Genomic DNA, 112,754 nt, shown 5'->3' with positions numbered 1-112,754 from the left:
CGAATATCTTCTCGGCCACGATTCCGCTGCGATACGGCCGTCCCGAGTTCAGCGACTTGCCGAGCGGCGTCTCGTTCCGCTCCGCTTCGGCGAAGAGCTTCTCGGCCAATTCCAGCCAGCATCGCCAGAAGGCGGGTTTAGCGAGAAAGTAGTTGCAGAAGATGGTGTTGGTCGAGTCCATCACGAGTTCCTCGATCCGGACCTCGGGCATGAGCCACTTCACGGCCTCCGCGTAGACAGGCCAGCTCTCGGCGAAGTCGAGCGCGCCCTGGATGAACACGTTGCGGTTCAGCGCCCCGGCGTCGAAGAAAGGAGAAAGCGAGATGACGTCTGTCGCATCCGGTACTGCCTGCGCGAAGTCATGGACGCGAGATGAATCGAGACCGGACTTGGGGCCGAACTGCGGGGAGAGGAACCCGTAAAACTCATTATCGTTCAACGGGGTGTCGAGCAAGAAGCGCCGTATCGGCCAGTATTCGTACCAGTCCGACCGGCCGTGGGTGTTATCGAGTGGGATGAAGCCGGGGTCCAGCGCGTTTCTGCTATCCGGAGAGCAGAAGATCTGGTAGATGCTGGCCTTTGGCATGCTGGACGTGCTGAGAGGGCGGGCAAAGGTTGCGTAAGGGTACTGAACGAATTCGAAAGCGAAAGGAGCATAGAGGATGCGCTCTCATCAGTCTGTTCGTCCTTCTCCTAAACCCAGTGCGACGATACCCGCCCGGTCAGACCCAGCCAATCAAACCGAGATTCCCGGCCCGCCGTTGCTGCCGAGCAGCCGTTCGACTGCATCGGCATCCTGATAATCCTGCTCGGGGAGGCCATCGAACACGGTGATGACATCGTTGCTGACGCCCGCTTCGCGCGCTGCATCGACGAGCGCATCCTTGTTGGCGGGGTAGGTCACGCGCTGCAGGACCTGGGCAATTTCGTCGTCGATCGGTTCGTCGTTCAAGCCGTGTTCGTGGGATGGCTGATCCGTCATCGTGGCGTCCTTTGGATGTTATTGAATTCCGGAAGCTGCGCGCGAGGCACTCAGGCACTCAGGTCTGCACCTGGATCGTCTGGCTTGCCATGCCGCGGCTCGGCGCGCGCGACTTCGGCAGCGGCACGTGACGCCAGCGGGCGTGGTCGAGACTCTGCGCCGAGATGTCGGGCGCGGGCGGTGCGACCGGCGCGGCATTGAGGCGCAACGCGGCGCGCGTCGCCGATGCGACGGCCACCGATCCGTCCGACGAACTCGTATGCAGCGGCGCCGCGTAGCACGACACCGAGACAAGAGCCATCGACAACAACGTTGAGGTCTTCATCGGGCAACCCCTCCTCACGTAAGCAGCGAGTATCACGAAGCAAGGGCTATGCCGATGCCGTACTCGCCTGCCTTCCGCACGTTCGGGAGCAATAGGCCCGGGCGCACGGGCGCGACGAGCGGGCGTCGCGCGACCATACTTCGAGTGATGTGTGAACTCGCGCAAACGACGATTGCAGCGCGCGGTTTTTCGCATGCACGGGTAATGCGCCACCAAATTGCATGCGTTTCAGCGCGGCGTCGGGTTCAGCCGAAAGTATGCGTCGAGAAGCGAGGTCTTGTACACGACGCCCAGCAAGAGCGGTTCGCTTCGCCGTTCGACGACCGGCAGCCGCTCGCCCTGAAACGCGAGGAAGTGCTGCAACGCCTCGCCGAGCGACATGTCCGGCGTGAGCACGTCGAAATGCGGCTGCAGATAATCGGCGGCGGTTTTCGTGGCGGTATCGTGCTCGTCGAGCAGATCGGACGTGATGTCCTTCAGCGCGACGACGCCACGAAAGTGCCCGGCTTCATCGGTCACGTACAGATACTTCACCGGATACTCGAGGAACACACGCGTCATGTCCTTCACGTTCGCAGTGAGCGGGACGACGGTATCCGCGGGCTTCACGAGCTCGCGCATCTGCGTCGCCGCGAGGCGCAGGCGCTCCTTCTCCTCGCGCGTGCGACGCAGCGTGACTTCGTACATCGACGTCTGTTCGGACGTGCGCGCGATGAAATACGCGACCACGCAGGAGAGCATCAGCGGCAACACGACCTGATACGAGAGCGTCATCTCGAAGATCATCAGGATCGCCATGAGCGGGGCGTGCGTTGCGGCGGCGAGGAACGCGCCCATGCCGACCATCGCGTAGGCGAAGGGCGCGGAGGTCGCATGCGGCCAGACCGTATGAACCACGATGCCATACAGGCAACCGAGCACCGCGCCGACGAAAAGCGTCGGTGTGAAGATGCCGCCGACCGCGCCGGAGCCGGTCGTCGCGGCGGTCGCGATGATCTTGAACACGAGCACGGTGAGAAGCGCGGTCCACGTCCACGGCTGATGCAACAGCGAGTTCACCACTTCATAGCCGTTGCCCCAGACTTCGGGCCACCAGATCGAGATGATGCCGACGATCAGACCGCCCAGCGCGAGACGCAGCGGTAAAGGCAGCGGCAGCAGCGAGAAGCGTTTCCTGGACGCCGCCAGCAGCCGCAGAAAGTGCGGCGCGAGCGTGCCGCATAACACGCCCAGCACGACGAACAGCAGGACTTCCACGCCGGCGATCGTCGGGAACACCGGCATCTCGTACGGCGGGCGATATCCGGCGAACTCGCGCATCGTGATGTTAGCGACGACCGACGATACGACGACCGGACCGAAGCTCTCCATCGCCATGGAGCCGAGCACGATTTCCGTGACGAAGAACGCGCCTGCAATCGGCGCGTTATACGCCGACGTGATGCCCGCCGCCGCGCCGCACGCGACGAGCAAGCGCAGGCGCGGTGGATCGAAGTGAACCCATCGCCCGATCAGCGACGATACGAGCGCGGCGAGCTGGACCATCGATCCTTCTCGGCCGATCGAGCCGCCGCTCGTGATCGTGAACAGCGACGACAGGCTGCGCCAGATGCTTTGCCGCACGGGCACGGCGCCATCGCCGATGGTGACCGCTTCCATGTAGTCGGTGTTCGCGTTCTTCCTGGCGTGACGCCGCGCGGCGATCAGGCAGAAGCCCGCGACGAGCCCGCCCGCGGCGGGCAGCACGGCTCGCACGGGCCAAGGCAGGATATTCGCGAGCGCAACGAGTCCCTCCGAGTGATTCCCGAGCAGCCGTTGCGTCAGCGCGATGCCTTCGCGGAACACCGTCGTCGCAAGCGCCCCCGCCACGCCGACGACGACGGCCCAGATGAGCATCGTGTGCGAGTCGGACAGGCGAAAAAGCTGTTGGGCGCGCGTGCGCAGCTTGAGCAGGAACGAAAGCACGTTTGCTGTTTATCTGAAATGCTTAGAAGGAAATGGAATATCGAGCGCTCGCAAGGATAGCATTGCGCGGCGGGCATGAAAAAGCCCGGCTCGTGAGACCGAGCCGGGCTTCATCGCGCTGGCCGATGTCGCGCTCCGTGGCGCGTCACCACTTCGGCGCGAACGACGGATTGGCGTTGCGCTTGCCTTCGTCGAGCGCGTCGATTTTCGCGATATCGTCGGCATCCAGCTCGAGCTTTTGCGCGTCCCAGTTGATCTGCTGATGCTCCGCATTCGTCGATGCCGACAGCACCACGATATCCCGCGACAACAGCCATGCGAACGTGACTTGCGCGGGCGTTGCGCCATGTTTGGCGGCGATCGCCCTGATCGTCGGATCGTCGTGCGCGCGGCCTTCGCCGAGCGGCATGTAGGCAGTCACCTTGACGCCGAGCCGTTGCGTGGCTTCGACGAGCGCGCGGTTCGCGAGGAACGGGCTCACCTCGATCTGATTCGTCACGATCGCGCTGCCGCCCGGGGCATTCAGCGCCTCTTCGAGCAGCGGCGCGGTGAAGTTCGACACGCCGTAATGGCGGATCAGCCCCAGTTGCTGCGCTTCCTGCATCGCGGCGAGCGTCTCGGCGATCGGCACGGCACTATCCGGCGATGGCCAGTGCACGAGCGCAAGGTCGATGGTGCCGATGTCCAGTTGCGCATGACTGTCCTGCAGGCTCGCGATCAGCTTGTCGCGCGCGAGCCGCTCCCACCAGACCTTGGTCGTCACCCAGACGTCTTCGCGGGGAATGCCCGAATCCCTCACGCCCTGACCGACGGCGGCTTCGTTCTTGTAGAACTGCGCAGTATCGATGTGCCGATAGCCGATCTGCAAGGCGCTCCTGACTGCGTTCACCGTTTTCGCGGCATCGACGCGAAACGTGCCGAGACCAAAGGATGGAATCGTTTCGACCATTGTGGCTCCTTGTGATGAGTGAGTATGCATCCACCGGATGCGAGGACTACTTTGCGTCCTGATCGAGTTCGGGATAGTGGCGGAAAATGCCCGATTCGTTGAACGGGGTGCGCCGCTCCGATTCGACGTACGTAGCGACGTTGGGCCGCGCGAGCACGGCGTCGTGCAGCGCCGAGACTCGCGGGTAATGTTCGGTGAAGGTCTTCATCGCACGGGGGAATGCATAATGCAAACCTTCCACGAGCTGGAAGATCGACAAATCGACGTAAGTGATCGTGTCGCCGATCATCTGCGTGTCGCCGTGCGGATTCTGCTTGAGGATGCGCTCGAAGTATCCGAAGAATTTCGGCACGCGCTTTTCGATGAAATTCCGCGCGCGAATCTTCGCGGCGTCTTTCTGGTCTTCGTAATACAAGTCGGTTGCGAGCGGATGATGCGTGTCATGCACTTCGGCGACGAAGTCGGCGATCGTCAGTTGCAGTCCATGCGCGACGTAACGCAAGGCTTCATCCTTCGGCGCGAGATTCAGCTTTGGTCCGAGATACAACAGGATGTTCGCGACATGCGGCACGATGAGTTCACCGTCTTTCAGAAACGGCGGCGCAAATGGGATTTGCGGCTCGGTCTTGCTGTTCATCAACTTCATCATGGCATCCGTGCCATGACCATCCTTCTTTGATCCGCGCGCGACGTCGATGTACTCCGCGCCCGCATCTTCGAGCGCGAGCCGCACGAATTCTCCGCGTCCCTGCAGACCGTCCCAGTAATAGAGTTCGTAAGCCATGCGTGAGCTCCTCGTCAGTGATGCCGCACGCGGCGGCGTTGCCGGCAGTCGCCTATTGAAGCACGACTGCGAGCAACGGCTATTCCTGTGTTCTGCATGCGCCCAGCGATCAAAAAGCCCCGGTGTAGAATGGTTTTCTGCATTCGGCATGCATGTAACGGAAGGCAAGTAACCCAGCGAAAGCGATATCGACATCGAAGCGGAGAAGGGATGAGCAAGCAAGGCTTCACCACGGGCATCGTTCACGGCGACAGAAACACGGGCGTCGAACATGGCGGCCTGCGCCAGCCGATTCACACATCGGTGCAGTACGGATTCGAGCGCGTGGAAGATTTGATCGGCGTGTTCCAGGGTACGAAGAAGGGTGGTTTCAATTACGCGCGGCAAGGCACGCCGACCACCGCCGCGCTCGAACGCAAGATCACGAGCCTCGAGGAAGGCGTCGGTTCCATCTGCTTCAGCACCGGCATGGCCGCGATCACGGCGGTCTTCCTCACGCTCTTGCGTGCCGGCGATCATCTCGTCGCGAGCCGCTATGTCTTCGGCAACACGAACAGCCTGTTCAACACGCTGCGCACGCTCGGTGTCGAAGTGACGACCGTCGATGCCGGCGCGCGCAATAACGTCGCCGACGCGATCAAGCCGAACACGCGAATGGTGTTCGTCGAAACGATCGCGAATCCCGGCACGCAGATTCCCGACCTTCAGGGCATTGGCGAACTGTGCTGCGAGCGGGGGCTTGCGTATATCGTCGACAATACGATCACGTCGCCCGCGCTGTTTCGCCCGAAGAACGTCGGCGCGAGCTTGGTCATCAATTCGCTGACGAAGACCATCGCCGGTCATGGCGCGGCGCTCGGCGGGGCAGTCACCGATACGGGCCTTTTCGACTGGAGCCAGTATCCGAACATCGCGGACGACTACCGGCGTTCCGCGCCGAAAGAACAAGGTCTGTTGCAGGTCCGCAAGAAAGGTCTTCGCGATATGGGGGCGGCGCTGTCGTCGGAACAGGCGCATCAGATCGCGCTGGGGGCGGAGACGCTAGCCTTGCGTGTCGGGAAATGCAGCGACAATGCGCTTGGGCTCGCGAAGTTTCTCGAGCAGCACGATGCGATCGGCAAGGTGTTCTATCCGGGACTCGAAAGCCATCCGCAGCATGGCATCGCGAAGGCGCTGTTCAAGAACGGCTCGTGGCTGTTGTCGTTCGAGCTGCGTAATCCCGAGAGAATGGTTGACGTCATCAACGCATTGCAACTACCCGTCAAAGCGACAGGTCTCGGCGATACACGCACACTCATCATTCCCGTCGCACCGACGATCTTCTTCGAAGCCGGCGCGGAAACCCGCAAGGCGATGGGCATATCGGACGGGATGATCCGGCTGTCGGCGGGCATCGAAGAAATCGACGATCTGATGGGCGATTTCGATCAGGCCTTGAGGCTGGCCTAAGTGGTTTTCTGAATGCAAACGAAAAGGCCGCCTTTGGATGAAGGCGGCCTTTGCATGTTGAATGCGGGATTAGCCGAACAGGCGCTCGACGCCCATGGTGATGGCCAGTCCGCCGCCGATCAGCCATGCATACAGGATCGCGCCGGTGGCGATCGCACGCGGGCCGGCTTCGCGGATCTGCGCGATGCGCGTTTCCATGCCGAGGGCGGTCATCGCCATGGTGAGCGCAAAGGTGTCGAGCGTATTGAGCGTAGTGGTCGCGGCATCGGGCAGCACATGCAGTGAGTTCACGACGACCAGCGCCAGGAAACCGAGCGCGAACCAGGGCACCGCGAGCTTGCCTCTGCCAGCTTGCGCGACACCATCCGACGCGTGGTTTGCGCCGCGCGACCGGCTCACCCAGAAGCCCACGACCAGCAGCACCGGCACGAGCATCATCACGCGCGTCATCTTCACGATGGTCGCGATGTGCGTCGCTTCCGGGCTGACGTTGCTCGCCGCGCCGACCACTTGCGCCACTTCGTGGATCGTGCCGCCGAAGAACAGGCCTGCGCCAAGGGTGTCGAGATGCAGCCAGCCGGCGTGCATCGCGAGCGGATACAGAAACATCGAGAGCGTGCCGAACAACACGACGCTGCCGACGGCCATTGCGCTCTTGTGCGGCTTGGACTGCAATGTGGATTCGAACGCGAGCACGGCTGCCGCGCCGCAAATCGCGCTGCCGGCGGCGGTGAGCAGGGCGGTATCGCGATCCAGCTTCATCAGCTTCATGCCCGCCCACGTACCGATGACGAGCGTGCTGACCACGACCAGCACCGACACGGTCACGCCCGCGAGCCCGACGTGAGCGATTTCCTGCAGACTGACGCGCAGCCCGAAGAAGGCGACTGCGATGCGCAACAGCTTGCGCGCCGAGAAATTGACGCCTGCCGCCCAGCTCTGCGGCATGCCATCCTTGAGCGCATTGCCGTAGATTGCACCGGCGATGATGCCGACGATCAGCGGGCTGATTCCGAGCCCGGCGATGGCCGGCAGTGACGAAAGCCGCGTAACGGCCGCCGCGAAAAGCGCGACGAACAAGATTCCGTTGAGTTGTCCGCGTGCGCTGGACTGCGAAGTGCCGGAGACGGGCGATTGAACCGTGGACATGGCGTCCTTCCTGCGAGCGTAAGGGCAATGGCGCTATCCTATTCTCGATATATGCATATGAGAAATCGTGATTTAGAATGCGATATATCGGATCAGATGATATTTCGCTAACGTGACCCCGGACCAACTGATAACTTTCGCTACTGTCGCGGAGCACGGCAATATCAGCCGCGCCGCAGTGGCGCTGCATTTGTCCCAGCCGGCGGTGTCGGGGCAGCTCCGGCTGCTGCAGGAGGAGTTCGGCGAACCGCTGTACCAGCGCGATGGGCGCGGCGTTCGCCTGACGCCCGCCGGCACCCAACTGCTCGTCCACGCCGCGCAGCTACGGGAAACGTTTCGCGAAGCGCATGCGCTACGCGACGCCATGCGTGGTCTCGAGCGCGGCACGCTGCGCGTCGGCGCGAGCACCACGCCCGCGAGCTACCTGTTGCCGTATCTGATCGCGGCATTCCATCAGCGCTTTCCGGACGTGGCCGTGACGACCATCGACGGCAACACGACCGAAATTCTCGCGGCCCTTGCATCGCTCGATATTGCGATCATCGAAGGGCCAGCGGGACTCGCGTTGCCTGCCACCGCGAGCGTCAAGCCGTGGCGCGAGGACGAGATCGTCGCGATCGTGCCGGGCGGCCACCCGCTCGCCGATGGCCGCGAAGCCGCGACGCTTGCAGCTTTGAGCGAGCATCCGCTCGTTCTGCGTGAACGCGGTTCCGGTGTGCGCCAGATCGTCGAGCGCGCGTTCGCGGACGGCGGCGTCGAGATGCGCGTGGCGCTCGAGATCGCGGGCGTGGAGGGCGTGAAGGAAGCGGTGCGGGCAGGGATGGGGGTCGGTTTCGTATCGGCGATGTCGATTCGTCACGAGGCGACTGTGCTCCGCTGCCTGCGCGTGGCGCCGACCCCGCTCACGCGCCACTTTTCGATCGTCATGCCGCATGCAGCGGCGCCGTCGCGGGCGGCATCCCGCTTCCTGGAACTCTGCGAAACGGCTGATTGCTTCGGCTAGGGAATTCCACTATGGCGCGACTTCCCGTGCGCGGCGCACTATTCGGTCTTAGCAAGACGCTTCGGGCGTCTTTTTTCAAACCGGCGATTGGAACCGGTTCCAACGGAGCGAGAGCGTGGCGGAAAACTCGGACAGCATCGAAGTCGTCATCGTCGCAAGCGCATTCGGCGCGGATGCCGTGCGGCGCGATGGACACGCCGCGTGCGCCGAAAAGGCCGCGCTCGCAGGCGCGGACGGCTTCGAAGTGCGACGCGAGCTCTTCGCTAATGATGCCGACGCGCAACTCGATGCGTTGTCACGTCTCGGAGAGCACATTCACGGTGCAGGGCTATGGGCCGTACATTCGACGCCCGCAGCACTCTTTCGCCCCGACGGTTCCCTGGATGCCGACGCGCTGACGCTCGCCATCGACGAGGGCCACGCGCTCGGCGCGCGCATCGTGAAGCTGCAGTTGGGCGGCGAAGCTGGCAGCGTCGCCACGGATCCCGCGACGCTCGATCGCATTACGCATGCAATCGCCGGCTCTCGGGCGCGAGTGGTGGTCGAGAACGGGCAGTCGAAAGAGGGCGGGCTGCCCGGCGCATTCGAAATGCTGTTCGCCGCGCTGCCTGCCGCAAGCGGCCTCAGCATGACGTTCGACACGGGCAACTGGTATTGGGCGGACGTCGATCCGCTCGACGCGGCGCAACGGCTGGCGTCCCATGTCGCCTACGTGCATTGCAAGACGACGCAAGGCGAGGGCGCACGCCGCTTCGCCGTCGCCCCGGCGCATGACGACACCCGCTTCGCTGCGATCCTCGGACGCTTGCCGTCGAACGTGCCGCGTGCGATCGAATATCCGTTCCGCGACGATGCCGATGCCGCCGTCCAGGTCGCGCGCATCGCGGCATTCTGAATTCAGCGCGCCGCATGCCGCATGAAGCATGCAGACGCGAAGCAATCGACACAGAGCAAGGACTCGACATGCAAGCACAGCACGAAGCCCTCGATGTAGTGACCTACGGCGAAGCGATGGCGATGTTCGTCGCCGCCGCCACGGGCGATCTCGCGACGGTCGGCCAGTTCACGAAGCGCATCGCCGGCGCGGACCTCAACGTCGCGATCGGCCTGTCGCGACTCGGTTTCCGGGTGGGCTGGATGAGCCGCGTCGGCAACGATTCGTTCGGACGTTATGTACTCGATGTGCTGGCCGCCGAAGGCATCGATGCGCGGCGCGTGACGGTTGACGATCGCTATCCGACGGGCTTCCAGCTCAAGGGCAAGTGCGATGACGGGAGCGATCCGGCCGTCGAATATTTTCGCAAGGGGTCGGCAGCGAGCCATCTTTCGCTCGACGACTACGCCGCCGACTACGTGCTCGGCGCGCGTCACCTGCATCTGACCGGCGTCGCCCCGGCGATCTCGGCGACGTCGCGCGAACTCGCGTTTCACATGGCGCGCGAGATGCGCGCGGCCGGCAAGTCGATCTCTTTCGATCCGAACTTGCGCCCGACCTTGTGGCCTTCGCGTGAAGCGATGGCCGATGCCTTGAACGCCCTGGCCGAACTGGCCGACTGGGTGCTGCCCGGCGTGAACGAAGGCCTGACGCTCACCGGCTATGCGAAGCCTGAAGACATTGCAGCGTTCTACCTTGACCGTGGCGCGAAGGGCGTGGTCGTGAAGCTCGGCGCGGAGGGCGCGTATTTCCGCACGGCAGACGATGCGGGCATCGTGCCCGCGATGCCGGTTGCGAATGTCGTCGATACGGTCGGCGCCGGCGACGGCTTCGCGGTCGGCATCGTCAGCGCGCTGCTCGAAGGACGCGGCATGCAAGATGCAATCGCTCGGGGCAACCGCATCGGCGCGCTGGCGATACAGGTCATCGGCGATAGCGAAGGCTTGCCGACCCGCGCCGCGCTCGATGCGCTCGAAGCACAGGATTCCAACGACAAGACGGCCCGAGCCGCAGTCATCGCCTGATGGCCGGACGGGGCGAACGCCTCGTCGGCATCGTCACGGAACACCCGACTCAACCGACTTACGATCGGAGACAACCATGCAATCTTCCTCGACACCCAAGCTGGCCGTGCGCCGCTGGTGGGCGATCATGCCGATCGTCTTCATCACCTACAGCCTCGCCTATCTCGACCGCGCGAACTATGGCTTCGCGGCGGCTGCGGGCATCAATCAGGACCTCGGCATCAGCAAGGGCTTGTCGTCGCTCATCGGCGCGCTGTTCTTTCTTGGCTACTTCTTCTTTCAGATTCCCGGCGCGATCTATGCCGAGCGGCGCAGTGTAAAGAAGCTCGTCTTCTGGAGTCTCGTGCTGTGGGGCGGCTGCGCGGCGGCGACGGGCATGGTCAGCAATATCCCCTCGTTGATGGCGATTCGCTTCGTGCTCGGCGTCGTCGAGGCCGCGGTGATGCCTGCGATGCTCGTGTTCATCGCGAACTGGTTCACCAAGTCCGAGCGCTCGCGTGCCAACACCTTCCTGATCCTGGGCAATCCGGTGACGGTGCTGTGGATGTCCGTCGTATCGGGCTATCTCGTGAACTCGTTCGGCTGGCGTCACATGTTCATCGCGGAGGGCTTGCCGGCTGTCGCGTGGGCGGTGATCTGGTGGTTCATCGTGAAGGACAAGCCTGCGCAGGTGAGCTGGCTGTCGGACCAAGAGAAGCGCGATCTCGATGCGACGCTGCGCGCGGAACAGGCCGCCATCAAGCCGGTGAAGAATTACGGAGAGGCGTTCAGGTCGCCGGCTGTGATCAAGCTGTGCGCGCAGTATTTCTGCTGGAGTATCGGCGTCTATGGCTTCGTGCTGTGGCTGCCATCGATCTTGAAGAACGGTTCGACGCTTGGCATGGTCGAGACCGGCTGGCTGTCTGCGGTGCCGTATCTGGCTGCGACCATCGCAATGTTGCTGGCCTCCTGGGCTTCCGACAAGCTCCAGGCGCGCAAGGCCTTCGTGTGGCCGTTCCTGCTCGTCGGCGCGATCGCGTTCGCCGGTTCGTATTTGCTCGGTTCGACTAACTTTTGGGCTTCTTATGCGTTGCTCGTGATTGCCGGGGCGGCCATGTATGCGCCTTATGGGCCGTTCTTCGCGATCGTGCCCGAGCTTCTGCCGAAGAACGTCGCCGGTGGAGCAATGGCGCTCATCAACAGCATGGGGGCGCTTGGATCGTTCGTGGGATCGTATGTCGTGGGCTATCTGAATGGGGCGACGGGATCGCCAGCGGCGTCGTATGTCTTCATGAGCGTCGCGTTGCTCGGCGCCGTTGGGCTTACTCTGGCCGTCAAGCCTCAGGCTGTTGTGCGTGCTGCGGGTATTGCCCGGTCCTAGTGCTGGCTGGTTGGCTCGATGTCACGCAACATGAATACGAGCACGATAGAACAGGCATATCATCGCCAGGCAACGAAGCCAGAAGCGAACATCAGAGAGGCAACTCGAAAGTCATGAACCGCAAGAAAATCGTAGCCTACAAACCCTTGCCATCCGACGTGGAAGCCTACCTGCGCGAACATGCAGAAGTGGTGAACGTGGACCCGAAGAACAAGCCCGCGTTCATAGCGGCGCTGAAAGACGCCGACGGCGCAATCGGCGCAAGCGTGAAGATCACGCCTGACATGATCGAGGGCGCGACGCGCCTGAAAGCGCTATCGACCGTCTCGGTAGGCTTCGATCAGTTCGATGTGGATGACCTCACGCGCCGCGGCATCGTCCTGACGCACACGCCCGATGTGCTGACCGAATCCACCGCCGATACCGTCTTCGCACTGATCCTCGCGAGCGCGAGACGCGTCGTCGAACTGGCCGAATGGGTCAAGCAAGGCAACTGGAAAGCAAGCATCGGCGAAGCGTGCTTCGGCGTCGACGTGCAGGGCAAGACACTCGGCATCGTCGGACTCGGCCGTATCGGCGGAGCAGTGGCGCGACGCGCGGCGCTCGGCTTTCGCATGAACGTGCTCTACACGAATCGCCACGCGAACGAAGAAGCCGAGAAGCAATACGGCGCCAGACGCGTCCCGCTCGACGAACTGCTCGCGCAATCGGACTTCGTCTGCCTCCAGGTGCCGCTCACGCCCGAGACGCGCGGCCTCATCGGCGCTGAAGAACTGAAGAAGATGAAAAGAAGCGCGATTCTCATCAACGCATCGCGCGGACCGACTGTTGACGAGACCGCGCTCATCGATGCGCTTGAGAACGGCACGATCCGCGGTGCAGGACTCGATGTCTTCGAGCACGAACCGCTGCCCGCCGAATCGCCTCTGCTGGCGATGAAGAACGTCGTCGCGCTGCCCCATATCGGTTCGGCCACCTACGAAACGCGTCACGCCATGAACCGCAACGCTGCGGAAAACCTGCTCCGCGCGCTCGACGGTACGCTCACGCAAAACATCGTCAATCGCGAAGTGCGCATGCGCTGACAACGATGGGAGGGCGCCGGCGCATGCGCTAACATGCACGGGCGTGCGCACGCCATCCGCAGGGGATGGCTTCGCCGACCACCAGCAGGAGTCAGGCAGCAATGACGAAGATGTCCAACGACCCCGATCACCCAAGGAAAGAGCTGCAGCTTCCGCAACCTTTCAGCGGCCGACGCGCCACGATCACCGACGTCGCCCGCGAAGCCCGCACCGGCAAGACCAGCATCTCGCGCTATCTCAACGGCGAAACGGGCGTGCTGTCGCGCGACTTGCTCGGCCGCATCGAGGCGGCCATCGCGAAACTCGACTATCGGCCGAATCAAATGGCGCGCGGCCTCAAGCGCGGCCGCAATCGGCTGATCGGCATGCTGCTCGCCGACCTCACCAATCCTTACTCCGTCGAAGTGCTGCAAGGCGTCGAAGCCGCGTGCCATGCGCTCGGCTACATGCCGCTCATCTGTCACGCGGCCAATGAAGTCGACATGGAACGGCGCTATCTCCAGCTGTTGACGACGTATCGCGTGGAAGGGGTGATCGTCAACGCGCTCGGCGTAAAGGAAGAACTGCTGCAGGGCTTCACGCATGGCGGCATTCCGGTCGTGCTCGTCGACCGCACTGTCGAAGGCATCGTGACCGACATGGTCGGCCTCGACAATCCCGCCGCCGTCGCGCTTGCGACGCGTCATCTCGTCGATGAGGGCTTCGAAGAACTGCTCTTCATCGTGCAGCCGGTGATGCACGTGAGTTCGCGACGCCTGCGCGAAGCTGCGTTTCGCGAGACCATCGCGTCGCTTCGCGCAAGCGGCTCCACGCTCGTCGTCGATCTCGCCCACGCCGCGCCTGCGCTTGCTGAGCTCGACGAGCGCATCGATGCCGCGCGTGCTGCGGCCAGGCGCGTCGCGCTCTTCGCTGCGAACGGTCCCGTCGCGCTGCGCGTCGCCGTGCACCTGAAGGAGCGCTACGGTGCGAACTGGCAGGCGAGCGTCGCGCTGCTCGCCATCGACGATTCCGAGTGGGCGCAGCTCGCCGGCATGACGGCAGTGCGGCAGCCCACGTATGAAATCGGCCGGCGTGCCGTCGAATTCCTGCACGAGCGGCTCGGCGGTGCGGCCATGCCAGCGCGAGAGTGCCTGTTGCCGGGCGAACTCGTCGTGCGCGCATCGACGCATCGCGCAGCGGAGGATCAAGGAACGTGAAGGACATCGAATGATCAGCATCCCGACGATCGCGAGTCTCGTGCTCGTGACGCTCGTCATCGCCGCCATGCCCATCGTGCTGTATCGACGAATGCGGCCTCGTTTCGGTCTGATACCGCGCGACGCGATTCTCGGCATTGCCGTGTTCGCGCTCTTCGCGATGGTCATCGAGCGCGCGCTGCACGGCGTCATGCTCGGCAATGCGGTCACGTCGAAGTGGCTCGCGAATCCCGTCGCCTTCGTCGTGTATGGGGCGCTGGCCGCCGGCGTGTGCGAGGAAGCGGGGCGCTTCCTCGCCTTGAGGTGGCTGATCAGACGCGAGCCTGCGGCCTTGCAGCGGCCCGGTCCGGGGCTCGGCTATGGCATCGGCCATGGCGGGGCGGAAGCGTGGATCGTCGGCGTGCTCGTGCAGGCTCAGTGGATCGTCTATGCCGTGCTCGCGAATAACGGCACGCTCGATTCCCATTTCGAAAGCGCACCGCTCGATGCCATCGCTCGCATTCACATGAATCTCATGAGTCTGTCGCCTGCATCGGCAGCGATCTTTCTGGTCGAGCGCGCGAGCGCGTTCGTGTTTCAGCTCGGCTTTTCCGCGCTGATGTGGCAAATGCTGCGCGAGCGTTCGCGCCATGCGCTTGCCTTGCTGGTCGCGGCACATGCACTCGTCGGCTTGCCGGCGGCGCTGTTCCAGGCGCGCCTGATCCCGCTCGTCGCCGCCGATGCGGTCTATCTCGTGCTGGGCGTGATCGTTGCGGCAGCGCTGGTGCGGTACTATCGCCGCGCGGCGGGCGGTCCACGCATCGACACGCGCCAACCTTGAACGACCGACATCATGGACGACTACCAATACGACTGTCCGAGCGCGGACATCGACATGCTCGCGCACGTCATCAGCGATCTCTTTCCTGAACAGACGCAGTTCGCCGAGCGCATCGACGATACGGGCCGCACCTCACTGATGATTCATTACGTGGCGATGCGGTTCGGCTCGACCGCACGTCGCATCACCATCGACGTGCGCTTCGATCCCGCCGCGCTCGCACGCTATCGCGCGATGCCGCCGCGCATGCACGCGCGAAGTTATGCCGTGCTGCGCGCCTACGTGGAAGCGACGCTCGGTTCACTGGAAGAGACGTACGCGAACGGAGAAGCGGTGCCGCGCGAAGTGGACATCGACATGGGCGAAGACTTCGCCTGATCGAATACGCCGATTGAAGCGACGCTTACGCGTCGCGATAAACCTTCGCGAAACGCGCCGCTTTCACGACGCCATAGTCGCCTGGCGCATATTGCATGACCCAGTCGCCGGCATCGCCGGTGAGCACGTCACCCGCCGCTGAACGCGCGATGGAGAAGGGCTCGTTCATCTGCTTCGCGAGCACGACGCTAGGGCGGTTCCGGTACGCGCCCGCCTCGCCGTGCACGGTGCCGCCTTCGGCCAGATACTTCACGTCGAACCGATCGCGCGATACGACCCAGCGCTCGCCGGATGCGCCGGTCACGATCGCATCGCCCGGCGCATGGCGGTTCGGTCCTTCGAGGCTCATCAGTTCGCCCGCGACGGTAGCGAAGTCGACTGAGACCACTTCGCTCTTGACGACACGGCGTGCGGCGGGATCGGATGCGAGGTCGGGTTGAGAGAGCTTGAGCATGAAAAGATGGTAGGCGATAGGGAGCGCGATACTAGCGGCAATCGCTGCGAACTGCAAAAAAGCCCGCATCGCTAAAGATGCGGGCTTGGCTTCACATGATGTTGGTGAGCGCGCTTACGGCTTCGTCGCTGATGCCGCATCCGCACCGGATGCGCGCGGCTGCCGATGCGCGTGATCGCGCCGCGCGTGGTCGCGGCCTTCCTGACGGAAACTCGTGTCGGCGAGCTTCTTCTGCTCGGGCGAGAGGCTCGTGTACAGCGGCTCGAACGCATCGACCAGACGCTTCGTGCCGTCGGCGTTCGCTTGCGTGATCTGCTGGTACTGCTTCATGTCGTCGAGCGCGGACATGGTGTCGCGTTGCGCGATGCGCTGGCGATAAAGATCCGCCATCGCGCGCGCATTGTCGCGCATGGCATCGGCGAACGGCGCCCATTGCGCTTCTTGCGCCGACGTAATCCTGAGGTCCGCATGCAGTTTCGCAATACGCTCTTCCACGCGCGTTTCGCGCTTCGAGCCGGCCGGCGCGGATGCAGCGGTCTGCACGCCGGCTGCGGTTGCAGGCGCCGAAGGCGCCGACGCCTGAGCAAAGGCTGCAGTAACGGCGCATGACGTCACGATTGCGACGAGTGTTTTCTTCATTCGGGGAGTCCTTCGATCAATGGAAAAAGAGGCGAGCCGCGTGTCTCGGACATTGCGCTGACAGGCTGCCGACAGTTCGATACGGGCTGTAACGCCGTCGCCCGATATTAGTATCACGATTGACCTGCAAATCGCCTGCATTGCCACAACTGCTTACATTCGATACGTGCTCGAAAAATCGCAAGCCGTTGCGGGATTGCGTGTTGCACGCCGCATGCCGCATGCACCATGCAAAAGCGATAATCGACAAAGCAACGACAACGCAAAGCCAAAGGACGACATGAGACCGCCGCGCCTCGATCAACTGGACGACATCGATCGCAATCTCGTCGCGCTGCTGCAGATGAATGCGCGCGAGAGTGTCGCGAATCTCGCGCGGCAACTCGGCATCGCGCGCACGACGGTGATCGCGCGCATTTCGCGTCTGGAAAAGAACAACGTCATCGCGGGCTACGGCGTGCGGCTCGGGCAGGACGTGCTCGATGCGAGCATTCAGGCTTATGTCGGCATCAAGATCGGCCCGAAGTACGGCCGCGACGTACAAAAGCGTTTCGCACGCATGCCGGAGATTCAACTGCTGTGCGCCGTGAGCGGCGAGTTCGATTACGTCGCATGGCTGCGCGCCGATTCGCCGGACCGCCTGAACGACCTGCTCGATGAAATCGGCGCGCTCGAGGGCGTCGAACGGACGACGACTTCGATCATCCTGGCGCGGAAAATCGATCGCGCCGGGTAGCTTGTCGACAAAATGCAAAGCGCGATCGTCAAAACGACGAGATTCGTCGTCGATCCGCATCGTTTTGCACCTAGGATCAGCAGTCGCGTCCTCCTAGACTTGTGGCGTCCGCATCCACGAGAGGAGACGAAAAATGAAAGTGGCTCTCATAGGCGCCGGTCTGATCGGCCAAAGCATTGCCCGCTTGCTGCGTGAAACGGGAGACTTCGACATTGTCGCGTTCGATCGCGACGAACAGGCGCTTGCGCAGCTCGACGCGCTCGGCGTCGCCACACGGCGCGTCGACTCCGCCGATACGCCCGCGCTCCGTCACGCGCTCACCGGCTTCGATGCGCTCGTCAACGCGCTGCCGTATTACCTCGCGATCAGCGTCGCGTCGGCGGCGAAAGCAGCGGGCGTCCATTATTTCGATCTCACGGAAGACGTGCGCGCGACGCACGCAATACGCGCCATCGCCGACGATGCGCAAACCGCATTCATGCCGCAATGCGGCCTCGCGCCGGGCTTCATCGGCATCGTGGCGCACGATCTGGCCAGGCGTCTCGACAACCTCCGCGACGTGAAGATGCGTGTGGGCGCGTTGCCCGAATTTCCGACCAACGCGCTCAAATACAACCTGACGTGGAGCATCGACGGCCTCATCAACGAGTATTGCCAGCCCTGTGAAGCCGTGCGCGACGGCCGCACGCAATGGGTGCAGCCGCTCGAAGGCGTCGAACATTTCTCGCTGGACGGCATCGAGTACGAAGCGTTCAACACATCGGGCGGGCTCGGCACGCTATGCGAAACGCTCGCGGGGAAAGTGGAGACCCTCGATTACAAATCCGTGCGCTATCCGGGTCATCGCGATCTGATGAAGTTCCTGCTCGACGATCTGCGCATGTCCACCGACCGCGACGGCCTCAAGGCCATGCTCAAACGCGCGGTGCCGTTGACCACGCAGGACGTCGTGCTGATTTTCGTCACGGTGACGGGGATGCGCGGCGGTCCCGGCGGCCAGCTCGTGCAAGACGTGTTCACCCGGAAGATTTTCGCAAAGGAAATCTGCGGCGCGCCGATGAGCGCGATTCAGATCACGACGGCCGGCGCCGTGTGCGCGGAACTCGATCTGTTCCGCGAAGGCGTGCTGCCGCAAAGCGGTTTCGTGCGCCAGGAGCAGGTGCCGCTCGAAGCGTTTCTGAACAACCGTTTCGGCAAGCTGTACGAAGGCGCCGACGCGGTCGCAACCGCCCGGCAACTCGCGGCGGCCTGATCAATCCACGAGGCGCGCGAGCAGGCGCGCCTCGTCTTCTTCCGACGCCGACGTGCTGTCGAACATCAGCAGATCGGCGGCGAGGGCATCGTCGGGAAAGAAGAGGCGCTGCCGGTACTCCTTCCAGTGCGCGAGCTTGTACGCGTCGTTCGGATCGCCGCGCGCCACGATGCGCTCGCGCGCCACGTCCTCGCTGACGTGAACCCAGACGACGCGAATCGCGACATCGTCGCCGACGCCGAGCCACCCGCGATCGAACAGCCGCCGCTCGCGCACTTCGCGGGAAAGCGGCGCGATCACGACCACGCTCACGCCGAGCGCGAGGTTCTCGGCGGCTGTATCGACGAGACCGCGATACTCCGGATCGCGCAAATGTTCGATGAACAGCGGGCTGTCGCGGTCGTGGGGATCGCCGGTCAGGGCGCCGATGGCAGCGGCGCTGTACGCGCCGTACAGCGTGTCCTTGTCGAGCAGGCAAAACGGTGTAGCGGTCGCGTGCATCAATGGAGCGAACAGGCGTCTGGCGAGCGTGGTCTTGCCGGCTCCCGCGTGACCGCAAAAGAAAAGCAGATGCTTCATGGGCGCTCGTCGTCAGTCTTTTTCATGGATACGCTGATAGCGGTTCATCAGCGGCGTCGACGTCGCGCCGTGCAGGATGACCGATGCCGCGATCGCCGCAATGATGAACGGCACGAGCGGCGCGGCCACGTCCTTCGGCGCATGCTCGATTGCGTAAAGCAGATAGTAGAACGAGCCGACCCCGCGTATGCCGAACCAGCCCATCAAGAGGCGTTGCGGACGCGATGCACACGCGCCGATCAGCGACGCTTCCACCGCGAGCGGCCGCACCACGAGAAACAGTCCGCCGATCAGAATCGCCGCGTGCCAGGTGAACAGTTCGCGCCACATCGCGCCGAGGACGGAGCCGACCATCAGCATGATCGCGACTTCCGCGATGCGTTCGAGTTCGATCGTGAAGCCGTGCACGCGCTCGGCCATGAATGCGTGCGCGCGCCCGGGATCGGAGGCGGTGGCGCTGACATCGTCGGCGTCGATCGTGCCGACCGCCTCGCGCGCGGACTTGTCGCCGCTTTCCTTCTGCTCGACGCGGCGCATCGCGAGGCCCGCCGCGAACACCGCCAGAAACGCATAGGCATGCAGCAATTCCGCGACGCCATAAGAAAGGGCAATCAGGCCGAGCGCATAGAAGCCTTCGGAGCCGAGCGCCTCGCGGTGATGCGTGCGCAGATAAGCGACGAGGCGCACGGTCAGCCCGCCGAGCAGCCAGCCGCTTGCGAGCGCGGCGAACGTGCCCCACGCGGCCTGGAGCACGAAGTTCCAGTGCAGCGCGTCGTCGGGCGAGGCTTCGTATCGGCATACGGCGATGCCGAGCAGCGCGAAGGGCATCGCGATGCCGTCGTTGACGCCGCCCTCGGCCGTCAGCGAGAAACGCAGCAGGTCCGTGTCGCCGGGCTTTTCGACCTGCACGTCGTGCGCGAGGACGGGATCGGTTGGGGCGAGCATCGCCGCGAGCAGCAGCGAGGAGCCCCAGCTCATGCCGAACGCATACACGCAGAAGAACGTCAGCGGCACGATGGTCAGCACCATCGCGACGAAGCCGAGCCGCACGGGCAGCAGCCAGCGCGTATCGGTGGGCGGCACGCGCAGCCGCAGGCCGACCGCGAACAGCGATACGAGCATGCCTACTTCGGTGACGAGGCGCAGGACGGTCGCGTCGCCGTCGAGCCGAATGCGCAGCAGATCGAAGCCGGCGGGGCCGAGCACGAAGCCGATCGCGAGATAGCACATCGCGGTGCTGACCGGCAGGCGCTTGAACGTCGAGCCGGCGAGTCCCATGAAAATGAGCACGCCGCCGACGACGAGAAACCAGATCGTCTCGGTCATTGAACGCCTTGGAAGCAGCGGGTGAATGGACGTATGCGGTCCGGGGCAGCACGCACCGTGCCCGTCGGCGGCGTTCGGCGTAAGATGGCCGGGCGTTTTCATCCCGATCATGTACGCATCGTTCAGAACAATCGCGTCGATGCACGTCACGGAGGCTCACGCATGTCACAGCATTTCGATGCAGTCGTCATCGGCACGGGACAGGGCGGTTCACCGCTGGCCGTGCGGCTTGCGCAAAGCGGCAAGCGAACAGCGGTGATCGAACGGCACCGCTTCGGCGGCACCTGTGTGAACGTCGGTTGCACGCCGACCAAGACCTATGTGGCGAGCGCGCGGGCGGCGCACGTGGCGCGGACGGCGTCGAGGTACGGCGTCGATATCGGCGGCGAGATCACGATCGACATGGCGCGCGTGAAGGCGCGCAAGGACGAGGTCATCGGTGCGTCGCGCGATGGCATCGAGAAATGGCTGCGCGGCACGCCGAATGTGACCGTCTTCAAAGGGCATGGGCGGTTCACCGGGCCGCATGCGCTCAGCATCCGGAGCGACGACGGCTCGACGCAGGACATCCGCGCCGACATGATCTTCATCAACACCGGCACGCGTGCGACGGTTCCGCACATCGACGGGCTGGACGGCGTCCGGTATCTCACGAATTCGACGATTCTCGAACTGACGGAAGTGCCGGAGCATCTCGTGATCGTCGGGGCGAGCTACATCGCGCTGGAATTCGGGCAGATGTTCAGGCGCTTCGGCAGCCGCGTCACGCTGCTCGTGCGCGGCGATCGCATCCTCACGCGCGAGGACGCCGACATCGCGCGCGCGATGCAGGACGTGCTCGTGCGCGAGGGCGTCGAGTTCCGTTTCGGCGCTGAAGCCGAGCGCGTGGAGCGCGTCGGGCATTCGGGGGACGCGCTGCGCATCTCACTCGGCGGTGAACCGATCGTTGCATCGCACCTGCTTTTTGCGACCGGGCGCACGCCGAATACCGATGACCTCGGTCTCGATCGAGCGGGCATCGCAGTGAACAGGCATGGTCTGATCGACGTGGACGGCCAGTTGCGCACGAACGTGGAAGGCGTCTGGGCCATTGGAGACGTCAACGGGCGCGGCGCGTTCACGCATACCTCTTGGAATGACTACGAGATCGTCGCGGCCAATGTGATCGATGGAGAGTCGCGCAGCGTCGATACGCGCATCATGACTTACGCGGTGTTCGTCGATCCGCCGTTCGCCCGCGTCGGCATGAGCGAAGAGGACGTGCGCAAGGACGGCCGCGAGGCGTTGATCGCGACGATGCCGATGACCCGCGTCGGCCGCGCGCGCGAGCGTGGCGAAACCGACGGTTTCATGAAGGCGCTCGTCGATGCGGATACGAAGCGCATTCTCGGTGCGGCGATCTACGGTATCGAGGGCGACGAGGTGATTCACACCTTCGTCGACATCATGAACGCCGATGCGCCGTACACCACGCTGCAACGCGCGATGCACGTGCATCCGACCGTGAGCGAACTCGTGCCGACCCTGCTCGGCGATCTGAAGCCGCTCTGCTGAAGGCGGCGAACGCGCGTCACGCCTCCACGGGCGGCTTTTCCACTACCGGCGCGGCGTGTGCGGTGCGCGTTTCGGGCATCGCCAGCCAGACCAGCGCCACCGCCAGCGCGCCCGCGCCGGCCAGGCCGAAAAAGCTCATCGCCGTGCCGAAGCGATCCGCCGCGAAGCCCGCCGCCGCCGTCGAGAGCGTCGCACCGACGCCCGCGGCGAGACCGAAGAAACCGATCGTGAGGTTGTAATGCCCGCGCCCGCCTGCAACATCGGCGGCGATCAGCGGCAGCATCACGCCGAACACGGCTGCGCTGATGCCGTCGAGCATCTGCACCGGCACCAGCAGATACGGGCTGCTCACGCCCGCGAACAGCAGCGCGCGGATCGGCAGCGCGCAGAAACCGAGGATCAGGACGGGCCGCCGGCCCCACTTCTGCGCCTGTCGCCCGACCCAGGGCGACAATGCCGCGACGATGAACTGCGGCACGATGATGCACGCCGCGATCACGAGTTGAACGTTGTCGCCCATGTGCGCCGTGACTTCGCCGGCGGCGAGATTGAGCATCGCCGCGTTGGAAAGGTGGAACAGCACGACGCACGCGGCAAAGATCAGCAGACGCCTGTCCTTGAGCAACTCGCGCAGCGATTCGCGCTCTTCGCCCTCGGGCGTGAGCTTCGGCTTGCCGGCCGGGGTGCGCGGCACGGCGGGCGGCGGATCGTAGTGAATCATCCGCAGCGCGACGATCGCCGGCAGCGCGAGCGCCGCCGTCAGGAAGAACACCGAGCGCAGCGACAGGTATTCGCCGAACGCGCCCATCAGCGCGGCGGTCAGCGCGCTGCCGATCGACGCCCAGCGCGCATTGCGGCCGAGCCGGTCGCCGAGATCGGCGCGCGAGACGAGGGCGAGCGAAATGGCGGCCATCGCCGGGACGAGCATGCAGCTCGCGAAGCCGTGCAGCACTTCGGCGGCGAAGACGGGGATGAAGGTCGGGCTCGCGGCGAGCAGCAGGGCGCTCACGATGATCGCGATGATCGCCGAGAGCGCCGCGAACTTCTTGTTGCGCATGGCATCGACGAGCGCGCCTGCGGGAAGCTGGCTCGCCATCGCGCTGATCGTGCCGACGGACAGCATCAGGCCGATCTCGCCCTGCGTCCACTTGTGGGCGGCGAGATACGACGCAATGAAGGGGCCGAAGCCAGTCTGCACGTTGGCGACGAAGAAGTTCAGCCAGTCGAGCGCACGCAGACTTCGTGCAATTACCATGTCGTGATTCGGTTATCCATGTCGTGATCCGGTTATCGGGCGGGCCGCGCGCCCGACGAGGAAGCCTGCGCCGCCACCGCGCCGGAAGCGGTCGTGCCGGAATGCGCGGCCGATCCCGCGGAAGCCGCCGAGGCCGCAGCCGTCGCCGATGAAGCCGCCACCGGCGCGACCGGCGATACGATCTTGATCGGCTGCTCGGGCCCGTAAGTCGGCGAGGCCTTGAGCTGTGCGTCGTTGAAATCCATCTGCAAGGCGAGCTGCTTGTTGCGAGAGACGACCTGCAGATCGCCCCAGTTCACCGCGACGTGGCGTTTATCCGCCGCGAGTGAACTCGACAGATCCACGACGAGCGCCTGAGGCTGCGCTTGAGAATCGACGAGTACGTCGACCACGCGTCCGATGCGCGCGCCGTTCTTTTGCGTCACCGTCGAATCGACGAGTTGCATGAAGGTCGGAGGCGTCTCGTTGACGGGCAGCGGCTTTGGCGGCGGGTCCGCGGCCTTGCCTTTCGCGGGCGGCGGCGGGGGCAGGAACGTGATCGGCGCGGCCTTCGCGTTCGGCGTGAACCGGAACGCGGTCCACGGGAAGTTCACCTTGCGATCGCCGACGCCGAGAAAGCCCGACAGGTTGACCATCAGCAGTTTCGGCTTCGTGGACGTATCGACGTACATGTCCACCGCGCGGCCCACGACCTTGCCGTCCGGGCGCTGCACTTCGGCGTCGAGGAGGCCGTGCAACTGATCGTGCTGCATGATGCGCGTCGCGATGATCTGCGGCGGCGGCGGCGGTTCAGGCGGCTCGGCGGGCGTCGCGACGACGGGCTCCGGCGGCTTCGGCTTCACGATGCGGCGCTTCGGCTTCGGTGCGGGCGGCGGTTTCACAGCCGAGGCCGGCTCGGGCGCGACGACGACGGACGCGGGCTCGTCGCTATCGGCGATCTCGGTCTCGTTCGGCGCCGGGATGTACGAGTGCTCGACGATGGGCGCGGGCGTCTGCTGCGGAAAGATGCCGCACGCCGACAACGCGCACGCGGCGAGCATGACGAAGCAGTTCGAGAACCGCGACAACCCGGCGATCAGGCGCAATGCGGCATGCCGTGCATGCTGTGTGCAAAGAGGCGCTGCGAACGCCGCATGGCCGGTCGAGATACCGCCTGTCATCACAAAAGCTCCATGTATCCGTGCCGCCTTCCTGGTTTGCATTTTGTCGGCCGACGCGGCGAGCGTGCGGCCCTGTGATCCGCGCGGATCATGCGCCGGGCGGTGCGGGCCGCTCAGCGAGCCGCGCCGCCGTATCGGCCGCGCCCATTCTCTGCGCGAAGTCGCGGGCGCAGAGGCCGCCCTGGTCGCGCGCGTCTGGATTCGCGCCGCGCGCAATCAGCAGATCGACGATTTCCACGCGATTGAACATTGCCGCGATCATCAGCGCCGTGCGTCCATCGGGCGATGCGCCTTCCACGTCCGCGCCATGCGCGAGCAGCGTGTCGATCACGTCCCTGAAGCCCTTGAACGCCGCGCCCGCGATCGGCGTCTGGCCGTTGTCGTTGCGCAGGTCCGGATCGGCCTCGTGCTCGAGCAGCACGCGCACGGCGTCGGCGTGGCCGTGGTAGCTCGCGAGCATCACGAGGCTGTCGCCCTTGTCGTTGAGCAGGTTCGGCGGCAAGCCCTTATGAAGCAGGGCGTCGAGCATCGGGGCGTCGCCCCGGCGCGCGGCGTTGAAGACTTCGGCTGCGAACGCAATGGTTTCTTCGTCAGGGCCTTCGCGAGGTGCATTGTGCGAATCGGCGTTGGGGTCCTGCTGCATGTTTCGCTCCGATGGACACGCGGCGGTGCGCGGCCGGTTGGTCGTAATGCATTCGACGATGCGTGGCGCACGATGCGCTGGCGGAATCATCGGCAGCATACACAGGTTTGACGACGCGCCGCACCCGGCCCGCAGGCAGCACGTTCTGCGCCACGCTCGGCAGCGGCGTCGCATTGCTTGACGATGCGGCATGTGCGCCCTTAGGCTCGACGACACTTCCCGTCTTCCACGCCGCCATCCATGACGCACTCTCCAACGACTCCGGACGACGCCATACGCCGCCGCGCGCCCGCCGCCGAACGCAATCGCGATGCGATTCTAGCCGTCCTCGCACGCGTACTGCCGGCTCGGGGCGTCGTGCTCGAGATAGCGAGCGGCACGGGACAACACGCCGTCCACTGCGCGGCCGCGTTGCCGGGCGTCGTCTGGCAGCCGAGCGATCCCGACGCCGCCGCCCGCGACTCCATCGCGGCCTGGCGCGCGCACGCCGGTCTCGCAAACCTGAACCCGCCGCTCGCCATCGACGTGACGCACGGCGATTGGGGCATCGGCGCGGTTGCGGCCATCGTGTGCATCAATATGATCCACATTGCGCCGTGGCAGGCGGCCGAGGCGCTCGTGCGCGGCGCCGCCGAACGACTGAGTGCGGGGGGCGTACTGTACCTGTATGGGCCGTATCGACGCAACGGCGCGCACACTGCGCCGAGCAACGAAGCGTTCGATGCCCAACTGCGCGCAACCAATGAACTGTGGGGCGTGCGTGATCTCGAAGCGGTCGAGTCGCTGGCGAACCGCGCCGGTTTCGCGCTCGCGGAGATCGTGCCGATGCCCGCGAACAACTTCAGTCTCGTGTTCATCAGGCAAGCACCAAGCATAGCTGCCACTTGCGCCGAAACCGGCGACGCCGTGTAGACTGCGAGAGATCGTTCCATTGCGCCGGCATGCGTACCGGCGCGTAATCCGATCTCCTTCCACCGGAGGCGTTCTACATGCACGCAGCGTTGCCGCAAGGCGAGCAGGAAGCCGGTCCCATCGATACGTCCGCAAGCCCGCCGCGCGATCTGCGCCGCATCGACATTCATCCCGATCACTGGTATCCGCTCGCATGGTCGCGCGAAGTGAAGCGCGGTCACGCGCATGCGGTGCGCTTCGCGGGCGATCCCATCGTGCTCGTTCGAACGGACTCGGGCAAGGTGTTCGCGCTCGAAGACCGTTGCGCGCACCGGCAGGTGCCGCTTTCGGCGGGCGTCGTCGACGGCGAATCGATCCGCTGCTGCTATCACGGCTGGACCTACGACTGCACCGGCCGCTGCACCGACATTCCGTATCTCGGCCGCGAGCGCCTGCCCAATGGCGTGCGCGCGTATCCGTGCCGCGAAGAAGCGGGGCTGGTGTTCGTCTTCACCGGCGATCCGCAACTCGCCGACACCGCGCGGTTTCCTTCGCTCGCTTCCGCCGTCGACAAGACCTACAAGACGCGCCGCTTCGGGCAGAAAGTGAACTGCCATTACACCTTCATGCACGAGAATCTGATGGACATGAACCATCAGTTCCTGCACCGGCGGCAGATGGGCAGCATGCGCGCGCGGTCCGTGGGGCGCCGGCGGGGTGAGGACTGGATCGAGGTCGATTACACCTTCGCGCGTGAGGCGGGCAAGCAGCCGATCGGCGAGGCGCTCGTCTTCGGCCAGAAGCGCGGCGCGAAACCCGATCCGGCGCAGAAGGACGTGATGACCATCCGCACGGAGTACCCGTACCAGACGCTCAAGATCCGCACGAAGGACGAGACGATGGTGATGGATCTGTGGATCGCCTACGTTCCACTCGATGCAAAGCAGCGCACCAATCGCACGTTCGGGCTGTTGTCGATTCGCCGCCCGAAGATTCCCGTTCTGCTCGATGCCGCGTGGCCGCTGCTCGTGTGGTTTACCGAGCGTATCTTCAAAGAAGACCGGTGGATCGTCGAGCGTGAACAGGAAGCACATGACCGGCAGGGCGCGGACCACAATCACGAAGTCTTTCCCGTCATCAACGAACTGCGCGCGCTGCTGATGGAACATGGCGCGCCGCATCGTGGTGCGACCGTGCATCGCATCGTGCCGGTGGAAGAGTTGCCTGCGTCGTGACCGGCCGCCATGCAGCGCGACACTGCGGCGCGGCACGCACGGATTGCGGCCAGCGCGCTGCGGCGCTATACATGAAGCTCGCACCAGCCACCGGAGGCAGACCATCATGAGCACCGACCCGACCGAGCCGCGCGATTTGCGCCAGATACGCTCGACCGAGCCCGATCTCCAGGAGCCGCATCCGAACGTCGAGCATTTCGATGCGGCGATCACGCACGTCGACGAATCCGTCGCTGCAGGGCGGATGGCCGCCGGGGCGGCGAAGGGCATTCTGTATAGCCTGATCGAGACGCTCGGCACGCTCGTCGGCGATCCCGACCTGCCGTCGCATGCGCGTTCCGGCTATGAGGGACTGCTGGAAACGGCCCGCGAGTTGCGCGCGAAAATCGAGCAGTAATTCAATCTTCGGGCGACGCGCGGCTTTCGCGTGTCGCTCGCGTCTTATCGTCGCTGCTTTCCCGGTGCTTACGAAGAAAATCGGCTTCGCTTATCCGAGGCGGCGCTAAAGGGTTTCGCATTACGCGGTTCAGTTCTCGCGCGGATACCCGTTTCCTTACGGGACGCATCTCCGGAAGGTCTCACCGATTCTCCCCCGCAGCCTTATGCCACGGCGCTTTCGCACGCGCCGACGGTTTAACGACGCCCCGTTGCCGTCAGGCTTTTGTCATGTTGGTGACCGAATGCCGAATATTTGCCGACTCGCAAATACTGGTTAACCATGCGGTGAAAAAAAACGACACCAGCGCGCGCGATTCTTTCGGATTCTATCGGTAAGCCATACACTTGCCAGCGATAAAAGTTACGGCCGATGTAACCGGAGAACGTTCCCGGTTTGGGGGTTTCACTATCGGCCATGCACAGTTCGCCCATACCGCACGATGCAAGAGGAGAAGAAATGAAAGGCTTCAAAAAGACCCAGGCCGCCGTCATCGCCGCGACCGCGTTTGCAGCCGCTGCGCCGGCTTTCGCGCAAAGCAGCGTGACGCTGTACGGTATCGTCGACGACTCGATCGTTTATCAGAGCAGCCAGACGAATCTGGCGCGCACGAACCCGGGTCGTTCGAACGTCAAGCTGGCTTCGGGCATCTGGGCCGGCAGCCGTTTCGGCCTGAAGGGCGCTGAAGACCTCGGTGGCGGCAATAAGGCCATCTTCCAGCTGGAATCGGGCTTCGATATCAACAGCGGTTCGCAGCAATTCTCCAACGCGATGTTCGGCCGTCAGGCCTGGATCGGTTTGACGAACCCGGCTTACGGTACGTTGACTCTGGGTCGTCAGTACACGTCTTACTACACGCTGCTCGCACCGTATAGCCCGACGAACTGGCTGACGGGCTACTTCGGCGCGCATCCGGGCGACGTGGACGGCCTCGATACCATCTACCGCGCGAATAACTCGATCGTCTACACGACTCCGAAGCTCTACGGCTTCACGGCAAGCGGCTCGTACTCGTTCGCCGGCGTTCCGGGCAGCGCGTATCAGGGTTCGACGTGGTCGGCAGCGTTGCAGTATCAGCAAGGCCCGGTCGGCGGCACGGTGGCGTTCTCGCGCATTAACAACGCGGCTCCTGGCGGCGGTATCTACAGCGGCAGCTCGACCACGATCAACGACACGACGAGCACGACGGGCGCCGGCCAGCCGGGCGTTTCCGCGATCACGTCGGGTTATCAGCGTGCGCAGGCGCAACAGCGTTTCGCCGTCGCCGGCGGCTATGCGTTCAACAGTGCGTGGGACATCTCGCTGACCTACACGAACGTTCAGTACATTCCGGGCATCAACTCGCAGTTCACCGATGAGGCCGTCTTCAACACGGCGGGCGGCGTCCTGCACTGGAAGGCTTCATCGGCATGGGACTTCGCAGCGGGCTACAGCTACACGTGGGCCAGCAAGGCTAACGGCATTTCCGATGCCGCGTCGTACCACCAGTTCAACCTGTCGCAGTATTACTCGCTGTCGAAGCGTACTGGCCTGTACGCACTGGAAGCGTTCCAGCGCGCCAACGGAAACACGTTGTACTACCCGTCGAGCGGCGTCCTCCGTCAGGGAGCAGCGAACGCATCGATCGGCGACGGCTTCCAGAGTGCGCCGTCCGCATCGCGCAGCATGTTCGCGGCAGGCGTGGGCATCATCCACCGCTTCTGAGCTTTACTCGCTCCACGAGAAAACCGGACGCCTCGGCGCCCGGTTTTTTTTCGGCCCGCGCATTGCGTCAGATGAACATTCCGCCCGACACCTCCACGCGCTGCGCAGTCATCCATCGATTGCCTTCGGACAGCATGGCCGCAATCGCACCGCCGATGTCGTCCGGGACGCCCGCGCGTCCGAGCGCCGTGTTCTGCGCAACGAAGTCGTTCACGTCCTGATCGTCGCGCACGGTTCCGCCGCCGAAATCCGTTTCGATCGCCCCCGGCGCGATGGTATTCACCGTGATGCCGTGCGGGCCCAGTTCCTTCGCAAGATAACGGGTGAGCACTTCGATGCCGCCTTTCATCGTCGCATACGCCGCGAAGCCGGGCAGCGCGAAACGCGTCAGTCCGCTCGACACGTTCACGATGCTCCCTTCCTCGTGCAAGTACGGCAGCAACGTCTGCGTCAAAAAGAACGGCCCCTTCAGATGAATGTTGACGAGCGTGTCGAACTGCTCCGGTGTGGTTTCGGCGAAGGGCGCGTTCGCGCCGATTCCCGCGTTGTTCACCAGAAAGTCGAAGTTGGTGCGCTCGAAGGTCTGTTCCAGTGCCTTGCACACTTCATCGCCGAACGCGCCGAAGGTTTCGCATCGGCTGACGTCGAGCTTGAGCATCGCGCACTTGCATCCGAGTTCCTCGATCTCGCCGGCTACCGCTTCGGCCGACGCGGCGTCGCTGTTCCACGTGCCGATGATGCCGACGCCCTGTTGCGCGAGCTTGAGCGCCGCGCTGCGTCCGAGTCCGCGGCCGGCGCCTGTGATGACTGCGACCTTTGAGCTCATGTATCCGTCCACTGGCTGCTCCTTTGCGTTGCGTTGAACGATGCACGAACTGTAGGACGACCGGGCGCTCAAGGAAACTCCGCGCGATGCTGCAGCGCATCGTGCGCGGGCGCGTGCCTTGCTGCTTCGCTTCGATCAACGCATCAATGGAGAAATCGCCATGACGACAGCAGGCAACTCGAAACAGGACAGTTCAGCCCAAGGCGGCGATGCGCCCGGTCTTGCTCGACCGTTCCGCCTCTTCGCGGTGGAGCAGCGCGTGCTCGCGCAGAACGTCGACGGCAAGGTGATCGATATCGGCGCGATGGATTCGAGTAACGGACAGTTCTGCGCGCGCCTCGACGTCGACGATATTTCGGTCGAGCCGAAGCGCAGTCCGGAACTGGCGCTCAAGGCGCTCGTCGACAAGCTCACGTTCGACTATCTCGATGGCCTTTTCACGAGCGAGCGCGAAGCGGAAGTGAGCGGGCGTCTGCAGGACTTCCCGAACGTCGAATTCGAACTCGACGAAACGCTGCCGCGCGACATGACCGACCGCACGCCGCCCCACATCTTCTAGGCGATCACGGCCCTACTGGCCGAGCGGCAAGCCGCGCAGTTGTTCACGAAAAGCGGGATACGAGTCGAGGAAGCCGGGCGCATCGAGACGATCGAACAGGCTCGGATCGATGGTTTCGTTCAGTGCCGCGCCCGCTGCGCGCGGCACTTTCTGGCAGACATCGCGCAGCAGCGGGTTCTTGCTGGTGAATTCGGTATACGAGTCGATGGGCTCCGACGCGTAGGCGGCATCGGGGATGGCGATCGGCTTGTCGAACGCGAGGCCGTGGGATTCGGCTTTCTGCCGCAGCCACTCGGCCGGAATCAGCGGCAAAAGGTCGGCCGGATCGCGAGGCGGGCTGACGTAGCCGCCGCCGACGTTCGCATGTGCGCCCGCGAACCAGCGCTGCTCCAGCGGCAACGCGCCGCGGTCTTCCGCGCCTGGCGTCCACAAGGTCGGCTTGTACAGCGAGCGGAATTCATTGGCGGCAATCGCGTGGTAAGCGGCTTTCGTGCGATTCGAGAGCGTGGTGTCGTGAAACCTGTAGTAGCTGGAAAAGCCGGGCACCGCGAGGCCGTCTATCGGTATGCCGAGTTCACCAACCGTATCCCATACGCCGATGAACGCGACATCCACCTCACGCGAAAATTGCTGGCGATACGCCTGTACCGATTCGTCTTCGGCGCTGACGGCCTGATCGCGGTAGATGCCGTAGGCCTGACGAATGGAATCCGTGCCCCAGTCATTCGCCAGTCCGCATTTGCGGATCAACCCGGCAAGGCTGCGCGCGGAGTAGGCGCCGCGCGAGAAGCCGAAAATATAGATCGATGCGCCCGGCGTGTACCGCTCGCACAGCCATGCGTAACCGCTTCTAATGTTCTCGGAAAGGCCGTCGCCGAACGCGCCGCCCAGGAACTTGCTTGCGAGCGAAAAGAGTCCGTTGCCTCGCGTGCCGACTCCGGCCACGTAGAGCGTTTCCTGTTCATCCGATTCGGGCGCCAGCTTGTAGAGCAGGTACGCGTTGGTCCGGTCGTTCGGCTCGTTCCAGGTGCCATCGAAGAAGAGGGCGAGTCGCGTCATGATGATCTCCTGGACGTGGTCTTCTGTCCTAACAAATAGGAAATCGGCGCACGGCATGCAAGCGCTTTACGTCGCCCTGTTCACCCGCGGCGTGACCGTGCTGGATTTTGTCGGAAACGACAGAGCGCGAGTCGCGGCGACGTGCGATGCTACAGACTTACGGAGCAGTCTTTTCGTGGAGTGAATCATGAAGAAGCACTTCGCCGGAATTCTCCTCATCGTCTGTGCATCGACAGCCGCCGTTGCCTATGCGCGCGACGACGGGCCGCGTTTCGCTCAGGATCGGCTCGATGCGCTCGTCGCGCAACACGCGCAGGCCAACCGCCATATTGCCCCTGGCAAGCACGACAGCCCGCCGGCCAGCGCACCCGCGAAGCGCGCGGTCAGCGGCACGGCCAGCACTTCGTGACTTCAGTTTGAGTTCTGCTGCGCGCAAGCCGGATTGAAAACCCGCTTCGTGGATGCCGGGTTCTTCGCGAGCTTCTCAACCGGGCGACGCGGGCGGGGCACGAGCTCGCCGCCGCAGTTCGGGCATCTTGCATTCAGCACGCGGCTCGCACAGTCCGCGCAAAAAGTGCATTCAAACGAACAGATCCGCGCATCGGCGGAATCAGGCGGCAGGTCTTTGTCGCAGCACTCACAGCCTGGTCTCAGTTCCAGCATCACGTTTCCTCGATTGATGGTCTCGGCCCGTTATGGTCGAGCCAGCATAGCAAGGTGAGCGTTGCCTGTCGGATTTTTTTGCATACGGTATGCAAATTGCTGCGGTGCCGCGATGTTCCGCCGGCTTCACGCCGACGATCCTCCTCGCCTAATTCACCCGAGCCCATGATCAGGATTCTAGCCAGCACGATCCCAACCAAAGCCTTGTCCATCGCCGTTCTGAGCGCCTCTTTTCTTGCGGCGGGCTGTTCCAGCCTCGGCCCCACGCGGCTGAAAGCCGATCAGGTCGACTACGCCCGCGCCCTCGGCGATGCCCAGAAGCGCGAAATTCTCGCTGCGATCGTCGGCTTGCGTTTTGCCGATGCACCGTCGTTCCTCACTGTGAGCAGCATCATCGCCGCGTACAACTTTGATGCAAGCGGTGGTGCGATTTTGAATGCGGGATCGGGCGCGCAGCCGAACTATGCACAGGCGACGGGCAGCGTATCGTATTCGAATCACCCGACGTTCACCTTCACCCCGACGACCGGCGACGCCTACGCGAGCGCCTACATCCGCCCGCTGCCGCCGACGCTCGTGCTTCCGCTCGCGGAGAGCGGCATGCCGATCGATCTGCTGCTGCGCATGACCGCGCAATCGATCGCTGGCCTGCAGAACGGCAACGCGCTCGGCGGCCCGAACGCGTCGGGCGCGCCGGAGTTCTTCCTGCTGATTCAGGCTTTGAGGCGCTTGCAACTGGCGGGCGAACTGAACGTGGAATCGCGCAACGAGGACCACGCGGGGCGCGTGTACATAACGCTTGCCGCGACGCGCAGCGGAACGAACAAGGCCATCACCGACGATCTCGCGCTCGTGCGCAAGCTGCTTCATCTGTCGCCGAAGATGAAGACGTACGAGATCGTGTATGGCCAGTCTTCCGACAAGGACCGGATTCCGATGGTGACGCGCTCCGTACTCGGCATCCTGACCGACCTCGGTGCGCAGATTCCCGTGCCGGACGCGCAGGTCGGGACGGGCGCAACAAAGCCGACCATCGGACTGATCGGCGGCGAGACGCGGCCGACCATCGTCGTGAAGGTGGGCGAGAAAGCGCCGCAGGATGCCTACGTGAGCGTGCTCTACGACCGATCGCAGTACTGGATCGACAGGGGCGACTTCGATTCGAAGTACGCGTTCACGGTCGTGCAGAACCTGATGGCGCTCGCGGAAGTGACTGATACCTCGAAGGCGCCGGTCGTGACGATTCCCGCAAACTGAACTGGCGTTTTTGCATGCGGCATGCAACGCGCCGCATGCCAAGTGCAAAACTGACGGCGCGCTGACCGTTTCATGTCACGGGCGACAAGTTGTGCTCAACAAGAGCAGCGACAAATGCTGTGCAATCCCGCGACGATGCAAACTGAGCTCACTGATCCGAAGAAACCTTCCGCATAAACCCTCGCAACCGTTTGCGCGATTTGTTTTGTAAGCTCTATTTGTGTCATCGTATCGAGGCTTTGAAGCAGGCGACAAGCAGCACGGCACTCAGATAGCGAACTCAAACGGGGCAGGCGGAATTTCGATGTGGATCGTAAGACTCGCGCTCAGGCGTCCGTACACGTTCATCGTCCTGTCGCTGCTGTTGCTGATCATCGGCCCGCTCGTCATCCTGCGCACGCCTACCGATATCTTTCCGAACATCGACATACCGGTCGTCAGCGTCATCTGGAGTTACAACGGACTGCCGCCGGACCAGATGGAACGCCGCATTACACTCAACTATGAGCGCGGTTTGTCGGTGGCGGTCAACGACATCGAGCACATCGAATCCGAGTCGTTGCCGGGTATCGCCGTCATACGCATCTATTTCCAGCCGAACGCGAACGTCAACGAAGCCATCGCCGAGATCACCGCGCTCTCGCAGACGCAGTTGCGCTCGCTTCCTCCCGGCATCACGCCGCCGAACATCCTGCGCTTCAATGCATCGACGGTGCCGATACTGCGGCTCGCATTGTCGTCGGCCGAACTCACGGAGCAGCAACTCTACGACTTCGGCAACAGCTTCCTGAAGACGCAGCTCGCGACGGTGCAGGGCGCATCCGTGCCGCTGCCCTATGGCGGCAAGCAGCGGCAGATCATGGTCGATATCGATTCGCAAAAGCTGCAGGCCAAGAACCTCGCGCCGACCGATGTCGTCAATGCGATCAGCGCGCAGAACCTGATCCTGCCGACCGGCACGACGAAGATCGGTTCGATGGAATATTCAGTGGGCCTGAATGCCAGCCCGGGCACCATCGAAGGACTCAACGATATCCCCATTCGCACCGGCCCCGGCGGCACGATCTACATCAAGGACGTGGCGCACGTGCGCGACGGTTTCCAGCCGCAAACCAACATCGTTCGCGTCGATGGCACGCGTGCGTCGCTACTGACGATCAACAAGAGCGGCAACGCATCGACGCTCGATATCGTCGCGCGCGTGAAAAATCTCTTGCCGACCTTGCGCGGCATGGTGCCCGAATCGCTGAAGATCGAACCGGTCGCGGATCAATCGTTGTTCGTGCGTGCATCGGTATCCGGCGTGCTGCGCGAAGCGGTCATCGCAGCGGGACTCACTGCATTGATGGTGCTGCTCTTTCTCGGCAGCTGGCGCGCGACGCTCATCATCGCCATTTCCATTCCGCTATCGATGCTGACGTCGATCGTCGCGCTTTCGGCGATCGGCCAGACCATCAACATCATGACGCTTGGCGGTCTTGCGCTGGCCGTGGGCATTCTCGTGGACGACGCGACGGTCGCGATCGAGAACATCAGCCAGAACCTCGAGCAGGGCAAGGAACTCGAACAAGCCATCCTCGATGGCGCACAGCAGATTGCCGTGCCGACGCTCGTCTCCACGCTATCGATCTGCATCGTATTCATCCCGATGTTCCTGCTGACAGGCGTCGCGCATTACCTCTTCGTGCCGATGGCCGAGGCCGTCGTGTTCGCGATGCTCGCGTCGTACTTCTTCTCGCGCACGCTCATTCCGACGCTTGCCAAGTATCTCTTGCGGCATCACGGGCACATGGGTGGCGATGTCGAATCGATGAAGGGTTCGCGCAACGTATTCGTGCGTATTCACCTCGGCTTCGAGCGGCGTTTCGAGGCAGTGCGCAGCCGATACCGCGCCTTTCTCGAAGCGCGGCTCGCGCATCCGGGCCGCTTCGCATCGCTGTTTCTCGCATGTTGTCTGCTCTCGCTTGCGCTTGCGTCGTTTCTTGGACGCGACTTCTTTCCTTCGGTCGATTCGGGCGTCATCGCGATGCACATGCGAACCAAGACAGGCACGCGCATCGAAGAGACAGCGGTGCTAACCGACCGCGTTGACAATCGTATACGCGAGTTGATCCCTCGCAACGAGATTCGCTCGTTCATCGACAACATGGGCTTGCCGGTATCGGGCATCAACCTGTCGTATAACAACACGGGCACAGTGAGCGCCGCCGATGCCGACGTGCTCATCAGCCTCAACGAAGATCACGCGCCGACGGACGACTATATCCGCATGCTGAGAAAGCGCCTGCCGCAAGAGTTTCCCGGCGTGACGTTTTCGTTTCTGCCCGCTGATATCACCAGTCAGATCCTCAACTTCGGCCTGCCCGCACCGATCGATATCTCGATCACCGGCCGCGACGTGCGCGCGAACCGCGACTTCGCGAATCATTTGCTGGAGAAGATACGGCGCGTTCCCGGTCTCGTCGATGCGCGCATACAGCAGCCTTCCGATCTTCCCTCGATCAATGTCGAAGTGGATCGCACGAAAGCCTTGCAGGCCGGCTTCACGCAGCGTGATGTCGCGAACAACCTGCTCATCACATTGTCCGGCAGCCAGCAGACGACGCCGACGTTCTGGCTCAATCCGGTCAATGGCGTGAGCTACAACGTCATCACGACCGCGCCGCAATACGACATGAATTCACTGCAGTCAGTGGCCAATATTCCGGTGACATCGGCGAGCGGCAAGACGAACATTCTCGGCGCGCTGGCATCGCTTTCGCGCAGCTCGCGCGACGCGGTCGTCTATCACTACAACGCGCAGACCACCATCAATCTCTATGCGACCACGGAACGCCGCGATCTTGGCGCGGTATCGGATGACGTGCAGCGCATCATCGATGATTCGCGCGGACAGTTGCCGAAGGGGTCGTCCATTGACATACGCGGCCAGGTCGAAACGATGAACACATCGTTCTCCGGTCTCGCGCTCGGATTGATACTGGCCGTGGTGCTCGTGTATCTGCTGATCGTCGTGAACTTTCAGTCGTGGCTCGATCCGTTCATCATCATCACCGCGTTGCCGGGCGCGCTCGCGGGCATCGTGTGGATGCTGTTCATCACGCATACGACGCTGTCGATTCCCGCGCTGACGGGCGCCATCATGTGCATCGGCATTGCGACCGCGAACAGCATTCTCGTCGTGAGCTTTGCGCGTTCCGCGCTCGCCGAACATGGCGATGCCGTGCGTTCCGCGCTCGAAGCAGGCTATACGCGATTCCGTCCCGTGCTGATGACGGCGCTTGCGATGATGATCGGCATGGTGCCGATGGCGATCGGCCTCGGCGAAGGCGGCGAGCAGAACGCACCGCTTGGACGCGCGGTGATCGGCGGGTTGATGGTCGGCACGGTCGCGACGCTGTTCTTCGTGCCCGTCGTGTTTTCGATGGTCTACAAGCACATCGAGGCGCGCAAGGAACGCGATGAACGCATGCGGAATGCACACTTCTGAACTTACGGAGAACGAATGGAAGAGCAGTTGACGCAACGTTCGGCAACGGGCAAGCGAGGGCGTGTATGGCTCGTGATCGCGCTAGTGATCGTGGCCGGCATCGTCGCGCAGGGCATCTGGTCGCGCCATGCCGAACACGCCGAGCTTCAGCGCGATGCAGCCGAACACGGCATGCTGACCGTCGAGGTCATCAAGCCCATGCAGATGAAGCCGACGCAAGACCTGTTGCTCGCCGGCGATATCCGTGCGTTCTCCGATGCGCCGATCTTCGCGCGCACCAGCGGTTATCTGAAGCGCTGGACGGTGGATATCGGCAGCAAGGTGAAGAAGGGGCAGCTGCTCGCCGAGATCGATGCGCCCGAGATCAACGATCAGTTGCGCCAGGCGCGCGCGGATGCGCAGACTGCCCGCGCGAACTATCTGCTCGCCAAGAGCACGGCGGAACGCTGGGCGCAAATGGCGAAGAACAACTCGGTATCGCGTCAGGAAACCGACGAGAAAAACGGCGACATGCTCGCGAAAGAAGCGGCGCTGAATGCCGCGCAGGCGAACGTATCGCGGCTCGAACAACTCGTCTCGTTCCAGAAGATTTACGCACCGTTCGACGGCGTCGTCACTGCGCGCAACACGGATGTCGGCCAGTTGATCGATGCCGGCAGCGGCGCAGCGGGCCGCGAACTCTTCCACGTTCAGGATGCGACGACGCTGCGGGTATTCGTCGATGTGCCTCAGACCTATGCGCGCATGGTGACGGTCGGCATGCCCGCGGAACTGCTGCTGAACGAGGAGCGCAATCGCAAGTTCGAAGGCGTGACGGTTCGCGCGGCCGGCGCGGTCGATCCGGTTGCACGCACCATGCGCGTCGAGGTCGATGTGAAGAATCCGAGCGGCGAACTGCTGGCGGGCGCTTATGCGCAAGTGCGCTTTCGCTTGACGAGTGCGACGGCGTCCTACACGTTGCCGGGCAATGCGCTGCTGTTCAGGCCGGATGGCGTGCATGCGGCGAGCGTCGATGCGAACAATCGGGTGAAGCTGCTGCCCATCACGCTCGGCACCGATTACGGCACGCGCGTGTCGATCGTATCGGGATTGCGCGGCGATGAGCGCGTGATCGTGAATCCGCCGGACTCCATCGTGGATGGTGCGACCGTGCGTATCGGGCAGACGCAAGTCAAAAAGGGCGGGCAGTCGTCATGAAGCGCACGCATGCAGGCTCGATGCTGGCGCTGCTGTCGATGACGATGACGATGTCCGCCTGCACGGTCGGCCCCGACTACGTGCGCCCTGAAGTGCCAACGCCGGCGGCTTACAAGTCGGCGATGCCGGGGGATGCAGCGATATCGACGCAAGACTGGAAGCCTGCGCAGCCCGCCGACGCCGCGCCGCGCGCGCCGTGGTGGGAGGTCTACGGCGACCCGCAGCTGAACGCGCTGGAAGAGCGCGTGATCGTGTCGAATCAGACGGTGGCGGCCGCAGCCGCCCGATATCGCGGCGCGCGTGCGGCGGTCCGTCAGGCGCGTTCCGCGTTCTTTCCGACGATCACAGCCAACGCGTCGTTCAATCAGTCGCGCGTATCGTCGAATGTGCTGTACCGCTCGAGTGCGGGCGTGACCGTGCCGGACTACCTGGTCGAGGCTCAGGTCTCGTGGGAGCCGGACCTGTGGGGCCGCATTTCACGCGCAGTCGAAGGCGGTCGCGCCGAAGCGCAGGCCAGTGCGGCGGACCTGCAAAGCGCCATCCTTTCGATGCAGGCGGAACTCGCGACGAATTACTTCGATTTGCGCGGCACCGTCGAAGAAGAACGCTTGTTGCAAGAGACGCTGCAGGCCTATGAAAAAGCGCTTGCATTGACGCGCGATCGCTTCGCGGGCGGTGTGGCTGCGGAGTCGGACGTAGCGCAGGCAGAGGAGCAGTTGCGCGCGACGCAAGCGCAGTTGATCGGACTCGAGACCACGCACGCGAGCCTCGTCAATGCAATTGCGATTCTCATCGGCGAGCCGCCGTCGAGCTTCGCACTCGAGGTCGCGCCGCTCGATGCGGACCACGTGCCGCATCCGAATGCGGCGCTGACCGCATTGCCGTTATCGCTGCCGTCGGCGTTGCTCGAGCGCCGGCCCGATATCGCATCGGCCGAACGCCGTGTGGCTCAGGCGAACGGGCGCGTCGGTGTCGCGACGGCTGCGTTCTTTCCGAATCTGTTGCTGGCCGCAACCGGCGGTCTCGAAGCAACGCGCTTCAGTTCATGGCTGACGGCGCCGAGCCGCTTCTGGTCGCTCGGGCCGCAGCTTGCATTCACCGCGCTCGACTTCGGCGGCCGCACGGCAGCCCGCGATGCGGCGCGTGCCGCGTATGACGAGAGCGTAGCGGATTACCGGCAGACGGTGCTGACCGCGTTCGGTCAGGTCGAGGACAACCTTAATGCGCTGGACGTGCTGCGTCGCGAGAGCGAGGCGCAAGCGCAAGCCGTCGATGCCGCGAAGCGCGCGCTCGACAAGATCGGCAATCGCTACGAGAACGGCGCGATCACGTATCTGAACGTCGTCGTGACGCAGGCCACCGTGTTGTCGGATCAGCGTGCGGCAGTGCGTATCGAACGGCGCAGGATGGCTGCAAGCGTTGCGCTCATCAAGGCGTTGGGCGGCGGATGGACGACGGATCGGCTGCCTCGCGCCGATGAAGTATCGGCGCGAGAGTGAAGCGTCGCGTTCGAGGTCAGGCGCGTGTGCGTGGCCGGCAAATCATGAAGTATTGCGAACTAATCCACCACGGTGCATGAGGAACGGGGCTGACATGCGCCGCATCGATGGTGAAACGTTCGCCGACGACCGCGCGCAGTTCCCGAAAATCGAAGCCTTTATGCGTCGTGCGCGGATTCTCCGGCCGCTCGACGCGAATGCCGATCATCGACTTCAGCAATTCGGCGGGCGAGTATTCGGACTTCAGCGTGCGGCTGCGAATCATCCAGTTCGATACTTTCGGCGCAATCGCGAGGCCGTACATGATCGGCACGGAGATCAGCAGCGCGCCGTTCGGCTTGAGAATGCGCGCGGCGTCGTCGAGCAGGGACTCGACTTCGCTTTCGTAAAGGTGCTCGCAGACTTCGAACGACGTGAGCACATCGACACTGTGCGATGCCACGCCATCGAGCGATTCCGCGTATCGGACTTCGGCAAACGCCGGGGCCATGAACTTGTCGTGGCCGATGAGCGTGATGTCGGGCCGCGTTTCACCGAGCGCATGCAGAAAGAGTCCCGGACCCGCGCCGAAGTCGACCACCGTGCCACGTGTCGGGCACAGGCCGGTGACGAGATCGGTCGCCATCGTCATTCGCGTTCGATGCGCAAAACGCGCGAGCGGATTGCCCGAATTGACGGTCTGTTCTGCGTATGAAATCTCGCGCATTCGAAAGTCCCCTTTTTTTATCGACTCGTTATCGAATGATCTATTTTCTGGCCGTTTCGGACGATATTGCAGCGATGCGCCGTGCCGCGCAATCGCCGTCGATAGGCGTCGTCCGCCGAACTTCTGCCGGCCTCCGCCATCGCTTCGACGTTATAGGAAGAGCCATGCGCCGCATGCGACGAGCGCCACGCTCCAGAGCCAGTCGACGTTGATCCAGCCCGTGCGCAGAAAGCTCAGGCCCGCGCGCTCGTGCACCGACATTGCGAATAGGGAGATGGCGGCGATGACCGCGAGCATCGCGGCGGTATGAAGAGACAAGGCGACCGCGCCCGCTTCGAACGCGTCCGCTGCCGGTGCCTTCGCCGCTGATCCGCCGCAGAACGGCAGCAGCGCAGGCACGAGCATGAGGCCCGCCCCGTGCGCGCTCGACATGACGAACGACCACAGCGCGAGGCCCGCGAGTCCGGTGCGCATGCCGACGGCCGGACGCCCGCGATGCCCGCGCCACGCACGCCACGCGCCCCCGCCGATCAGCAGCACCCCGCAGCCGCGCGCAAGCGTCTCGTGACTGGCGTACGAACCCAGCGTGAGCACGCCCGCCAGCACGAGCGCGACGGATAGCGCATGACCCAGTGCGATCGGCACGAGCGATAGCAAGACGACGCGCTTGCTATGCGCGTAGAGTCCGAGGGCGAGCGCGAACAGCCATCCCATCGCGGGATTGATGCCATGAAAAGCGCCGAGGCCCGCAGCGGTGATCCAGAGCGCGGGCGTGCCGGTGTTCATGGGTCCGCGCTCCTCGAAGGCATCATGGATAGCAATACGAATCCGACGAGCAATCGCCGCCTTGCAGCCGGATCTGATGCGGCCGATGCCCCTTCGGCCAGTCGATGAAGAACCGTTCGTCGACACTCAGGCCGCCGTCCGCGCCTGCGTCGAGCTTCACCATCCAGCCATTGATGCCTTCCGGATAGAACTGCGAATCCACGGCGCCGTATAGCGAGTTGGTGAAGTACACGCGGCGTCCGTCGCGGCTGACTTCGACCATTTGCGGGCCGCCGTTCAAGTGGCCGTTGCTCGCGCCTGCGGGCGTCGCGCGCGCGACCACGCCGCCGATGCGCACCTTGCCCGCGAGCTTCGGCGCGAATGGATCGGAGACGTCGTATTGCAGCATGTCGCCGGTGCCCCAGCACGATACATATAGAAAGCGGTCATCCATCGAGAGATCGATGTCCGATACCAGCGGCGGCACCGCGCCGAAGCCTTGCAATAGCGGCGGCAGCACGGAGGCGTCGGCGGGTTCGGCGGGAATGTCGATGACCTTCTTCACGGCCCATTGGTCCTTGTCGCGATACCATGTCCAGATCGACGACGAGAGGTCCTTCAGGCTGATCACGCAATTGACGAAGCCATATGCCTTCGTCGGATCGTGCGCGGGGCGCAGTTCGAAGACGAGCTGATACTCGTCGCCGAAGTCGATCTCCTGCACGTGCCTGCGCTTCGTCAGGTCCCAGAAATGCAGCTTGCGGCCGTACTTCGCGCCGAGCAGCAGTTCGGGCACGAGACCTTCCTCGAAGGTATCGGGCGTGCCCCATTCGCTCGTGACCATCGTGTCGTAACCGAGATGCCACCACGCATCGTAGGCAAGCTGCTGCGGTCCTCGCTCGACTTCCCATCGGCCGAGCGGATCGAAGCTCTGTTGATCGAGCATCAGCACGCCGCCAGGCGCCTTGCCTTCCGCGTTGCCGAGCGCGGTGACGTAGATGCCGCCCGGGCCGCAGTGAACGGTATGGGGCCGCGTATAGCCGGTTTTCTCCGCGAGTTCGGCGGCCTCGATGGTCTTGACGATGACCGGCTTCTTCGGATCGGGCTTCGTATCGACGATATGAATGCGCGACGAACGCAGCCCCGGCACGACGAGATAGCGGCGCTCCATGTGCGGATGCGGCGCGTTAGGACACAGGCACGACGAGCACGCGTTCCAGCCGAAGTGATGCAGTTCGTCGCCGGCATCGGGCATCGCCAGTTCGCCCACTATTCGCGCATAGTCCGCCGATTCGGGATCGACATCGACGACCGCGAGTTTGTCGGGCGTCTTGCGCTCGGGATCGAACGTCGCGACATAGGCGAGCGTTTCGCACGGGGCCTTCGCAGCGAGTCGCGGGGAAGGGTAGAAGCTCGGATCAGGTTTCCATGTCGCCATGTCGGTTCTCCCAATGAGCGGTCCTTCTGCACTATAGGACACGCCTGCGCCGAATGCGTCGGGCTGCTTATAAGGGATTACGCAATACAAAGCGAAACAGGCGCAATGCCCGCATCGAACGGCGCGAGAGCATCTACAATGAAAGCGTCGTCTTCTTGCGCTCGAAGGAGGTTGCGATGACCGAGCCGATGATCACCCTGATGGTCGGAGTCGTCGTGGTGCTATGCGCCATCGTGATTCTGGTCATGCATCACAGGCACCCGCATATACATCCGCCGAAAGCGCGCTGGCTGGATTCGCATCCGCCTCGTGACTGGTTGCATCACAGGCATTGAAAGCATGAGCCTCGAGCGGATATGACGCCGGTTTTCACCGGCGTTTTTTGTACTCAGCGTCTTGGCCCTTTCATCGCTTCGGCTTCCATCGCGGCATGCCATTCTTCGCTGTTCTCGATCGGGTCGATACCTTCGTCGATGGACGCCGATGCGCGCTCCGCGAAAGCCCGGTTTCCTTCGTCGACGTCTTCGTCCGGTGAATCGTCGCTGTCTGGGGGATCGAGCATGTCGCGCAGCATCGCGCTGAGTTCGGGCGTATTCCACGGTTCGCCGCGTTGCTTCTTCTTCTTGATGTAGTGCCTGACTTCGGCATCCTGCTCGGGCGTGAGCGGCAGGCCCCGAAACGTGCGCTTGGCGTCGGTGTCGATCATCGGATGCTCCCTCTTTGAAGCAACGGGCACTTCAAGTGTAGCGCCGTTCCCTGCCGGACACGCGATTGTTCAGAGCGGAGGCAGCCTGCGTTCGATGGGCGTCGTCTTCACGATGGCCGTGCTCGTCGCGGCGCGGTCGGTGACTTTCGCGAGGATGTCGTCGAGATGCTCGATGGAACGCAGATACAGGCGGCAGACGAAGCAGTCATCGCCCGTGACCTTCACGCATTCGACGAACTCCGGGATGCGCCGGATCGCGTCCTCGACGAGATGCAACTGTCCCGGCAACGGCTGCACGCGCACGATGGCCTGAAGCGTATAACCGAGCGCCGACGGGTCGATCTCCACCGTGAAACCGCGAATGACCCCTTGGGATTCCAGGCGGCGAATGCGCTCGGCCGTGCTCGGTGCGGACAGTCCGATGCGCTTCGCCAGTTCGCTCACCGCGATGCGTCCGTCAACTGCAAGCACGCCGATCAGCTCGCGGTCGATCGCGTCGATGCTCGCTTGCGATGGGCCAGGGTTCTTCGGCATGATGGCCTTCGATAGCAAGGTAATGAATGAAATGTGCCTTATTTTAGGCATGGTTTAACGTGCCGCGCATCGATAGACTTCAACTCATCGAAACCGCATTCGCCTGACCGCCATGAACACACACGCAATCGGCAACACGCGCAACGCCGCCGAGCAGCGGCGCGGGGCCATCGAGATGACGCTCGCCATGCTGATGTCGGGCACGATCGGCTGGCTCGTCGTGTCGTCGGGGCAGTCCACGGGCAACGTCGTGTTCTTTCGCTGCGTATTCGGCGGGGCGACGCTCGTTGCCGTCTGCGCGATGCTCGGACTGCTGCACAAGCGCTATTTCTCATGGTCCATGCTGGGATGGGTCGCGCTCGGCAGCGTGGCGATCGTCGGCAACTGGCTGCTGCTTTTCGCGGCGTATTCGCGCGCGTCGATCTCGATGGCCACGACTGTCTACAACACGCAGCCGTTCATGCTCGTCGCACTCGGGGCCCTCGTGCTGCGCGAACGCATTTCGGCTTCGACGCTCGCGTGGCTCGGCATCGCGTTCGTGGGGCTCGTGATGGTGGTGCGCGTCGAACCGGCCGTGCTTGCGATGCACGGACGCTATCTCGAAGGCATCGCCTATGCGCTCGGCGCGGCCTTGCTGTACGCGATATCGTCGATTATCACGAAGCGGCTCAAGGGCACGCCGCCGCACCTGATCGCCATGCTGCATGTGCTGCTCGGCATCGTGATGCTCGCGCCCTTCGCGCATTTCGACGCGGCGCCCGCGAGCATCGGCGGATGGGCCGATCTGATCGTGCTGGGAGTCGTGAACACCGGCCTCATGTACGTGCTGCTTTACGGCGCGATTCAGAAGCTGCCCGTCGCGACGACCGGTGCGCTGTCGTTCATCTATCCGGTCGTGGCGATCGTCGTCGACTGGCTCGCATTCGGCCAGCATCTGGCCTGGCTGCAAGTCGCCGGCGCCGCGCTGATCCTGCTCGCGGCAGCGGGCGTCAATCTGCAATGGCGAATCGTGCCGGCCCGCCGCGCAAGCGAATGAACGATGCATGCAGAATGCGACGCGCGTCGTATAGAATGGCCCGCTTTTCCGAACAACATCGAAAGCGCCGCCATGTGGTTCAAGAATCTTCAGCTTCACCGCCTTCCCGCTCACTGGACCGTCACGCCCGAACAGATGCACAAATGGCTCGCGCCGCTTGCGTTCAGCGCGGCGTCGAGCGTCGAGAACGAGCGGCGCGGCTGGGTCTCGCCGCGTCATGACGATGCGCTCGTCTACACGGTCAACCGCCAGATGCTGATCACGTATCGCGCGGAGAAGAAGCTGCTGCCGGCGTCGGTCGTCACGCAGTTCACGAAGGAGCGTGCGCTCGAACTCGAAGAGCAGCAGGGCTTCAAACCCGGCCGCAAGCAGATGCGCGAACTGAAGGAGCAAGTGACCGACGAACTGCTGCCGCGTGCATTCAGCATCCGCCGCGATACGCGCGTGTGGATCGATCCGGTGCACGGATGGCTCGCGATCGATGCCGCATCGGCGACGGTCGCCGACGACATCATCGGCTTGCTGGTGAAGTCGGTCACGGACCTGCCGCTCGCGAGCGTCCGGCCGGCGCGCTCGCCGGTGTCGGCCATGACGGAGTGGCTGCTGACCGGCGACGCGCCTGCGGGTTTCACGCTCGATCGCGATACCGAACTGCGCTCGACCGGCGAAGGCAATGCCACGGTGCGCTACGTCGGCCATGCGCTCGAGGCGGAGGACATGCGCCGTCACATCGAAGCGGGCAAGCAGTGCATGCGTCTTGCGATGACGTGGGACGACCGCGTGTCCTTCGTGCTGACGCCTTCGCTGACGCTCAAGCGCGTGACGCCGCTCGACGTCATCAAGGAAGCCGCCGATCCCACCGCGGCCAACGACGACGAGCGCTTCGAATCCGACTTCCTGCTGATGACGGGCGAACTCGACCGGCTGTTCACGGCGCTTGCCGAAGCACTCGGCGGCGAAGAAGACCTGCGCGCGGCGGCATGAACTGCGATAGAAACGCGCTCACGCCGCCGGCGATGCAAACGCGTAGCCGTTCTTGCCGTTGCGCTTGACGGCGTACATGGTGTCGTCGGCGGCGGCGACGAGCCGCCAGTAATCCGTCACGCGATCGGGATAACTCGCGATACCGATGCTCGCGCGCACCAGCGACAAATCCATGCGCGCATCGGTTTCCGCCACGCACGTGATGATGCGCTGCGCGATCGCCGCCAGTTCGAGATCGCTCGAGAACTCCCGCACGAGCACGGCGAACTCATCGCCACCAATCCGCGCGACCACATCGCTGTTGCGCACTGTCTGACGAAAACGCCGCGATACCGCGATCAGAAATTCATCGCCGATGCGGTGGCCGTGCGTATCGTTCACACGCTTGAATCCGTCCAGATCGATATACAGCACGGCAATGCGCTCCGCGCTCGCATTCGCGCCGCCGCCGAGCTGTTCGGCCGTTTCCTCGAGCGCGGCGAAGAGCTTGCGGCGGTTGGGCAAACCGGTCATCGCATCGTGCAGGGACGCGTGCTCGAATTCGCTCGATATCCCGACGAGTTGCCGATTGCGTTTTGCATACATTCCGAGCGCGGTGATCAGCACGCCGAATACGATCGACGACAGCGCGATCAGCGTATGCGACACGCTGACGATCCGTTCGCGCACGTCGGCGCTCGCGCGGTCACGCTCGGCGCGCCAGTACAGGTAGGCAGCATCCAGCGCGGCGCTCGCCGCTTTCAGATCGGATGCGGGAGAGAGCACGAGCGGAGGGAGCGCGGGCGCGGGAGCCGGACTCGCTGCGATGAGCGCATGGAGGCTTGCGAGCCGCGCGGCGAATTCGGTGCGCGCATCGCGGTATGCCGCGCGATGGGCGGTATCGCCGGCCGATGCGTCCTGCAGCGACAGCGCCGATGCACGCGCCGTATCGGCCCGCTCGACGGCTTCGAGCACGAGCCCGATGTATTCCTGCTGAAGTTGCGCGGAGAAGATCGCGCGGACCTGGAACGCGAGAAACAGCAGCCCGATCAGAAGACTGAGCAGCGCGACGCCGGCGAGCGGCGCGGGGCCCGGCACACGCAGGCGCTGCAGATGCGCCCGCGCGCCGCCCAGCCAGCGAAGTGTGCGTGCCGCAAGCGCGTCGTCGTCACGGACGGGAATATTCCTCTCGCTGACCGGATGTGGCATTGCGTCGATAGCTCACTCGATGAAAGAAGGCGCCCACGCGGGCAAAGAGTCCGGGCTCGGCCTTCGAAGGCGGCGCACGACGTTTGGTGGTCTGGCTGGCTTGCGCCGTGCGCACCGGCTTGTCACCGGCACGGTTCGCGCGATTGTTCGGTTGGTTCGATGCCGTCGCCCGGCGCTGCGTGGCGTCGTCCTCGGCGATGGCAACCGGCGCCGCCGCGACAGGGCTCAGGCCGGGCCGGTCCAGAGCAGGCGGGCTGCCGGCGAGCCTGATGTTCTCGGGATGCGCCGTCACGGGCGCTTCCACCACGCCCGATGACTGCGTGGCCGCCAGTACCGGCTGATCGATGCCGAGTGTCTGCCGGGCACTGTTCATCGCTTCGGCATAGACGCGCTGGTCGTGGTTGAACCACATGCTGTATGCGACGGTGCCGAGGACGCCTACGCCGAGCGCAGTCGCCGAAGCCATCCACAGCGCGAGACGGCCGAAGCGGCGCGGCGTGCGGACGGGCGCCTCGTCGGGATCGGCGTCGTCGTCGAAGTCGGCGAGGGACTCGGACAAAGCAGGCACGGAGGGATCGTTAGCGGGACTCGGGCCGCCTGCGAACGGCTCATCAGGTAGCTCAGCGTGTTGAGGCATGGCAGCGCTCCAGAATCATGTTCGTCGACGGCGGCAGGCGTTCGGTGCATGCAGTGCGCGGTGCGGCCCGGCGCATGAGCCGGGTGACACGCCATGCGATTAGGTCGCGCAAGACGAGTGATGCGCGGCACGTGCCGAATCGATCGAAAAAACAAACGAATGAATCTCGCGCATTTGAAGCATCGCGCGATGCAAACGCTCGCCGCAAGCCGGCAAAAAGTACGAGGTGCGGCGGCAGCTACAGGACAATAGTGCTTGCCGGGGCGATGCGCGTGACTGCCGCGCCGCACCGCGCCCGTGCAAAGGATGAATAGTACCGTAGCAACGACGAAGCCAGCAGCCCACGTGCGAATTCCTCAGATCAACGATGCTTCGATGGGTTGCATCGCGTCCACGCCGATTGCGCTTTGCATCTTGCCTCAAGCATGTTGCGTGCAGAACTCAATTCGCTGCGTCGTCGGTCGTGAACGGCTGCGGGGAATTGCGTTCGGGCAGGCCGTAGCGCTCGAATTCCGATATCACCTGTGCGCCGAAAAGCAGCAGGGTCGCGAGCGCTTCCAGGCTGAACAGCACGACGATGGATGTCGTCAGCGAACCGTACACGACGCTCACTTGCGAGAGCGTCGCGAAGTACCAGACGAGTACGTGCCGCGTGATCTCCCACAGCACGGCGGCCGTCACGCTGCCGAGCAGCGCGAGCCGGAACGATGGCCGTCCGACCGGCATCACGAGATAGATCGACGTCAGCACGAAAATCTCCCCCGCGACGCCGAGCAGGTACAACAGCACGCGCGACGCGCCCTTCAGCGACACTTCGACGCCGAGCAGCATCACGCTGTTGTCGCCCATCGCCTGAAGGCCGTTCGACACGAGCGTGACGATCAGCATGCCGACGCCGAGGAAGAGGATGTAGCAATAAGGCAGCAGCGCGGACAGCAGGAAATGCCGCCGGCGGATCGCCACGCGATGCACGAAGATCACCGACATCGCGTTCTCGAGCACGGTGAAGGCGAGCGAGCTGAAGAAGATCATCGTGACGAGCAGCAGCCAGCCGATGACTGCGCGATGCGTCAGAAAGTTGGCGAGTTCGCGCACGATCGCCCGCGCCTGTCCCGGCACGAGCCATTCGAGCAGATGCGCGAGCGTTTCGAGCAGTTCGCGCTGGCCGACGAACTTCGACAGCACGATGACGATGAGGATGAGCAGCGGCACGATCGACAGCAGCGCGTAATACGCGACCGCGCCCGCGAGCAGCATGCCCTGATTGGCGCGAAACGCCTTGATCGTGCGCTTGAGGAAGCCGAACGGATGGCGCGCGACGTTGTGAAGCTGAGGCCCCAATACAGGGCCGAGAATCTTCGACATGGGACCTCCGCGACGCGCGCATGTGCGGCGATGGGCGCGTTTGTCCTGCCCGCCTGCCTCTAACAAAGGATTCGAGGCTCGGGGAGCAAGTTGCGCGCCCAACGGCGGAGTTCAGCCCGCGTTGTCGGCGTCGGCGTCGGCGTTGGCGTTGCTGCGCGCAGCCGCTTGTTGCGCAGCCTCTTCGAATGCGATGTCGAGCAACGCGTCAACATCGCGTGCGGGCATGTCGGCCGCTTCGATGCGGCGCAGGCGGCAGAAAAGCGCGAGCGCTTCGGCGGCGGCGGCGAAGGCATCGCCCAAGGCCAGGGCGGGGACTTCCGGCTGTGCGATTCCCGAATCGCGGGACAGGAGGCGTTTTTTTCTCATGGCCCACATATCGGCATCAATGCGGCTTTACTTGAGCGATATGCCGCGCATCGTTCACCTTTGCGGCGTCATGCACTAATCTTGCATGAGCGGCTGCGCGACGGGTCCTTGCCGGCGCGCCCCATCGCATGTTCATCGCGGCTTCTTTTTGTCTGCCGAACGCGACGGGTGAATCACGCGTTCATCCGCGCTTTCGTCCACGCGTTCAGCCTGGGAGACGGTCATGCCTGCTTCTCACGTAGCCGATTCGTCCGCGCCCGGCCTAGGCGCCGATATCGAAGTCGTCAACGCAGACGAACGCCTCTATAACCACGATCTCGCACCCGTTCCGCGCTCGCGCCGCACATGGACGGGCTACAGTATCTTCGCGATGTGGATGTCCGACGTTCACAGCGTCGGCGGTTATACGTTCGCGGCGAGCCTCTTTCTGCTCGGCCTGTCCGGCTGGCAAGTGCTGCTCGCGATGACCATCGGCATACTCATCGTCTATGTGCTGATGAACTGGGTCGGCAAGCCGAGCCTCGTGCACGGCATTCCGTTCCCGGTGATGGCCCGCGTGTCGATGGGCGTCATGGGCGCGAATCTGGCCGCGCTGATTCGCGGAGTCGTCGGCATCGTGTGGTACGGCGTGCAGACCTACTTTGCATCGAAGGCGGTCGCGACGCTCCTGCTGCTCTTCGTGCCGTCGGCGGTCGCACTGCGCGATTCGAGCTTTCTGCGGCTCGACATGCTCGGCTGGGTCAGCTTTCTCTTCATGTGGCTGCTGCAGCTCGTGATCTTTCAGCGCGGCATGGAGATCATCCGCAAGTTCATCGACTTCTGCGGGCCGGCCGTGTATGTCGTGATGTTCTTTCTGATGGGCTGGATTCTCTACCGGGCGGGACTCGGCAGCCTCGACCTCACGCTGTCCGGCAAGGTCCTGCCCGGCGACGAACAATTGCACGCGATGATCAACGCGACGCTGCTCGTGGTGAGCTACTTCGCCGCGCTGTTGCTGAATTTCGGCGATTTCTCGCGCTTTGCAAAGAGCGAGCGGCAAATGAAAGTCGGCAATTTCCTGGGCCTGCCGTTCAACTTCCTTGCATTCGCCGTCATCACGGTGATCGTCACGGCGGGCAGCGAGAAGGTCTTCGGCACGATGATCATGGACCCTGTAGAAATCGTTTCGCGCATCGACAACAAGTTCGCGGTGGCGATCGGCAGCATCACGTTCATCATCGCGACGATGGGCATCAACATCGTTGCGAACTTCGTTTCGCCGGCTTACGACATCGCGAATCTCTTTCCGAAGCACGTCGATTTCAAGAAGGGCGGACTGATCGCATCGATACTCGCGGTCGTCGTGTGTCCGTGGATCTTCGTCGACAGCCCGAAGGCAATCACCATCTTCGTTTCGGTTTTCGGCGCAGTGCTCGCACCGATGTACGGCGTGATGATGGCGGATTACTACCTCGTCAAGCGCCAGAACGTGAATGCCGCCGAACTCTACACGATGCAGCCCGGCGCGCGTTTCTACTACGACGGCGGATGGAACAAGGTCGGGCTTGCCGCGCTGCTGCTGTCGGGCGCGATCTCCGTGGGATGGGAACTCTCGACGCAGCTTTTGAAGATTCTGCCCGCCAACAACCTCGGCTGGCTCATCGGCGCGGTGGCCGGGGCGCTGCTGTATGTCGTCCTGATGCGGATTGCACGGCGCAGATAAGCGTTCGCATCGGCGGGGGCCATCTCAACTTGAGACGTTCGAGCATTCGAACGAGACGCCGCGGCATTCGCGCGGGCGTCCCGCGCCCCTAAGCTCTCTTCAACGACAGACGAACGCATTGGCGTTCGCCGCGTCCTTCGAAAAGGAGAGGGCACATGAACACGAATCTTCCATCCAGGCCTGCGCCGATGCCCGTCGCGTTCTTCGGCATCGCCGTCGGTGCGCTGGCGCTTGCCGGTGCATGGCGCGCGGCCGCCGGCGTGTGGCCGGTTCCCGCGAGCGTGCCGGCGCTGTTGACGGTCGCCGCGCTCGCCGTGTGGCTCGTGCTGATGGCCGCCTACGCGCACAAGTGGCTCACGCAGCGCGCCGACGCCATCGCGGAGATGCAGCATCCGGTGCAGTCGTCGTTCGCGGCGCTCGCGCCGGTATCGACGATGCTCGCGGCGCAAGCCGTGCAAGGCCAGTCGCGGGCATTGGCAATCGCGCTGTTCGCGGCGGGCGTCGTCAGTCAGCTCGCGCTCGGCGCGTATCTGCATGGACGATTCTGGCAAGGCGGCCGCAAGCCCGAACTGACGACACCCGCCGTCTATCTGCCGACGGTCGCGCCCAGCTTCGTCGCGGGGACGGCCGCAGCGGGCCTGGGCTGGACGCAGATCGGCATGTTGTTCTTCGGGGCGGGTGTGTTCTCGTGGCTGGCGATCGAATCCATCGTGCTGCATCGCGCGGCGGTGCATGAACCGCTGCCCGACGCACTGCGCCCGAGCCTCGGCATCCAGCTCGCGCCGCCGGTCGTCGGCGGGGTGTCGTATCTCGCGATCACGCACGGCTTGCCCGACCTCTTTGCGACGATGCTGCTCGGCTACGGGCTGTATCAGGCGCTGATGCTCGCGCGTCTCGTGCCGTGGATTCGCCAGCGCGATTTCACGCCGTCGTACTGGGCATTCAGCTTCGGCGCGGCCGCGCTGCCGACGATGGCTATCCGCATGATCGAACGCGGCGCGCAAGGGCCGGTCGAGTGGATCGCGCCGGTGGCCTTTGTCGCGGCCAATATCATCATCGCGATGCTGGTCGCCGCAACGGTGCGGGCGATGATTGCAGGGCGCTTGCTGCCGGCGACGGTCGTGGCAAAGCGCGCCTGATGCATTCGCTGCGTCGTCTCGCGCGAAGCCCCCGCACAAAGACGACGCAGCGCTTCACGCGAGCTCGTTTTTCAGCGTCCCCACGACGAACTCCCGCAGGAACGCGACCCACGTCTTGATCTTCGCATCGAGATACTGGCGCGACGCGTACATCGCATAGATCGTCATGGTCTGCAGTTCCCATTCCGGCAGCACGCGCACGAGCGCGCCGCTTTTCAGCAACGGCTGCACCGACAGCGCCGGCAACGGCGCAATGCCGAGCCCGCCCGTGACCGCGACGGCGAGCGCGTCGGCGGCATTCACGCGCAGGCGGCCCGGCGGCAGGTCCACTTCGACGCTGCCCTGCGGGCCTTCGAAAATCCACCGGTCGACCGGAAAAAATGCCGTAACGAGCTGCAGGCAGGCGTGACGGGTGAGATCGTCGATGGTGCGCGGCACGCCCGCCCGTTCCAGATACTGCGGCGACGCGCACAGCACGCTCGGCATCGAGCAGATGCGGTTCGAGACGAGTGCGGAATCCGGCAGCGTCGATGTCGTGATCTGCAGGAACACGTCGTAGCCTTCGTCGAGCATGTCGGGGACGTTCTGCGAGAGCGTCAGCTCGACGCGGACCTGCGGATGGGCATCGAGATAGCGCGTGAGCGCCGGCACCACGTAGTGCTGCCCGAACGTGATCGGCGCATGCATGCGCAGCAGGCCGCTCGGGGACACTTGTGCGTTGCTGGCTTCGGCTTCGGAGACATCGACGAGCGCGATCACCTCCTTGCAGCGGGCGAGATAGCGATTGCCGGCATCCGTGAGCGCCACGCGGCGCGTCGTGCGATTGAGCAGCCGCGTGCGCAGATGCGTCTCGAGTTCCGTGACTGCCCGCGACGCCTGCGCCGTGGTGATGTCCAGCTGTTGCGCCGCCGCAGTGAAGCTCGATGCTTCCGCGACGCGCGTGAAAATCCGCATGCTCCGCAACAGGTCCATTCGCCCATCCCGTTTCGACGAAGCCCGCACTATCCCACGAGCATGCACGCCGGCGCAACGGCGGGCCGGGGCGTTGCCTTGTTGCCGACCGTTCGTTTCAGCGTTCACATCTGTTACAGGGCTTGTAACGCAAGCGCGGGCCGTCGCGAATAACATGGATTCATGGCCGTACTGTCATTGCGGCCTTCGCGCAGAGGAAGAAATGAAGATCAAGCGTTTCATTGGGCTGGGCATCGTTGCGTGCGCGGGTCTCGCTTGCGAGGCGGCGACGGCGGGCGTGAGCATCGGGGTGAATCTCGGGATACCGGTCGCGCCGGTTTATGCCGCGCCGCCGCCCGTTTATGTGCAGCCGCAGCCGGTCTATGTTCAGCCGCAGCCGGCTTACGTCGAGCAGCAACCGGCCTATGTGGAGCAGCCGGGGCCGCCGCCTGTCGCGTATCAGGCTGCGCCGCCCGCCGTGTATCCGCCCGCGCCGGTGATCGTGGCGCCCGCGCCGGCGGTCGTCATCGGCTGGCATGGCGACCGGTACTGGGACGGCGCGCGCTACTGGGATCGTCGCGACTGGCGCGCGCATCACGGCGGCTATGGTTATCGCCACTGGTAAGCCGGCGCACGCGAGGAGGTCATCGTCATGAAGAAGCGAAACAAAACGGAACCGGGCACGCGAAGACTCGCACGCTCGCTTGTGGCACCGGTCGCGCTCGCCGTTGCGGCGGGACTCGGCGGTTGCGTCTATGCGCCGCCCTATGGCTATGCGCCCGCGCCGGCATACGGCTACGCGCCGGCTTATGGCTATGCGTACGGGCCGGCTTACTACGCGCCGTCGGTATCGGTCGGAGTGGGATTCGGCGGCGGTTACGGACGCTGGCACGGGCGGTGATGCGGGCGTCGCTATCGGCGTCGCTGTCGGGCCGCTTCGAGGCGACGACCTTCATGCTGCTTGCGAAGTCGTCGCGATCTTCGTTCGCGGACGCATCGCGCCATCACTGGAACACCCGTTGCTCGGCCTCTGCAAACCCTCGCGGAGAACGCACCATGGCCGAGCAATCCGAAATCCTTCATGCAGCCGAAGCCCGCTGCGAGCACTTCATGCTCGCCGCCAACGGCTGGGTCCCCAACAATGCCCGGCTGCCGGTGCTGCTCTGGCGCGGCGCGGTCGAACCCGAGGGCCGCGACTGCGGCAGCCGCTTCGAGGCGCTGTTCGCGCAGAACGGCTGGCCGCCGCAATGGCGTGACAGCGTCTTCGACTATCACCATTTCCATTCGACGGCGCATGAGGTGCTCGGCGTGGCATCGGGGGAAGCCGAGCTGGTCATCGGCGGTCCCGATGGACGCGCCGTTTCGGTCCGCGCCGGCGATGCGCTGCTGCTGCCCGCCGGCACCGGCCATTGCCTGCTGCAAAGCGCCGGGCGCTTCCAGGTGATCGGCGCGTATCCGCCGAATCAGCAATGGGACATCCGGCGCGACGCCCTGAGCGACGACGAACTGCGCGCGATGCAGGCTTTGCCGTTCCCGGACACCGATCCCGTCGGCGGAGACAACGGAGCGCTGGTCCGGCTATGGCGTTGAGCGGCGCGCCGCGCGCTGTCCTTACTGCTTGACGCATTCTTCGCGGCGGGCGCGCCAGGACGGCAGGCGTTTGACGACGCCCGTCGCGAGCGCGGTGCCCGCGAGCACGATTCCGCATGCCGCCGCCATTCCGATCGACACGCGTTCCGACAGAAACAGCGCGCCCCACAGAATGCCGAAGATCGGGATCACGAACGTCACGGTGATCGCGCGCGCCGGCCCGGCCACCGCGATCAGGTGGAAGAACAGCATGTACGCGACGCCCGTGCAGGCGATACCCAGCCCGAGCACCGCGCCCCACGCGTGCATCGACACCGGCGCTGCCGGCCATGAAACCAGCGCGAACGGCAGAAGCACGAGCGTGGCCGCGCTCATCGTGCCGGCGGCGACGGTCAGCGAATCGACGCCCATCAAATGGCGCTTCGTATAGCTCGCCGCGATGCCGTAGCACAGCGTCGCCGCGAGCGCGGCCAGTGCGGCGAGCGCGGTGCTCGTCGGCGCGATCGCGGAGGCCGCCGCGCCGGCAGGATGCGCGAAGGTCTGATCCCACACGAGCGCGAGCACGCCGGCAAAGCCGATCGCCAAACCCGCGACGCGCAGGCGGCTCAGGCGGTCGCCGAGCCAGAAGAAGGCGACGAGCGCGCCCCAGAGCGGCGTCGTCGCGTTGATCACGGAGGTCACGCCCGCCGACAGCGTCAGCTCGGCATACGCGAAGAGACAGAACGGCGCGGCCGAGTTGAACACGCCGACGACGATGAGCGGCCAGGCGCGCCGGCGCATCGTCGCGATGGCTTCGCGCGGCGAGCCGCGCAGCGCCAGCACGATCAGCAGGAACAGCGCGCCGATGCCGACGCGCAACGCCATCAGCGGCGCCACGCCGAGATCGGTCACGCCGACACGGATGAACAGGAACGAGCCGCCCCATAGCGCGGCGAGTACGAGCAGTTGAGCGAGATTGACAGGGTTCATGGCGGGCTTCGCAAGAGAGTCGGGAGCGAAGCCATCGTATCGGCGGGAGGGCGCGCGATGCTTCGGCGCGGCGTGAAACGAAAGATGCTTCGCGCGACAGGAGACTCATCGTAGGCGCGGGCGTCGTTCGGGACAAACGAGCAATTCTCACCGGTATGTGAAAGAAATTGCGATACGTCGCTCGGTTCATGCCCGCGAAGCCCGTGGATCGGCCTATGTCCGACGGACGAGTGGCGCGCGCGGGGGGGGGGCGGTGCGACTCTTGCGTCATCGATACGCGCATTGGTTCGGTCAATGCATCGGGCAAGCACAAAGGAGAGAGAGCCATGGCTAACGCAAACGGCAATGCATCGGGGAGCACGTCGGGTATCACGACAGGCAATGTGTCGAACAACGGCGCGGGAACGCCGGCCGGACAGCCGCCGGAACCGCCGCTTTCGCGCAGCGCGGTGACGAGCGCAATGGAAGCGGCGCTCGGACCGGGCATGGAGCAGGGCGATCACGACAATGTCACGCCGCTCGCGCCCGGAGCCGCGCATCGGCCGGTGCGCAATGTGCCGACGCGTTCGCCGGCGCATGTGCACGGCAGCGCGCTCGAAGGCGGCGACAGTCCCGCGGTGCTCGCGCAGCCGGCTTCCGCATCGTCGGAGGGGCAGGGCAGCCGCTTCCATCCCGATCCGGCTTCGACGAGCGGACGCGCGAAACGCGTGATCGCGGGCGCGCAGGACGTGGCCGTCGCGCGTTATCGGCGCGTCACCGAGGGCACCGACGACTTCGTGCACGACAATCCCTGGAAGGCGATCACGCTTGCCGGTATCGGCGGGCTGATCGTCGGCCTGTTGATTTCGCGCTGAACGCATCGCGCCGCGCGGCGGGCCTCGTCCTTGCTCGCGGGCGTGACAGGGCGGCGCTCATCGCCGTGCCGAACGGACATGAATGGAGAACCGGACACAGCGGGAACCGGGCGCCGCGAAGTGTGGACGCATCGAAGGGCGGCCGTGGCGGAGCCACGGCGCGTCCTGATCGCGCATTCGGAGCCAAACGTGGGCGACTCGTTCGCGCTGCTGCTCGCCATGCGCGGCTTCGAAGCCGTGCAGATCGGCGATGCAGAACGCGCCGTTGAACTGGCTTCGACCTGGCGTCCGCAGGCGGTCTTCGTCGATACGCGTCTTGGCAGGGCGTCAGGCGGCCAGACGCCGCCGGGAAGGCATGACCACTGGGTCGTGCGTGAGTTGCGCAAAGGAGCCGATACACCCGATACCGCGCGACAGCTGGTGATCGCCTTCGGCAGCGACGAAGCGCGCGATCCGTGTGAGGCGCTACGCACAGCCGGCTATGACGGCGTGTGCCGGAAGCCGTGTCCGTTGTGGTGGCTCGTGGATGTGCTCACGCGGTTTTTTGCGCAATGAGACAACGCAGGCGCGCTTTGGTCGATGTGTCGGGCCATCGTCCAAAGAGAAAGGGCAGCACGAAGGCTGCCCGATTTCATCGAAGGTCGCGTACTGCTCGCGCGTCGGGCCAGCCGCACAACGCGACGGAACAGCGCGACCCGTCATGCCATCAACGTCGATTGAAATCGTTCGTTTCGAGTTCGACCGATTGTCCGCCGTTGCGCTCGAGCGTTCGCCGGGCTGCCTGCTCGATCTCCACGCGTCCGCCCTCGAATGCACTCAGCATTGCGTGCGACGAAGTGCCGGCATTGCCGAAGTGATCGTTGAGCGCATCCAGAGACACGCTGCACCAGACTTCGCGTCCGTTGACTGTCGCTTCGAATGCGACTCGCGCTGCCGCCACGACGTGACGCCGCCCGCTGAACTCAATCGCCATCCTTCACCTCCTGTTTTCGTCAGAGAAACGCTGATTCGCCTGCAACGGGCATGCCTGCATGACGGACCGTTGTCGCGCTAACAGCACGAACAGCCGCCCACATGACGCATGCCGTAACCGCCCACGTTTTCTTTCGCTTGCGCGCTGCTGCTTCGTACCGATGGCGCGCCGATGGTGACGCGCATCGCGGTTTCGCCGCACTCGGGACAAGGCGCGGGTTCGTCGCGCTCGGCGATGCGGCGTACCGTTTCGAACGCGCCGCATCGCGCGCACTCGTAGTCATAAACGGGCATGGTGCTTTGGTCGGGATAGGGGATAAGGACAGTGTAGCAAGTCGTATTGGCAGCAAGGCATGTTCCGCGCGTAAGGCCGACGCAAACACTCGAGCGAAGCCGCGTGGCATCGGTATTGCTGAAGAAGCGGGCAAACAACCGCCTAAGGAGGCTTCAATGAAACGCAATGCAGTTCTGCTCACCGCGCTGGCATCGGCGCTTCTTTCCGCCGCGCCGGCAGTCGCGCTCGCGCAGACGCAGGCGGCCAGCACCACGCAAGCCAATGAGCTGGGATCGCCGGACAAGGAATTCGTGCAGGCTGCGTCGATGTCCAGCTCGACCGAGATCGATGCCAGCAAGCTTGCGAGCAAGCAGTCGCAAGACAAGGACGTGAAGAACTTCGCGCATCACATGATGGTCGATCACACCAAGCTGACGCTGCAGCTCAAGATGGCCGCGCCGCACGGCGTGACCGTGCCGAAGGACAACTCCGACACCGCGGTGCTCGATTCGCTGAAGGGCCTGAAGGGCAAGGAATTCGATACCGCCTATATCAAGACGGTCGGCGTCGAGGGACACCAGAAAGCCGTCGAGGCTTTCCAGAAGGAAGCGCAGGAGGGCCAGAACGCCGATCTGAAGAAGGCGGCTCAGAAGGCGCTGCCGACCATCCAGCAGCATTTGAAGATGGCGCAGGATCTCGCGGCCAAGAAGGGCGTGCAGTAAGCAGTCCGATGACGGCGCGGCGGGAAGCCGCGCCGTCTCTGCAATCATGCGTCAGCGCGCGCCCTGGCGCAGCAGACGCTCCCGCGCTTCGGGAATCGACTCGAAGACGCCGCCGCCTTCATCGAAGACCGACACCTCTCCCTGCCCGATGTCGTAGACCCAGCCCTGCACCTGCAGTTGCTTCAGCGCGAGCCGCCCGGCCACCGCCGGATGCGTGCGCAGATGTGTCAGTTGCAGCCGGATGTTCTCTTCGACCATCGCCTGCACGACGCGTCCTTCCTCCAGTTTCCTGGCCGTCACGACGCTGCGCGCCGCTTCCGCGTTGCGCAGCCACGCGTGAACCGTCGGCATTTCGTCGGCGATGGTCGCGCCCGACGCGAGGCCCTTCATCGCGCCGCAATCCGAATGGCCGCAGATCACGATCTGCCGCACGTTCAGCGCAAGCACCGCGAATTCGACGACCGCGGAGACGCCGCCGAGCATCTCGCCATACGCCGGCACGATATTGCCGATGTTCCGGCACACGAACAGCTCGCCGGGGCGCGTCTGCGTAATCATTTCCGGCGATATGCGCGAGTCCGCGCACGTGATGAACAGCGTATGCGGAGTTTGCCGATGCGCGAGGCTCTTGAAGAGCGCTTCGCTGTCGGGAAAGACGAAGCGGCTGAAGTCTTCGGCGCCTTGCAAAAGGTACAGGAGATCGGGCTGATCGGAGCCTTCGCGTTCTTCGGTCATCGTGGATTTATCGGACATGGGGGCCCTTTGATTGCGGATCGGCGAGCGGCCGCCCGCCGCCAGCCGAAAGCTTGCGGGGTTTTGAGATGATGCGCAAGTCATCGGCGAATCCCGCGCACGCGCGGGCGCATCTGCCGCTTCATTTCGGTTTTCGCACGGCTTTATAGTTCTTGACGAATCGGTTCGGCGAGTCTGTTAGTTTTACCCTTCGATAGTCACCGAAAACTGCCTCGCACGCGCTTTCGCACATGCTCACCGATCCCGATCCCAAGTCCGATACCTACCAAAGCGCGGCGCGCTGCTATTCGAACGGCGATTTTCAGCAGGCGTTGCACATTCTGAACCCTTTGATCGAAGCCGCAGCCGGTGATCCGGAGGCGCTTAATCTGGCCGCTATCTGCTGCTATCGGCTCGATCGTGCCGCTGATGCAGAGAGCCTATGGCGCCGCAGTATCGACGCGGACCCCGCGCACGCGGGCAGCTATTGCAATCTCGCCAATCTGCTGATGTCGCAGGAGCGTCTGGCGGATGCGGAGGCTGTTTATCGGCGAGCCATTTCGATCCGGCCGGAGTTCGCCGAGGCGCATTACAACTTGGGCAATCTCTTGCGGGAACTCGGCCGCCCGGAAGACGCGGAAGCGCACTTGCGCGAGGCACTGCGCATTAGCCCCGGTCTCGCGGAAGCGCATTACAACCTGGCGGCGTTGCTGGCCCGACAAGGCCGCGTGGAAGAAGCCGAAGCCGCATATGTCGCCGCGAGGACCGCACGCCCCGACTACGCCGAAGCGCATAACAATCTCGGCAACCTGCTGCGCGAGCAGGGGCGGCTGAACGAAGCACGCGCGGCGCTGCGGCGCGCCGTGAGCGTGCGCCCCGGCTTCGCGATCGCTCATCACAATCTGGGGCTGGTGCTGCAACAGCTCGGCGATCACGCCGGGGCGCAGGCGTTCCACCGGCGCGCGACGCAACTGCAACCCGGCTATGTCGAAGCGCACTGCGGCCTTGGACAGGCGCTCATGTCGCAGCGGCGTTACGCGGAAGCCGAAGCCGCATTTCACGCGGCGCTGGCGCTGCGCGCAGGCTATGCCGATGCTTCGATGGGACTCGCGCGGGCGTACGCCGAGACGGGGCGGCCGGACGATGCGGCGCGTACGTATCGCGAAGTGATACACCGCGTGCCCGATCACGCTGACGCGCACGCCGCACTGGCGTACCTGTTGTATCGCGAAAAGCGCATCGACGAAGCTGAACGCATGTACCGCGCGACGCTTGCCTTGTGTCCCGACGCTCCCGAACTGCATTACAGCCTCGGTGTGCTGCTGGCCGGCGAGGGTCGTCTGCCGGAGGCCGAAGCGGCGTATCGTCAGGCGATCGCGCTTTCGCCCGATCACGCGCCGGCTCATGCGAACCTTGGCCGCGTCGTTTACGACCTGGGCCGGCCGGCCGAGGCGGAGTCGCTATTTCGCCAGTCCATCGCCATTCGCCCCGATCTGGCGGCCGCGCACAACAACCTTGCAGGCGTGCTCAAGGACACAGGCTGCATGGACGAGGCCATCGATTCCTTCCGGCGTGCGATAGCTTGCGCACCGGAGGACGAGTGCATCCATCGCAATCTCAACTACGCGTTGACTTATTGCGCCGAGAAGTCGAAAGACATTCTGGACGAATGTCTGCGTTTTGCCGCGCGGCATGAAGCGCCGTTTCTGCGGGGGACAGTAAGTCATCCGAACGAACGGTCAGTCTCCAGACGCCTGAGAATCGGTTATGTCGCGCCGGATTTTCGAAATCATTGCCAGTCGATGTTCACTGCACCGGTGCTCGCGCAGCACGATCACGCTTCGTTCGAGATCTTTTGCTATTCCAGCGCCAGGCGGCCCGATGCCATCACGGAACAAATGCGTCCGCTCGCCGACGTCTGGCGTGACGTCGCCGCGCTCGACGATGCCCGCCTCGCGCAACTGATCCGCGACGACGGCATCGACGTGCTCGTCGATCTGACGATGCACATGGCGTCCGGCCGCCCGTTGCTGTTCGCCCGCCGTCCCGCGCCCGTGCAGGTGCAATGGCTCGCCTATCCGGGCACTACGGGCAGCAGTGCGATTCGCTATCGCCTGACGGATCCGTGGATCGATCCGCCGAACGAGCCGATGACGGAGCGCTGCAGCGAGCAGTCCGTCTGGCTTCCCGAGACCTTCTGGTGTTTCGATCCACGCGTGACGACCCCGGACGCGCCGGACGACGGGCCGTTGCCTGCCGAGCGAAACGGCGTAATTACGTTCGGATGCCTGAATAATCCGTGCAAGGCATCGGCGCGCACGTTGCGCATGTGGGCGGCCGTGCTCGCGGCGGTGCCCGAAGCGCGCTTCATCCTCCTGGCGGAAGCAGCGCCGCGCGCGCGGTACAGCCAGCAATTGAGCGCGCTCGGCGTGGACATGTCGAGGGTGACGTTCGTCGGCTATCAGGAACGCGTGGCTTATCTGAGCACGTACAACGAGATCGATATCGGTCTCGACACCTTTCCTTACAACGGCCACACCACGAGTCTTGATGCGCTGTGGATGGGCGTGCCCGTGCCTTCGCGGGCAGGCGAGACGGCCTGCAGCCGGGCGGGACTCAGTCTGCTGATGAACCTCGGCTTGCCCGAACTCATCGGCCACGACGACGACGCTTACGTGGAAATCGTCACCCGTCTTGCGAACGATCGTCCGCGTCTCGCTGCATTGCGCGCGTCCCTTCGCTCACGCCTCGAAGCCTCGCCGATGATGAATGCTCCGCGCTTCACCCGGCACCTGGAAAGCGCTTATCGCCAGATGTGGCGCGCGTGGTGCGACGAATCGGCGGGGTAACGACACATCGCGTCCGGCCTGTGCCTCATGCATGGACGCTTCGGTTTTTCCGAACCAACGCGCTCGGTTTCGTGCATTTCATGCCGTCGATGCTTCGGCTAGATTGTTCGCATCGAAAGCAATTGGAAAGGATTCGACATGAAATGCCCTGCCTGCCCCGCGACGGACCTGCTGATGACCGCTCGTGAGGGCATTGAAATTGATTACTGCCCGAAGTGCCGCGGCGTCTGGCTCGATCGCGGCGAACTGGATCATCTCATTCGGCGCGACGAGCAGGTGTCGCTGCAGCAAATGCAGCCGCCGCAACAGTATTCCCGCGATGGCGACTGGGGGCGTCGGGACCACGATCACCGCTATGGCGATTCGAAAGGACGCCACGGTTATCCGCGTCGCAAGAAGTCTTTTCTCGGCGAATTGTTCGACTTCGACTGAAGCAGTCAGCAGGTGCAGCGCAACTTCCTACGCAACGGAGAATGGCATGGCAACGGTGAGGCAAGTCCTGAAGGCGAAGACCGATACGGCGGTCCATACGATCGGCGCCGACGCGAGCGTCTATGAAGCGATCGCGTTGATGTCGCACGCGGGCGTCGGTGCGCTCGTCGTGACGGCGGGCGGCGATCAGAACGGCGCGGTGCGCGGCATCGTGACCGAGCGCGACTATGCGCGCAAGGTGATCCTGCAGGACAAGGCGTCGCGCACGACGACCGTTGGCGAGATCATGTCCGCGCCTGTGTTGTCGGTCGGCCTTGCCACGCGCACGGACGATTGCATGGCGCTGATGACGCGCCATCGCATCCGTCATCTGCCGGTGATCGAGGGCGTGCGGCTGGTCGGGATGGTGTCCATCGGCGACCTGGTTCGGCATGTGATCGACGAGCAGCAGTTCGCGATCGATCAACTCGAGTCCTACGTGCGCGGTCCGCATCACGATGCGCCCACTTGCGCACTCACGCGCCGCAGTCCGCTGCCGCAGACGCTCGCGACGCGGCTTGCGTGATTTTCATCGGCCGGCTCAGGTCGCGTCGGCCTCGGCCGGATACACGGCTTCCCGGGGGACGGCCTTCTCATTGCGGCGCAGGCGGTTGACCTGCGCCAGCCCGAGCGACAGCCCGGGGTCCAGATAATGAATGACGAGGCTGCGGCGCTCGCCTTCGAGCACGTCGAGATTGCAGTGCTGCATCAGAAAGCCGTTGAACACATAGACGCTGCCCGCCGTGCCGCGGATACGCGTGCACAGTCCCTTGTCCAGATGACGTTGCGTGCGCGCCGCGCGAAGCGGGAAGGGTAGCGCGCGCTCGCCCCACTGCATGCTCTTGCGCAAGACGTTGTCGCGGCGTCGCGGAATGCCGCGCGTCTTCGGATAGACGACGAGATCGCCACTGCGGTCATCGTCGCTTGCGGTTTGCAGCACGATGACGAGCGTCAGCACCTGCGAATCGAAATGACGGCAATGGCTGCCCGACGTCGATGCGCTGCTTCCCACGCGAAGCCCGAACCACGGTCCCATCGTTCCATCGACACGCATCGTCGACGCAAGCCACCTGGACGCGGCGCGCACTGCTTCGCTCTCCAGCTCCCTGAACGCGATATCGTCCCGCAGCGTATGCACGATGTCTTTGGCGCAGCCGAAAAACTGCTCGTGATCCGGCGTCGCTTCGTAAGCTGCATCGAGCTGGCGGTTGATCGCGCTGAGCGTCGGCTGCGCCACCATCGATTCGAAAATCGCGATACCGCCTCGCGATGCCTGTGTCAGGGCGGCACGGTCTTGTGCATTCATTAGGCGCTCTCGGAATGACGTGAATGGACGGCGATTCGCTTGCGGGTGGCTCGTTCTGCGTCACATTTGATAGGTAATCCTATGCTTGCGCACCACGCCGCTATGTACGACGACGCACGCATGTTCGACGCAGGCTCTATCCGCGTGAAAGCATCAGCCGGGGTGACGATACAACGCCTATGTGCGCTGCCGCGCTTAACAACGATTGCGAGCGCGCCGATATGAGCGCAAGCCGACATAGCAAACGTGAACGCGCATCGGCGGCTGAACGAAGCGTGCGTATGCGCACGGAGCGGGCTGTACCGCACGGGTAAATTTCCGGCAACGGGGACGAGCCTGGCCAGGTTCGTTGGCAGTCACCCACGCGTGCAAACAACAAGAGGCGGTCGCCGCTCGCTTTCAAACGACGACCCCCAGCGACATGCGACGGTAGAACAATGAATAGGGTATTGGAAAGGGCATCGCTCGAAGACAAGCTGTGGGTGGCGAGTTTCATCGCAGCCGTCGGTAGCGACGTGCTCTCGGGCGTCATCCGCTACTACACCTCCATGGCAGGCGTGCCGCAGGCCGCATACCTTCCCAAGCTGCTGATGCTTGCATGGGTGATGGTCACGCTGATCAGGCGTCCCAAGGCGAGCCACGCGCTCATCGCGCTGTACATGCTCGCGGAATCGTTCGTCTCGCTATCGCATGGCGTCGCGCCCGAAGCCGTCGGCTTCTGGCTATGGACGGTCACGCCGATGCTTTTCGCGCTCACCGCTACGCCGCAAGCACTTGCCCTGCTCAACGGCCGCGCGGCCACAACGGGATTCGCGGTGCTGGCCGCGCTCTGCGGCATCGGCATTCTCGCCAACACGTTCATGACGATGCCGTGGGTCGGCGTCAGCGTCTCCGTCGGCGGGCATAACGTGCGGGCCGCTGTGGCGTCGTATGTCGGCATCGCATCGCGGCTTTCGGGCTTCGGGCGCGACAGCGCATCCACCGGACTGATGGCGGGCCTTCTCACGGCATGGCTGCTGATGCGCACCGACAAGCGCTGGTTGCAGTGCGTGTTGCTCGCGTGCGCGGGCGCGGCGATTCACGCGACGACCAACAAGACAGCGCCGGTCTCGCTCGCCATCGTCGTCATTGCGCATTGCTTCTTTTCCACGATGACGATCAGGCGCGCCTGCTTATGGGCGGCGGGCATCGCGATCGCGTTTCCGTTCGTGTCGTATATCGCCACGCTGATGTTCAATCTGTCTGGCACCGGCTTCACGACGCTCGCTTCGTTCCAGGACCGCATGTTCAACACCTGGCCGGTCATCATGGAAGGATTGCTAAAGAATAATCGCATCTGGCTCGGCCTGGGACCTGGCGGCTTCGGCTCGGCAACGACGTATTACGAGAGCGTGTTTGGCTTCAACGTCGCCTACGCCGACAACTCGCTGCTGTATGCGCTCGCGAACTTCGGCATCGTCGGGGCGTTCCTGCTGGTCGCGTTCTTCGTTCGATTGATGATGCGCGCTCCGACCGACGACCGGCCGACTTGGGCGATGCTGCTCTACCTGCTCTTTTCCTGTGCGACGACCGATACGTTCGAATCGATCGGCTGCCTGCTGTTCTTCGGCATCACGCTGAGCTTCATGCGCGAAAACGCGGCGTTCATGCAACCGCACATCTGGCGCTTGCCCGCCCGCTTTACGCCGACGAACTGGCGCACGCGCGCAACGGTGATCGATGCGCCTCACGACGGACTGCGAGGGCTCTGACATCATGCACAAGCGCGGCAATCTGAGACGGCGGCTTGGAGTGGCGGTGGTGCTCGCGATGTGCGCGCCGATGCTCCCTGCATCGGCGACGCCGAGTCTCGCCATCGATGGCGCATCGTCGTCGCTCGAACGCGCTTATGTCGCGTTGCCATCGTTTGCATCTGCAAGGGCAAATACGGGCATCGCGATCCACCAGATCGGCGATACGAAACTGCTCGACGCGGTGAAGGATGTCGGCTTCTCGTTCGTGCGGACCGACCTCTTCTGGGAAGCCGTGCAGGCGCCCGATGGCTGGCATTTCGCCGGCTTCGACGGTCTCGTCAATAACCTGCGCGCACGCGGCCTCGGCGCGCTGTTGATCCTGGGTTACAAGCATTACGCCTTCAGCCCCAACCAGCCGCCGACGTCCCCGCCGCAACTCGCCGCGTTTCGCACCTATGTCTATCAGGCCGCTTTCCGCTACCGCGATGCGCCGGTGCGCTTCGAAGTATGGAACGAGCAGGACCACAAGGACTACTGGCTCGCTGAGCCGTCGCCTGCGGCGTATCGCGCGCTGCTTCGGAACGCGGTGCAGGCAGCGCGCACCGCGAATCCGAATGTGGTCATCGCGACGGGCGGAGTGCAGCAGGTGGATCGCGGCTTCATTCGCGCGGTCGGGGACATCAGCGCGACGCAGGCGGGACCCGATGCAGTCAGCGTGCATCCGTACCGGCAGCAGGAGCCCGAAACGGTGCTCGATGACTATCGCGGGCTGCGACGTGACTTGTCGAGCTACGTGAAGCGTCCGCAAGTGTGGGCCACCGAATGGTCATACCCGAGCTTCGGATATCACTATGTAGCCGATATCGCGAATGGTCATTCGAGCGAAGCGCGCGCAAGGCAGGCCAGCTATGCGGTGCGGCTGCTGCTGATGAACTGGATCGCGCAAGTCGGGCTGACATCGTATTACGACATGCGCAACGACGGAACGAATCCGAAGGAAATGGAGCACAACTTCGGACTACTGGATGCCGGAAACAGAAAGCTGCCCGCGTATCACGCCGTGAAGCATCTGTTCGCATTCACGGCCAACGCAAGGAACGCGCGCTACTTCATCGACGAGAAAGAGCAGACGGTCGTGCTCAAGCTCGACGATGGCCATGCGACCAAATACGTTGTCTGGTGCTATGGCGCGGGCAACGTCATGAATCTCGATGTATCGCGTCTGCCGGCCAGCGCGGTCATCGCCGATCTGTACGGTGCGCGGCGCGACAGGCGCAACGTGCTGGCAGTGACTGAAGCGGAAGGACCGGTGTTCATCACGGCCGGTTCATAGCATCAAGCGGCGTGTACGAGGGAACGCGCCGTCGTCGGTTGCGACTGACGTCTCTGGTTCTCATCTTTTTTGTTAGGGATATAACATGCTTTCATATAACATGCGCCCCGCCATGACGCCAGTTCCGCAACGCGGCGACGGTCTTGTTCACCTGTGGCGCAGCGTCGTGCGTCACAAGACCTTGCTCGGCGCTGTCACCGGCACGTGTTGCGCAGCGGGCGTGCTCTACGTTCTGCTTGCGACGCCGCAATACCGCGCTGAAGCGCTGTTGCGCGTGCAAAGCAAGGCGGGGACGTCGATCAGCGCACTGTCCGACGTATCGGGTTCCATGGCCGCCGATGCTTCCGCCAGCGATGAAAGCGACGTGCTGACTTCACGCTCGGTCGTGAGCGCGGCGATTGCGCAGACGAGCGCCGATACCGTCGTCGAGACGGAGAGTCACTTCCCGCTGATCGGCAGTTTCCTGGCTTCACGTCATGCAAGCGACAGCGAACTCGCGCCCGCGCCGTTCGGACTGGACCAATACGCGTGGGGAGGCGAGCGCCTGAAGCCCGGCGTGTTCACCGTGCCGGAAGCTGCGCTGAAGATGAAATTCCACGTGATCGCGGGCCAGGGCGGGCGCTGGACGCTTTTCGACAAGGACGACAAGGCGCTCGCGCAAGGGCGCGTCGGCGAAACCGTGTCCTTTCAGGTCGATACGCCGGAAGGCCGTGCTCCCGGCGAACTGCGCATCGATACGTTGCGCGCGCGTCCGGGCGTGAGCTTCGAACTGCGCAAGTATTCCCAGCAGACGACGTTCGACAATGTGCTTGCGCGGCTGCGCACGTCCATTCCGCCGCGCGAATCGACGCTGCGCGATCCGTCGTTGATTCGCTTGAGCTATCAGGCGGAATCGCCGCTCGTCGCTCAGGCCATGGTCAACGCGATCATCAAGACGTATCAGGAGCGCGATGCCGAACGCCGCGCGGCGCAGGCGCAGACGAGCCTCGACTTTCTCAAGAAGCGCCTGCCCGCGTTGAAGCACGATCTCGAAACGGCGGAGAGCCGGCTGAACGCGTTCCGCACGCAGACCGGCACTGTCGATATGGCGCAGCAGAACACCGCGCTCATCACGCGCATGAGCCGCCTCGAAGAGCAGCAGACGACCTTGCAACTCGCGCTCGACGCCGCGCAGCATCGCTATCGGCCGGAGAACGAGAACTATCAGAGCGCGCTCACGCAGCTCAACCAGGTGAAGCATGAGATCGCCGAGACGTCGAAGATCGCGGCGAATCTGCCCACTGTGCAGCGCCAATACGTCGAGCTCGCACGCGACGTGGCCGTCACGACGCAGCTCTACACCAGCGTGCTGACCAACGCGCAACAGCTCGAAGTCGCGGCAGCCAGCACGCCGCCGGGCATGGCTGTCGTCGATTGGGCTGTCGCGCCCGAGAAGCAATCGTGGCCGCGTGCGTGGATCGTGTTGCTCGGCTCGATCTTCGGCGGCTTGTTCGTGAGCACCGTGTCGATCTATCTGATCGCGATGAATCGCAAGGAGCTTCGCAGTCCGGAAGAAATCGATCACTTCTCGCAACTCCCGCGCCTCGCCGTGATCGCTCGCTCGACTGCGCAACTGAAACAGGACGTTCGCGCGCTGACGCACAATGCGGCGCCCGCAAACCTCCTCGCGATGACGAGCCCGACCGATCCGAGCATCGAGGCGCTGCGTTCGCTGCGCAGCAGCGTGCGCGCAATGTTGAGCGGCGCGCCGGTTCCGATGAACCCGTTCGGCCTGGGCGCCATGAAGCCGTTCAATCCGGCAAACGCGGTGTCGTTCGCGGGCACCACGAGCGTCATGAATCCCGGTTATGTCGTCGATCCGGATCAACCCGGCGGCAAGGTCATTCTCTTCACCGGTCCGACGCAAGGTGTGGGCAAGAGCTTCGTGTCGTCGAACTTCGCGTATCTGCTCGCCGAGACGCGCGCATCCGTGCTGCTGATCGACGCCGACATGCGCCAGGGCCGGCTGCGCCATCTCGTCGATGGCCGCACCGGGCCGGGGCTGGCTGAGGTGCTCGAAGGGTCCGCGCGCCCGGACGAAGCGATCGTTCCGCTCGGCAACGGTGGCCTGTCGATCATGGATGCGGGCGCGTTCTATCCGGAGAATCCGGCAGAGTTGCTTGGCCGGCCCGCGTTTCAGGAAACGCTCGCGATGCTGCGGGATATCTACGACTACATCGTGCTCGACTCGCCGCCGGTGTTGCCGGTCAGCGACGCGCTGTCCATCGCGACGCAAAACTGCGATCTCGTGCTGCTCGTCTCGCGCGCCGATCGCACCGGCGCCCGGCAACTCGAGGAAACCTTGCGCCGCCTGGAGAACGTAGGCGCGAAGGTCGGCGGTCACGTGTTCAACGGGTTCGCTCCGGGACGATACGGCGCACGCGAGGAGTACGGCTTCAAGACCGTGGCGCGTTAAACGGGAAGGGCAGTCCGGCGAGGTGTTGCGCCGGACTGTGACGTGTTCAGGCGTCGGCGTGCAGGAGTTGTTGCACGGTGCCGACGACTCCATCCCAGCCGCCGAGCTCGCGCGCCCGCACGAGCCGCATGCCCGGATACCACGGCGTGGACGTCGGATCGCGCTCGTAACGCCACTCGGCGACCTGATTCAACAGCATGTAGCAACGCTTGCCGAGCGCGCCGGCGAAGTGACTCAGCCCGCCATCGTTGCCGACGAATGCATCGAGCCGGTCGATGATCGCGGCCGATTGACCGAGATTCAGGTTCAGGTCCAACGTGGTGAATCGGTCCAGGTCGGCTGAGCGCGGGTCGTTCAGCCAGCGCCGGCGTTCGAAGCCACGTTGCATGACGACCCAGTACACATCGCCGGAGTGATCGAAGAGGGGAGCGAGGTCGGGCAGGCACAGGCTGCGGTTCGCGAAGTTGTTCGCCGATTCGCACGACGACCAGAACACGCCCACGCAACGCCGTCCACGCGCACGCTGCCGGATCTCGTCGATGATGGCGTTGACACTCGACGGATCTGCCGGTTCGATGTACCGGTGTGACGGCGCATAACCCAGCACCGGGAAGAGCGACGAGAAGAGACTGAACGGGTCGGTCCACATCATGCGGTCGCCGGAAGGACTTTGGAAACCGGCGGCGTACATCGCGCGGGCCAGTTCGGCTCGCTCCGACTCGGGCATCGCGAGGCGAAGCAAGTTGGTGTCGTAGGACACCTGTACGCCCATCGCTTCCAGCGCGCACAAGTAACGAGCCCAGTTGACCATATCGCCGAACCCGGACGCGATCAGGCGGACATCGAGGCGTGCGGGCAGGGCGCGCTCGCCGGCCCAATAGTCTGTGAGGTCAAGATGCGGGAACAGGACGCGACGCGATTCGTGCGACGACCAGTAGCGCTGCATCGCCGCGACGCCATGCGCAATGCCGTCGCGCCGCATCGTGCTGCGCGCCTGATGATGGCCGACAACGAAGGCCGAGTGTTCGTCGATACCATCGGCACTGAGATTCATGACGGCGTCGTCGTCACCGAGATAATGCCAGCCGTAGACGCGCCACAAATGGGCGACGATTGGCGCGGTGCCGGGTTTCTGCGTGAACAATTCGATGGCGGCGAGCGCGACTTCCTTCAGCCCGAGGTGTACACAGACGTCGCACAGACAGTGGAGGTGGAAGGCGAATGTGGCGGATTGGCGGCTCAGCCGGAAGCAGATTTCGAGCGCCTGATGAAACTGGCCTGCGCGCACATGCGTAAGGGCGCGCCAGTGCCAGTACTCGGCGGTATGGCCGTCGGAAGAGAGCCGTTCATCGAGAAAACTGAAACACTCGGCGATATTGCCCTCGTACAGTTTCGAATAAAGGTCGTCGTATTGTTCGATCATGCTGGAGTCCGCAAGAGAATTGGGTGCGCGAGATCCCGTCCCGCTTGCTTACTTCTTTTGTAGTAGGAACAGCGTGGCGGATCAACACGCGACTATGGCATGTTGAGCAGCAGTGTTTCGTTTCTGGATGGATCGCCTAAGAAATTTGACGATTAGCGGACCACAGGTTGCGATCGAAGCGGGGAGACTACGCGGTTATTCGAGATAAGCCGCGGCGATAGTCACGAATCAGGCGTTCGTCAAAAAGCCAAGGGACAAGCGATACGCATTTTGGACGACTCGCGCACGCCATGATTGAACGCGCTTATACTGATGTTCGCGCGTTTAAACCAGGTCGCGCGCACCGCGAAACATCGCATCGATTTTGGGTGATACGCCGCCGAAACTACCGGATAAGAGCTGCTCGCAAAGACGGAGAATGTCCACCAATTCATCCGCCTTGCTCGAAAGTGCGATTCGGTTCATGCAGAGAAACTCGTCGAGAATAACCGCGTCTCTTAGTGTGGTATAAATCAAAATAGGAACGGCTGAGAAACGACGTCTCAAGTCGAGAATAAAATCCAGATTACCGATATCCACGTCACGCTGCACGAACGCCGGATCGAGTATCAGCAGGTTGACGCCGCCGGACTGTAGGCGGTCGATCAGGTCGAAACGTAGTTCCGCCAAGCTAACCGCATTCCCGAATGAACCGTCGCTCAGCAGCGATCGCAGCGTGCGAGCAACGTTCAGTGTGGGATCAGCGATCACAATCTGACGACGAGCAAACTCCTGTTTCATTTTCGTGCCTCGTAAGGTGTTGAAAGGTGAATCGGTTTCAAAAAGTGAGGATAGCCGAGTAACCCGTCACGTACTATTTAAATTTCTGGAAAGCCCATTCTAAATGCATAGGTCGGAACCATTCTTAAGAATATCCGAGTTAAATTAAATGCTTTTACGCTCAATTAACGGATGGCCGGCAATCAGTTTTTGTGAATGCGTGATTTTTGCCGGTAATGTTTAAGCGACGCGAGTGAACCGGGGTGTGGACGAAATCATCAAAAACTGTGAAAACGGCTGTACCGATGCAGTTCGTCTTGCTGGACGTCCTGTAAACCCCTCCCATGCGGTGGAAGAGTGTGGTCAGGCAGACGACTGCGCAATACGATGTGTCTGAAATGAGTTGCCGTGGTGCGCTGCCTTTCGGTAGCGGCGGCGGCTCGCCGTACTTGCTGTACAGGGCCGCGCCGTTGACGCCGGAGTTTTCGACTTACAGGCGGTAAGCCTAGATGGCTCCAGCGCAAATCGATTTTTATACCGTCTGTACAGCAGCGCGCTAATTCGTTCACGAATGAAAATCGTCTCGCCGCATAAAGCACGGTGTGACTCGAGGCTTTTGGAATACGCGTTGGTTTCTATTAAGGCGTTGGTTTGCTGCATTGAGTCGGCGCAGTCGGCAGCCGATGTGGATAGCTGCAACGCAATCCTTTGAAAAACAATTCGATTCCCGTGATTCGGCTTATTTCTATTGGTTGACTGCCTATAATCTCGTTCCCGAACCACGATAGTCGTGCGTACAGTGAGGCGCATGTCTCGCGCTGACATGCGCTGTACAGTTGAGAGGCTTGTATGAATGATGTACGAGAGCGCATCCTCGGAACCGCTGCGCGCTTATTTTCCCAGCATAGCTGCCGCCAGATCGGCGTCGATCTGATTGCGAGGGAATCGAATGTGTCGAAGGTGACGATGTATCGGTATTTCGAATCGAAGGAAGCGTTGTTGCTGGAGGTGTTGAAGGAGCGGATGCAGGCGATCGAGGAGGCGCTGACGGGCGCCGTCGCCCGCAGTCAGTCGGGCAGGGACCGGCTACGAGCGATCTTCCGATGGTACGAGAACTGGTTCAATCAGCCCGACTTTCAGGGATGCGTCTTTATCGCCGCGCTTTACGAATATCAGGCCGATCCCCAAGTCGTCAGCATGGCGGAGGCGCAAAGGGAGCGGCTTCGAGAATTGATTCGGCGCACTTTGCTCGACATCATTCATCCGTCCATACTGGACCAGTTGAGCCGCCAACTGGTGTTTCTTCTGTACGGTGCGATCATCTTTGCGCAGACCGGCAGAAAAGGCGCGGCGGCGCAAGATGCGTGGGAATGCGCGAGTCAGCTTATCGACTTCGCTTTGCAGGGAAGAATGTGACGGCTGTCGGCATTAGCGAGGTTGAAAACGGCGAAGTCAGCATTGCGGCAACGTCCGTGCGTCAGCGATGCGGATTTTCGGCGTCCGGCGGCACGCCTGCGGGACTCGGGGGATCGCGCAGTTCGGCGTCTTCTCCTGCGCGGTGCGGCGGATTTGCAGGCTGTGCCGGACCGAGATCGGTCAGGCCGTCGGAGTCGATCGGATTCTCAGGCGGCTCGGCGCTTTCGGTAGACGTGGCGGACATAAGCGGCTCCATTTCTTTGGTGATTCGGCTGTCGATGTTAAGCAAGGGCCGTTCCGCAGTCGTGGGCATCGTTCGTGCTGAATTCGTATTGCGTCTTGCACGCGCTTTCAATCATCCACGAAATGGAGTTGACCATGACAATTCCGCAGAACGAGCCAGGCACCGATGTCGTCGATACGGACAAGGCAAAGCAGCCAGCCACCGGCGTCGATGAGTCCAACAAGGATCTGCCGCTGACAGAAGCCGATGACGGCAACACGCGGGTGCCGACGGATCCGTCGTGAGAGCTTACGAGCGGCCGCTGCGTGCTCCGCCCATTTGACGTTTCTTGAAAGCCCGGTCAGATGGTGCTGGACGTGGAGCGTTCAGCTTGCCCAGAACGCGACATTAGGATATGGCCGCTACAAGCCATGTCACGGCCAAATACAAATGTCGGGGTTACCGCTAAATAGAAATGTCGCGGTTTGCACGGATGTTTGGCTTACTTGCATTCAAGTTTCGGGGTTGGGGCGGCGCAGCCGCCCCCCGTTCCGTCATTGTTTTTGCGCTGACTTCGAGAATCGCTTCGTTCATGTCTGCGATGCTCAACGCGCGTTGCTTCTTCAGTCCTTCGAGCGCCTTCTTGGCTCGAACCTGTTCGCCGCGATGCGTGCGTGACGGTGCATCGCACGACCGACGATCGTCTCGTTTGGCTTGAAGCAACCGTGCAGCTTCGAGTGCGTGCGCCAAGCGCTTGTTGTTGACTTCCGCACCCTGATCAATCCTCGCAATACGGTCGTAAGTGCCGCAGGAAAGCACCTCGCCGCCAGCCTGAACCTCGACGCAGCCACTCGGATACTCGACCACCTCGACTTGCTGGTGAATCAATAGGCGATTGGCAGGCGTGTCTTCCAGCAGATACATCACGCGGTCGTATTGCACCGTCAGCGCGTGGGTGACCTTGCGCCAGACGCGATGCGCCAGCAGTTGCGTTAAATCGTCGTCGGCACGCAGGGGCCGATGGGCATCGTGGTTGCTGCGTGGCGGTTTGCCGAAGCGATGATTGAAATCAGCAATGAAGCAGGGCGCATAAGCGTTGGCCGCTTCCCAGGTGCTGATCCCTCGCAAGCGCAATTCCTTGACCAGCCGGTCCTGCAAGGTCAAATTGGCGCGCTCAACGCGCCCCTTGGCCTGACTCGTATTCGCGCAGAACGCGTCGATGTTCAGTTCGTACAAGGCCCGCCCGAACTGCGTCACGCCCTTGCCAGCGGTCTGGGAGCGGTTCTTGACGTAGAAGACGCTGGCCTTGTCGCTATCGAACGCGATCGGCTTGCCATGTGCGCGCAGGTACTTCGATAGCGCCTCGAAATAGCTGAAGGCCGACTCGGTGGCCGTAAAGTGCAGCGTCATCAGCGGGCCCGTCGCATCGTCGATGAATACCAGCAGCGTGCACGCCGGCGCACGATCCTCGAACCAGCGGTGATCGCTGCCATCAATCTGTATCAACTCGCCCAAACACGCGCGGCGGTTGCGCGGCTGGTGAATCCGCGGCGGGCGCTGTTTGCGAGGCACCCAAAGGCCCGCCGCCGTCATCAGGGAGCGGACCGTCTCGACGGCCAGTTCGATGCCGTGGCATTCCCTTAACTTCTCGCACGCCAGTGTCGGGCCGAAGTCCGTATAACGCGCGCGGATCAAGGTGATCGCGCGCTGCGCGACGCCATCTGGCAGCCGATGATTGCTCGCGCGCCCGCGCTTACCCGATACCAGCCCGCACGCGCCGTCAGCGCCATACCGCCGCACCAGCCGCTCGATCTGCCGCACACTCAGGCCCAGCCGCTCGGCGGCACGCCCTGGCTTGAGCCGGCGCTCGGCGACGGCCTGAATCACCTTGAGTCGGTCCAGTTCGCGCATGCTTGCCGTGATCAGTCCACGCCTGTCCATGATTGAGCCCTCGATGACGCATCGAGCCAGCATGCGCCCAAGGGCGGAAATCGGACATTTCTAATGAGCCCAAATCGGACATTACTAAAAAGGCGTGACAAATCGAATTATCGCTAATTTGCCTTATGTCAAATAAGAAATAGCACGCAGGCAATTCACCCCAACTCCCGCCCACGCCCCAACAAAAACTCCCGCTCTCTCTCGTTCCTCGCCAGCTCGGCCGCTCGAAAGAACTCCTCCCGCGCCTCGTCCTTCCGCCCGACGCGAGCCAGCAGATCAGCCCGCACGCCGGGCAACAAGTGATACCCCCGCAACGCATCCGACTCCCGCAACCGATCCACGATATCCAAGCCAGCCTGCGGCCCGGTGGCCATACTGACCGCGACCGCCCGATTCAACTCGACAACGGGCGTCGGCGCGACAACCATCAACATGTCATAAAGCGCGACGATCATCGCCCAATCGGTCTCTGCAGCGGTCGCCGCCCGCGCATGACAAGCAGCGAGCGCCGCCTGCAACGCATAGACGCCACGTTCCCCGCCCAGCGCTTCGGCACGCCTCAGCGCCGCAAATCCGCGCTGGATCAGGAGCGGATCCCATCGGTTGCGATCCTGGTCCGGCAACAGCACCGGACGCCCGTCGCGATCCACGCGCGCTTTCATCCGCGACGCCTGAATCTCCATCAACGCGACGAGCCCATGCGCTTCGCTTTCGTCCGGCATCAGTTCCGCCAGGACGCGCGCGAGCCGCAGCGCATCGTCGCATAGCGCAGGACGCATCCAGTCGGCGCCGGCCGTCGCCGAGTAGCCTTCGTTGAAAATCAGGTAGATCACTTCGAGCACTGACGCCAGCCGCGCCGCGCGTTCATCGGCCTTGGGCGCTTCGAAGGCGACCCGAGCCGCCGACAACGTCCGCTTCGCACGCACGATCCGCTGCGCGATCGTCGGTTCCGGCACGAGAAAGCCCCGCGCGATTTCCTCGGTCGTCAACCCGCCGAGCAGCCGCAAAGTCAGCGCGACGCGCGCATCCAGCGACAGCACCGGATGGCACGCCGTGAAGACGAGGCGAAGCAGATCGTCGCCGATCTCGTCTTCGCGGGCGGCGTCGAGGGCATCGACGAAATCGGGCGTGACATGCATCTCCTGCGCATCCAGGTCGCGGCCCAGTTCCTCGTGCTTGCGCGCGTGCAGCGCATGCTGCCGCAGACGGTCGAGCGCCCGGTTTTTCGCTGTCGTCATCAGCCACGCTCCCGGCTTGTCGGGCACGCCCGCACGGCTCCAGTGCTCGAGCGCCGCGACGAATGCATCCTGCGCAAGTTCCTCCGCGAGGGCGACGTCGCGCACCACGCGCGCCACGCTTGCGATCACCTTCGCGGCCTCCATGCGCCACACCGCGTCGATCACGCGCCGCGTCGAGGCTTCCCGTTCGCCCGGCGCGTCGCTCACGCCGCTTCCGGCGCCATGTGCACCAGTTCCCAGATGTGTCCGTCGAGGTCCTCGAAACCGTGTCCGTACATGAAGCCGTGGTCCTGCGGCGGACGCGGCGCTCGACCGCCCGCGCCGACAGCTTTGGCGACGACTTCGTCCACTTCCGCCCTGCTCTCGCACGACAGGCAGACGAGCGTTTCGACGTGCGTGCGCGCATCGATCAGCGTCTTGTCCGTAAAGGTCTGGAAGAACGGTTCGGTGAGCAGCATCGCATACAGGTTCTCGCCGATGACGAGGCAGGCGGCATCCTCGTTCGTGAATGCAGGATCGAAGCCGAGGCCGAGCGCCTTGAAAAAGGTCATCGATCGCTTGAGGTCGCGTACCGGCAGATTCACGAAGATTTGCTTGTGCATGTTGCGTGTCCCTGGTCCTTGAGTTTTCTCTGATGACGACGATCGATGCCCGCACCAATCGACAGGCAATCACAAATAACACGGCCCGACCTTGCGCACTTCGACCGTGCACCACGCGGCAGCGGGACATTCGGCGGCAATCGCGACAGCCTCGGCGTGCGTCTCGCAATCGAGCAGAAAGAAGCCGCCGATCATTTCCTTCGCTTCCGCGAACGGTCCGTCGATGATTCTGGCGCTGCCATCGGCGCGCGATCGATGCGATACCCGCGACGCATCCTTGAGCGATGTCAGCGATTCGCACGCGCGCAACACGCCGCGCGCCTTCAGTTCATCGGCGAATTCGACCATCTGCCGATACGCCTCGCGGCCCTCTTCCGGCGTCCGCTGCGCACGCTGTTCGACAGGTTCGACGATGAGTAACAGAAAAGCCACGGCGGTCTCCTCAGAGCGGATGCGTGCCGCCAACTTAAACCGTCGCGCGGCGGTCGGCAATCGGGAAAGATTCGTACGACAATAAAGGCGAATTATCAGACGTTACATCGCGTTACGAGCGATTGCGTGCAGTTCGCGTTTGTCGAAGGTAGTATCTGCGGCCATTCGTCTGATCGCTGACTCGCGGCAGGCAAAAACGACCGAGCCGCGTGCGCGGCGTTGACCGACCTCACTACTGCCAATGAACAACAAGAACGCGACTTTGCTGTCTCCCCTCGTCCTTGCGCTTGCTGCCTGTGGCGGCGGAACCGACGATGCCGCGATGCCCGCTTCGGTCGCCAACGCGGCCGCGAAGCCTGCCTTGACGTGCGCGTCCACGCTGACGTTGACCGGGTCGGGCGGTTCGGGACAGATCGCCGTTGATACGCCAAGCACTGACGGCTCGCGCATGTATCCCGCGGGCGCGAAGTTCCAGGTGGCGATCACCACGCGCCCCGGCTCCGCCGATACGCTCAAGTGGAACATCGCCGATGCGCTCGGCAAGACGGTCGCAAGCGGCAGCTTCGCCGCGCCGGCCGCTGCAACGAAGACCACCCTCACCTGCTCGTTGACGCTCGCGGGCTACTTCGCCGTGTCCGCGACGCTCGCTAATCATGGCGGGCAGGTGCAGACGGCGGGCACGCGGCCCAACGGCATCGCGACCTTCGGCGTGATGCCGAATCTCGCGGGCGTCATTCCGCCGGTGACGTATGCGAAGCAGGAACAGCATCGCTTCGGCATGCAGGGCTTCAACGGCAACGCGGCGATGCTCGGCGCGCTCGGCATCTCGTTGACCATCGACGATCGTCAGATGTCCGTGATGGAGCCGAACGGCCGCAACACCTTCGATCCGGCGGCGAACAATCTCGATCCGTTCTACACGTCCGGCAACGTGATGCGCCTCGTGCGCCTCGACGGCATCCCTGGCTGGGCGAGCGCGCACGGCCAGAGCCCGGACTACGGCTACGTTCCGAGCGACCTGTCGTACTTCGCGAACTACATGGCGCGCGTCGGCCAGGAAACGGAAGCGATCCGCGCACGGTATTACCCGACGATGTCCGCGAACTATTACCAGGTGACGTGGGAGCCGTACATCCTGTGGAAGGACACGGATGCCAACTTCGTCGCGCTGTACAAGGCCGCGTATCAGGGCCTGCACGCGAAAGATCCGCATGCCGTCGTGATGGGCCCGGCCGAGCCGTTCCCGTCGCTGACGACGGAGCGCCTGAAGCGCCTTGCGCCGCTCGGGCTCGCGCAGTATCTCGACGGCGTCGCCACGCACGGTTATTACGATGCCGGCACGTCGCCGTCGCATCCGCCGGAGCGGCATCACACCGATGCCAATGCCGCCGATGCCGCGAACTCGCTGCTCAACGAAATGCGCAATCTGCGCGCGGAGATGGCGAAAGACTACAAGCCGAACATGAAGCTGTTCGTGACCGAAACGGGCATCAGCTACGACATCGGCTCGAGCTACGGCCCCAACTATCCGACGCCGAACGTGCTGTTCGCGCAGGGCGCCGTCGTCGCGCGCACGCACATCATCCTGCTCGGCGAAGGCGCGGACCAGACCTACGTCTTCTTCGGGCCGGACTTCCCCGGCGAACCGGGTTACGGCACGTTCTTCGATCTCGATCATCCGCAGGCCGCATTCGGCACCACGAACATCAGCCCGAAGCCGGCCGCGATGGCCGTCGCCGCGATGACGCGCGTGCTCGACGGCACCGTGACGCTCGGCCCGGTGAACAACCTGCCGCCGGGTGTGTATGCGTACGCCTTCCAGCAGCGCGGTAACGGCAAAGTCGTCACCGCGCTGTGGACGCACAACAACGCGGTGTGGCCGGCATCGAACGGAACGTTCAGCGCAACCTACAGCACCGCGTACAAGCTCAACGTGGACGCAGCCGGCACGAGCGGCGCCGTGCAACTGATCGACGCGATGGGCAACGTGACGAGCGCGCCGTACACGAACGGCGTCGTCACGCTGACGCTGACCGAATCACCGCAATACGTCGTATCGGTGAACGCGGATATCGCGAAGAAGAACGCGACGAAGCCACAAGGCTATACCGCGCTGTAACGTCATCTCGATATTGACAGCGCCGCGCGTTCGCCTCGATACTGCACTCCATGCACGCAAGCCTTCGCCTCGCCCTCGCCGCGATTAAAAACCCAATGAACGCCATGGTCGGCGGGTCATCGGGAGAGCGTGTGCGCTAGCGAGAGAAAGCAAAAGCTGGCAAGTCGATTCCGAAGGCCCCGCCGAAAGACGGAGCCTTTTGCTTTATGCGTGCATCGCGTCCCGTCTTCGGCTCACATCATGGAGAGCAAGATGGGAGAGCTGTCGAAACTGCTGGAAAGGCGCGGGACGCGCGTCGTCGTGTATGTCGAGGTGGCCGCGCGTCGGACCGTGTCATGGCGTCTTCCGTGCGATGCGGAGTTGCGCATCGGGAGCGCGTCGGTGTGGCTCACGCGTCACCGCGATCCCTACGACTACTGGATGCAGCCGGGCGATGTCCTGCGTCTCGTGCGCGGCGAACGCATCTGGCTGTCGTCGGACTGCGATCACGCGATCGAAGTCTCCCTGACGTCGTATCGTGCGAACGACAAGCGTCCGGCGTGGACGCGCATCGTCGAGCGCTTCATGCCGCGCGCCGCGGACGTTGTTTGAAGCCGTGGCCCCTCAAGGCGCGACGCACCGAAAGCTCGCCGCGAGATTGACGCTGCCCCGGCCGACATAGCGCGGATAGCCGGGATAGCGGCAAATGGGCCGCGTGCGTCCGTTGGTGGCGGGCGCGATGTCGCTGCCGACGAGCGTTTCCGGCGCCACGCCGTTCGTCACCCAGTCGTCGAGCGCGCCGAGTTCGTCCCATGCGGGAACGAACACGCCGTTGCCGTGCTGAAAGCCCGGCACCATGTAGAGCCGCATGAACGAATCGACGGTGTCCTGGCCGTAACGCTCGACGAGCCCGCGATAGAACGCGATCGTCTGGTTCGGGCTGATGACTTCGTCGGCGAGGCCGTGCATCGCGACGAGCTTGCCGCCGTGCGCGATGAACGCGGAGAAGTCCGGGTTCATCGCACCGACGGTGTACGACAGCGTGACGAGCCGCTGCCGCCAGTTCGCAGGATTGTCGATATCGAACGACAGCGCGCTGAAGCCCGGATCGCGCGTGACGAAGTGGCGGATGTACGCGTCGCCCTGCGCGAAGAGATAGCCGTTGGCCGCGAAGGTCGGCGGCGCAACGAGCGTCGGCGAATCGCCGAGGCCGAGCGCGCCCGACAGATCGACGCCCTGGAACACGTTGTAGCCCGGATACTGATCGGCACCGTAGGCAAGCGCGTAAGGCATCGAGAGGCCGTCGCGCAGCAATTGCAGCGTGTCGAGTTGCGCGTCGGACAGGCAACTGTCGCGCAGCGACGGACGCTGCCCGTTCGCGCAACGCAGCGACGCGACGATCTGCGGCTCGAGCTTGCGGCACGCCTCCACGTTACCGACGATGCCATCCGCGAGGCCGTCGAGCCGGTCGCATTCGTGCACGACGGTTTCGAACACGCGCCGCTGCTGCGCGATCCCGACGAAACCGCCCGGTTTCGCATACGACGCCTGGCCGAGCTTCACGCCGAGCAGCCGCACGCCGGAGAAATTGATCGCGGGCGCGTTGGCGATCACGCCGTCGTAGTCGTTCGGAAAGCGCTCGATCACGGTGAAGCCTTCGCGCCCGCCCGTCGATCCGCCCGCGAAATAGGTCTTGTCCGGCGCGCGCCCGTAGCCCATCTGGATCAGCGCGAGCGCCACGTCGCGCGTTTTCTTGAGATGCGCAAAGCCGAAATTGACGATGGCCTCGTCGTTGACCGCGAAGTCCGCCCGCCCCGAATTGCCGACGTGTCCCGAATCGGAGCCGAAGGTCGCGTAACCGCGCGCGAGCGGCGTCGAGTCGGGCGCGAAGGGCATCGGCTGCGTGCCCGAGACGAGCACGCCGTTGTAGCCGCCGCCGCCCATCTGCAGCGCGCGGCCGTTCCAGCGGCTCGGTAGATTCACTTCGAAACGGATGTCGGGCGTGGTGTCCTGCAGCGCCCGGATGACGCCCGTGATGCGGCAATACTCGCCGTTGCGGTTGCCCGGCGCAGCCGCCTTCACGACCGATGCCGTCGCGATCAGCGCGCCGCGCGTCGGCAAGCCGATGATCGACGCGGGCACCGTTTTGCCGGCGAGGTCGTCGCAATGCTTCGTGACGTACGCGGCGGCGTGGGCGCTCGCGAGCGGCATCGTCGCGGCAATGGCCACGGAAAGCGCACGGCACGCCCGTGACAACCGGCGCGAGGCATCGGACGAAAAGAAGCGGCGTATGGGAAGCACGGGTTGGGAAGATACTTCGATGGCCGCTCAATATATAAGAAGCGATCGGCGATAGCCATTCGGGGCCGCCGTCCGGCGTTGCAGCGGCACAACCGGGCCGAAGCAGGAGCCATGCCTCACTCGCCGTCCCACTCGCCGCGAAGATCGCTGTCCTGCAGGAGTTGAAGCAGCGTTTCCGCGGGCCGGCTCAGATGCTTCGCCCCGAACGCGATGAACTCCACTTCGGGCAACTCCGGCAAGTCAGCGCGATTTAACGGCGGCGCAAGCCCCCGCCCCGCCAGAAAGTGCGAGCGCACCGTCAGCCCGAGGCCGCCGCGCGCCGCAGCGATACAGCCCGCGTGGCTGCTGCTCGTGCACACCATCTGCCAGCGCGCGCCGGCCATCGCGAGCGCATCGAGCACGACGGCGCGCGTGACGCTCGGCTCCGCGACGAGGATCAGCGGCAGCGGCAGGCTCGTATCGACGACGGCGCCCGGTTTCGCGAGCCATTCCAGACGCCCGCTGAAAAGCCGCGTGCCACGCGCATCGCCGAGTCTTCGCTTGCCGACCGCGAGGTCGAGTTCGCCCGAATCGACCAGTTGGTAAAGCCGTCCCGTCATACCGATGGTGATTTCCAGCTCCACGTCCGGATGCGTGTCGCGGAACGCGGCGAGCACGCTCGGCAGCGGCCCGAGCGCGAGGTCGTCGGAGGAGCCGAGGCGCACGCGCCCTCGCAGCTTGCGCGAGCTGAATTGCGATTCGGCGTGCGCCATCGCTTCGAGGATTACGCGGGCGTGGACGAGCATCGCTTCGCCGTCGGCGGTGAGCGCGAGGGAATGCGTGTCGCGCACGAGCAGCCGCCGGCCGACGCTTTCTTCCAGACGCCGGATGTGCTCGGACACGCTGGACTGCCGCAAGCCGAGCTGCCGGCCTGCGTCCGTGAAGCTGTGCGACGCGGCCACCGTCGCGAAGGTGTTCAGCCAGATCGGATTCAGCATGATGCATTGTTATCGGCGCAGCCGATTGCAGTCAATGCGGTTAGCGGGGTTCCCGATGGCGCGACCCGTCATTAAAATTTCACGATGTTGCCGACACTCATATCGGCGACGCGCTCATCACTCGATTCCCATGACCAGACAGTCTTCGCACACGGCGCTACTTTGGATCGTCGCCGTGGGCTTTTTCATGCAGGCGCTCGACACGACGATCGTCAATACGGCGCTGCCATCCATCGCGCGCGACCTGCATGCCGCGCCTCTCGCGATGCAGGCCATCGTCGTCGCCTACACGCTCACCATGGCGCTCTTCACGCCCGGCTCCGGCTGGCTCGCGGACCGTTTCGGCACGCGGCGCGTCTATTTCGTGTCGATCAGCCTGTTCGTCATCGGATCGCTGACCTGCGCGATGGCGCGTTCGCTCGATCAACTGGTGATCGCCCGCGTGCTGCAAGGCATCGGCGGATCGATGCTGCTGCCGATCGGCCGCCTCGCGATCCTGCGCGCCGTCAGCGGCGAAGCCTACGTCTCCGCGCTCGCGATGATTTCCGTCGCCGGCCAGGTCGGTCCCATTCTCGGCCCGACGCTCGGCGGCTGGTTCGTCGAGTCGTTCACATGGCACTGGATCTTCCTGATCAACGTGCCGATCGGCGCGGTCGGGCTGTATGCGGTGCAGCGCTTCTTGCCCGCCGACACGCTGCACGATGCCCCGCCCTTCGATTTCATCGGCTGCGGGTTGCTGTCGCTGTGCATGGTGTCGTTTTCGCTCGCGCTGGATTGCCCGGTGAAGACGCATCGCGGCGCGGTGTCGGCTGCGCTTTTCGCCATCGCCGTGGCGTCCGCGTTCGCCTATATCCCGTATGCGCGGCGTCGGGCCCATCCCCTCTTCAAGCTCGCGCTCTTTCGTGAGCCGAACTTCAGCGTGGGGCTCGTCGGCAATCTGCTGTGCCGCATCGGGTCGAGCGCCGTGCCGTTCCTGCTGCCGCTCATGATGCAGCTCGAACTCGGCTATAGCCCGCTGCACTCCGGCATGATGATGCTGCCCATCGCGGTCGCCGGCACGGTGTCGAAGCGCTGGATCGCGCGGCTCGTCGGACGTTACGGCTACGACAACTTCCTGCTGGTGAACACGGCGCTCGTCGGCGCGTCCATCGTCGCGTTCGCGGCGTTTTCACCGTCGCTGCCGCTCGCCGTCGAAATCGCGATCCTCGTGCTCTTCGGCGCGTGCAACTCGATGCAGTTCGCCGCGATGAACAGCGTCACGCTCAAAGGCTTGTCGCGCGAGGACGCGGGCAGCGGCAACAGCCTCTTCTCGATGGTGCAGATGCTCGCCATCGGCCTCGGCGTGTCTATCGGCGGATCGCTCGTGCAGGTGTTCGAGGGGCATTTCGGTTCGGCGTCGGCGGGCTTCAGGCTGAGCTTCCTCTGCATGGGCGTGGTCACGCTATTGTCGGGTGCGGTGTTCCGCCGGCTGGATGCACAGCCGCACACCGCTGCGCAGGCTTCGGCGGTGCGCTGACCGGCGGTGCGCTGATCGCCGGGCTTCGGCAGGCGCGCGGCATCGGCGCTATTCTGCCGGTTCGCCTCGCCCTTCCTCTTCCCTGGAGCGCAACCGTGCAATACCGCAAATTCGGCAGCACCGGCCTCACCGTATCGCGTCTTACCCTCGGCACGATGACCTTCGGCCTGCAAACGGACGAAGACGTCTCGCGCGCCATCATGGACCGCGCGGCCGATGCGGGCGTCAACTTCATCGACACCGCCGATGTCTATCCGCTCGGCGGCACGGAAGATATCGCCGGACGCACGGAGGAAATCGTCGGGCGCTGGCTTGCGGGCAAGCGCGACCGCTTCATCCTCGCGACGAAGGCCGTCGGCGTGATGGGGCCGCTCGCGTGGAACAAGGGCGCGTCGCGCAAGCATCTGCTGGACGCAATCGATGCCTCGCTCAGGCGGCTCAACACCGATTACGTCGATCTGTATCAGCTGCACATGGACGACCGCGACACGCCGCTCGACGAAACGCTCGAAGCGCTCGACGTGATCGTGCGGCACGGCAAGGCGCGGTATATCGGCGTGTCGAACTTTCTGGCGTACCGGCTCGCGCGGGCGCTAGGCCGTGCCGACGTGCTGCGCACCGCTCGCTTCGTGTCCGTTCAGCCGCGCTATAACCTGCTGTTCCGGCAGATCGAGCGTGAATTGCTGCCGCTCTCGAACGAGGAAGGGCTCGCGGTGATCCCGTACAACCCGCTCGCGGGCGGATTGCTGACGGGCAAGCATCGGCACGACGCCGCGCCTTCCGATGGCCGCTTCACCACGACGGTCGGCAAGGCGGGCGAGATGTATCAGGAACGTTACTGGCACGAGCGCGAGTTTCGCACCATCGAGAAGCTGAAGGAAGTCGTCGCGCCGACCGGACGCTCGCTTGCCAACACGTCCCTTGCCTGGGTGCTGGAGAATCCGGCGGTGACATCGGCGATCATCGGGGCGAGCCGTCCCGAGCAACTCGACGATACGCTCGGCGCCGTCGATCAGCCGCTCGATCCCGGCATCAAGGCGAAGCTCGACGATCTGACCGTTGAATACCGCTGGGGCGACGCGCAGCGTTGATGCATGCGCATCATGCTCGCGCCTGCCGCGCCCGATAGATGCCTTCGAGCGAATACACCGCGAGCGCGGCCCAGATCGCGCCATAGCCGATCAGCTGATCGTGGCCGAACGCCTCGCGATACAGCACCACGCCGATCAGCAATTGCAGCGACGGCGTGATGTACTGAATGAGTCCGAGCATCGAAAGCGGAATGCGGCGCGCGCCGGCGGCGAACAGCAGCAGCGGCACGGCGGTCACCGGTCCCGCCGCGGCGAGCAGCAGTTTGACGCCGGCGGACGCATGCGCGAAGCCGCTGCCGCCGTGCGAACTCAGCACGAAGAGATACAGCAGCGCGATCGGGCACAGCAACATGGTTTCGAGCGTGAGCCCTTCCAGCGCGCCGAGCGTGGCGGTCTTGCGCAAGAGACCGTAGCCGCCGAACGTGAGCGCGAGCGCGATGCTGATCCACGGAGGCGCGCCGTTCACCCACGTCAGCCACGCGACGCCGAGCGCCGCGACGATCACGGCGACCCACTGCATCGGCCTCAGGCGCTCGTGCAGGAACGCCATGCCGAACAGCACGTTGACGAGCGGATTGATGAAGTAGCCGAGACTCGCCTCGACGATGCGCCCGTCGTTGACCGCCCAGATATAGATGCCCCAGTTCGCCGATAGCAGCACCGCACTCGCCGCGAAGCGCGCGAGCAGGCGCCTGTCGCGCAGCACGGGACCGAGCCATTGCCACTGACGGCGCACCGTCAGCACGACGAGCAGAAAGGCCATCGACCACGCCATGCGGTGCGCGAGCATCTCGACCGCGCCGATCTCGTGCAGCGCCTTGAAGTAAATCGGAAAGAGGCCCCAGATGGCAAAGGCCGCGAATGCATAGACGACGCCTGGATTCATTGTTCGATGCGTGAAGCAGTGAGGCTGCAGAGCCGGCCGGAAGGCATCTGCAAGGAATGGAAGCAGGATTTTAGTTGACGCGCAGGCGATTCCCGTCATTGGCGCGAGGCCGGGCGAGATTCGTGCTCGAAGGCCCGTGCTAGCATGGCCTCGCTAAATTACCTGTCGTCTTCCCTAATGAACAACAATCAGTCCGTCCATACGCGGTTTTTTCACATCCTGCTGTTCGTCGTCTCGCTCGCGCTCGGCTGGGTGTTGCTGCCGTTCTTCGGCGCGATCTTCTGGGGCGCGATACTCGCCCTGCTCTTTCAGCCGATGCAGCGCTGGCTCACCGTCCGCTTCGGTAAGCGCCGCAATCTTGCCGCGCTGACGACGCTCGCCGCCGCGATCCTCATCGTGATCATTCCGGTGTCGGTGGTGGCGGTGACGCTCGTGCAGGAAGTCGCGCTCGTCTATACGCGCATCAAGAGCGGCGATCTCAACTTCGGCCTGTACTTCCAGCATGTGCTGCACGCATTGCCCATGTCCGCGCAGCAAATGCTCGGGCGATACGGCCTCGACGACATCCCCGGCATTCAGCGCAAGCTGATGGAAGGCGCATCGCAGATCAGTCAGTTCGCTGCGGCGCAGGCGCTGTCCATCGGTCAGAACACGTTCCAGTTCGTCGTGAGCTTCGGCGTGATGCTTTACCTCGTGTTCTTCCTGCTGCGCGATGGCGGCGAGATCGGCCGGCGCATCCGTCGCGCGATTCCGCTCGATCCCGCGCCGAAGCAGCATCTGATCGCGAAGTTCACCACCGTCGTGCGCGCGACGGTCAAAGGCAATATCGCGGTCGCGGCCGTGCAGGGCTTTCTCGGCGGCATGATCTTCTGGATTCTCGGCATCAACGGCTCGTTGCTGTGGGGCGTGCTGATGGCGTTTCTATCGCTGTTGCCCGCCGTGGGCGCGGCGCTCGTCTGGGTGCCCGCCGCCCTGTATTTCTTCATGACGGGCGAAATATGGCGCGGCGTCGTGCTGGTCGTGTTCTGCGTCGTGGTGATCGGGCTCGTCGATAACGTGTTGCGGCCGATTCTCGTCGGCAAGGACACGAAGATGCCGGACTGGGTTGTGCTCATTTCGACGCTCGGCGGCATGGCCCTCTTCGGCATCAACGGTTTCGTGATCGGGCCGCTCGTCGCCGCGCTTTTCATGGCGAGCTGGGACATCTTCTCGCAGGATGAGGAAGGCAAGAGCCTATGAGAAAACGGCTCCGCGAAGGAGCCGTTTCTTCATGCAGCGAACAACCGCGTCAGCGCGTATGCGGCGCGGTGTAACGACACTCGAAGCGCTTTCGCACCGTCCCGTTTTCATCGACGCTTTCCAGATAGACATCGAACTGCCATAAGCGCGCCATGTGCTTGAGCACCTCGTCGCTGTCGTTCGACAGATGGCGGTTGTCGGTCATGAAGTGACGCAGCGTGAGACTCCGATCGCCGCGCGTGTTGACCGAATACACTTGAATGTTCGGCTCCCGGTGATGAATGTCGTACTGCCGCGATAACGCCTGCCGCACATAGCGATAGCCGCTTTCATCGTGAATGGCGGATACTTCGAGCGCGTCGCGCATGTCGTCGTCGAGGATCGAGAAGAGACGCATCTCGCGAATGAGATGCGGCGACAGATACTGCGCGATGAAGCTCTCATCCTTGAAATTGCGCATCGCGTAGTGCAGCGATTCAAGCCAGTCGCTGCCCGCGAGCTCGGGGAACCACTCGCGGTCCTCGTCCGTCGGGCTCTCGCAGATGCGGCGAATGTCGCTCATCATCGAAAAGCCAAGCGCATAGGGATTGATGCCGCTGTAATACGGCTTCGTGACCGGCGGCTGATACACCACGTTGCTGTGCGAATGCAGGAACTCCATCATGAAGCCGTCTTCGAGCCGGCCTTCGTTATAGAGCGTGTTCAGAAGCGTGTAGTGCCAGAACGTCGCCCAGCCTTCGTTCATCACCTGCGTCTGACGCTGCGGATAAAAATACTGCCCGACCTTGCGCACGATGCGAATGACTTCGCGCTCCCAGGGCTCGAGCAGCGGCGCGTTCTTCTCCGCGAAGTAGAGCAGGTTCTCCTGCGGTTCAGGCGGGTAGCGGCTTTCCGTTTCCTCGGCGGACGGCGCTTTCTTGTTCGGCAGCGTGCGCCACAGTTCATTGACCTGCGATTGCAGATAGGCCTCGCGCTCGCGCCGCATCGCCGCTTCCTTCGCGAGCGAGAGCTTCTGCGGGCGCTTGTACCGGTTGACGCCATAGTTCATGAGCGCGTGACACGAGTCGAGCAATTCCTCGACGCGATCCAGCCCGTAACGCTCCTCGCACTCCGCGATGTAGTTCTTCGCATAGACGAGGTAATCGATGATCGCGTGCGCATCCGTCCACAGCTTGAACAGATAGTTGCCCTTGAAGAACGAGTTATGCCCGTAAGCGGCATGGGCGATGACGAGCGCCTGCATCGTCATCGTGTTCTCTTCCATCAGATACGCGATGCAGGGATTCGAATTGATGACGATCTCGTACGCGAGGCCCATCTGCCCGCGCCGATAGCTTTTCTCGGTGGAGAGAAAGTGCTTGCCGAACGACCAGTGCCGATAGTTCACCGGCATGCCGACGGACGCATACGCATCCATCATCTGCTCGGCGCTGATGATCTCGAGCTGAATGGGATACACATCGAGCCCGTAGCGATTCGCGACGCGCGAAATCTCGGCGTCGTACTCCTCGATCAGTTCGACGCTCCAGTCCGACGGGCACGGCAGAGGCCGCTTGTCTGCAACGTTCATCCTGCCTTCCTTGTGCGTCTTTTCGGACGCATTGCGTTGCCCCGCTTCCGGTCCGAGCTTCGAAGGGGCACGATCGTCCGCGCCGTCCAGATGATAACCACGCGCTTCGTTGTTCGAATGCCTGCTCGTCATGCGGCCGCCTGTTGTTTTTCGAAGAGTTCGCGGAACACCGGATAGATATCCGAGGCCGAGTTGACTTTCTTCATCGCCAGTTCGGGTGCGCCGGCTGCCAGTTGAGCATACTCCAACCAGAGATTCTGCTCCTCTGGCGCCACCTGGATATAGGCAAAATACCGGACCTTCGGGAGGATGTCTTCCGCCAGCAGCTTGCGGCACTTCGGGGAATCATCGGTCCAGTTGTCGCCGTCGGAAGCCTGTGCGCCGTAAATGTTCCATTCAGTCGGCGAATAACGCTCGTCCATGATCTTCTTCATCAGCTCGAGCGCGCTCGACACCACCGTGCCGCCGCTTTCGGTCGAATGGAAGAAGGTGTCCTCATCGACCTCTTCGGCGCGCGTGTGGTGACGGATGAAGACGACTTCGATCTTCTCGTAGTTGCGCTGCAGGAACAGGTACAGCAGGATGAAAAAGCGCTTCGACAGGTCCTTGCGCTGCTCGTCCATCGAACCGGATACGTCCATCAGGCAGAACATCACGGCCTTGCTCGATGGCGTCGGCTGCTTCACGCGGTTGATATAACGCAGATCGAACGGATCGATGAACGGAATGCGCGTGATCCGCCCCTGCAACACGACGATCTCTGCTTCGAGCCGCGCGATCTCTTCGGCATCGCCGTCCTCGGCCTTGAGCTGCTCGAGCTGGCGTTCCATCTCGCGCAATTGCGACGCGAGCGGCCAGCCGAGCGCGATGCGCCGTCCGAGCGCGGAGCGCAGCGATCGCACGACATCGATGTTGTTGGGCGTGCCTTCGGCGGCCCAGCCTGCGCGCACGTTCTTCCACGTGGGCACGGCGAGCAGTTGCGTCTTGACGAGGCGCGGCAGTTCGAGATCGTCGAAGAAGTACTGCATGAACTCTTCGCGCGACAACTCGAAGACGAAATCGTCCTGGCCTTCGCCCTCGTTGCTTGCACTCTTGCCGCCGCCGCCCGCGCCGCCCGGCGGACGAGGAATCTTGTCGCCGCGTATGTAATCGGCGTTGCCCGGATGCACGTATTCCCGCTTGCCGCCCGGCCCATGCCTGAACGACGGCTCCGCGATATCCTTTTTCGGAATCGTGATGCTCTGCGTGCTTTGAATGTCCTTGATGCTGCGATCGCGCACCGCGTCGGAAACCGCGCGGCGAATGTAATTCTTGACGCGTCGCAGGAAGCGCTCGCGGTTCGCGATGCTCTTGTTCTTGCCGGCTAACCTGCGGTCGATGATTTGGTGCAGCACATCCAGTCTCCCGCGTAATTGGCGAGGTGCGAGGCGCTGCCCGAGCCCTTGGCGCACCGAGCGGCCCGCCAGCGTCTCTCACTCGCAACGTGCCCGCCTTGCCGCCCGGTTCAGCCAACTGAAACGGGCGGCGCGGGCCTGAGCTACGACAACCTTTCCTGCCCCATCACTTACGACGACTTGCGCACCCGCAGATACCAGTCGCACAACAGACGCACCTGCTTCGGCGTATAGCCCTTCGCGACCATGCGATTGACGAAGTCCTCGTGCTTCCTCTGCTCTTCCGCCGATCCCTTCGCGTTGAACGAGATGACCGGCAGCAGTTCTTCCGTGTTGGAGAACATCTTCTTCTCGATCACGACGCGCAGCTTCTCGTAGCTGATCCACGCCGGGTTCTTGCCGCCGTTGGCCGCACGCGCGCGCAACACGAAGTTCACGATCTCATTGCGGAAGTCCTTCGGGTTGCTGATGCCCGCGGGCTTCTCGATCTTCTCCAGCTCCGCATTGAGCGCGGCGCGGTCGAAGCTCTCGCCGGTGTCGTGATCGCGGAACTCCTGATCCTGAATCCAGAAGTCCGCATACGTCACGTAGCGATCGAAGATGTTTTGTCCATACTCGGAATATGACTCCAGATACGCGGTCTGAATCTCCTTGCCGATGAATTCCGCATAGCGCGAAGCCAGCACGTCCTTGATGAAGGACAGATACTTCTGCTCGGTTTCGGGCGGGAACTGCTCGCGTTCGATCTGTTGTTCGAGCACGTACATCAGATGCACGGGATTGGCCGCGACTTCGGTCGAATCGAAGTTGAAGACGCGCGAGAGAATCTTGAATGCAAAGCGCGTGGAGACGCCCGTCATGCCTTCATCGACACCCGCGAAATCGCGGTACTCCTGATACGACTTCGCCTTCGGGTCCGTGTCTTTCAGGTTCTCGCCGTCATAGACCTGCATCTTCGAAAAGAGACTCGAATTCTCGGGCTCGTGCAGGCGCGTGAGGACGGCCATCTGCGCCATCATCTTGAGCGTGCCCGGCGCGCAGACCGCATCCGCGAGCGACGAGTTGCGCAGCAGCTTCTCGTAGATCTTGACCTCTTCGCCGTAGCGCAGGCAGTACGGCACCTTCACCACGAAGATGCGATCGAGCAGTGCCTCGTTGTTCTTGTTATTGCGGAACGCCTTCCATTCCGACTCGTTCGAGTGCGCGAGGATGATGCCGTCGAACGGAATGGCGCCGAAGCCTTCCGTGCCCTTGAAGTTGCCTTCCTGCGTCGCGGTCAAGAGCGGATGCAGCACCTTGATCGGCGCCTTGAACATTTCAACGAATTCGAGCAGGCCCTGATTGGCGAGGCACAGGCCGCCGGAATAGCTGTACGCATCGGCGTCGTCCTGCGAATACGTTTCGAGCTTGCGGATGTCCACCTTGCCGACGAGCGAGGAGATGTCCTGATTGTTCTCGTCGCCCGGCTCCGTCTTCGCAATACCGATTTGCCGCAGGATCGACGGATAGCGGCGCACCACGCGGAACTTGCGGATGTCGCCGTTGTACTCGTGCAGGCGCTTGACCGCCCACGGCGAAAGAATGCTCTTGAGATAGCGGCGTGGAATGCCGTACTGCTCTTCGAGCACGGGGCCGTCTTCGTCGTAATCGAAGAGGCCGAGCGGCGATTCGTTGACGGGCGAGCCCTTCAGCGAGTAGAACGGCACGCGCTCCATGAGTTGCTTCAGACGTTCGGCGATCGACGACTTGCCGCCGCCCACCGGACCCAGCAGATACAGGATCTGCTTCTTCTCTTCGAGACCCTGCGCCGCGTGCCGGAAATACGACACCACGTTCTCGATCACCTCTTCCATTCCGTAGAACTCGCGGAACGCCGGATACACCTTGATGACCTTGTTTGCAAACACACGCGACAGGCGCGGATCGAGACGCGTGTCGACCATTTCGGGTTCACCGATGGCCGTCAGCATGCGTTCGCCGGCTGTTGCGTATGTGGCAGGATCTTCCTTGCAGAGCGCGAGATACTCTTCCAGCGAGAACTCTTCCTCGCGCGTTTTTTCGAAGCGGGTCGCGAAACTGCTGTAGATATCCATGCTACCTCCTCGCCGAAGTCAGAAAGCCTTGGTCGTCCCGACGCGCGTTATCGAAACGACATCGCTTGAAATCATCCTAAACCCTTTCGAATTTTTTTTCACGCACTAGCTAATATGATTTGCTTCGAAGCTCCTTCGAACAATCACTAGCTTGGTGAGTTATTTTCGTTCACCTACAATCCTCAGTCCCGATGTCAGCATCGCCGTGTTCGCTGCATCGCGCTTTCGTTGCATCCGCACAGCCTCGTTCCGCCAAAGTGGTGGCGTGGCGCGAACGCATCGCTCATGCGTTTTTCCTGTTGCGCGCAAATGACATCGATCATGTCAGGACGAGTTCGAGCTCGCCGATGCGATCGATCGCGCCATGCACCATCGACGGTCCTTCCACGCGATACGCGCCCGTATAGGAACCGGTGGTGATGGTCCAGAAAGGCTCGACGGTCAAACCCATGCGGGAACAATGGTTGACGAGCCAGGGCAGCAACTCGCGAGGATCGCCCGCGGGATTGCCTAGCGTAGCCGGAGCAATTGCCACGCCATCGAGTGTGAGTTCGAGCCGTGGCGCGAGAAAATCGAAGCCGGGTGCGACCACGTCATAAGGCTCCATGCCGCTCGTGATGAGCGCGCCGTTGTTTTGCGCATCCGCGAGTTGCGCAAGCGGATCGAGATTGGGCCATTGCGCGAAACGGCTATCGACCACTTCGAGCGCGACTGCAATGCCGCCGATTGCCCCGAGCACTTCGGCGCGCGTATAGGCATCGGGTTTCGGGGGTAACGCACAGGCGAAGCGAAACGCGATCTCCAGTTCCACCAGAACGCGAAAGAAGCCGCTGCAAGGCAGGCGCGCGGGCGATACGTACACGCATTCGGCATCGATGGGCGCGCCGGTGGCGAGCGCATCGGGTGCGCGTGCGCCGATCTTCCACGCGCCGATGCGCGCTTTCGTGTCACGCAGGACTTCGTGCTGGATTGCGTAGGCGGTGTGCGCGTCGGGGGGAAGATCGCGCTCGTCGAGCGCGTCGATCAATTGATGCCGACGCCGCGCGGCAACGAGCTTCGCGGCGAGTGTCGATCCGGTCATGTTGCTATCCTCGTGTGAACGATGACGCACAGTGCAACAGTGTACGGGCTACCGGATCGATTTGCGTTTGCCCTTGCTGGCGTCGTGTAGCCCACGCGCCGCACGGCTGTTGAACGAATCGTGAACGGACGTTTGACAGCCCTCGCGCGCTCGGTGGCGATCTATATCGACACTTCGTTCCGATGCGGAATGGACGGCTGCGCGCCTTCCCGCGTCACGGCGAGCGCGGCGGCACGTTGACCGAACGCAATCGCATCGGCGACGGCGCTGCCTCGTGCGAGCTCGGCCGCGAATCCGCCGATGAAGGTATCGCCGGCGGCGGTGGTGTCGACGGCATCGACTTTCGGTGACGGCAAATGCCGGCCGTCGCCGTCGCCTTCGAGCAGCGCATACACGCCCTGCGCGCCCAGCGTCACGATGACGTTGCGCGCGCCCTTCCCCTTCAGCGCGTGCGCGGCGCGGCGGGCATCATCGGGCGTGGCGATGGCAGCGCCCGTCAGCGTGCCGGCTTCGAGTTCGTTCGGGATCAGGTAGTCGATGAGCGCAAACCAGTCGGCGGGCAACGCGCTCGCGGCGGGCGCGGGATTGAGAATCGTCGTGCGCCCGAGCCGTCGCCCTGCGGCGAGCGCCGCGCGCACGGTTTCCGCCGGCGTTTCGAGCTGGCAGACGATGACATCCGCCCGCGCCAGCATGTCTTCCTGCGCGACGATGCGCTCCGGCGTGACTTCGGCGTTGCTGCCCGCGACGATCACGATCGCATTCTGGCTCGCGTCATCGACGATGATGAGCGCGACGCCTGTCGGTGCGTGTTCGCTCGTGGCGAGCGCGGTGCAGTCGATGCCCTCCGCTTCGAGGCGGCCCTTGAGCGTCGCGCCGTTCGTATCGTTGCCGACGCAGCCGATCATCGCGACTTGCGCACCGAGGCGCGCCGCCGCGACGGCCTGATTGCCGCCCTTGCCGCCCGGCGCCTGCGCGTATGCGTGGCCCGCAAGCGTCTCGCCCGGCAACGGCAGGCGCGGCGCGCGCGCGACGAGATCCATGTTGAGGCTGCCGACCACGGTTACGCGGCCACGCGGGGCGCCGTTCGGCTGGGCTTTGTCGGTCATCGTGCTGAGTCCGTCGATCGAAGGGTTATTCCGCGCTCACCGCGAAAGTGCCGCCTCGCGGCGCGCGGCAGGCTTGCGGCGCGACCGTCGTCGATTCACGGCGCACGAGGCGCGGCGGCACGACGCGGCGGCGCGTCGGACCCGCCAGCTTACCCGTGATGCGCTCGATGAGGGTCTGCGCGGCCATTTCGCCGAGCGAGCGCACCGACTGCCCGACCGTCGACAGCGCGGGATAGGTGTAGCGCGACAGTTCGACATCGTCGAAACCGATGATCGAGCAATCGTCCGGCACGTTTATGCCGCGTTCCGCCGCCGCCCGCAGCGCGCCGATGCCCATCATGTCGTTGCACGCGAAGATCGCGGTCGGCTTCATCGAATCGAAAAGTTGCGAGGCCGCCGCGTAGCCGCCCGTCGCCGAGAAGTCGCTCTGAACGATCGCGTCCTTGCCGATCTCGACGCCGCGCTCCGCCATCGCGCGGATGAAACCGTGCAGGCGCATTGCGCTCACCGCCGTTCCCGCCGGTCCCGTGATGCAGCCGATATCCGAATGGCCGAGCTGCAGCAGATGCCTCGTCGCGCAGTACGCGCCCTTCTCATGGTCGATCTGCACGAGATCGGCCGAGATGCCCTCGATGTTTCTGTCGACGATCAGAAGCGGCTCGCGGGCGTTGGCGAGGCATTGCGCGAGCACCGCATCCTCGCCCGCCGATGCGATCACCAGCCCGTCGATGCGTTTCTCCTGCAGCACGCGCAGATAGTTGCGCTGTTTGGCGGGATCGTCGTCCGAGTTGCAGAAGAACACGCAGTAGCCGTTCTTCGCGCAGCCGTCCTCGACGCCGCGCGCCAGTTCCGCGAAGTACGGATTCGTCGCGTTCGGCACGAGCAGGCCGATGGTCGCCGTCGAACGCGCCTTCAGAGAACGCGCAACCGCCGACGGCACGTAGTCGAGCTCGCGGATCGCCCGCTCGACCTTCGCCCGCACGTCGGCGGACACCGGCCTCGAATTGTTCACTACGTGGGACACCGTCGTAAACGACACCCCGGCAATGGCTGCCACGTCTTTGATCGTCGCCATACATCGTCCTTCGCTTTTCTGGTCCAACTGCCTTATCGACCGGATGCGTTCCGCGCGCACGACCCTCCCGTACGCGATTGCCGCTCCCCGTTGCTTCCTTCGCGTGCAAACGGAAACGCCCGGTTCCTCTTTCTGCTTGTTTTACGTCGCCACGCTACGCCCGCGACGTCCTGCGAAACCTGCCCTCAGGCGCGCTTGCGCCTGCTGCGGTACGTGTCCAGCACGACCGCCACCACGATCACCGCGCCGGTGATGATCCGCTTCGTCGGCTCGTTTGCGCCGATCTGCGCGAGCCCCGCCGCGAGCACCGAGATGATGAGAACGCCGAAGAACGTGCTGATGACCGAGCCGCGCCCGCCCATCAGGCTCGTCCCGCCGATCACCACCGCCGCGATCACCTGCAGCTCCAGCCCCGCGCCGGCGTTCGGATCGGCGGCTTCGAGGCGTGAAATTTGAAACAACGCCGCGAGGCCGGACAGCGCGCCCATCAGCGTGAAAACGATTACCTTGTAGGGCCGCGGATCCACGCCCGCAAGTCTGACCGCTTCCTCGTTCGTGCCGATCCCTACCAGATATCGGCCGAAAATCGTCCGAGTCAAGACCCAATGCGCGACGATCATCACCGCGACCGCGATCAGGAACGCAGGCGAGATGCCGAACGCGATCGGGTTCGAGAGAAAGTCGAACGCATCGCCGATATACGCGGTGCGCGAGTTCGTCATCTGATACGCGAGCCCGCGCGCCGCTTCGAGCACGCCGAGCGACACGATGAACGACGGTATGCGCCACGCGACCGTGACGAGTCCCGTCACCGTGCCCGTCAGCGCGGCGGCGGCGAGGCCGATCAGCGCAGCCGGAAACGCCGGCCAGTGCCACCTGAGCGCGGCGACGCTCACCACCGACGCGCCCAGCGCCAGCACCGATCCCACTGAAAGATCGATCCCCGCGATGATCAGCACGAAGGTCATGCCGACCGACATCACGACGAGATCCGGTATCTGGTTCGCGATCGTGCTGAACGTGTCGTACGTCAGAAAGTGCGAACTCAGCACAGAAAACAGCGCGATCATCGCGGCGAGCGCGCCCGCCAGCCCGAGGTAATTCGAGAATCCGAGGCGCGTGCCGGCGCCCTTCGCGGTTTTCGGTGCATCGGCTGAGAGCTTCGCGTCGGTCTGGCCCGTCATTCAATGCTCCACGAAAGTGTCTTGTTCCGGCGGCTTCGCATCGGGCGCGAGGGGCTCGTGCAGAATCGCCTCGCGCTTCGCATAGCCCGCGAAGGCGGCCGCCAGCAGTGCGTCCTGCGTCCAGCCGTCGCGCTCGAAAATGCCCGTCATCCTTCCCGCCGACATCACGCCGATGCGGTCGCAGATCAGCATCAGCTCGCGCAGATCGCTCGATACGACGACGAGCGCCCGGCCTTCCCGGGCGAGCGCGCCCATCAGCCCGTAGATGTCGAATTTCGCGCCGACATCGATGCCGCGCGTCGGTTCGTCGAAAAGCAGCACGCGGCACGCTTCGCGGCCCTCGCGCGCGAGCCAGCGGCCGATCACCACTTTCTGCTGATTGCCGCCCGACAGTTCCGACACCGCCTGCGCGGGACCGGACGTACGCACGCGCATCGCGTCGATCTGCCGTTGCGCGAGCGACGCCTCGCGGCGCGTGTCGATCACACCACGCCGCGCCACCGCGCCCACGTTGCCGAGTGAAACGTTCGCGGCGATGGGCAGGCCGAGCAGCAGGCCCTCGCCCTTGCGGTCCTCCGTGATGAGCGCGATGCCGTGCTTCACCGCATCCGACGGCGACTGCACCTGCACCGGCTGCAACGTTTGCCCGTCGCGCGCAATCGACACCGTGCCCGCGTCCGCGCGATCCGCGCCGTAGACGAGGCGCATGAGCTCGGTGCGTCCCGCGCCGATCAGCCCGCTCACGCCAAAAATCTCGCCCGCGCGGACATCGAATGAAACGTCGCGCACGGCCTGGCCGCGCGTCAGGTGTTCCACTCTCAGCGCGATACCGCCGAGCCGCTTTTCGCCCAGGTCGATGCGCTCGCCCAGTTCGCGGCCGACCATCAGCGTGACGAGCTGCTCGCTCGACAGCGCGTCCATCGGACCGGCGTGCACGAGGCGCCCGTCGCGCAGCACCGCCACGCGCTCCGCGATGCGCCGCAATTCCTCCAGCCGATGCGAGATGTACACGAGCGCCACGCCGCGCGCCTTCAGCCGCGCGATCTGTTCGAACAGCAGATCGACTTCGCGGGCGGTGAGCATCGCGGTCGGCTCGTCGAGAATCAGCACGCGGCAGTCGCCGATCAGATTGCGCGCGATCTCCACCATCTGCTGATGGCCGATGCCCAGATCGCCGACGAGCGTGTCCGGATCGATCGCATCGAGCCCGACCTGCGCCATCGCGTGACGCGCGTCGCCGGCAAGACGCTTGCGGTCGATCCAGCCGAACTTCACGCGGCCCTTCTGCGGCAGCCGGTTCAGAAACAGGTTTTCGGCGACCGAGAGCGTCGGCAGCAGGTTCAGCTCCTGCATGACCATCCGCACGCCCTGCGCTTCCCCATCCGTGCGGCTTTGCGGCGCATACGGGCGGCCCGCCAGCGTCATCGTGCCCGTGGTCGGATCGGTGAGGCCGCCGATGATCTTCGACAGCGTGCTCTTGCCCGCGCCGTTCTCGCCCGTCAACGCAAGCGCCTCGCCGGGCCTGAGCCCGAGCGAAACGTCGGCCAGCACCGGCTCGACATAGGTCTTGCCGATGCCCGCGACCGTCAGCACGCAGGGGTCCGCATCGTTCATGTTGGCGTAGGGTCGGTCAAGGCTGGGTGAGCATCCTCGCTTCGTCAAACTTTCGAGCCGCGTCTCTCGTCCGCGCCCGTGCGTGTCTTAACGGCATGATGGCCGCGAACTTGAGGACGCACCGTTCGCGCCCACGCGCTCGCGGACCGGCGGATTACTTCGTCACCAGATCGACCGGCGTTTCCACCACGGTCGACAGTTGCGACTGCTTCTGATGGCCCGCGATCGCCTTCAGCGCGACATCGATGCCGAACACCGCCTGCTTCGCCGCATACTGGTCCGCGGTCGCGAGCACACGGCCGTCCTTCAGCATCGGCTTGATGGCGTTGATGTTGTCGTAGCCGACCACCTGGACCTTGCCCGTCTTGCCCGCGGCGCGCACCGCCGACACCGCGCCGATCGCCATGTTGTCGTTGCCGCAAAGCAGCGCCTTGACGTTCGGATTCGCGTTCAGGATCTGCGAGGCGACCGCGTTGCCCTTGTCGATTTCCCAGTCGCCCGATTGCAGCGCGACCACCTTCATGCCGCCCGCGTCCATCGCATCCTTGAAGCCGGCGGTGCGCTGCTGCGCGTTCGTCGTCGTCGACACGCCTTCGATGATGCCGACTTCGTCGCCCTTCTTGAGCCGCCTGGCGAGATAGTCGCCGACCTGGCGCGCGCCCTTGCGGTTGTCCGGTCCGACGAACGGCACGTTCAGGTCCTTCGACTTCAGCACGTCCTGATCGAGCCGGTTGTCGATATTGACGACGATGATTCCCGCATCCGCCGCCTTCTTGATGACCGGCACGAGCGCCTTCGAATCCGCCGGCGCGATGATGAGCGCATCGACCTTCGAGACGATCATCTGCTCGACGATGCGGATCTGCGCGGCGGTATCGGTTTCGTCCTTGATGCCGTTGGTGATGAGGTCGAACTTCGCCGCGTTTTTCTGCTGATAGTCCTTCGCGCCGGTTTCCATCGTCAGGAAGAATTCGTTGGCGAGCGACTTCATCACGAGCGCGACTCTCGGCTTCGCGGCGCCCTGCGCGAACGCGGACGACGATGCAAACGGCAACGCGGCGCATGCGGCCAGCGCGACGGCAGCCGACAAAACGCGGCGGCGAACGGTTGATTCCATGCGGATCTCCTCCAGTGCTTTCGTTTGTGTTGTCGGACGGGCGAAGCGGCACGGAACCGCGAATTGCAACGTTTGCCCGCCGTCGATTCTCGTAGCTGCCGGATGTGCGGTCAAATGGGGCTAACGTGTACGGAGTGCTCGATACAATCGCGGCGCTCAGAGCCCTTCGACCGACTCGCCTTCCACTTCGTTGTCGATGATCTTCCGTCCATATTCGATGCCGGCGCGCGTCGCATCGACGGGGCTGTCGAACGGTTCCTGGTCGGGCACGCCGAACATGGCCTCGCGTCCGCTTTCGCCCGCCGCGCTGCGCGAGATGGTCACGAAGATATCGAAGTGGCGCGGACCGTCGTCCGGCTCGCCGCGTTCGTGCGCGCGGCGCATGGCCTGCACGCGGATGTCGAAGCCCTTGTAGTGATCGGCGAGCGGCGTGGACATGGGGCGGCTCCTTCTATCGTGGATGAACGGCGCGCAATGCGCCCGACCGGCGACTCGACCTTACGAAACCCGCGACCACTCGTCGTCGCGAAAGGACGATGCAAGCGTGGCGTTGCAGCGGCGTCGAATGTGACCTTATCGCACACTTTGCAATGACCCGGTTTGCCATAATGCGCGGGCGGGTCATCGATACTCGCTGTCCTAACAAAAGAATTCACTTACTCAGGGAGCGTCCCCATGAACATGCGAGCTACTGCGCTCATCGCCGTGCTGAGTCTCACGCTCGGCGCGAATACGGCTTTCGCGGCCAACAGCCAGCAATCGAAGATGAGCGAATGCAACAAGCAGGCGGCCGACAAGAAAGGCGATGACCGCAAGGCCTTCATGAAGAGCTGTCTGTCGGCGACTCCGGCTGCAGCGGCGCCTGCCGAAGCTTCCGCACCGCTGACGCAGCAGCAGCGCATGACGGCGTGCAATGCGCAGGCATCCGGCAAGAAGGGCGACGACCGCAAGGCGTTCATGAAGAGCTGCCTGTCCACTGCCCCGGCTGCGGCCGCTTCCGAGCCGATGACCCAGCAGCAGCGCATGACGGCGTGCAACACCCAGGCGAGCGGCAAGACCGGCGACGATCGCAAGGCCTTCATGAAAAGCTGTCTGAGCAACAAGGGCTAAGCACCCTTCACCATTCGGCCGCGCCGTTCGCGCGCGGCCACCTTCCTTCCCTGCGTTCCTTTCCCTGCATGCCGGCCGATATTGCACTGCAACCAAGCAAGTGATTCGCGCCGCCGTCTTTTTCTCCTAAGATGGCGCGAAGGCGGCCCCTCGACAATACAAGAAATACGCCATCGGCCGCCGTTCGTCTAGCGCAGCGTTTCTGCTTCGCAAGGAGGCACGGATGGCATGGAAGCACAAGAACCGCTGGTTCCGCCGATGGCTCATGATCATCACCTTCTGGGCGGTGCCCGTGATGATCGTCGCGGTCAACGAGGCGCGCGAGGAGATGGCCTACAACCGGGTCGATCTTCAGAGGTCGCTTGCCACGTGGGAGTTGACCGATGCAGAGCGCGCGGCAGGCGCCGCGGTCCGCTGTCACGGCAATCCGGACGAGGCGCGCGCCGCCGGCTGTCCGGACGCCGTGCTCATCGCCAATGCGCCGAAGCATCAGGAAGCGCTCGACGAATACGCGCATCGCAAGGCGACGCTCGCCGATTATCTCTGGCATGCGTTCGTCGGCTACTGGGTGACGCCCGCAGCGTTTCTGCTCGTCGTCGGAATGACGATAGGCGCTATCCGGCGTGCGTTGAGACGTCCCACACAGGCGTCGCGCGCCGTTGCATCGACTCATCCGACGGAAGTAAAAACGACGGGCCATCCTTGAGCGTGCGCCGGGTACGGTCGTTGCTACTGGCAACGGCGGCGTTCCTGTAACACGCGCAAAAGGATGCGGCGCAATGGGTGCATGGCGGATATGACGCCGCGGCAAATTGGCCACGTGACCGGCCAGCTTTCAGATAACGTTCGGAAAACTTGACGTTTTGCCGCTGGCGTCATGCAATGAATGGAGATCGCCGATGTCCGCTTCGTGTGGCTTGGGCGCGTCGCCCGGGTCTCGCGTTTCGTTGCCGCTGTGCTATAACTTGGCGTGCCTCACCCTCCCGCTCTATGGGGTTTCCTAATTCCACGATGGAGAACAATGATGCAAAGACGAAACTTCATGCTCAAGTCGACGGCCGTGTTGGCGCTGGGAGGCCTCGCGCTTGCCGGTTGCACGACCAACTCGAACACGGGCGCTGAAAAAGCCGCCGGCACGGCTGACGACCGCCGCGCCATCGACGCCGACGTCGACGGCACCATCCAGCGTCTTTACACGACGGTTCGCGGCTCGCGCGAACTGGTGGCGAAGTCGCGCGGCATTCTCGTCTTCCCGTCGGTGATTCAGGCCGGCTTCATCGTCGGCGCGCAATACGGCAAGGGTTCGCTGCGTGTGGGCGGCAGCACCGTCGGCTATTACAGCACGACGTCGGGCTCGTTCGGCCTGCAAGCCGGCGCGCAATCGAAGGCCATCATCTTCCTGTTCATGACGCAGGACTCGCTCGACAAATTCCGCAATTCGGACGGCTGGGCCGCAGGCGTGGATGCATCGGTTGCGCTCGTGAAGATGGGTGCGAACGGCGCTGTCGATACGACCACCGCCACCGCGCCGGTCGAAGCATTCGTGCTGACCAACGCGGGCCTGATGGCCGATGTGTCGCTGCAGGGCACGAAGGTGACGCGCCTCAAGATGTAACGGGCGCCCGATTCGTTCACGGCACGAAGCATGACCGCCGTGTGGCGCGACGCGAGGGTCGCGCCACACGGCGGTTTTTTTGTTTCAGGTCGTCGCGCTATCGATCAGCTTGAACTTCGACCGCTTCTGCGCGCGCACCACGGCCCGATACGCATCGAGATACTGCCGCGCCATCCGGTGCGACGTGAAGCGCTCCTCGAAACGCCGGCGCACGCCCTCGCGCGGCAGCGTATGCAGCCGGTTCACCGCCGCGACCGCGCCGATCTCGTCCTCGACGATAAAGCCCGACACGCCCTCGTCCACCACCTCCGGCACCGCGCCTCGATTGAATGCGATGACGGGCGTCCCGCAGGCCATCGCTTCGATCATCGCGAGCCCGAACGGCTCCGGCCAGTCGATCGGAAACAGCAACGCGAGCGCGCCCGAGAGGAAGTCGGCTTTCTGGCTGTCGTTGATTTCGCCGATGTATTCGACATACGGCAGCTTCAAAAGCGGCGCGATCTCACGCTCGAAGTACTCGTGATCGGCGGCATCGACCTTGGCGGCGATCCTGATCGGCAGACCGCAGCGGCCGGCAATGCGAATCGCCGTATCGACGCGCTTCTCAGGCGAAATCCGTCCGAGAAACGCCAGATACTTGTGCTCGACCGGCTGCGGCACGTAAAGCTTTTCCGGTAGCCCGTGATAAACCGTCGACACCCACTTCGCCTGCGGCAGCGGATGCCGCTGCGCATCCGAAATGGACACGACCGGCGCGGTGTTGAACGTGTCGAACACCGGCTGCTGCTCCGGGAGATCGAGCCGCCCGTGCATCGTCGTGACGAACGGCGTTTCCTGGCGGTTGAAGAGCGAGAACGAGTAATAGTCCATGTGAAAATGCAGGACGTCGAACTCTTCGGCCCGGCGTCGCACCATTTCCATCAGCAGCATGTGCGGCGCGATGCGGTCGCGAATCGCAGGGTCGAGCCGCAGTGCGCGCGGCCAGACCGCTTCCAGCTTCGCGGTCGTCTGGGAATCGCCGGTTGCGAACAGCGTCACTTCATGCCCCAGTTCGACAAGCGCTTCGGTCAGATACGACACGACACGCTCCGTGCCGCCATAGAGCTTCGGCGGCACCGATTCGGTCAGCGGGGCGATCTGGGCAATTCTCATCGTTCGTCTCCATGCGTTTTCGACGTGTGCCGGGCGTGGACGCCCGGCTTTCCTGCCACGCGCATCGAGTATGACAGCAGGGTGTAAGCCGGACTAACGAGGTTTTGCCCTAGGCGTCGATTCGGCGCGATGGCTCATTATCGCGGGCGAACGGCGGCCAAACGCCGCTTCCTTGCACTTTCGAGGCGTTGTTACAGACGCGAAACACTCGTTTCGCGATCGCGTTACTTGCGCGGCACGTCGCGCAAATCGGCGAGGAAAGTGTCGCGCCAGACGCCCAGGTCGAACTTGCGCAACGCGGCCATGTTGGCGTGATAGCGTTGCTGCCGCTCGGCGAGCGGCATGGCGAGCGAGCGCGCGAGGGCGTCGCTCATGCCGACGACATCGTGCGGATTGACCATCACCGCGCCGGACAGCTCGCCCGCCGCCCCCGCGAATTGCGACAGCACCAGCACGCCCGGATCGTCCGGATTCTGCGCGGCGACATATTCCTTCGCGACGAGATTCATGCCGTCGCGCAGCGGCGTGACGAGCCCGATCTGCGATTCGCGAAACAGCGACATCAGCTTCCAGCGGTCGTATCGCTGATTCAGATAGCGAATCGGCGTGTAGTCGAGGCCGGAAAAGCGTCCGTTGATGCGCCCTGCTTCGTATTCGAGGTTCTGCCGGATCTGCTGATACGTTTCGACGTCCGAGCGCGTCGGCGGCGCGATCTGCACGAGCGTTACATTGCCGCGCCACTCCGGCGATTTCTCCAGAAAATGCTCGAACGCGCGAAAGCGCTCGACGAGTCCTTTCGAATAATCGAGCCGGTCCACGCTCATGATGAGCTTGCGGCCCTCGAGGCTTTGCTTCAGGTCCATCACGTCCTGCCGCGCCTCGCCGCGCTGCGCCTGTTCCGCGATCTCGTCCGGAAACACGCCGATGCGATACACGCCCGTCCGGAGCTTGCGCCCGAACGCTTCCACCTGCCCGTCGCTGCTCGCCTTGCCGTGCGCGTGCCGCACGATGTAGTCGTGGAACGCGATCTGATCGCCTTCGGTCTGGAAGCCGACGACGTCATAGCAGCACAGGGACCGCACGAGTTCCTCGTGCGGCGGAATGTTCAACAGAATCTGCGGCGACGGAAACGGGATGTGCAGAAAGAAGCCGATGCGGTTCGGGATGCCCGCGCTGCGCAGCGCTTCGGCGAACGGGATCAGATGATAGTCGTGCACCCAGATGACATCGTCGGGCTGCAGCAGCTTGATGAGCTTGTGCGCGAGCCAGGAGTTCACGCGCCGGTAGCCGGCGTACTCGTCGCGGTCGTAGACGGCGAGATCGTTGCGGTAGTGGAAGACCGGCCACAGCATCGCGTTCGAGAATCCGCGGTAATACTGGTCGTAGTCCTTCTTCGGCAAGCCGACGGTGGCGAACGTGACCGCGCCGTCCTGTTCGAGCGACGGCCCCTGATTCGCGATGGTCTCGCTCACCACGTCTCCGCTCCACCCGAACCAGACGCCGCCGCTGTCCTTCAGCGCGCCGAAGACGCCCACGGCGAGGCCGCCGGCGGAGCCCTTGGTTTCGGTCGGCGTGGCGACCCGGTTGGATACGACGACGAGACGGCTCATATGCATTCCTCTTGCGTTTTATTGTCCGATGCGGGGCGCGTCACGGCCCCGTTTCCGATTTTTCGACTAGCAAACGGCGTGCGGGTTTCAACGCGGGGCGCGGCGCGCATTCAACGAAGGGAAAGAAGAGACCGTGGGCGGCGTGGGACGGCCCGGCCCGCGGGACTCCCTGCAAACAATGATGCAACCGTCAGGCGGCGGTCAGCCGGCGAACGGCCTCGCCGCCTGACCGATCAGCGAAATCTCAACGCTCCGCCTTGCACGGAAACGCTTTGCCCAGCCCCAGCGAGACCATCGTAGTCGCGTTGAACGCCGCCTTGTCGGGGTTGTCGGCGATGTACTTGCGCACCGCATCCGTCAACTGTTGCGGCTTCACGTCGGCGGGCAGGCAGAAATACTGGCCGACCTGCGGCCCGGTGGTCCCGCCGATCGCTTCGATCGTGTTGTAGATGCCGTCTGCCGCGCCTTCGATATACGCGGCGCAGGCCGTACGCGAGTTGGGATCGGTCTTGGTACAGAGCGTGTTGAGATCGTGGCCGGTGAATGCGAACGCGCAAACCGGCGTTGCAAGGGCACAGGCAATGACGAATTCCCGCAGCATGATCTTCCTTTTATGTTGAGCGGCGGCTTGACGGGCGAAAGCTGTCAGGGCCCGCATCAGGCCCGAGTGCCCTTGCCCGGCGTTGCCCGGATTCATGTCGGCGTGACGGTACGGCGCGTCGTGCGCGTTATTTTGACCCATTTGCGCCGCTTTGCGGAGCGCCGCCCTGCATGGCGTCGAGGCGCGCCTGCAGGCCTTCCGCGACATCGCGCTCGTTGTACTTGCGCGCGAAATCCACGGCCGTCATGCCGAGTTGATTCTTCACGCGCAAGTCCGCGCCTTCATCGAGCAGCAGCTTGCACGTCAACAGATGCCCGCCGCGGGCGGCCATCATCAGCGGTGTCGTGCCGTTAGGCGATCCCGCGTCGATATACGCTGAATGGTCGAGCAGAATCTTGACGATATCGTCGTGTCCGTTGGTCGCCGCGTAATGCAGCGGCGTCCAGCCCTTCTTGTTGACTTCCGCTTCCTTCGCGATCAGCAGGTTGACGAAGGTTGCGTCGCCGTTGAGCGCCGCGAGCATCATCGCGTTCTCGCCGGCCGGATCGACTTTTTCGAGGTCGATGTTCGGGTTATCGGCAAGAAGCTGGCCGACTTTATCCGACTTCTCCCGCGCCGCGATGACGAGGATCGGCGCGCCGGTGTTGTCGACCGTATTCGGGTCCGCGCCCTGCGCGAGTTGTTTCCTGACCGCCGACACATCGTCGAATTTCACTGCCTTGATGAGCGAGTCCACGGACGCTGCCCACACGGGCTGCGCACACGCGCACGCCGCGACGAGCGCGCCTGCAAGGAGTCCGCGCATTGTCGAGCGCTTCGCCGCACGCTTCGCGCCGTTCGTCGTGGACTGAGTGGAAATCATCGGGGAATTGTTCATGGTGGACCTTCGCATTGCTTGATACAGGGGAATTACCGCGCTCCCGACCCGGAGCCTGGGGACGTTCAGGCCGAAGCCGTCGGCCGGGCAATCTTGAATAGCCGGAAAAAATTCTCGGTGGTGGCCTGCGCGACCGCTTCATCCGTCTCTTCGCGCAACTGCGCGATGAAGCGTCCGACATAGCTCACGTAAGCAGGTTCATTCGGCTTGCCGCGATACGGCACCGGCGCCAGATATGGCGAATCGGTTTCGATCAGCAGCCGCTCGAGCGGCACGCGCCGCGCGACGTCCTGCACGTCGGTCGCCTTCTTGAACGTGACGATGCCGGACAGCGAGATATGAAAGCCCTGCGCGAGCGCGGCTTGCGCGACGTCCCAGGGCTCGGTGAAGCAGTGCATGACGCCGCCCGGCACGCTCGCGCGCTCCTCTTCCATGATGCGCAGCGTATCTCCCGACGACGACCGCGTGTGGATGATGAGCGGCTTGCCCGTCGCGTGCGCGGCGCGAATGTGCGTGCGAAAGCGTTCGCGCTGCCATTCCATGTCGGCGATGCTGCGCCCTTCCAGCCGGTAGTAGTCGAGCCCGGTCTCGCCGATCGCGCACACCTTCGGATGCGCCGCGAGTTCGACGAGTTCGGCAACGCTCGGTTCCCTCATGTCCTCGTGATCGGGATGAACGCCGACCGACGCATAGACGTTCTCGTGCTGCTCGGCGATTGCAAGTACCGAGGGCAGCGTTTCCAGATCGACGGATACGCAGAGGGCATGCGTGACGGCGTGCTCGCGCATCTTGTCGAGCACGTCGGGCAGACGGTCGGCGAGGCCTTCGAAATTGATGTGACAGTGAGAATCGACGAACATCCGTGCTCCTTTCCTTCGAGTGCCCTCAGGCCGCTGCGGCGATTGCAGGCTTTTCCGAACCGTCGAGCCGCAACCCGAGAATGACGAGATCGCGCTCGACGCCATCGAGCATCGCGACGCGCGGCAGCCTCCCCCACGCGGTGAAGCCGAAGCTCGCGAAGAGCCGCATGCTCGCTTCGTTGTGTCCGAAAACGAAGCCGAGCACGGTATCCACGCCCAGCGACGGCGCCCGGTCGAGTGCTTCCTGCAGCAGCTTCTTGCCGAGGCCCTTGCCGCGCGCGCGTTCATGCAGATAGATGCTGACTTCGACGGTTCGCGCATAGGCGGGCCGGCCATAGAAGTCGGAAAAGCTCAGCCACGCGATGACCTCGCCGCCCTCTTCGACGACCCACAGCGGCCGGGCGTGCGGCCCGTGCGAGTGAAACCAGGCGAGCCGGCTTTCGATGCTGACCGGGTCGAGGTCCGCCGTCACCTGGCGCGAGGCGATCGTCGAATTGTAGATGGCGACGATGGCAGGCAGGTCGTCGAGCGTGGCGTCGCGATACGTGAGGCTCATGGGCGTGGGTCGGAAGATGCAGGAGTCAGTGGGCGAAAATTGCGCGATAGCCGAGGAACAGTTCTTCGAACACGAGCCGCGCGTTCAGCGGATGATTCTCCACCGCGCGCTGGCGCGTGACCGCCTTGATGTAGCGCGCGAGCGCGGCCGGATCGGCGCCTTGCGCGCAGCGGTCGAGCGCTTTGCGCGCGCCGGGGAAATAGCGCGGCCGGCCTGCGGTGCGCTGAGCGAGCAGATCGTAAAGCCAGCGTTGCAGCCAGCCGAGCACCATCGGCACGGGCAGTTTCTGCAGGTTTTCACCGCACGCGAAGGCGTCGCAATTCGGGCCGGCCGCCAGTTGCGCGAGCGTGAAGTCACGCAGCGCACGGTTTTCGCCGCTCGCGAGCGCAAGCGCGGCAAGCGGCGCGCCGCCTGCTTCGGCGAGCAGCGCGGCGGCATCGTCGATGCCTTGTGCGGCGAGCCACGCGCGGGCGTCGCCGGCATTGGGGACGCTCATCGGCCATTGACGGCATCGGCTGATGATGGTCGGCAACAGCCTGTCGATGCGCGCCGACACCAGCAGAAACACGACGCCCGACGGCGGTTCTTCGAGCGTCTTGAGAAGCGCGTTCGCCGCCGCGACGTTCAGCGCCTCGGCGGGATAAAGCAGCACGACACGCAAGCCCCCGCGATGCGAGCCGACGCCGCAGAAGTCGAGCAGCGCCCTCACCTGCTCGATCTTGATTTCCTTGCTCGGCGCGCGGGACTTCTTGCTGTCGCCGTCGTCGGATTTATCGGCGGATGCATCGTCGCCGGCGAGGCCCGCGAGCGCCTCGGGCAGCACGGCGCGGTAGTCCGGGTGATTGCCCTGCGAGAACCACAGACATGCCGGACACGCGCCGCACGGCTCGCCGTTCGCGGCCGGCGTCTCGCACAAGAGGCCCTGCGCGAGATGCTGCGCGAGATGCAGCTTGCCGATGCCCGCTTCGCCGTGCAGCAACAGCGCGTGCGGCCAGTGTGCGCGGAGCTGCTGGATGCGTTGCCAGTCGTCGCTTTGCCAGGGATAGATCATCGGTGCGTAATAAAGTCAGAGTCCGGCGACGACGTCTTCCAGCCGCTTGCGGATGGTATCGATCGGCTCGGTCGAATCGACGATCACGAAGCGCTCCGGCGACTCCGCCGCGCGTCGCAAATATTCGGCGCGCGTGCGCTCGAAGAACGCCTCCGACTCGCTTTCGAACTTGTCGGGCGCGCGGGCGGCCGAGCGGCGTTCGCTCGCGGTATCGGTCGGCACGTCGAAGAGCACGGTCAGGTCGGGATGAAAACCGCCCTGCACCCAGCGCTCCAGCGCCTCCAGCTTGTCGCGCGGCAGGCCGCGCCCGCCGCCCTGATAGGCGAACGTCGCGTCCGAGAAGCGGTCCGACAGCACCCAGTCGCCGCGTGCGAGCGCCGGCTCGATGACTTGCGCGAGGTGCTCGCGGCGCGATGCGAACATCAGGAGCGCTTCGGTTTCGAGGTCCATCGGCTGGCTGAGCAGGATACCGCGCAAGGTTTCGCCGAGCGCGGTGCCGCCCGGCTCGCGCGTCATCACGACATGGCGGCCGCTCGCGGCGATTCGCTCGTCGAGCCGCTGGCGGAACCAGTCGAGATGCGTGGTCTTGCCCGCGCCGTCGATGCCTTCGAACGTAATGAACTTGCCACGCGCCATCATTGACCCCGGATGTACTTGTCAACGGCCCTGTTGTGGTCGCCCAGATTGTCGGAAAAGAAGCTGCTGCCGTCGCCGCGCGACACGAAATACAGCGCGCTGCTCGTCGCGGGATTCAGCGTGGCGTTCAGCGCGGCCACGCCCGGTAGCGCGATCGGCGTCGGCGGCAGGCCCATGCGCGTGTAGGTATTGTACGGAGTGTCCGTTTGCAGGTCTTTTTTCTTCAGACGACCGCCGTACGCCGGGCCGAGGCCGTAGATTACAGTCGGGTCCGTCTGCAGCGGCATGCCGATGCGCAGCCGGTTCGCAAATACGGCTGCGACGAGCGGCCGGTCCGCCGCGCGCCCCGTCTCTTTCTCGACGATCGACGCCATGATCAGCGCGTCATACGGCGTCTTGTAAGGCAGGTTGGGCGCGCGCGTGCTCCACGCTTCGGCGAGGCGGCGCTGCATCGTGCGGTAGGCGCGCTTGTAGACGGCGAGATCGCTCGTGCCCTTGTCGAATAGATAGGTGTCCGGGAAGAAAAGCCCCTCGGCGGACATCTTGTTCAACTTCGGTCGCGCCGATCGCCCTCAGGATGTCGATGTCGCTCATGCCGGCGGTATCGTGCGCGAGCGCGGGATTGCCGTCCAGCTCGCTGCGCATTTTCTGCAGCGTCCAGCCTTCGATGACCGTCGCCACGTATTCGTTCACATCGCCGCGGGCGATTTTCTGCAGCACTTCGTAGGGCGTCACGCCGCTCTTGAACGCATAGTTGCCCGATTTGAGCTGCGCCGACAGGCCGAGCACGCGCGTCATCAGCACGAAAAGCTCGGGCTCGACGGGCACGCCGCCGCGGTTCAGTTGCGCGCTCACGCTGCGCAGGCTGCTGTGAGGCTTGATGGTGACGTCGAGTTCGGCGGGGGAAAGCGTCATCGGCCGATTGGCCCAGTAAAACACACCGCCTGCGACGGCTGCTGCGAGCATCGCGACGAACACCATCGCCACGATGCATTTCTTCAGGAAGGTCATGCGAAACACGCTTGGGGTAAGACCAATATAATAACTTGCCCGCCTGCGTGAAGGCCGGACGCGTCCGAATCACCTTGCACGGATGCCCCGCCGCTACGCCGGCATCGACTCTTCCCGACACAATGACCCTCCAGACTCCTTCCCTCGCCGCCGCCGATTTCGAAGCCGTCCGGACCGCGGGCGTGTTCATTCCGCTCACGCAGTTCGGTGTCGTCAACGTCAAAGGCGAAGACGCCGCCGCCTTCCTGCACACGCAACTGACGAACGACGTGCAGCATCTCGACGCATCCACCGCGCGCCTTGCGGGCTATTGCTCGCCGAAGGGCCGCCTGCTCGGCTCGTTCCTGATGTGGCGCACGTCCGACGCGGTGCGCCTGCTGATTTCCGGCGACATTCAGGCGCCCGTGCAAAAGCGCCTGTCGATGTTCGTGCTGCGCGCGAAGGCCAAGCTGTCGGACGCGACGGCCGACGTCGCCGCCGTAGGCTTCGCGGGCGATGTTCGCGCGGCGCTGTCCGGCATCTTCGACGCGCTCCCCGACGGCATTCACGTCAAGGTGGAAGGCCCGCATGGCGCGCTGATCCGCGTGCCGGATGCAGCCAGCCGCCCGCGCTTTCTGTGGGTCGGCCCGAAAGCCGATGTCGAAGCCAGGCTCGCGAGCCTCGGCGAGAAGCTGCACCGTGCGCCCGCCGCGCTCTGGGACTGGCTCGACATCCACGCGGGCGAGCCGCGCATCACGCAGGCGACGGTCGAGCAGTTCGTCCCGCAGATGGTCAATTTCGACGTGCTCGGCGGCGTGAATTTCAAGAAAGGCTGCTATCCGGGGCAGGAAGTGGTCGCGCGCAGCCAGTATCGCGGCACGATCAAGCGGCGCACCGCGCTGGCGCGCGCCGCAGCCGCGACGCCCGGCGCGGAGCTTTTTCATTCCGCCGATCCGGGGCAGCCGTGCGGGCTCGTCGTGAACGTGGCGCCGTCGGAGACCGGCGGGGTCGATTGTCTCGTCGAGATCAAGCTGGCCGCGCTCGATGACGGCGCGGTGCACGTCGGTTCCGCCGATGGTCCCGCGCTCGAATTCCTGCCGCTGCCGTACGCGTTTCCGTCGGACGTCTGAGCGCGTATGTGCCTCATCGTTTTCGACTGGCAGCCGGACGCGCAGGCCGACGCGCGGACGCCCGGCGAGCGCGCCTTGCTGACGCTGGCCGCCAATCGCGACGAGTTCTTCCGCCGCGACGCCGAGCCGATGCACTGGTGGACCGACACCCCCGGCGTGCTCGCGGGACGCGATCTGACGGGCGGCGGGACCTGGCTCGGCGTGAGCCGCGATGGCCGTTTCGCCGCGCTGACGAACTTTCGCGCGCCTGCCGAGATGCGCGCGGACGCGCCCACGCGCGGCGCGCTGGTCAGCGCGTTCCTCGCGGGCGAACGCGTCGCGCCGCTGGATTATCTGGAGCGCGTCGCGGCACGCGGCCATCGCTATAACGGGTTCAACCTGCTTTGTGGCGATTTCACGCGGCGCGAGCTGGGCTGGTACGGCAACCGCGCCGACGCGCCGCCCGCGCTGCTGGAGGCGGGCGTGCACGGCCTGTCGAACAGCTTGCTGAATACGCCGTGGCCGAAACTCGTCGCGCAACGTGACGCGCTTGCCGACCTGATTCACGCCGATGAACATCCGGCGCTCGACGTGCTGATCGATACCCTGCGCGATC

113 protein-coding genes and 4 pseudogenes (2 of these 117 running past the window's edge) are annotated in these 112,754 nt (G+C 63.8%); 54 read left to right on the top strand and 63 right to left on the bottom strand.

Translation table 11 applies throughout. The features are described 5' to 3' along the window. The 6 genes from P9255_RS26635 to P9255_RS26610 all read right to left on the bottom strand — a co-directional run. Positions 1-586, bottom strand: the 5' portion of a protein-coding gene (locus P9255_RS26635; RefSeq protein WP_309764765.1) for a hypothetical protein. Its footprint begins 230 nt before the window's first position; 586 of the gene's 816 nt are visible here — the first part of the coding sequence; it begins with the start codon at positions 584-586; its stop codon lies off the left edge, out of view. 150 nt (positions 587-736) lie between these two features. Beyond that, entirely contained in the window at positions 737-982 is a 246-nt protein-coding gene (locus tag P9255_RS26630) for a DUF2795 domain-containing protein (RefSeq protein ID WP_309764766.1), read from the bottom strand. 58 nt (positions 983-1,040) lie between these two features. Continuing rightward, positions 1,041-1,307, bottom strand: coding sequence for a hypothetical protein (locus tag P9255_RS26625; protein WP_309764767.1), 267 nt, complete (start codon positions 1,305-1,307; stop codon positions 1,041-1,043). A gap of 228 nt (positions 1,308-1,535) precedes the next feature. Next, a complete protein-coding gene (locus P9255_RS26620; RefSeq protein WP_309764768.1) occupies positions 1,536-3,272 on the bottom strand; it encodes a ClcB-like voltage-gated chloride channel protein in 1,737 nt (578 codons plus the stop codon). Positions 3,273-3,417: 145 nt separating this feature from the next. Beyond that, positions 3,418-4,221 carry an aldo/keto reductase gene (locus P9255_RS26615; protein WP_309764769.1) on the bottom strand — a complete coding sequence of 268 codons (804 nt, stop codon included), beginning with the start codon at positions 4,219-4,221 and terminating at the stop codon, positions 3,418-3,420. A 46-nt stretch (positions 4,222-4,267) separates the two neighbouring features. Next, positions 4,268-5,005: a glutathione S-transferase family protein gene (locus P9255_RS26610; protein ID WP_309764770.1), complete on the bottom strand. Its 738-nt coding sequence runs from the start codon at positions 5,003-5,005 to the stop codon at positions 4,268-4,270. Between the two features lie 210 nt (positions 5,006-5,215). On the opposite strand from P9255_RS26610, the gene P9255_RS26605 reads away from it, so the two are divergent. Beyond that, positions 5,216-6,454 (top strand): cystathionine gamma-synthase family protein, encoded by a 1,239-nt coding sequence (locus P9255_RS26605; RefSeq protein ID WP_309764771.1) that lies wholly within the window; start codon positions 5,216-5,218, stop codon positions 6,452-6,454. A 69-nt stretch (positions 6,455-6,523) separates the two neighbouring features. Here the strand turns inward: P9255_RS26605 and P9255_RS26600 are convergent, their stop codons facing one another. Further along, a complete protein-coding gene (locus P9255_RS26600; protein WP_309764772.1) occupies positions 6,524-7,603 on the bottom strand; it encodes a YeiH family protein in 1,080 nt (359 codons plus the stop codon). Between the two features lie 112 nt (positions 7,604-7,715). On the opposite strand from P9255_RS26600, the gene P9255_RS26595 reads away from it, so the two are divergent. The 8 genes from P9255_RS26595 to P9255_RS26560 all read left to right on the top strand — a co-directional run bounded on the left by P9255_RS26595 (position 7,716) and on the right by P9255_RS26560 (position 15,404). After that, on the top strand, positions 7,716-8,606 hold the full coding sequence (locus P9255_RS26595) for a LysR family transcriptional regulator (protein ID WP_309790686.1): 891 nt from the start codon (positions 7,716-7,718) through the stop codon (positions 8,604-8,606). 115 nt (positions 8,607-8,721) lie between these two features. Beyond that, positions 8,722-9,501, top strand: coding sequence for a TIM barrel protein (locus P9255_RS26590; RefSeq protein WP_309764774.1), 780 nt, complete (start codon positions 8,722-8,724; stop codon positions 9,499-9,501). 68 nt (positions 9,502-9,569) lie between these two features. Continuing rightward, entirely contained in the window at positions 9,570-10,565 is a 996-nt protein-coding gene (locus P9255_RS26585) for a sugar kinase (protein WP_309764775.1), read from the top strand. Between the two features lie 76 nt (positions 10,566-10,641). Beyond that, on the top strand, positions 10,642-11,925 hold the full coding sequence (locus P9255_RS26580; RefSeq protein WP_309764776.1) for an MFS transporter: 1,284 nt from the start codon (positions 10,642-10,644) through the stop codon (positions 11,923-11,925). A 113-nt stretch (positions 11,926-12,038) separates the two neighbouring features. After that, positions 12,039-13,010, top strand: a complete 972-nt coding sequence (locus tag P9255_RS26575) for a D-glycerate dehydrogenase (RefSeq protein ID WP_309764777.1) — start codon at positions 12,039-12,041, stop codon at positions 13,008-13,010. Positions 13,011-13,120: 110 nt separating this feature from the next. Beyond that, positions 13,121-14,206, top strand: a complete 1,086-nt coding sequence (locus P9255_RS26570) for a LacI family DNA-binding transcriptional regulator (RefSeq protein ID WP_309765454.1) — start codon at positions 13,121-13,123, stop codon at positions 14,204-14,206. A gap of 10 nt (positions 14,207-14,216) precedes the next feature. Beyond that, on the top strand, positions 14,217-15,026 hold the full coding sequence (locus tag P9255_RS26565; protein ID WP_309764778.1) for a YhfC family glutamic-type intramembrane protease: 810 nt from the start codon (positions 14,217-14,219) through the stop codon (positions 15,024-15,026). A gap of 12 nt (positions 15,027-15,038) precedes the next feature. Beyond that, on the top strand, positions 15,039-15,404 hold the full coding sequence (locus P9255_RS26560) for a DUF3022 domain-containing protein (protein ID WP_309764779.1): 366 nt from the start codon (positions 15,039-15,041) through the stop codon (positions 15,402-15,404). A 25-nt stretch (positions 15,405-15,429) separates the two neighbouring features. Here P9255_RS26560 and P9255_RS26555 read toward each other — a convergent pair whose 3' ends face one another. Further along, entirely contained in the window at positions 15,430-15,858 is a 429-nt protein-coding gene (locus tag P9255_RS26555; RefSeq protein WP_309764780.1) for a PGDYG domain-containing protein, read from the bottom strand. A 114-nt stretch (positions 15,859-15,972) separates the two neighbouring features. Beyond that, positions 15,973-16,497, bottom strand: coding sequence for a Spy/CpxP family protein refolding chaperone (locus P9255_RS26550; RefSeq protein ID WP_309764781.1), 525 nt, complete (start codon positions 16,495-16,497; stop codon positions 15,973-15,975). A 280-nt stretch (positions 16,498-16,777) separates the two neighbouring features. On the opposite strand from P9255_RS26550, the gene P9255_RS26545 reads away from it, so the two are divergent. Both P9255_RS26545 and P9255_RS26540 read left to right on the top strand, forming a co-directional pair. After that, entirely contained in the window at positions 16,778-17,233 is a 456-nt protein-coding gene (locus P9255_RS26545) for an Lrp/AsnC family transcriptional regulator (protein ID WP_309764782.1), read from the top strand. A 133-nt stretch (positions 17,234-17,366) separates the two neighbouring features. Continuing rightward, positions 17,367-18,485 carry a saccharopine dehydrogenase NADP-binding domain-containing protein gene (locus tag P9255_RS26540; protein ID WP_309790684.1) on the top strand — a complete coding sequence of 373 codons (1,119 nt, stop codon included), beginning with the start codon at positions 17,367-17,369 and terminating at the stop codon, positions 18,483-18,485. Here P9255_RS26540 and P9255_RS26535 read toward each other — a convergent pair whose 3' ends face one another. Then, the gene (locus tag P9255_RS26535; protein ID WP_309764784.1) at positions 18,486-19,064 is read right to left on the bottom strand and encodes an ATP-binding protein; all 579 of its coding nucleotides are present in this window, start codon (positions 19,062-19,064) and stop codon (positions 18,486-18,488) included. A gap of 12 nt (positions 19,065-19,076) precedes the next feature. Continuing rightward, entirely contained in the window at positions 19,077-20,390 is a 1,314-nt protein-coding gene (locus tag P9255_RS26530; RefSeq protein ID WP_309764785.1) for a cation:proton antiporter, read from the bottom strand. 162 nt (positions 20,391-20,552) lie between these two features. On the opposite strand from P9255_RS26530, the gene P9255_RS26525 reads away from it, so the two are divergent. Then, the gene (locus tag P9255_RS26525; RefSeq protein WP_309764786.1) at positions 20,553-21,944 is read left to right on the top strand and encodes an FAD-containing oxidoreductase; all 1,392 of its coding nucleotides are present in this window, start codon (positions 20,553-20,555) and stop codon (positions 21,942-21,944) included. Between the two features lie 16 nt (positions 21,945-21,960). Here the strand turns inward: P9255_RS26525 and P9255_RS26520 are convergent, their stop codons facing one another. From P9255_RS26520 to P9255_RS26510, 3 genes are all read right to left on the bottom strand, one after another. Further along, on the bottom strand, positions 21,961-23,199 hold the full coding sequence (locus tag P9255_RS26520) for an MFS transporter (RefSeq protein ID WP_309764787.1): 1,239 nt from the start codon (positions 23,197-23,199) through the stop codon (positions 21,961-21,963). A gap of 32 nt (positions 23,200-23,231) precedes the next feature. Beyond that, entirely contained in the window at positions 23,232-24,239 is a 1,008-nt protein-coding gene (locus tag P9255_RS26515; RefSeq protein ID WP_404980457.1) for a hypothetical protein, read from the bottom strand. 208 nt (positions 24,240-24,447) lie between these two features. Further along, a complete protein-coding gene (locus tag P9255_RS26510) occupies positions 24,448-25,002 on the bottom strand; it encodes an ankyrin repeat domain-containing protein (RefSeq protein ID WP_309764789.1) in 555 nt (184 codons plus the stop codon). Positions 25,003-25,242: 240 nt separating this feature from the next. Between P9255_RS26510 and P9255_RS26505 the strand changes: the two genes are divergently transcribed. The 3 genes from P9255_RS26505 to P9255_RS26495 all read left to right on the top strand — a co-directional run bounded on the left by P9255_RS26505 (position 25,243) and on the right by P9255_RS26495 (position 27,525). Continuing rightward, the gene (locus P9255_RS26505) at positions 25,243-25,914 is read left to right on the top strand and encodes a DUF938 domain-containing protein (RefSeq protein ID WP_309764790.1); all 672 of its coding nucleotides are present in this window, start codon (positions 25,243-25,245) and stop codon (positions 25,912-25,914) included. 77 nt (positions 25,915-25,991) lie between these two features. Further along, on the top strand, positions 25,992-27,128 hold the full coding sequence (locus tag P9255_RS26500; protein ID WP_309764791.1) for an aromatic ring-hydroxylating dioxygenase subunit alpha: 1,137 nt from the start codon (positions 25,992-25,994) through the stop codon (positions 27,126-27,128). Positions 27,129-27,234: 106 nt separating this feature from the next. Beyond that, a complete protein-coding gene (locus P9255_RS26495; protein WP_309764792.1) occupies positions 27,235-27,525 on the top strand; it encodes a hypothetical protein in 291 nt (96 codons plus the stop codon). Between the two features lie 236 nt (positions 27,526-27,761). On the opposite strand, the gene P9255_RS26490 is transcribed toward P9255_RS26495, so the two are convergent. Then, on the bottom strand, positions 27,762-27,983 hold the full coding sequence (locus tag P9255_RS26490) for a hypothetical protein (protein ID WP_309764793.1): 222 nt from the start codon (positions 27,981-27,983) through the stop codon (positions 27,762-27,764). A gap of 40 nt (positions 27,984-28,023) precedes the next feature. Between P9255_RS26490 and P9255_RS26485 the strand changes: the two genes are divergently transcribed. Beyond that, the gene (locus tag P9255_RS26485; protein ID WP_309764794.1) at positions 28,024-29,268 is read left to right on the top strand and encodes a porin; all 1,245 of its coding nucleotides are present in this window, start codon (positions 28,024-28,026) and stop codon (positions 29,266-29,268) included. Positions 29,269-29,335: 67 nt separating this feature from the next. Here the strand turns inward: P9255_RS26485 and P9255_RS26480 are convergent, their stop codons facing one another. After that, positions 29,336-30,094: an SDR family oxidoreductase gene (locus P9255_RS26480; RefSeq protein WP_309764795.1), complete on the bottom strand. Its 759-nt coding sequence runs from the start codon at positions 30,092-30,094 to the stop codon at positions 29,336-29,338. Positions 30,095-30,254: 160 nt separating this feature from the next. On the opposite strand from P9255_RS26480, the gene P9255_RS26475 reads away from it, so the two are divergent. Next, positions 30,255-30,653: a hypothetical protein gene (locus P9255_RS26475; RefSeq protein WP_309764796.1), complete on the top strand. Its 399-nt coding sequence runs from the start codon at positions 30,255-30,257 to the stop codon at positions 30,651-30,653. 12 nt (positions 30,654-30,665) lie between these two features. Here P9255_RS26475 and P9255_RS26470 read toward each other — a convergent pair whose 3' ends face one another. Next, positions 30,666-31,712 carry a DUF2235 domain-containing protein gene (locus P9255_RS26470; protein WP_309764797.1) on the bottom strand — a complete coding sequence of 349 codons (1,047 nt, stop codon included), beginning with the start codon at positions 31,710-31,712 and terminating at the stop codon, positions 30,666-30,668. 187 nt (positions 31,713-31,899) lie between these two features. On the opposite strand from P9255_RS26470, the gene P9255_RS26465 reads away from it, so the two are divergent. Further along, positions 31,900-32,121, top strand: coding sequence for a hypothetical protein (locus P9255_RS26465; RefSeq protein WP_309764798.1), 222 nt, complete (start codon positions 31,900-31,902; stop codon positions 32,119-32,121). A 2-nt stretch (positions 32,122-32,123) separates the two neighbouring features. Here the strand turns inward: P9255_RS26465 and P9255_RS26460 are convergent, their stop codons facing one another. After that, positions 32,124-32,375, bottom strand: a complete 252-nt coding sequence (locus tag P9255_RS26460; RefSeq protein WP_309765455.1) for a DUF1272 domain-containing protein — start codon at positions 32,373-32,375, stop codon at positions 32,124-32,126. A gap of 165 nt (positions 32,376-32,540) precedes the next feature. Here P9255_RS26460 and P9255_RS26455 point away from each other — a divergent pair, with 165 nt between their 5' ends. From P9255_RS26455 to P9255_RS26440, 4 genes are all read left to right on the top strand, one after another. Further along, positions 32,541-33,632, top strand: coding sequence for a hypothetical protein (locus P9255_RS26455; protein ID WP_309764799.1), 1,092 nt, complete (start codon positions 32,541-32,543; stop codon positions 33,630-33,632). Between the two features lie 304 nt (positions 33,633-33,936). After that, positions 33,937-37,122 (top strand): efflux RND transporter permease subunit, encoded by a 3,186-nt coding sequence (locus P9255_RS26450; protein ID WP_309790683.1) that lies wholly within the window; start codon positions 33,937-33,939, stop codon positions 37,120-37,122. Positions 37,123-37,137: 15 nt separating this feature from the next. Further along, complete coding sequence (locus tag P9255_RS26445) at positions 37,138-38,319, top strand: efflux RND transporter periplasmic adaptor subunit (RefSeq protein WP_309764801.1); 1,182 nt, start codon at positions 37,138-37,140, stop codon at positions 38,317-38,319. After that, positions 38,316-39,818: an efflux transporter outer membrane subunit gene (locus P9255_RS26440; protein ID WP_309764802.1), complete on the top strand. Its 1,503-nt coding sequence runs from the start codon at positions 38,316-38,318 to the stop codon at positions 39,816-39,818. The genes P9255_RS26445 and P9255_RS26440 overlap by 4 nt, the downstream gene beginning before the upstream one ends. Before the next feature lie 16 nt (positions 39,819-39,834). Here the strand turns inward: P9255_RS26440 and P9255_RS26435 are convergent, their stop codons facing one another. From P9255_RS26435 to P9255_RS26425, 3 genes are all read right to left on the bottom strand, one after another. Then, positions 39,835-40,524: a methyltransferase domain-containing protein gene (locus tag P9255_RS26435; RefSeq protein WP_309764803.1), complete on the bottom strand. Its 690-nt coding sequence runs from the start codon at positions 40,522-40,524 to the stop codon at positions 39,835-39,837. A 150-nt stretch (positions 40,525-40,674) separates the two neighbouring features. After that, positions 40,675-41,310 (bottom strand): hypothetical protein, encoded by a 636-nt coding sequence (locus P9255_RS26430; RefSeq protein ID WP_309764804.1) that lies wholly within the window; start codon positions 41,308-41,310, stop codon positions 40,675-40,677. A 22-nt stretch (positions 41,311-41,332) separates the two neighbouring features. After that, on the bottom strand, positions 41,333-42,727 hold the full coding sequence (locus P9255_RS26425; RefSeq protein WP_309790682.1) for a selenium-binding family protein: 1,395 nt from the start codon (positions 42,725-42,727) through the stop codon (positions 41,333-41,335). Between the two features lie 176 nt (positions 42,728-42,903). Here P9255_RS26425 and P9255_RS26420 point away from each other — a divergent pair, with 176 nt between their 5' ends. Further along, complete coding sequence (locus P9255_RS26420; RefSeq protein WP_309764806.1) at positions 42,904-43,062, top strand: hypothetical protein; 159 nt, start codon at positions 42,904-42,906, stop codon at positions 43,060-43,062. A 53-nt stretch (positions 43,063-43,115) separates the two neighbouring features. Here P9255_RS26420 and P9255_RS26415 read toward each other — a convergent pair whose 3' ends face one another. Continuing rightward, positions 43,116-43,433, bottom strand: coding sequence for a hypothetical protein (locus tag P9255_RS26415; protein WP_309764807.1), 318 nt, complete (start codon positions 43,431-43,433; stop codon positions 43,116-43,118). A 69-nt stretch (positions 43,434-43,502) separates the two neighbouring features. Next, positions 43,503-43,967 carry an Lrp/AsnC family transcriptional regulator gene (locus tag P9255_RS26410; RefSeq protein WP_309764808.1) on the bottom strand — a complete coding sequence of 155 codons (465 nt, stop codon included), beginning with the start codon at positions 43,965-43,967 and terminating at the stop codon, positions 43,503-43,505. A gap of 112 nt (positions 43,968-44,079) precedes the next feature. On the opposite strand from P9255_RS26410, the gene P9255_RS26405 reads away from it, so the two are divergent. Next, positions 44,080-45,003, top strand: a complete 924-nt coding sequence (locus P9255_RS26405; RefSeq protein ID WP_309764809.1) for a DMT family transporter — start codon at positions 44,080-44,082, stop codon at positions 45,001-45,003. Positions 45,004-45,075: 72 nt separating this feature from the next. Next, entirely contained in the window at positions 45,076-45,987 is a 912-nt protein-coding gene (locus tag P9255_RS26400; RefSeq protein WP_309764810.1) for a recombination-associated protein RdgC, read from the top strand. A gap of 18 nt (positions 45,988-46,005) precedes the next feature. On the opposite strand, the gene P9255_RS26395 is transcribed toward P9255_RS26400, so the two are convergent. The 4 genes from P9255_RS26395 to P9255_RS26380 all read right to left on the bottom strand — a co-directional run bounded on the left by P9255_RS26395 (position 46,006) and on the right by P9255_RS26380 (position 49,543). Next, entirely contained in the window at positions 46,006-47,070 is a 1,065-nt protein-coding gene (locus tag P9255_RS26395) for a GGDEF domain-containing protein (protein WP_309765456.1), read from the bottom strand. 64 nt (positions 47,071-47,134) lie between these two features. Then, positions 47,135-47,743, bottom strand: coding sequence for a hypothetical protein (locus P9255_RS26390; protein ID WP_309764811.1), 609 nt, complete (start codon positions 47,741-47,743; stop codon positions 47,135-47,137). A 510-nt stretch (positions 47,744-48,253) separates the two neighbouring features. Next, positions 48,254-49,177 (bottom strand): YihY/virulence factor BrkB family protein, encoded by a 924-nt coding sequence (locus P9255_RS26385; RefSeq protein WP_309764812.1) that lies wholly within the window; start codon positions 49,175-49,177, stop codon positions 48,254-48,256. A 111-nt stretch (positions 49,178-49,288) separates the two neighbouring features. Next, positions 49,289-49,543 carry a hypothetical protein gene (locus tag P9255_RS26380; protein WP_309764813.1) on the bottom strand — a complete coding sequence of 85 codons (255 nt, stop codon included), beginning with the start codon at positions 49,541-49,543 and terminating at the stop codon, positions 49,289-49,291. Positions 49,544-49,766: 223 nt separating this feature from the next. On the opposite strand from P9255_RS26380, the gene P9255_RS26375 reads away from it, so the two are divergent. Continuing rightward, complete coding sequence (locus tag P9255_RS26375; RefSeq protein WP_309764814.1) at positions 49,767-51,245, top strand: NCS1 family nucleobase:cation symporter-1; 1,479 nt, start codon at positions 49,767-49,769, stop codon at positions 51,243-51,245. A 155-nt stretch (positions 51,246-51,400) separates the two neighbouring features. Then, on the top strand, positions 51,401-52,384 hold the full coding sequence (gene tehA, locus P9255_RS26370) for a dicarboxylate transporter/tellurite-resistance protein TehA (protein ID WP_309764815.1): 984 nt from the start codon (positions 51,401-51,403) through the stop codon (positions 52,382-52,384). A 54-nt stretch (positions 52,385-52,438) separates the two neighbouring features. Here the strand turns inward: tehA and P9255_RS26365 are convergent, their stop codons facing one another. Further along, positions 52,439-53,356 carry a LysR family transcriptional regulator gene (locus P9255_RS26365; RefSeq protein ID WP_309764816.1) on the bottom strand — a complete coding sequence of 306 codons (918 nt, stop codon included), beginning with the start codon at positions 53,354-53,356 and terminating at the stop codon, positions 52,439-52,441. A 202-nt stretch (positions 53,357-53,558) separates the two neighbouring features. Between P9255_RS26365 and P9255_RS26360 the strand changes: the two genes are divergently transcribed. The 3 genes from P9255_RS26360 to P9255_RS26350 all read left to right on the top strand — a co-directional run bounded on the left by P9255_RS26360 (position 53,559) and on the right by P9255_RS26350 (position 54,925). Next, positions 53,559-53,960, top strand: coding sequence for a hypothetical protein (locus P9255_RS26360; RefSeq protein WP_309764817.1), 402 nt, complete (start codon positions 53,559-53,561; stop codon positions 53,958-53,960). 27 nt (positions 53,961-53,987) lie between these two features. Continuing rightward, positions 53,988-54,236 (top strand): hypothetical protein, encoded by a 249-nt coding sequence (locus P9255_RS26355; protein ID WP_309764818.1) that lies wholly within the window; start codon positions 53,988-53,990, stop codon positions 54,234-54,236. 155 nt (positions 54,237-54,391) lie between these two features. Next, positions 54,392-54,925: a cupin domain-containing protein gene (locus P9255_RS26350; protein WP_309765457.1), complete on the top strand. Its 534-nt coding sequence runs from the start codon at positions 54,392-54,394 to the stop codon at positions 54,923-54,925. A gap of 21 nt (positions 54,926-54,946) precedes the next feature. Here the strand turns inward: P9255_RS26350 and P9255_RS26345 are convergent, their stop codons facing one another. Continuing rightward, positions 54,947-55,894, bottom strand: a complete 948-nt coding sequence (locus tag P9255_RS26345; RefSeq protein ID WP_309764819.1) for a DMT family transporter — start codon at positions 55,892-55,894, stop codon at positions 54,947-54,949. 326 nt (positions 55,895-56,220) lie between these two features. Here P9255_RS26345 and P9255_RS26340 point away from each other — a divergent pair, with 326 nt between their 5' ends. Beyond that, positions 56,221-56,748: a YqjD family protein gene (locus P9255_RS26340; protein WP_404980429.1), complete on the top strand. Its 528-nt coding sequence runs from the start codon at positions 56,221-56,223 to the stop codon at positions 56,746-56,748. A 189-nt stretch (positions 56,749-56,937) separates the two neighbouring features. Continuing rightward, positions 56,938-57,303, top strand: coding sequence for a response regulator (locus P9255_RS26335; protein ID WP_309764820.1), 366 nt, complete (start codon positions 56,938-56,940; stop codon positions 57,301-57,303). A 151-nt stretch (positions 57,304-57,454) separates the two neighbouring features. Here the strand turns inward: P9255_RS26335 and P9255_RS26330 are convergent, their stop codons facing one another. Together P9255_RS26330 and P9255_RS26325 are read right to left on the bottom strand one after the other, a co-directional pair. After that, entirely contained in the window at positions 57,455-57,721 is a 267-nt protein-coding gene (locus tag P9255_RS26330) for a DUF1488 domain-containing protein (protein WP_309790680.1), read from the bottom strand. Between the two features lie 77 nt (positions 57,722-57,798). Continuing rightward, the gene (locus tag P9255_RS26325; protein WP_309764822.1) at positions 57,799-58,014 is read right to left on the bottom strand and encodes a zinc ribbon domain-containing protein; all 216 of its coding nucleotides are present in this window, start codon (positions 58,012-58,014) and stop codon (positions 57,799-57,801) included. A 156-nt stretch (positions 58,015-58,170) separates the two neighbouring features. Between P9255_RS26325 and P9255_RS26320 the strand changes: the two genes are divergently transcribed. Further along, positions 58,171-58,716, top strand: coding sequence for a DUF4142 domain-containing protein (locus P9255_RS26320; protein ID WP_309790679.1), 546 nt, complete (start codon positions 58,171-58,173; stop codon positions 58,714-58,716). A 51-nt stretch (positions 58,717-58,767) separates the two neighbouring features. Here the strand turns inward: P9255_RS26320 and P9255_RS26315 are convergent, their stop codons facing one another. Continuing rightward, positions 58,768-59,469, bottom strand: a complete 702-nt coding sequence (locus P9255_RS26315; RefSeq protein ID WP_309764824.1) for a carbonic anhydrase — start codon at positions 59,467-59,469, stop codon at positions 58,768-58,770. Positions 59,470-59,684: 215 nt separating this feature from the next. Here P9255_RS26315 and P9255_RS26310 point away from each other — a divergent pair. From P9255_RS26310 to P9255_RS26295, 4 genes and pseudogenes are all read left to right on the top strand, one after another. After that, a pseudogene (locus P9255_RS26310) lies at positions 59,685-61,646 on the top strand (tetratricopeptide repeat protein); the annotation flags it as partial. An 18-nt stretch (positions 61,647-61,664) separates the two neighbouring features. Continuing rightward, positions 61,665-62,297, top strand: coding sequence for a hypothetical protein (locus tag P9255_RS26305; protein ID WP_309765459.1), 633 nt, complete (start codon positions 61,665-61,667; stop codon positions 62,295-62,297). Between the two features lie 138 nt (positions 62,298-62,435). Next, the gene (locus tag P9255_RS26300) at positions 62,436-62,729 is read left to right on the top strand and encodes a zf-TFIIB domain-containing protein (RefSeq protein WP_309764825.1); all 294 of its coding nucleotides are present in this window, start codon (positions 62,436-62,438) and stop codon (positions 62,727-62,729) included. Between the two features lie 46 nt (positions 62,730-62,775). Beyond that, positions 62,776-63,294, top strand: a complete 519-nt coding sequence (locus P9255_RS26295) for a CBS domain-containing protein (protein ID WP_309764826.1) — start codon at positions 62,776-62,778, stop codon at positions 63,292-63,294. Positions 63,295-63,309: 15 nt separating this feature from the next. Here the strand turns inward: P9255_RS26295 and P9255_RS26290 are convergent, their stop codons facing one another. Beyond that, positions 63,310-64,074, bottom strand: a complete 765-nt coding sequence (locus P9255_RS26290; RefSeq protein ID WP_309764827.1) for a hypothetical protein — start codon at positions 64,072-64,074, stop codon at positions 63,310-63,312. 437 nt (positions 64,075-64,511) lie between these two features. Between P9255_RS26290 and P9255_RS26285 the strand changes: the two genes are divergently transcribed. From P9255_RS26285 to P9255_RS26275, 3 genes are all read left to right on the top strand, one after another. Continuing rightward, the gene (locus tag P9255_RS26285; RefSeq protein WP_309764828.1) at positions 64,512-65,825 is read left to right on the top strand and encodes a hypothetical protein; all 1,314 of its coding nucleotides are present in this window, start codon (positions 64,512-64,514) and stop codon (positions 65,823-65,825) included. 4 nt (positions 65,826-65,829) lie between these two features. Next, on the top strand, positions 65,830-67,140 hold the full coding sequence (locus P9255_RS26280) for a cellulase family glycosylhydrolase (RefSeq protein WP_404980456.1): 1,311 nt from the start codon (positions 65,830-65,832) through the stop codon (positions 67,138-67,140). A 112-nt stretch (positions 67,141-67,252) separates the two neighbouring features. After that, a complete protein-coding gene (locus P9255_RS26275; RefSeq protein ID WP_309790678.1) occupies positions 67,253-69,595 on the top strand; it encodes a GNVR domain-containing protein in 2,343 nt (780 codons plus the stop codon). 46 nt (positions 69,596-69,641) lie between these two features. Here P9255_RS26275 and P9255_RS26270 read toward each other — a convergent pair whose 3' ends face one another. Together P9255_RS26270 and P9255_RS26265 are read right to left on the bottom strand one after the other, a co-directional pair. Continuing rightward, positions 69,642-71,018 (bottom strand): glycosyltransferase family 9 protein, encoded by a 1,377-nt coding sequence (locus P9255_RS26270; protein ID WP_309790677.1) that lies wholly within the window; start codon positions 71,016-71,018, stop codon positions 69,642-69,644. Between the two features lie 324 nt (positions 71,019-71,342). Beyond that, positions 71,343-71,798, bottom strand: a complete 456-nt coding sequence (locus P9255_RS26265; protein WP_309790676.1) for a hypothetical protein — start codon at positions 71,796-71,798, stop codon at positions 71,343-71,345. A gap of 828 nt (positions 71,799-72,626) precedes the next feature. Between P9255_RS26265 and P9255_RS27355 the strand changes: the two are divergent. Then, a pseudogene (locus P9255_RS27355) lies at positions 72,627-72,776 on the top strand (TetR/AcrR family transcriptional regulator); the annotation flags it as partial. A gap of 9 nt (positions 72,777-72,785) precedes the next feature. Continuing rightward, positions 72,786-73,193, top strand: coding sequence for a TetR family transcriptional regulator C-terminal domain-containing protein (locus P9255_RS26260; protein WP_404980455.1), 408 nt, complete (start codon positions 72,786-72,788; stop codon positions 73,191-73,193). 61 nt (positions 73,194-73,254) lie between these two features. Here the strand turns inward: P9255_RS26260 and P9255_RS26255 are convergent, their stop codons facing one another. Next, on the bottom strand, positions 73,255-73,437 hold the full coding sequence (locus tag P9255_RS26255; RefSeq protein WP_309764834.1) for a hypothetical protein: 183 nt from the start codon (positions 73,435-73,437) through the stop codon (positions 73,255-73,257). Positions 73,438-73,571: 134 nt separating this feature from the next. On the opposite strand from P9255_RS26255, the gene P9255_RS26250 reads away from it, so the two are divergent. Beyond that, positions 73,572-73,721 carry a hypothetical protein gene (locus tag P9255_RS26250; RefSeq protein WP_309764835.1) on the top strand — a complete coding sequence of 50 codons (150 nt, stop codon included), beginning with the start codon at positions 73,572-73,574 and terminating at the stop codon, positions 73,719-73,721. A gap of 160 nt (positions 73,722-73,881) precedes the next feature. On the opposite strand, the gene P9255_RS26245 is transcribed toward P9255_RS26250, so the two are convergent. The 5 genes from P9255_RS26245 to P9255_RS26225 all read right to left on the bottom strand — a co-directional run bounded on the left by P9255_RS26245 (position 73,882) and on the right by P9255_RS26225 (position 78,118). Next, a complete protein-coding gene (locus P9255_RS26245) occupies positions 73,882-75,357 on the bottom strand; it encodes an ISNCY family transposase (protein WP_309790675.1) in 1,476 nt (491 codons plus the stop codon). Between the two features lie 155 nt (positions 75,358-75,512). After that, positions 75,513-76,739 carry an RNA polymerase sigma factor gene (locus tag P9255_RS26240; protein ID WP_309765460.1) on the bottom strand — a complete coding sequence of 409 codons (1,227 nt, stop codon included), beginning with the start codon at positions 76,737-76,739 and terminating at the stop codon, positions 75,513-75,515. Positions 76,740-76,798: 59 nt separating this feature from the next. Then, positions 76,799-77,197 (bottom strand): VOC family protein, encoded by a 399-nt coding sequence (locus P9255_RS26235; RefSeq protein WP_309764837.1) that lies wholly within the window; start codon positions 77,195-77,197, stop codon positions 76,799-76,801. A 69-nt stretch (positions 77,198-77,266) separates the two neighbouring features. Further along, positions 77,267-77,629, bottom strand: a complete 363-nt coding sequence (locus P9255_RS26230) for a YciI family protein (protein WP_309764838.1) — start codon at positions 77,627-77,629, stop codon at positions 77,267-77,269. A gap of 102 nt (positions 77,630-77,731) precedes the next feature. After that, the gene (locus P9255_RS26225) at positions 77,732-78,118 is read right to left on the bottom strand and encodes a hypothetical protein (protein WP_309790674.1); all 387 of its coding nucleotides are present in this window, start codon (positions 78,116-78,118) and stop codon (positions 77,732-77,734) included. Between P9255_RS26225 and P9255_RS26220 the strand changes: the two genes are divergently transcribed. Continuing rightward, a complete protein-coding gene (locus P9255_RS26220) occupies positions 78,105-79,748 on the top strand; it encodes a hypothetical protein (RefSeq protein ID WP_404980428.1) in 1,644 nt (547 codons plus the stop codon). The genes P9255_RS26225 and P9255_RS26220 overlap by 14 nt on opposite strands. A 252-nt stretch (positions 79,749-80,000) precedes the next feature. Continuing rightward, the gene (locus P9255_RS26215; protein ID WP_309764841.1) at positions 80,001-80,339 is read left to right on the top strand and encodes a DUF2917 domain-containing protein; all 339 of its coding nucleotides are present in this window, start codon (positions 80,001-80,003) and stop codon (positions 80,337-80,339) included. Positions 80,340-80,351: 12 nt separating this feature from the next. Here P9255_RS26215 and P9255_RS26210 read toward each other — a convergent pair whose 3' ends face one another. Beyond that, entirely contained in the window at positions 80,352-81,938 is a 1,587-nt protein-coding gene (locus P9255_RS26210; RefSeq protein WP_309765461.1) for a tannase/feruloyl esterase family alpha/beta hydrolase, read from the bottom strand. A gap of 206 nt (positions 81,939-82,144) precedes the next feature. Next, positions 82,145-83,005, bottom strand: a complete 861-nt coding sequence (locus P9255_RS26205) for a LysR family transcriptional regulator (protein ID WP_309764842.1) — start codon at positions 83,003-83,005, stop codon at positions 82,145-82,147. A 55-nt stretch (positions 83,006-83,060) separates the two neighbouring features. Here P9255_RS26205 and P9255_RS26200 point away from each other — a divergent pair, with 55 nt between their 5' ends. Next, on the top strand, positions 83,061-84,521 hold the full coding sequence (locus P9255_RS26200; RefSeq protein WP_309764843.1) for a DHA2 family efflux MFS transporter permease subunit: 1,461 nt from the start codon (positions 83,061-83,063) through the stop codon (positions 84,519-84,521). Between the two features lie 95 nt (positions 84,522-84,616). Beyond that, positions 84,617-85,612: an aldo/keto reductase gene (locus P9255_RS26195; protein ID WP_309764844.1), complete on the top strand. Its 996-nt coding sequence runs from the start codon at positions 84,617-84,619 to the stop codon at positions 85,610-85,612. Positions 85,613-85,622: 10 nt separating this feature from the next. Here P9255_RS26195 and rarD read toward each other — a convergent pair whose 3' ends face one another. Then, complete coding sequence (rarD, locus tag P9255_RS26190; protein WP_309764845.1) at positions 85,623-86,498, bottom strand: EamA family transporter RarD; 876 nt, start codon at positions 86,496-86,498, stop codon at positions 85,623-85,625. 144 nt (positions 86,499-86,642) lie between these two features. Between rarD and P9255_RS26185 the strand changes: the two genes are divergently transcribed. Continuing rightward, positions 86,643-87,737, top strand: coding sequence for an AI-2E family transporter (locus P9255_RS26185; protein WP_404980425.1), 1,095 nt, complete (start codon positions 86,643-86,645; stop codon positions 87,735-87,737). 49 nt (positions 87,738-87,786) lie between these two features. Here the strand turns inward: P9255_RS26185 and P9255_RS26180 are convergent, their stop codons facing one another. The 10 genes from P9255_RS26180 to P9255_RS26135 all read right to left on the bottom strand — a co-directional run bounded on the left by P9255_RS26180 (position 87,787) and on the right by P9255_RS26135 (position 100,409). After that, a complete protein-coding gene (locus P9255_RS26180; RefSeq protein ID WP_309790671.1) occupies positions 87,787-89,439 on the bottom strand; it encodes a SpoVR family protein in 1,653 nt (550 codons plus the stop codon). Next, the gene (locus tag P9255_RS26175) at positions 89,436-90,701 is read right to left on the bottom strand and encodes a YeaH/YhbH family protein (RefSeq protein WP_309790670.1); all 1,266 of its coding nucleotides are present in this window, start codon (positions 90,699-90,701) and stop codon (positions 89,436-89,438) included. The genes P9255_RS26180 and P9255_RS26175 overlap by 4 nt, the downstream gene beginning before the upstream one ends. 170 nt (positions 90,702-90,871) lie before the next feature. Beyond that, positions 90,872-92,794 (bottom strand): PrkA family serine protein kinase, encoded by a 1,923-nt coding sequence (locus tag P9255_RS26170; RefSeq protein ID WP_040048479.1) that lies wholly within the window; start codon positions 92,792-92,794, stop codon positions 90,872-90,874. 319 nt (positions 92,795-93,113) lie between these two features. Next, positions 93,114-93,875 carry a hydratase gene (locus tag P9255_RS26165; RefSeq protein ID WP_309764848.1) on the bottom strand — a complete coding sequence of 254 codons (762 nt, stop codon included), beginning with the start codon at positions 93,873-93,875 and terminating at the stop codon, positions 93,114-93,116. 161 nt (positions 93,876-94,036) lie between these two features. Then, a complete protein-coding gene (gene rbsK / locus P9255_RS26160; RefSeq protein ID WP_309764849.1) occupies positions 94,037-94,981 on the bottom strand; it encodes a ribokinase in 945 nt (314 codons plus the stop codon). 25 nt (positions 94,982-95,006) lie between these two features. Continuing rightward, a complete protein-coding gene (locus P9255_RS26155) occupies positions 95,007-96,056 on the bottom strand; it encodes a LacI family DNA-binding transcriptional regulator (protein ID WP_309764850.1) in 1,050 nt (349 codons plus the stop codon). Positions 96,057-96,241: 185 nt separating this feature from the next. Then, positions 96,242-97,240: an ABC transporter permease gene (locus P9255_RS26150; RefSeq protein ID WP_309790669.1), complete on the bottom strand. Its 999-nt coding sequence runs from the start codon at positions 97,238-97,240 to the stop codon at positions 96,242-96,244. Further along, on the bottom strand, positions 97,241-98,854 hold the full coding sequence (locus P9255_RS26145) for a sugar ABC transporter ATP-binding protein (RefSeq protein ID WP_309764852.1): 1,614 nt from the start codon (positions 98,852-98,854) through the stop codon (positions 97,241-97,243). It abuts the gene before it with no gap. Between the two features lie 154 nt (positions 98,855-99,008). Beyond that, positions 99,009-99,971: a sugar ABC transporter substrate-binding protein gene (locus P9255_RS26140; protein WP_309764853.1), complete on the bottom strand. Its 963-nt coding sequence runs from the start codon at positions 99,969-99,971 to the stop codon at positions 99,009-99,011. A 156-nt stretch (positions 99,972-100,127) separates the two neighbouring features. Beyond that, positions 100,128-100,409 carry a hypothetical protein gene (locus tag P9255_RS26135; protein ID WP_309764855.1) on the bottom strand — a complete coding sequence of 94 codons (282 nt, stop codon included), beginning with the start codon at positions 100,407-100,409 and terminating at the stop codon, positions 100,128-100,130. Positions 100,410-100,646: 237 nt separating this feature from the next. Between P9255_RS26135 and P9255_RS27350 the strand changes: the two are divergent. The 4 genes and pseudogenes from P9255_RS27350 to P9255_RS26120 all read left to right on the top strand — a co-directional run. Beyond that, a pseudogene (locus tag P9255_RS27350) lies at positions 100,647-100,799 on the top strand (PsiF family protein); the annotation flags it as partial. Further along, positions 100,794-101,081 carry a PsiF family protein gene (locus P9255_RS26130; protein ID WP_404980454.1) on the top strand — a complete coding sequence of 96 codons (288 nt, stop codon included), beginning with the start codon at positions 100,794-100,796 and terminating at the stop codon, positions 101,079-101,081. The pseudogene P9255_RS27350 and the gene P9255_RS26130, both read left to right, overlap by 6 nt. Before the next feature lie 223 nt (positions 101,082-101,304). Then, positions 101,305-101,787, top strand: coding sequence for a hypothetical protein (locus P9255_RS26125; RefSeq protein WP_309764856.1), 483 nt, complete (start codon positions 101,305-101,307; stop codon positions 101,785-101,787). Positions 101,788-102,105: 318 nt separating this feature from the next. After that, positions 102,106-102,696, top strand: coding sequence for a YSC84-related protein (locus tag P9255_RS26120; RefSeq protein ID WP_309765464.1), 591 nt, complete (start codon positions 102,106-102,108; stop codon positions 102,694-102,696). Between the two features lie 84 nt (positions 102,697-102,780). Here P9255_RS26120 and P9255_RS26115 read toward each other — a convergent pair whose 3' ends face one another. From P9255_RS26115 to mltG, 9 genes and pseudogenes are all read right to left on the bottom strand, one after another. Further along, positions 102,781-103,848, bottom strand: coding sequence for a glycosyltransferase family 4 protein (locus tag P9255_RS26115; RefSeq protein WP_309764857.1), 1,068 nt, complete (start codon positions 103,846-103,848; stop codon positions 102,781-102,783). Positions 103,849-104,072: 224 nt separating this feature from the next. Further along, a complete protein-coding gene (gene otsA, locus P9255_RS26110; protein ID WP_309764858.1) occupies positions 104,073-105,458 on the bottom strand; it encodes an alpha,alpha-trehalose-phosphate synthase (UDP-forming) in 1,386 nt (461 codons plus the stop codon). Between the two features lie 244 nt (positions 105,459-105,702). Next, positions 105,703-106,059, bottom strand: a complete 357-nt coding sequence (locus P9255_RS26105) for a Rap1a/Tai family immunity protein (protein WP_309765465.1) — start codon at positions 106,057-106,059, stop codon at positions 105,703-105,705. 127 nt (positions 106,060-106,186) lie between these two features. Continuing rightward, positions 106,187-106,936, bottom strand: a complete 750-nt coding sequence (locus tag P9255_RS26100) for an ankyrin repeat domain-containing protein (protein ID WP_404980424.1) — start codon at positions 106,934-106,936, stop codon at positions 106,187-106,189. A 65-nt stretch (positions 106,937-107,001) separates the two neighbouring features. Next, the gene (locus tag P9255_RS26095) at positions 107,002-107,796 is read right to left on the bottom strand and encodes a TatD family hydrolase (RefSeq protein ID WP_309764859.1); all 795 of its coding nucleotides are present in this window, start codon (positions 107,794-107,796) and stop codon (positions 107,002-107,004) included. Between the two features lie 25 nt (positions 107,797-107,821). Continuing rightward, a complete protein-coding gene (locus P9255_RS26090) occupies positions 107,822-108,352 on the bottom strand; it encodes an N-acetyltransferase family protein (protein WP_309764860.1) in 531 nt (176 codons plus the stop codon). Between the two features lie 25 nt (positions 108,353-108,377). Continuing rightward, positions 108,378-109,403, bottom strand: a complete 1,026-nt coding sequence (locus P9255_RS26085; RefSeq protein ID WP_309764861.1) for a DNA polymerase III subunit delta' — start codon at positions 109,401-109,403, stop codon at positions 108,378-108,380. Positions 109,404-109,418: 15 nt separating this feature from the next. Further along, positions 109,419-110,039, bottom strand: a complete 621-nt coding sequence (gene tmk / locus P9255_RS26080) for a dTMP kinase (RefSeq protein WP_309765467.1) — start codon at positions 110,037-110,039, stop codon at positions 109,419-109,421. Then, positions 110,039-111,050: pseudogene (mltG, locus tag P9255_RS26075) on the bottom strand (endolytic transglycosylase MltG). Before mltG ends, tmk begins: the two are co-directional and overlap by 1 nt. 122 nt (positions 111,051-111,172) lie before the next feature. Between mltG and P9255_RS26070 the strand changes: the two are divergent. Together P9255_RS26070 and P9255_RS26065 are read left to right on the top strand one after the other, a co-directional pair. After that, positions 111,173-112,159, top strand: coding sequence for a folate-binding protein (locus P9255_RS26070; protein ID WP_309790667.1), 987 nt, complete (start codon positions 111,173-111,175; stop codon positions 112,157-112,159). 6 nt (positions 112,160-112,165) lie between these two features. Further along, positions 112,166-112,754, top strand: the 5' portion of a protein-coding gene (locus P9255_RS26065) for an NRDE family protein (RefSeq protein WP_309764864.1). Its footprint extends 245 nt past the window's final position; the window shows 589 of its 834 coding nt (coding positions 1-589); it begins with the start codon at positions 112,166-112,168; the stop codon falls past the right edge of the window.

The organism is Caballeronia sp. LZ019 (assembly GCF_031450825.1).
In the GTDB taxonomy this organism is placed as follows: Bacteria; Pseudomonadota; Gammaproteobacteria; order Burkholderiales; family Burkholderiaceae; genus Caballeronia.
This window is presented reverse-complemented; position numbering and strand designations above follow the sequence as displayed.

Coding starts and splice junctions, on each gene's coding strand:
- P9255_RS26350 (WP_309765457.1), top strand. CDS start 54,392: ATGGCCGAGCAATCCGAAATCCTTCATGCAGCCGAAGCCCGCTGCGAG.
- P9255_RS26165 (WP_309764848.1), bottom strand. CDS start 93,875: ATGACCGGATCGACACTCGCCGCGAAGCTCGTTGCCGCGCGGCGTCGG.
- P9255_RS26480 (WP_309764795.1), bottom strand. CDS start 30,094: ATGAGCTCAAAGGTCGCAGTCATCACAGGCGCCGGCCGCGGACTCGGA.
- P9255_RS26435 (WP_309764803.1), bottom strand. CDS start 40,524: ATGCGCGAGATTTCATACGCAGAACAGACCGTCAATTCGGGCAATCCG.
- P9255_RS26465 (WP_309764798.1), top strand. CDS start 31,900: ATGAAGAAGCACTTCGCCGGAATTCTCCTCATCGTCTGTGCATCGACA.
- P9255_RS26375 (WP_309764814.1), top strand. CDS start 49,767: ATGCCTGCTTCTCACGTAGCCGATTCGTCCGCGCCCGGCCTAGGCGCC.
- P9255_RS26385 (WP_309764812.1), bottom strand. CDS start 49,177: ATGTCGAAGATTCTCGGCCCTGTATTGGGGCCTCAGCTTCACAACGTC.
- P9255_RS26200 (WP_309764843.1), top strand. CDS start 83,061: ATGGCGCGACCCGTCATTAAAATTTCACGATGTTGCCGACACTCATAT.
- P9255_RS26345 (WP_309764819.1), bottom strand. CDS start 55,894: ATGAACCCTGTCAATCTCGCTCAACTGCTCGTACTCGCCGCGCTATGG.
- P9255_RS26210 (WP_309765461.1), bottom strand. CDS start 81,938: ATGCCGCTCGCGAGCGCCCACGCCGCCGCGTACGTCACGAAGCATTGC.
- P9255_RS26500 (WP_309764791.1), top strand. CDS start 25,992: ATGCACGCAGCGTTGCCGCAAGGCGAGCAGGAAGCCGGTCCCATCGAT.
- P9255_RS26415 (WP_309764807.1), bottom strand. CDS start 43,433: ATGATCGACACCGACGCCAAGCGCACGTTTCGGGGCCTGCCGCTCACG.
- P9255_RS26610 (WP_309764770.1), bottom strand. CDS start 5,005: ATGGCTTACGAACTCTATTACTGGGACGGTCTGCAGGGACGCGGAGAA.
- P9255_RS26585 (WP_309764775.1), top strand. CDS start 9,570: ATGCAAGCACAGCACGAAGCCCTCGATGTAGTGACCTACGGCGAAGCG.
- P9255_RS26565 (WP_309764778.1), top strand. CDS start 14,217: ATGATCAGCATCCCGACGATCGCGAGTCTCGTGCTCGTGACGCTCGTC.
- P9255_RS26425 (WP_309790682.1), bottom strand. CDS start 42,727: ATGGCGACATGGAAACCTGATCCGAGCTTCTACCCTTCCCCGCGACTC.
- tmk (WP_309765467.1), bottom strand. CDS start 110,039: ATGGCGCGTGGCAAGTTCATTACGTTCGAAGGCATCGACGGCGCGGGC.
- otsA (WP_309764858.1), bottom strand. CDS start 105,458: ATGAGCCGTCTCGTCGTCGTATCCAACCGGGTCGCCACGCCGACCGAA.
- P9255_RS26430 (WP_309764804.1), bottom strand. CDS start 41,310: ATGAACACCGGCACGCCCGCGCTCTGGATCACCGCTGCGGGCCTCGGC.
- P9255_RS26330 (WP_309790680.1), bottom strand. CDS start 57,721: ATGGCGATTGAGTTCAGCGGGCGGCGTCACGTCGTGGCGGCAGCGCGA.
- P9255_RS26255 (WP_309764834.1), bottom strand. CDS start 73,437: ATGTCCGCCACGTCTACCGAAAGCGCCGAGCCGCCTGAGAATCCGATC.
- P9255_RS26275 (WP_309790678.1), top strand. CDS start 67,253: ATGACGCCAGTTCCGCAACGCGGCGACGGTCTTGTTCACCTGTGGCGC.
- P9255_RS26580 (WP_309764776.1), top strand. CDS start 10,642: ATGCAATCTTCCTCGACACCCAAGCTGGCCGTGCGCCGCTGGTGGGCG.
- P9255_RS26120 (WP_309765464.1), top strand. CDS start 102,106: ATGCAAAGACGAAACTTCATGCTCAAGTCGACGGCCGTGTTGGCGCTG.
- P9255_RS26100 (WP_404980424.1), bottom strand. CDS start 106,936: ATGAACAATTCCCCGATGATTTCCACTCAGTCCACGACGAACGGCGCG.
- P9255_RS26450 (WP_309790683.1), top strand. CDS start 33,937: ATGTGGATCGTAAGACTCGCGCTCAGGCGTCCGTACACGTTCATCGTC.
- P9255_RS26125 (WP_309764856.1), top strand. CDS start 101,305: ATGGCATGGAAGCACAAGAACCGCTGGTTCCGCCGATGGCTCATGATC.
- P9255_RS26365 (WP_309764816.1), bottom strand. CDS start 53,356: ATGGACCTGTTGCGGAGCATGCGGATTTTCACGCGCGTCGCGGAAGCA.
- P9255_RS26170 (WP_040048479.1), bottom strand. CDS start 92,794: ATGGATATCTACAGCAGTTTCGCGACCCGCTTCGAAAAAACGCGCGAG.
- P9255_RS26070 (WP_309790667.1), top strand. CDS start 111,173: ATGACCCTCCAGACTCCTTCCCTCGCCGCCGCCGATTTCGAAGCCGTC.
- P9255_RS26235 (WP_309764837.1), bottom strand. CDS start 77,197: ATGCACAAGCAAATCTTCGTGAATCTGCCGGTACGCGACCTCAAGCGA.
- P9255_RS26515 (WP_404980457.1), bottom strand. CDS start 24,239: ATGCTCGCCGCGTGCGCGTTGTCGGCGTGCGGCATCTTTCCGCAGCAG.
- P9255_RS26325 (WP_309764822.1), bottom strand. CDS start 58,014: ATGCCCGTTTATGACTACGAGTGCGCGCGATGCGGCGCGTTCGAAACG.
- P9255_RS26560 (WP_309764779.1), top strand. CDS start 15,039: ATGGACGACTACCAATACGACTGTCCGAGCGCGGACATCGACATGCTC.
- P9255_RS26285 (WP_309764828.1), top strand. CDS start 64,512: ATGAATAGGGTATTGGAAAGGGCATCGCTCGAAGACAAGCTGTGGGTG.
- P9255_RS26525 (WP_309764786.1), top strand. CDS start 20,553: ATGTCACAGCATTTCGATGCAGTCGTCATCGGCACGGGACAGGGCGGT.
- P9255_RS26205 (WP_309764842.1), bottom strand. CDS start 83,005: ATGCTGAATCCGATCTGGCTGAACACCTTCGCGACGGTGGCCGCGTCG.
- P9255_RS26470 (WP_309764797.1), bottom strand. CDS start 31,712: ATGACGCGACTCGCCCTCTTCTTCGATGGCACCTGGAACGAGCCGAAC.
- P9255_RS26320 (WP_309790679.1), top strand. CDS start 58,171: ATGAAACGCAATGCAGTTCTGCTCACCGCGCTGGCATCGGCGCTTCTT.
- P9255_RS26245 (WP_309790675.1), bottom strand. CDS start 75,357: ATGGACAGGCGTGGACTGATCACGGCAAGCATGCGCGAACTGGACCGA.
- P9255_RS26360 (WP_309764817.1), top strand. CDS start 53,559: ATGAAGATCAAGCGTTTCATTGGGCTGGGCATCGTTGCGTGCGCGGGT.
- P9255_RS26575 (WP_309764777.1), top strand. CDS start 12,039: ATGAACCGCAAGAAAATCGTAGCCTACAAACCCTTGCCATCCGACGTG.
- P9255_RS26615 (WP_309764769.1), bottom strand. CDS start 4,221: ATGGTCGAAACGATTCCATCCTTTGGTCTCGGCACGTTTCGCGTCGAT.
- P9255_RS26280 (WP_404980456.1), top strand. CDS start 65,830: ATGCACAAGCGCGGCAATCTGAGACGGCGGCTTGGAGTGGCGGTGGTG.
- P9255_RS26150 (WP_309790669.1), bottom strand. CDS start 97,240: ATGACGGGCCAGACCGACGCGAAGCTCTCAGCCGATGCACCGAAAACC.
- P9255_RS26630 (WP_309764766.1), bottom strand. CDS start 982: ATGACGGATCAGCCATCCCACGAACACGGCTTGAACGACGAACCGATC.
- P9255_RS26550 (WP_309764781.1), bottom strand. CDS start 16,497: ATGAAGAAAACACTCGTCGCAATCGTGACGTCATGCGCCGTTACTGCA.
- tehA (WP_309764815.1), top strand. CDS start 51,401: ATGAACACGAATCTTCCATCCAGGCCTGCGCCGATGCCCGTCGCGTTC.
- P9255_RS26495 (WP_309764792.1), top strand. CDS start 27,235: ATGAGCACCGACCCGACCGAGCCGCGCGATTTGCGCCAGATACGCTCG.
- P9255_RS26475 (WP_309764796.1), top strand. CDS start 30,255: ATGACGACAGCAGGCAACTCGAAACAGGACAGTTCAGCCCAAGGCGGC.
- P9255_RS26600 (WP_309764772.1), bottom strand. CDS start 7,603: ATGTCCACGGTTCAATCGCCCGTCTCCGGCACTTCGCAGTCCAGCGCA.
- P9255_RS26400 (WP_309764810.1), top strand. CDS start 45,076: ATGTGGTTCAAGAATCTTCAGCTTCACCGCCTTCCCGCTCACTGGACC.
- P9255_RS26180 (WP_309790671.1), bottom strand. CDS start 89,439: ATGACGAGCAGGCATTCGAACAACGAAGCGCGTGGTTATCATCTGGAC.
- P9255_RS26265 (WP_309790676.1), bottom strand. CDS start 71,798: ATGAAACAGGAGTTTGCTCGTCGTCAGATTGTGATCGCTGATCCCACA.
- P9255_RS26140 (WP_309764853.1), bottom strand. CDS start 99,971: ATGGAATCAACCGTTCGCCGCCGCGTTTTGTCGGCTGCCGTCGCGCTG.
- P9255_RS26410 (WP_309764808.1), bottom strand. CDS start 43,967: ATGCCGAAGAACCCTGGCCCATCGCAAGCGAGCATCGACGCGATCGAC.
- P9255_RS26570 (WP_309765454.1), top strand. CDS start 13,121: ATGTCCAACGACCCCGATCACCCAAGGAAAGAGCTGCAGCTTCCGCAA.
- P9255_RS26315 (WP_309764824.1), bottom strand. CDS start 59,469: ATGTCCGATAAATCCACGATGACCGAAGAACGCGAAGGCTCCGATCAG.
- P9255_RS26090 (WP_309764860.1), bottom strand. CDS start 108,352: ATGAGCCTCACGTATCGCGACGCCACGCTCGACGACCTGCCTGCCATC.
- P9255_RS26250 (WP_309764835.1), top strand. CDS start 73,572: ATGACAATTCCGCAGAACGAGCCAGGCACCGATGTCGTCGATACGGAC.
- P9255_RS26155 (WP_309764850.1), bottom strand. CDS start 96,056: ATGGCGACGATCAAAGACGTGGCAGCCATTGCCGGGGTGTCGTTTACG.
- P9255_RS26530 (WP_309764785.1), bottom strand. CDS start 20,390: ATGACCGAGACGATCTGGTTTCTCGTCGTCGGCGGCGTGCTCATTTTC.
- P9255_RS26405 (WP_309764809.1), top strand. CDS start 44,080: ATGAACACACACGCAATCGGCAACACGCGCAACGCCGCCGAGCAGCGG.
- P9255_RS26300 (WP_309764825.1), top strand. CDS start 62,436: ATGAAATGCCCTGCCTGCCCCGCGACGGACCTGCTGATGACCGCTCGT.
- P9255_RS26185 (WP_404980425.1), top strand. CDS start 86,643: ATGGCCTCGCTAAATTACCTGTCGTCTTCCCTAATGAACAACAATCAG.
- rbsK (WP_309764849.1), bottom strand. CDS start 94,981: ATGACCGACAAAGCCCAGCCGAACGGCGCCCCGCGTGGCCGCGTAACC.
- P9255_RS26130 (WP_404980454.1), top strand. CDS start 100,794: ATGAAGAGCTGTCTGTCGGCGACTCCGGCTGCAGCGGCGCCTGCCGAA.
- P9255_RS26270 (WP_309790677.1), bottom strand. CDS start 71,018: ATGATCGAACAATACGACGACCTTTATTCGAAACTGTACGAGGGCAAT.
- P9255_RS26355 (WP_309764818.1), top strand. CDS start 53,988: ATGAAGAAGCGAAACAAAACGGAACCGGGCACGCGAAGACTCGCACGC.
- P9255_RS26520 (WP_309764787.1), bottom strand. CDS start 23,199: ATGGTAATTGCACGAAGTCTGCGTGCGCTCGACTGGCTGAACTTCTTC.
- P9255_RS26505 (WP_309764790.1), top strand. CDS start 25,243: ATGACGCACTCTCCAACGACTCCGGACGACGCCATACGCCGCCGCGCG.
- P9255_RS26340 (WP_404980429.1), top strand. CDS start 56,221: ATGGCTAACGCAAACGGCAATGCATCGGGGAGCACGTCGGGTATCACG.
- P9255_RS26145 (WP_309764852.1), bottom strand. CDS start 98,854: ATGAACGATGCGGACCCCTGCGTGCTGACGGTCGCGGGCATCGGCAAG.
- P9255_RS26535 (WP_309764784.1), bottom strand. CDS start 19,064: ATGAAGCATCTGCTTTTCTTTTGCGGTCACGCGGGAGCCGGCAAGACC.
- P9255_RS26490 (WP_309764793.1), bottom strand. CDS start 27,983: ATGGCCGATAGTGAAACCCCCAAACCGGGAACGTTCTCCGGTTACATC.
- P9255_RS26290 (WP_309764827.1), bottom strand. CDS start 64,074: ATGAATGCACAAGACCGTGCCGCCCTGACACAGGCATCGCGAGGCGGT.
- P9255_RS26115 (WP_309764857.1), bottom strand. CDS start 103,848: ATGAGAATTGCCCAGATCGCCCCGCTGACCGAATCGGTGCCGCCGAAG.
- P9255_RS26215 (WP_309764841.1), top strand. CDS start 80,001: ATGGGAGAGCTGTCGAAACTGCTGGAAAGGCGCGGGACGCGCGTCGTC.
- P9255_RS26605 (WP_309764771.1), top strand. CDS start 5,216: ATGAGCAAGCAAGGCTTCACCACGGGCATCGTTCACGGCGACAGAAAC.
- P9255_RS26095 (WP_309764859.1), bottom strand. CDS start 107,796: ATGTTCGTCGATTCTCACTGTCACATCAATTTCGAAGGCCTCGCCGAC.
- P9255_RS26380 (WP_309764813.1), bottom strand. CDS start 49,543: ATGAGAAAAAAACGCCTCCTGTCCCGCGATTCGGGAATCGCACAGCCG.
- P9255_RS26105 (WP_309765465.1), bottom strand. CDS start 106,059: ATGCTGCGGGAATTCGTCATTGCCTGTGCCCTTGCAACGCCGGTTTGC.
- P9255_RS26460 (WP_309765455.1), bottom strand. CDS start 32,375: ATGCTGGAACTGAGACCAGGCTGTGAGTGCTGCGACAAAGACCTGCCG.
- P9255_RS26085 (WP_309764861.1), bottom strand. CDS start 109,403: ATGATCTATCCCTGGCAAAGCGACGACTGGCAACGCATCCAGCAGCTC.
- P9255_RS26440 (WP_309764802.1), top strand. CDS start 38,316: ATGAAGCGCACGCATGCAGGCTCGATGCTGGCGCTGCTGTCGATGACG.
- P9255_RS26240 (WP_309765460.1), bottom strand. CDS start 76,739: ATGGAGGCCGCGAAGGTGATCGCAAGCGTGGCGCGCGTGGTGCGCGAC.
- P9255_RS26540 (WP_309790684.1), top strand. CDS start 17,367: ATGAAAGTGGCTCTCATAGGCGCCGGTCTGATCGGCCAAAGCATTGCC.
- P9255_RS26420 (WP_309764806.1), top strand. CDS start 42,904: ATGACCGAGCCGATGATCACCCTGATGGTCGGAGTCGTCGTGGTGCTA.
- P9255_RS26295 (WP_309764826.1), top strand. CDS start 62,776: ATGGCAACGGTGAGGCAAGTCCTGAAGGCGAAGACCGATACGGCGGTC.
- P9255_RS26485 (WP_309764794.1), top strand. CDS start 28,024: ATGAAAGGCTTCAAAAAGACCCAGGCCGCCGTCATCGCCGCGACCGCG.
- P9255_RS26445 (WP_309764801.1), top strand. CDS start 37,138: ATGGAAGAGCAGTTGACGCAACGTTCGGCAACGGGCAAGCGAGGGCGT.
- P9255_RS26625 (WP_309764767.1), bottom strand. CDS start 1,307: ATGAAGACCTCAACGTTGTTGTCGATGGCTCTTGTCTCGGTGTCGTGC.
- P9255_RS26510 (WP_309764789.1), bottom strand. CDS start 25,002: ATGCAGCAGGACCCCAACGCCGATTCGCACAATGCACCTCGCGAAGGC.
- rarD (WP_309764845.1), bottom strand. CDS start 86,498: ATGAATCCAGGCGTCGTCTATGCATTCGCGGCCTTTGCCATCTGGGGC.
- P9255_RS26545 (WP_309764782.1), top strand. CDS start 16,778: ATGAGACCGCCGCGCCTCGATCAACTGGACGACATCGATCGCAATCTC.
- P9255_RS26455 (WP_309764799.1), top strand. CDS start 32,541: ATGATCAGGATTCTAGCCAGCACGATCCCAACCAAAGCCTTGTCCATC.
- P9255_RS26135 (WP_309764855.1), bottom strand. CDS start 100,409: ATGTCCACGCCGCTCGCCGATCACTACAAGGGCTTCGACATCCGCGTG.
- P9255_RS26555 (WP_309764780.1), bottom strand. CDS start 15,858: ATGCTCAAGCTCTCTCAACCCGACCTCGCATCCGATCCCGCCGCACGC.